The sequence below is a fragment of the Escherichia sp. R1 genome (assembly GCF_003000935.1).
GTDB classification, from domain to species: Bacteria; Pseudomonadota; Gammaproteobacteria; order Enterobacterales; family Enterobacteriaceae; genus Escherichia; species Escherichia coli.
On record NZ_PSRU01000008.1, the window covers coordinates 1 to 115,343 of the forward strand.

Genomic DNA, 115,343 nt, shown 5'->3' on the forward strand with positions numbered 1-115,343 from the left:
GTAATACGGGAATACATTGAGATTTTCTACAATCGTCAGCGTCGTCACTCTCGTCTGGGGAATATCTCCCCGGCAGCCTTCAGGGAAAAATATCATCAGATGGCTGCTTAAAAAAAGAACAAATGGTTGTGTCCGCTATTGCCAGTACACCTCACACTCCCGAATCATCAATAAACATCCCCCGCTAACAAAACACAGTTCAGTTCACATAACATCCCTGTTATCCCACACATATCTGCTGGCCGAACGACGCCAGTGCGCGTACGGAGGCAAGAGCAGCCCTGCACATGGCAGCGCTTGTGGTAACCTGGTTTAATCCGGTGAAAGAGGCGTTTTACATGCATCTGCCAGCAGCCGGAAAAACCAAAAAAGTGGCGCTGGTTGACTGTATGCGTAAATTGCTGACCATCCTGAACGCAATGCTCAGAAAGAACGAAGAGTGAAATGAATCGTAGCATCATGTTGCTCCATAATTTTTACGTTCAAGACAGTTGATTATCGGCGCATATGACTCAAAAAGAGCCTGATGATTGCCTCTTTTCCATAGGCTCTTTCTCTGAAGTGAAGGAAGGCCCGGAAGAAAGCACTCGCTGGCATACGTGACTCCAGCTCAACCGGAGATAATCACCATTATTATTTTTCTATTTAATAATAATCTCCTGAAAAATAGATATAGCAAAAATACAATCCGGCCAGATTTAATTCCGCATTCATTACCAGAAATAATCAACACTACAACTATTATATCATTCAATAGTCACCGCTAAAATTTTATTATTTTCCTCTTCTTTACATAGAAATTATCAACCTGTTTATTATGCCGAATTTAAATAATTAATCACAAAACAACATCACCATTATTTGCGTGTTTTATTTATTAATAACATAGTCATACGTTCTTTTTTTACAAGGAAATAATCAATTGATAAATTGTTTTTGGTATTAATAGTCAAGTGGGAAACATTTTAACAAATGATAAAAATCCTAAATTCCTTGTTCATAATGTAGGAGTGTGTTAAATAGGTGGGCAAAATTTGGTTCCCTTTCTCGCCTGTAATATTGCAGCGTCTTCGCACCTCCATGAGACATTGCGACTTAATAAGAAGGTGATAAGTCCTGCATATAAGCATGGACTGACCATGGTTTTATATTCATTAAAAATTTTGTTACAACCCATTGATTTAGCATAAATAAATTATAGTGGGTTCGGGTTTGTTGTGACTGTGGCATTATTTCCGTGCAAAGGAGCTGATATGTCTGAAAGACATTTACCTGATGACCAGAGCAGTACTATCGATCCATATCTAATTACCTCTGTTCGCCAGACTCTGGCAGAACAAAGCGCAGCATTACAAAACTTGTCTAAACAACTGGATTCCGGGCAGTACCAGCGTGTCCTTAATTTGATAATGAACTGTAAAGGGCACGTTATTCTTTCGGGAATGGGTAAATCAGGGCATGTCGGTCGTAAAATGTCAGCGACGCTGGCCTCTACGGGTACGCCTAGTTTCTTTATTCATCCTGCAGAAGCTTTCCATGGCGATCTGGGCATGATTACGCCTTACGATCTTCTGATCCTTATTTCTGCCAGCGGTGAAACGGATGAAATCCTCAAGCTAGTTCCTTCACTGAAAAATTTCGGCAACCGAATTATCGCCATTACCAATAATGGAAATTCCACGCTGGCGAAAAATGCTGATGCCGTGCTGGAACTCCACATGGCGAATGAAACCTGCCCGAATAATCTTGCACCAACAACGTCTACCACGCTGACGATGGCGATCGGCGATGCGCTGGCGATTGCCATGATCCACCAACGCAAATTTATGCCGAATGATTTTGCGCGCTATCACCCGGGCGGTTCATTAGGTCGTCGCCTGCTGACCCGCGTTGCTGATGTCATGCAGCATGATGTTCCTGCGGTACAGCTGGATGCGTCATTTAAAACCGTGATTCAACGTATCACCAGCGGATGCCAGGGAATGGTGATGGTAGAAGACGCAGAAGGTGGGCTAGCGGGCATTATCACCGACGGTGACCTGCGTCGCTTTATGGAAAAAGAGGATTCTCTGACATCCGCCACGGCTGCGCAGATGATGACACGTGAACCGCTGACGCTACCGGAAGACACCATGATCATTGAAGCGGAAGAAAAAATGCAAAAGCACCGCGTCTCAACGTTATTGGTGACCAACAAGGCAAATAAAGTCACTGGCCTTGTGCGCATTTTCGACTAATTAAGCAACGGGGTGCGAGAGGTTAGTCTCTCATTGAGTTTGCGCCCCACTGAAACTTTGATAATCGTTACATGTTGATAAAAGTGAAGTCTGCCGTATCCTGGATGCGTGCTCGTCTGTCTGCCATCTCACTGGCAGATATCCAAAAACACCTGGCGAAAATCATCATTCTGGCACCGATGGCGGTGCTGCTGATCTATCTGGCTATCTTCAGCCAGCCTCGCTATATGAGCGAGTCGAAAGTCGCCATTAAACGCTCGGATGATTTAAACAGCGGCAGCCTGAATTTTGGTCTGCTTCTGGGTGCCTCTAACCCCAGTTCCGCAGAAGATGCGTTGTATCTGAAAGAGTACATCAACTCGCCGGATATGCTGGCGGCGCTGGATAAGCAACTAAATTTTCGTGAAGCGTTTAGCCACAGCGGGCTCGATTTTCTTAATCATCTTAGCAAGGATGAAACCGCAGAAGGCTTCCTGAAGTACTACAAGGACCGTATCAACGTCTCGTATGACGATAAAACCGGATTACTGAATATTCAGACGCAGGGCTTTAGCCCGGAGTTTTCGCTTAAGTTTAACCAGACCGTGCTGAAAGAGTCAGAGCGCTTTATCAATGAGATGTCACATCGCATCGCGCGTGACCAGCTTGCCTTTGCAGAAACGGAGATGGAAAAGGCACGCCAGCGTCTGGACGCCAGCAAAGCGGAATTGCTCTCTTATCAGGACAACAACAACGTTCTGGATCCACAGGCACAGGCACAGGCGGCGAGCACGTTAGTGAATACGCTGATGGGCCAGAAGATCCAGATGGAAGCGGACCTGCGGAACTTGCTGACGTATCTGCGTGAGGACGCCCCGCAAGTTGTGAGTGCGCGTAATGCGATTCAGTCATTGCAGGCACAAATTGACGAAGAAAAAAGCAAAATCACAGCGCCGCAGGGTGACAAGCTAAACCGTATGGCGGTGGATTTTGAAGAAATCAAATCAAAAGTAGAGTTCAACACCGAGCTGTACAAACTGACCCTGACCTCCATTGAAAAGACCCGTGTAGAAGCGGCTCGTAAGCTCAAGGTGCTGTCAGTGATCAGTTCGCCACAGTTGCCGCAGGAATCGTCTTTTCCAAATATCCCTTATTTGATCGCCTGCTGGTTACTGGTGTGCTGCCTGCTGTTCGGCACCCTGAAACTGTTGCTGGCTGTTATTGAAGATCACCGAGACTAACGCTGTCGCTGAATGAGTTTGTGATGAAATTATTTAAATCAATTTTACTGATTGCCGCCTGTCACGCGGCGCAGGCCAGCGCGGCCATTGATATTAACGCTGACCCAAACCTGACAGGAGCCGCGCCGCTTACCGGTATTCTGAACGGGCAACAGTCGGATACGCAAAACATGAGCGGCTTCGACAATACCCCACCGCCCGCACCGCCGGTGGTAATGAGCCGTATGTTTGGTGCTCAACTTTTCAACGGCACCAGCGCGGATAGCGGTGCGACGGTAGGATTCAACCCTGACTATATTCTGAATCCGGGTGATAGCATTCAGGTTCGCTTGTGGGGTGCGTTCACCTTTGATGGTGCGTTACAGGTTGATCCCAAAGGTAATATTTTCCTGCCGAACGTTGGTCCGGTGAAAGTTGCTGGCGTCAGTAATAGTCAGCTAAATGCCCTGGTCACATCCAAAGTGAAGGAAGTATACCAGTCCAACGTCAACGTCTACGCCTCCTTATTACAGGCGCAGCCAGTAAAAGTGTACGTGACCGGATTTGTGCGTAATCCTGGTCTGTATGGCGGCGTGACGTCTGATTCGTTACTCAATTATCTGATCAAGGCTGGCGGCGTTGATCCAGAGCGCGGAAGTTACGTTGATATTGTGGTCAAGCGCGGTAACCGCGTGCGCTCCAACGTCAACCTGTACGACTTCCTGCTGAACGGCAAACTGGGGCTTTCGCAGTTCGCCGATGGTGACACCATCATCGTCGGGCCGCGTCAGCATACTTTCAGCGTTCAGGGCGATGTCTTTAACAGCTACGACTTTGAGTTCCGCGAAAGCAGCATTCCCGTAACGGAAGCGTTGAGCTGGGCGCGCCCTAAGCCTGGCGCGACTCACATTACGATTATGCGTAAACAGGGGCTGCAAAAACGCAGCGAATACTATCCGATCAGTTCTGCGCCAGGCCGTATGTTGCAAAATGGCGATACCTTAATCGTGAGCACTGACCGCTATGCCGGCACCATTCAGGTGCGGGTTGAAGGCGCACACTCCGGTGAACATGCCATGGTACTGCCTTATGGTTCCACTATGCGTGCGGTTCTGGAAAAAGTCCGCCCGAACAGCATGTCGCAGATGAACGCAGTTCAGCTTTATCGCCCATCAGTGGCTCAGCGTCAGAAAGAGATGCTGAATCTCTCGCTGCAAAAGCTGGAGGAAGCATCACTTTCTGCCCAGTCATCCACCAAAGAAGAAGCCAGCCTGCGAATGCAGGAAGCACAACTGATCAGCCGCTTTGTGGCGAAAGCACGCACCGTTGTTCCGAAAGGTGAAGTGATCCTCAACGAATCCAATATTGATTCTGTTCTGCTTGAAGATGGCGACGTCATCAATATTCCGGAGAAAACATCGCTGGTTATGGTTCATGGCGAAGTGCTGTTCCCGAACGCGGTGAGCTGGCAGAAGGGTATGACCACCGAGGATTACATCGAGAAATGTGGTGGCCTGACGCAGAAATCGGGTAACGCCAGAATTATCGTCATTCGTCAGAACGGTGCAGCCGTCAACGCAGAAGATGTGGATTCACTCAAACCGGGCGATGAGATTATGGTTCTGCCGAAATATGAATCGAAAAACATTGAAGTTACTCGCGGTATTTCCACCATCCTTTACCAGTTGGCGGTGGGTGCAAAAGTGATTCTGTCTTTGTAAGGAGTTGAAATGAGCAAAGCAGTTATTGTCATTCCGGCTCGCTATGGCTCCTCGCGCCTGCCGGGTAAGCCACTGCTCGATATTGTTGGTAAACCGATGATCCAGCATGTTTACGAGCGTGCGTTACAGGTGGCGGGCGTTGCGGAAGTTTGGGTGGCAACAGACGACCCGCGTGTTGAAAAGGCCGTGCAGGCGTTTGGCGGGAAAGCCATCATGACGCGCAACGATCATGAATCCGGCACCGATCGGCTGGTCGAGGTGATGCATAAAGTCGAGGCAGATATCTACATTAACCTGCAGGGCGATGAACCAATGATTCGCCCGCGGGATGTAGAAACGCTGTTACAAGGAATGCGTGATGATCCCGCGTTGCCGGTGGCAACGCTATGCCACGCGATTTCTGCCGAAGAAGCGACCGAGCCAAGCACGGTAAAAGTGGTGGTAAATACCCGCCAGGATGCGCTTTATTTCAGCCGTTCGCCGATTCCCTATCCGCGTAATGCTGAAAAAGCGCGCTACCTGAAACACGTTGGTATTTACGCTTATCGTCGCGATGTGCTGCAAAACTACAGTCAGTTACCGGAGTCCATGCCAGAGCAGGCAGAATCACTGGAGCAGCTGCGGTTGATGAGCGCAGGGATCAACATCCGCACATTTGAGGTTGCCGCAACCGGTCCGGGCGTCGACACCCCAGCATGCCTGGAAAAAGTGCGCACCCTGATGGCACAGGAACTGGCTGAAAACGCATGATTGGCATTTACTCGCCTGGCATCTGGCGTATTCCGCATCTGGAGAAATTTCTGGCGCAACCGTGCCAGAAACTTTCTCTGCTGCGCCCTGTTCCGCAAGAAGTTGATGCTATCGCCGTGTGGGGACATCGTCCCAGCGCGGCGAAACCAGTCGCCATCGCCAAAGCAGCGGGAAAACCCGTCATTCGTCTGGAAGATGGATTTGTGCGTTCGCTGGATCTTGGCGTCAATGGCGAGCCGCCGCTTTCTCTGGTGGTGGATGATTGTGGCATTTACTACGATGCCAGCAAGCCTTCAGCACTGGAGAAACTGGTACAGGATAAAGCCGGAAATACAGCTCTGATAAGCCAGGCCAGAGAAGCGATGCACACCATCGTGACCGGGGATTTGTCGAAATATAACCTGGCACCTGCGTTTGTGGCTGATGAGTCAGAACGTGCAGACATCGTTCTGGTTGTCGATCAGACATTTAATGATATGTCAGTGACGTATGGCAATGCTGGCCCGCATGAGTTTGCTGCCATGCTGGAAGCCGCGATGGCGGAAAATCCTCAAGCCGAAATTTGGGTGAAGGTGCACCCAGATGTACTGGAAGGAAAGAAAACAGGTTATTTCGCTGATCTGCGTGCCACGCAACGAGTACGTTTGATTGCCGAGAATGTCAGCCCGCAGTCGCTATTGCGACACGTTTCCCAGGTTTACGTCGTGACCTCCCAGTACGGCTTTGAAGCCTTGCTGGCAGGAAAACCAGTAACATGTTTCGGCCAGCCTTGGTATGCAGGTTGGGGTTTAACCGACGATCGTCATCCACAGTCCGCTTTGTTATCTGCCCGACGCGGTTCTGCCACGCTGGAGGAACTTTTTGCCGCTGCATACCTGCGTTACTGTCGCTATATCGATCCGCAAACGGGAGAAGTAAGCGATCTATTTACCGTGCTGCAATGGCTGCAATTACAACGTCGACATCTGCAACAGCGTGATGGTTATTTATGGGCGCCAGGCTTAACGCTGTGGAAGTCAGCGATCCTGAAACCTTTCTTGCAAACGGCAACAAACCGGCTGAGTTTTTCACGTCGCTGTACTGCGGCGAGCGCCTGCGTGGTATGGGGTGTAAAGGGAGAACAGCAATGGCGAGCCGAAGCGCAGCGAAAATCACTGCCGTTATGGCGAATGGAAGATGGTTTTCTGCGTTCATCCGGACTTGGCTCTGACCTGCTGCCGCCGCTATCGCTGGTGCTGGATAAACGCGGTATTTACTATGACGCCACACGCCCCAGCGATCTGGAAGTGCTGCTGAATCATAGCCAGCTAACGCTGGCGCAGAAGATGCGAGCTGAAAAATTACGCCAGCGACTGGTTGAAAGCAAACTGAGTAAGTACAACCTGGGAGCCGATTTCTCTCTACCAGCCGAAGCCAAAGATAAAAAAGTTATCCTGGTGCCGGGTCAGGTAGAGGACGATGCCTCTATTAAAACAGGCACTGTCTCGATTAAGAGCAACCTTGAGTTATTACGCACAGTACGCGAGCGCAATCCGCACGCCTACATTGTTTATAAACCGCACCCGGATGTACTGGTGGGGAATCGCAAGGGCGATATTCCGGCAGAACTGACTGCTGAACTCGCTGATTATCAGGCACTGGACGCCGATATTATTCAATGCATTCAGCGCGCAGATGAAGTGCACACCATGACATCATTGTCCGGGTTTGAAGCGTTATTACATGGCAAGCACGTACATTGTTACGGCCTGCCCTTCTATTCCGGTTGGGGTTTAACCGTCGATGAACATCGCTGCCCGCGTCGCGAGCGAAAATTAACGTTAGCGGATTTGATCTATCAGGCGCTGATTGTTTATCCAACCTATATCCACCCAACACGGCTACAACCTATTACGGTTGAAGAGGCGGCGGAATATTTGATCCAGACGCCGCGCAAGCCGTTGTTTATTACCAGAAAAAAAGCGGGGCGAGTAATACGTTATTACCGCAAATTAATTATGTTCTGCAAGGTCAGATTTGGCTAAACAATTTCATAGTTGACTATTACGCAAATTATTTATGCAAGGTAATGCACTAACCGTTTTATTATCCGGTAAAAAATATCTGCTATTGCAGGGGCCGATGGGACCTTTTTTCAATGACGTCGCCGAATGGTTAGAGTCATTAGGACGTAACGCTGTGAATGTTGTATTCAACGGTGGGGATCGTTTTTACTGCCGCCATCGACAATACCTGGCTTACTACCAAACGCCGAAAGAGTTCCCCGGATGGTTACGGGATCTCCACCGGCAATATGACTTTGATACCATCCTCTGCTTTGGTGACTGCCGCCCATTGCACAAAGAAGCAAAACGTTGGGCAAAGTCGAAAGGGATCCGCTTTCTGGCATTTGAAGAAGGATATTTACGTCCGCAGTTTATTACTGTTGAAGAAGGCGGAGTGAACGCATATTCATCGCTACCGCGCGATCCGGATTTTTATCGTAAGTTACCAGATATGCCTGCGCCGCACGTTGAGAACTTAAAACCTTCAACGATGAAACGTATAGGTCATGCGATGTGGTATTACCTGATGGGTTGGCATTACCGTCATGAGTTCCCTCGCTACCGCCACCACAAATCGTTTTCCCCCTGGTATGAGGCTCGTTGCTGGGTTCGTGCATACTGGCGCAAGCAACTTTACAAGGTAACACAGCGTAAGGTATTGCCGAGGTTAATGAACGAGCTGGACCAGCGTTATTATCTTGCCGTTTTGCAGGTGTATAACGATAGCCAGATTCGTAACCACAGCAATTATAACGATGTGCGTGACTATATTAATGAAGTCATGTACTCATTTTCACGTAAAGCACCGAAAGAAAGTTATTTGGTGATCAAGCACCATCCAATGGATCGTGGTCACAGACTCTATCGACCATTAATTAAGCGGCTAAGTAAGGAATATGGCTTAGGTGAGCGCGTCATTTATGTGCACGATCTCCCGATGCCGGAACTATTACGCCACGCAAAAGCGGTGGTGACGATTAACAGTACGGCGGGGATCTCTGCACTGATTCATAACAAACCACTCAAAGTGATGGGCAATGCCCTGTACGACATCAAGGGCTTGACGTATCAAGGGCATTTGCACCAGTTCTGGCAGGCCGATTTTAAACCGGATATGAAACTGTTTAAGAAGTTTCGGGGGTATTTATTGATGAAGACGCAGGTTAATTGGGTTTATTATGGGGGGAACACAACAAACTGCCAACATAATATATATTAAATTTCAAGTCAATATCTTTTGAATTTTAAGTAGCCAAAAAATCATTTCCATCCTCTTCAAAGAAAAGTAACATAAAGGTAATAAAACATACTACTTTAAGATTTAATTTTACGACTGGTACTGTAATAGAATATAAAATGTAGCTTTTATTACTCCCCCAAGAAAATCCTTTTATCGTGCAAAGAGGGAGATGTTATATCATCCGATAATATTTTAACATTATCAAAATTCTTTAAAATATCGAAATGGAGACGCAGCGTATTAATCCCTTTTTGGGATTTATCATTATCACACAACTTTATCATAAGAGGCGCTATTGAATAAGACTGACATCTTTTGGAAACTAAAGGTGCATATACCAAAGAAGATGATGTTAATCCAATTAAGTGTTTTATTTTTGCTTTTTTTATTACCGGCTCTATTAAAAAGTCTGGCTCTGTTATAAGAATTATGTCACGACATTTTGCCTTTTTTATTGCCTTTTGAATTGCATTAATATTTTTTTTAGGCTCTTTAGGGTGAGGTTTTATAAATATTCTTGCATTATCAGGCTTATCTATTCTAAGTAAGATAGAAATTAACGAATCCGCAAATAATGTATGTTCAATCAAATACTTTTGATTTGCATATATTATATCATCTCTAGTTATAGAATATTTATGGATAACATTATCTATTCTGGTTGATGATTTAACTGATGGAGCACCTTTAAACTCAACAAATTTTTGCGCATTAAATTTTTTCTTAAGCAAAATTGGATATGTACCGTATACATTTTCAAATTTCAAATCTGGATAATGGAACAAGATAATTGAATTAATAATCTCTGAATAAAAATTAATATTTACTACTGGGTTTTCTTTTTCGGTTTTATAAGTCCCTGTCCCCTCTTCAATTAATGAACATCTTATATTATTTTTTTTGAACAAATATACGAAGATTGCATAATGTTGCGCATAGCTCATAAAATAAGCATCTTTAGCTTTTGAATTTAAAACTAAATAATTATATACGTTATAAAACCATATAACCTTTTTAAGTGAAAAAACATTTGGGAAAGTTGGAATGAATAGTACCTTGTATGAAGAAAATAATTTATTATTTATTTGTTCAACAATAATTTTTGGCATCTCAGTATTTTTTTCAGTTGCCAAAACAATAAGATAGTTACTTCTCTTGCTAAATTTTTGTACAAATGACTCAGCTTTTTTTAATTGCCCTAGGTTACTAATTATAAAAATATTTTTACTTTTTATTTTTAACGGTGATAGTAGCTCTTCAGCCTTGTTTTTAGAATTAAAAAACCATGAGTCACGGAAAAACCCAATTGGATTTACAAATAATTTCCTCAACTTCTTTAAACTAGCATCAAATATCATCTTTCTTATACCTTAATAAAACTTTATGGATTTTTTTCAATGTTTTTATTTTTTTTGGTCCTAATGAGAAAAAGAAATTAAAAAAGATCAAAAACAATATAATCAATGTAGATCTTTTAATTCCAAAAGTCCTAACATTAACATTTGGCGGCATTTTTAAAATATCATTCAAAATCTTATGTTGAATATCCCTAGAGTAATAAAAGTTCTCCTCCATCCATTTTTTTTTAATACGTGGAATGTGTTTAAAATTAAACTTATTATAGTCAACAATAAGTCCAGATCTTGAAAAATAACATTGTCCATTGCAAGTATGATTAAATCCATTTATTAAATAAACATTAATTTTATTAGCCAGACAATATATTGCGACCGAAGAAGATATTGTAATACAATATTCAACTTTAGAAATTAAAGAATCAATATTATCATCGCTAAATGTTATATTTTTCAAATCGAAGCGTTCAATGTATTCCTTAATATCAAAAACAATTGAGTCTGGTGATATAAGAGGATTTCGAGTTTTAAAAATAAAATTCATATGTGGATGTTTCTGAATTACTCTAATCAAAAAACGTGCATATTCTATCCTCTTTATTGGCGTCAAGGGCTCATTAACTTGATCAACGATAAGACAAGAATTCTCACTTTTTGCATTGATATTGACATTTTTAATCCATGGTGGACCAAAAAGAATTCCATTAAAAGGAACCCCTATTATTTTACAAATTTTTTTATACGTTTTAATATCTTTTGGGGAGTTAATAAGTGAATAGTGACTATTAGATTTTGAAATAAAAGCTTCTATCTGAGAAGTAAGGACAATGCCAGGAAAACAAGATATAATTATGGTATCTTTTGTTCTTACAGTATTAACAATTTCATGAAGGTCCTTCCCTCCTGTTGAACAAAAAATAAACTCAATATTAATAAAAGTGAAAAAACAAACAAAGTCATCAGGATAGAATACAACTATCTTTTCATCTAAATTTTTTTTTACAAACTCTTGTAGAGAATTATCCAAGCAGCAAAAAAATAAATCATATGAATCAACATCTATCTGCTCAAAAATATTTTTCAAAGCTAAAAAATGAGAATCATAACGAAAGACAAAACAAAGCACTTTTTTTCTAGTCATAACTGGTGGTACATTCCGGGATGTCATAAAAATCTTTGTAATCTTTATTTTTTGATTTAATAAAATCCTTAATAATTCTAACAGCATTAATTAAAGCATTTTCTTTAAAATAAGGATTACTAGATGACTGTACAACACTAATAAATTTTTCATCTTGAGATATATTTATCCCTCTGACGATTGCATTTTTTTCAACGGGTACATCTATTACACTGGCTCCACGAACACGGCCTTTCTGCCTATCACCAATGTTAATTGTTGCAACTTTTAAAGATGGAACCTCAATTAAACCAGAGGAGGAGTTCCCAATTAGCCCACAAGAGTATTTAATCATTGCCAAATAATCTTCTGAACGAATAGAAATCAAATATCTGAACTTATACTCTTTGCAAAAATATTTTACTTTTCTCTGAATTATATCAGAACCAGTGTCAGCGTTACTGCCAATAAAAATAAAGTCGTGAGTATTTTTAAAAAAAGAAATCGCTGACAATAACTCATCTATTTGATCATTAACCGACTGCGTGGAAAGTGTTTCAGGATGGAATACTACAACAAAGTACCGTTTTAACAGTGAACCATATTTTAGTTCCAACTCCTGCTTATTTGGTAAATGCAATGAAAGAGCATTTTCTGCACCAAGAGAACCAATATTAAACACACTACCAGGCTTTTCACCTAGTTGAATTACTCGTTTTTTATACTCTTCTGTAGAAGTAAGATGGAGTTTACTCATTTTAGTAATTGAATGCCTAATAAACTCATCATAATTAGCTAATGTCTTTTCACCACCATGAATATGAATTAATGGAATATTATGCATTGATGCTGCGATAGCGACTGAAAATATTTCATATCTATCGCCTAAAACCATAACCGCATCATATGTGTTATTTGAAAAAAAATCACCAAACGAATTGAGGCAAACACTCATTGAATGGAGAATGTGAGTATGTGAAGTTGTATTGATATTTATATCCACAACCTTGATAATATTAAAATTATCTTGTTCTATAATATGTATTGTATTTCCATACGCATTATCACAATGCATTCCTGTAACTGCCAAATCAAGCTGTATTTCTGGAGTTTCTCTTAGCATTGTCAAAAGTCTCCGAACTATTCCATATTCAGCTCTAGATCCAGTTACGTATAATATTTTTTTCATTTAACAATCTCCGCTATTTCGTTTTCTAATACTGTATACCCATTACTATTAAAATGTAAGCCATCATAAGTATACATTTTATTTAGATTGCCATAAGAGTCTTTTAAAACGTGATCCAAGCTAATAAACTTCGCAAAATCTACATTCTCTCGAAGATAAGAATTTAAATCATTAATTATTCTATTATCTCGATCAATACGCCCAAAAACAGGAGGAACCGACAATAAATAAATTTTTGATGCAGCATTTTTCTTCTTTATATACTGGCATGTTTTCTTCAAATACCACAATGTGTCTTCTTTTTTCCAATCACTAACAACTATATCATTAGTTCCAAAAAAGATGAAAACAAACTCTCCGAAATTAACAATCAGCTCTTTCTCAATAATATATTCATAGTACTCCTTCGAGTTTATACCAGCGATACCTAAGTTATTAACTTCTATATCATTTATTTTTTTTACGTCCCAATAATCAAACAGCGAGTGTCCAATTAAAGTTATATCACTTACACTATCAAATTCATTTCGTTTCTCATTGATTCTATTATGTATGTTTTGATAAAGTATTTTTTGTCTATTTTTTTTTTGCTGAATGGTAATTGCAAGTTCGAAATCCATTCTATCATCTATATCTAAAGAGCTTTCCTTATCCATAATATAAGCTAGTGAATAGCGACCAAAAAAATGCTTTGTATGAAGATAATGCTGCTTATTAGCTATAAATATAGCTCCATTCGGATGATATTCTACTATTGAGTTTCGATTATATTTACTATAATCAAGGTCAAAAAAAGACAGTGTCGAGTAATCATCTAATGGTCTAATTATTTGTGATGGCTTATTGCTTCTAGTAACAGAAACAACACATTGGTATTTTTCTAAAGTTTGATATAACTTTACAGCCTCAATAATATGGGTCGAATCTCTAAAGGGTGAAGTTGGTTGTAATAAAGCAAAGCTCTCATAATCAGTATATATACTTAACGCATGTTTTATAAATTCAAATGATGATGCTTTATCAGTTGCTAGTTCTTCCGGTCTCAGCAAAAAATCAGCACCATATGACTCTGCTATTGCTCCATACTGTTCGGAGTCAGTTGTCACAATTACTTTCTCAAACATTTCTGACTGCAAGGCAGCTTCAATTGTATAAGCAAGAAGAGGTTTATCTATCAGCATCAAAGCATTTTTATTTCTCAACCCTTTAGATCCACTACGGGCTGGAATTATCGCAATAATTTTTGTTCTCATTATTCCCCCTGATTTTTGAATTCGCTATGAATTATTAATTCATCTGGAATAAAGTCTTGCTCTGCAATTTTACCCAATAAATTATACCACTCCATCGGACTGATACCATTACCAGGTCTTTTTGTTGTTATATTTTTTTCTGAAAAAACCTCACCTTTTTTTATCTCTGTTTTAGCTATAATAGACTTTCTTGCTACGATTTTATTCTTCCTTTCTGAAGCTGTAACCACTTTACTATTTGAACCTAAAGATTTTTCAACACACCTGACCCCAATACAAAGATGTTTCAGTTCATCAGGTTCTATTGAGGCCAAATGATCTGGGCCAGACATAGATTTATCTAAAGTGAAATGTTTTTCAATAAAAGTTATTCCATAAGGCACCGCCGCAATAGCTGCATAAAACCCGCTAGAATGATCAGAGAAGCCTATGTTATTCTTAGGGAAGTGTTTTTTCAAATCATTAATAGCATTAAGGTTTACATCCTCAAAGGGCGTTGGATATTCAGTATTGCAATGTAATATTGTAATATTATCAACCGGAACTTTATTATTTATAAAAATAGAAACAGACTGTTTTATCTCATCAATAGTAGCCATTCCTGTTGATATGATTATTTTCTTATCAGGGATCGGAAGCTTGGCTATTTTTTCAAGATACGGTAAATTCAATAACTCACCTGAAGGGATTTTCCATATTTTTTGTTTCAAAGATGCTAAAAAATCAATAGAGTCTTCGTCAAAAGGGGTAGAAAAAACATCTAAATTTAAACTGACTGCATATTCCATTAGATGGAGATAATCGTCATACTTCATTTCAAGCTTTTTTGTCATTTCTAACTGAGATTCTAATTCTCCTGTGTTTTTTATTTGATACTCTGCCTTAGGTGCAATAGCTGAAATTAATTTATCAGCTTTAAATGTTTGGAATTTTACTGCATTAACACCGGCCTCTTTGGCTTTTAATATCATTTCTCTTGCAATATCAACACTACCATTATGGTTGCAACCAATTTCAGCAACGATATATATATTACTCATTCATTCCCCCTAATTAATCTTGTTGGAGTCCCAGCAACTACAACATTACTTGGTATATTTCTAATTACAACCGACCCAGAACCAATAATACTCTTTGAGCCTAGCTTCAACTGGCCATTTACAACAGTACAGCTACCAACAAAAGTTTCTTCTCCAACAGAAACATCACCATTAAGTACAACATTAGTAGAGATATTGCTACAGCAGCCTATTTCATTACCATGTTCAATTAAACTCCTAGTATTTATTACAACGGCATCATGTATTCTAGTATCACGGTTAAGTATACACATTTTACCAATAAAAATCCCATCACCCAGTATAATGTTTGGTGATAGAATAGCAGTTTTATCTATAATGTTAATTAAGCGTAGATTATGTTTTCTTATGATGTTTAAATAGTGCTTCCTAGTTGATGGTTTGCCTATCCCAATAAAATAATAATAATTATCCTTATTCTCGATGTCTGCAATATCATTACCTAATATTGGATATGATTGATGATAACCACTTTTATATTTATCGATAAATCCTATTAACTCGTAATGTTTATGATTTAAGCTGTCAATTATAGATTTTGAAAAACCACCCGCACCAAATATTATTAACTTTTTACTCATGATATGTCTCAGTTAAATATTTCCAAGGCATAATATTGGAATGTAACCACTATAGGTCTTTTTTGTAATCAGCAATGGCTTCCGTAACATTTTTATAAAATTTACCTTGCCCCTCTTTGTTAAGATAAATAGCAACATCACAATACTCCTTTAAAGCTCGTTCACTATGTGACACCATTATTAAATGAGATTTTTCTCTTATTTTATCGAATATATCTGAACATTTCTTTTTAAACTTTGCGTCTCCAACAGCAGTGATTTCATCAATAAGATAATAGTCGAATTTAAAAGCCATACTTAATCCAAAAGCTAACCTTGACCTCATGCCAGAAGAATAAGTTTTAATGGGCATATCGAAATATTTTCCGAGTTCGGAAAACTCTTCAACAAAATCAACCCTCTCATTTAACTCATCGCGTTTTGCATATAGTCGGGCAACAAATTTAACATTTTCACGACCGGTTAAACTTCCTTGAAATCCACCAGCCAATCCAACGGGCCATGAAATTTTATGTTCTGTAATAATGTTCCCACTATCAGGACGATCTATACCACCAATTATCCGAAGTAAAGTTGATTTACCGGCTCCATTTTGACCAATCAGGGCAATGTTATAGCCTTTAGGAAAAATAATATTCAAATTTTTAAAAACATAATGCCGCCCAGTGGGCGTGCGATAAGACTTCGTCAAATTCTCAATCTTAATCATGATGTCAGCATTGCCTCTTCACGCGTTCGGTATAATGCCAGGCCGATGAACAGGGTGACCAGAGTAAACATTGCAAGGTAGTTCAGACTCACGCCTTCACTGATATAGCCAGGCATAACTGCCTCGCGGCTTAACTCCACAACATGCACTAATGGGTTCCAGAGTAGATATGACCAGTATTGCTTTGGAATCGAGTGTAGAGGGAACATGATGCAGGAGATGAAATACAGCGGCTTAAGCAGTATCGGCAGGACCTTTTGCATTTCAGGAAAGGTTTTACCAACGACCATAAATATTAAGCCGACGCCACATGAAAGAATGATTAACAAACTCCAGGTGAGCACAAGTTGTAAAAAGTTTGTAATTTCGAAATATTCGCCTGTCATCCAGACGATAAGCATGAGCAAAATATAAACAGCAACGTAAATCAGTGTCTCAAGCAGTGCACGTGCAATGATCGTATCGATGGGTTTTACTGGTCGATAATTAAACAGTCCCTGGTTCGCTTCAATAGCACCAATAGAACGTTTGCTAATACTACTAAAGATAAAAAAGGGAATCAGGCCATTAAGTAAAAACACCGGGAACGAGATGTCTGGCATAGTGCGGTGCATAACGTAACCCAAAATTCCCAACAGTATCAGCAAATGCGCGGAGGGTTCAAGAATCGCCCACAAATACCCCAGACGAAACTTACCAAAGCGTGTTCGTATTTCTCGTAGAAATAATGCCTCTACGGTGACTTTCTGAACTTCAAATCCACTTCTTGCCATTTGATGATGTGATCCTAATCTCTTCAGGTACGCTACCGCCCTTGGCTTAACAGCTACCAATACACTGGAGGTAATACTTGTTTGTAACTGGATAAAATTTACTCAGACGGTTTGACCTTTTTAATAGCCGCAAAAAAAATTTCAGCAGAAATTATTTCCGCAGGGATAAATAGATCTATTTCCGTCTCGTTTCTTCTAATCCATTCTTCAGGCATGAATGTATTCGGTCTTCTGGTAATTTCAGAAAACTGGCCGTTTTAGAATGCAGAGTTAATTTCTCAGGAAATTATTTTTTGTTATTACTGTTAACTACTTGATTATAATATCCCCTATGGATTTTATGCGTAACAACACCTGCAATCTGTTTCAAACCAGAACGCACGCGATTGATTACCAATAAATTGTTCACCGAGAAACTATTTCCCTATTTAAAATTCACTCGTGTACTTCTTATTTATATCTACAGGCCCCTCTTTACAGCCATATTTGTGATTTACATCACATTTAAATGGTGTTATTTAAGTTGCATCAATAATCCCGAAGGTAATTATTTTCGTCGATTAAAATATACATCTTGATTATTTTGTGTATTTATTTTAACCAGTGTTACAACCAACACCATCCCTCAGTAGATATACCTGAGCAGACATTTCTTAAAATCGACGAATAGTTTCCCTGGAAATTATTATGCTTATTTGAAATTCCCTTTCTGATTATCTCCAGGAATTTTAATAATTTCCAGACTACACAAAATACAGATCACATAAGAATTATCATATATGTTTTTACCTATCAATTGTTACTCAATGATTCGTTACAACTATTAATAATCATAATGTGTCAAAACACTTAAGCATCTTTACAGTCTTAGAAAGGTGTCGATTAACGAAGGCTACATGGTGAAAAACAGGTTCCTTCAGTGTTACCGAATATTCCGTGGTGGTCTGGAGGGAGATAATTCTTGCTACATCGAAACTCAGCCCGGTGAGCGGGTTTGACAGTTCCGCACTCACCATTGGGCTAAGGGTTATCAGGTGGGGTTAAGGAAATGGCAATACCTACCCCCGTCCAAACTCCAGCCGCTGCACATTCACCATCCCAGGCTTCTCAGCAGCACTGACATCAATTTGTGTCACCCGCAGCGCATATTTTTCATCCAGCGCGTTTAACCAGTTCAGCAGATCATTAAATACCACAGGATCTATCCAGACCTGGATATTCTCCCCGCGCTCGGCTATTCGCTTAATGACCACTGAATGCGCCGAAGCACTGTCGCTGATGACCCGCGATACCTGTGCTGGCGTTGTCGTGCCGGATTTTCGCGCCGCAATAATATCCGGCGCGGCGCTCTTCAGTCGGGTGTTCATCGCCACCAGCTGCTGCAACATTGTCTCCTGTTGCTCAATCCGTTCGCTCAACGGCTGCCAGATGAGAACGTAATATCCGGCGCTAAACAGGAACACTACCGCTGCCAGTAACATGCCTTTTTCACGCGGAGAACGCCCCGCCAGGTGTTGTGTCAGCCAGTGTTCGCCACGGCTTAACTGGCGTTCACGCCATTGCTGAAAATAGTGAATAAATTTATCGCGTAACATGTTATTTCCTCCGCAACGTTACGCCGCCGGAAACCGTATCACCCTCTTTCTGTAACGCGTCCTGTTGCACAACATAATCTGCCGCCAGTGCGCTACGCAGTTTGTCGAAGCTGGCAAAGTTCGCAGCCCGCAGTTGGAGGTGAAGCGTCTGGCGTTTTTGATCAAAGGTGAAACCACGCATTTCGATATCGGTAAGTGACGCTGATTTCAGGGTACTGGCGATCGCTGACAATTCTGCGAGCAGCCGGGTATCGTCGGCCTGTGGGCGATATTTTTTCAGCGCCATCGTCACCTGCGAGCGTAAATTCACAATCCGCTTCTGCTCCGGGAATAGCGTTAAGAACTGTTTCTCCGCCTGGGTGCGGCTTTGCGCCACCTGTTCGCTGACGCTCCATAACGTCACGCCCCGTTCCACTACCAGCGCAACCAGAATCAGCAATATCGGCAGAATCATCACCCGCCAGCGCGCCCACTGTTTTCGGTAGCTGACACGAGGCTGCCACGGCCCTGTTAGCAGGTTCCCTTCCGATTCGCCATAAGTGGTAATGGCGGGCAGAGCCGTAACGGTCAGGCGTTCGGCGTCCGCACCAGCCCATGCAGACAGTTCTTCCGGTGCAATGCCGACCACGGTTAGTGAAATCGGTAAATTCTGCTCATTGAGCTGTGCGCGGAACATGACCGGAGCCAGCGCCCGCCCGGCGCTCCATCCCCGGCATTCATCGATGCGGCAGATAACCCGTTGCGCATCGCCAGCCATAAACCCACAAGGAATGGACATCCAGTCTGGCGCGACGGTAGCGCGGGTGATGCCGTTTGCCTGCAACCACTGCGCAATGTTGCGCATATGCTGCTGGTGAATCACAGCTACGGTTGCCAGTTGCTGGTCGATTTTCAACGGGGCGAAATGCAGTTCATCGATATCCTGGTTCAGCTCTTCTTCCAGCAAGGCGGGCAGAATCGTCGGTATCTGCTTGCGAGGCACATCAGGCAGTTCAACCTGCCAGACGCTGATCCATTCGCCGGGAATATAGAGTCGAATTGTGTCTGTTTGCAGCCATTGCTGGAGATATTCGTCGGCGACGTCAGGCCAGATGCCGTGCTCCACGTCGGGTGTACGGCGCTGCCAACGGATGGGATCAGCGGCGCAAAGCGGGAAATAAATCTCAAGCATGGAACTCACTCACTTTCTCCTGTCTGATGCCAGAGAACAGAAAAGTGTTGTGGGCCCATGCGGACAATTAACGAATTCATCGTCAGTTCAATCTCATTCACGGTGATATCTGAACGCAGCCAGAAGTAATTGCTGTCCACGCTCAGGACGGTTTTTAGCTGTTTTTTAGTACGCTCATTGACGTCTGCAAGTAGCGGCTGAGCAAGAAACTGATCGACATCTTCCCAGCCCTTCGCCGGACGTTGTTGTAATAATGCCCGCGCCTGAACAGGGCTTAACCACGGGTCAAACAGCGCCTCAAGAATCACACTTTGCGTGACATCTAATGTATTGATGTTGATTTGCTGGCGGGCCATCGGCAGCGCACAGACCAGCGGTTTCAGTTTTTGATAAAGTCCGGCGTCCATTCCCTGCACCACGCGCATCTCACTGATATCGGCCAGCGGTTGATTAGCGGCGTAAAACGGCACCGAACGGGCGAGATACTCGCTGTCTTCACGACCCAGACGCGTCTGCACGCTGCGGTCTTCGTCAATAAACTCCCACAGGCTTTCGGCTATCAGTTCGGCACGATAAGCAGGCACATCGAGGCGCGAGATCAGGGCAATCAGTTGTTGTACCGCGAGCGGACGCGACGCCGTCGTCGGCTGAGCGAGGGCATTCAGGTTAAAGCAGGCCTGTGCGTCACGCAGAGTGACGGCGATTTGCCCCTGCGGCAGTGGGAAAAAACGAGGGCCAGAAGCCCACGGCTGTGCCTGATGCACACGCTTTTCATTTTTCAGGCTCAGACTGAGTGCGCTCAACGCCAGGCTTTCCGCACTGGCGCTGTACCACAGCGCCTGCTGGTACTCCTGCTGGCTGCGCGTTCGCCCAAGTTGTTGCTGCATCCGCCCGGAAAGCGTGATGGTCACCAGCATCATAACCGCCAGCAATACCAGCACCACGACCAGTGCCATTCCGCGTTTTGGTGGTGAGGTGATCATGATAATTGCGGCCCGCGTAACAACCAGATGCGTTCAATTTCGCCCCATTGCGGCGAATGCAGGGTTATGCGTACTGCCACAGGAATCGCCTGCACTGATGACCAGCTCTCCTGCCAGCGCGTGCCGTCGTAGAACTGCAAACGGAGCGAATCCGCCGGGATTAATTTTTGCGTTGTTGGCTTCACGCTGCCTGCCGCATCGGTCAGTGGCCAGGCTAACCGTTCGAGATAACCACCATGAATGCGGTAACCGACGGTGAGCAGATTACTGCGCGGCAGACGCATCAACGGATTAACCACGCCGCCGCGCACAAAACGCATCCCTTCACTCTCAGACGCCAGCACGCCAGCGCCCGCCAGTAACGCTGGTTCACGCTGGCCCTGATCGCCTCTTACCGGACGCGGCATCATTTGTGTCAGATCGTGGTTCAAAAAACTCATCGTTTGCTGCATGAGGTTTAGTTTTTGATCGTGTCCGGCGACGGCGCTATTCACGCGTGTAACGCCGTTTGTCACCTGCAGCGCCATCAGTGCCAGTGAGGCAAAAATGGCAATTGCCACCAGCATTTCCAGTAACGTGAAACCAGCGCAAGTCCTTCTCACTGTTGGCCTCCCACGGCGCTAAACCAGGCGCGTCGTGACTGAATCACCGACGAAAAGTCTTCGTGACGGCTGACTTCAATATCCACTGCCTGGAGCAGCGCGTTGCCTGTACTCAGCGGTGTGGTTCGCCAGTACCAGCGGCTTCCTGCCATATCACTCTCGCCCTGGTGCCTGACCGCTCGTTGTTCACGGGTCATCAGGTAAAGCAGTGCGGTCTGGTTTTCAGCTACCCAGCCCGCTACCGTTTTTTCTTCAAGGATTTGCTGATTACTCAGCGCGCCGCTGGCGATCTGTAACACCGCCATGGCGGCCAACGCAAAAATCGCCAGCGCGAGCATTACTTCCAGCAAGGTAAATCCACGCTTCATGGCATCCCCTCATCACATTGATTGAGGGATAACACGCCATCGTGCGCCAGCTTTACCGCCCAACACGCGTTTTGTGCCGACGCGTAAAAACGCAGTGTAAACGGCGTGGCGGGTTCAAAAGGCGAAAAACGGATCTGCGGTGTCTTCTTTTTCGCCTCTTTTTGCAGCTCCAGTTCAATATCGTGCAGCGTCAGGCGACGACGCTGCAGCTCCAGCGCATATTCCTTCTGCCAGATATCACTTCCGGGTTGTAACAGCATCTGCACCTGTTTCGGCACCGTAACCTGTGCCGATAACCGGGTCGCAGAAACGGGCAACCATTGCCCGTGACGACGCTGCATAAACTGGTAACCTGGCGGGTCGATTAGCACACCGAGTGTTTGCCCTTCGATCACTGCCCTGTCCTTAAACTGCGCAAAGCGAGTCAGAAAATCCTGCGCCGCTTTTTTCGCAGGCGGCTCTGAAGCGGTCGCAAACGTCTGTACCACGCCCGCACTGGCAAGGCCGATAAGGAAAATCACCAGCATGATTTCCAGAAGTGTGAATCCGCGTTCAGGCACTGATTACTGAAACTCCTGCAAATTCCAGTTACCGATATCTGCGCCAGCGCCCTCCCCGTTTTCCTGACCATCTGCTCCCAGGGTATAAACATCAAACAGCCCTTTTTCACCCGGGCTGAGATACTGATAATCATTGCCCCACGGATCCTTTGGCAGTCGTTTAATGTATCCACCGGTACGGTAGTTACGGGAATCCGCCATATTGGCCGGTTGCTGGATCAGCGCCTCCAGCCCCTGTTCGGTAGTCGGATAACGCCCGTTATCCAGTCGGTACATATCCAGCGCATTCTCCAGCGCCACGATATCGCTGATGGCTTTTTGCCGATCGGCTTTCTCTTTGTTGCCCAACAGGTTAGGCACCACCAGACTTGCTAGGACGCCAAGAATAACAATCACCACCATCACTTCCAGCAGGGTAAAACCTGCCCGTGGTTTTTGTGTGCGGGATAACGAATTCATGTGATAACTCCGTAAATTACATTCCAACCATATTGTTCAGTTGCAGCATCGGTTCGAGGATGGCGATGACGATAAACAGCACCACGCCCGCCATCATCACCACCAGCGCCGGCTCAAACAGCCCTAACGCCAGCCCCACCTGGGTATCAAATTCCCGTTCCTGGTTGACCGCGGCCTGTTCAAGCATGGTTTCCAGTTCACCGCTCTGTTCGCCGGAGGCGATCATGTACAGCATCATCGGCGGGAACAGGCGCAACTCCGCCAGCGCGGCGCGCAGGCTGCTTCCTTCGCGGACGCGATCTGCCGCTAGCAGCAGTTGTTGCTCGACATAACGATTTGCCGACACGGCGGCGGCGGTCTGAATGCCTTCCAGCAGCGGAACACTGCTGGCGGTGAGGATGCTTAATGTGCGGGAAAAACGCGCCGTATTCAGTCCGCGCGCAACACGCCCCGTCACGGGCAAACGCAGCAAGGTTTTATCCCAGCGCAGGCGCATCGCAGGATTTTTGAGTAGCCGTTGCCCCAGCACCAGAAGCCCCAGCAAACCCGCCAGCCAGTACACGCCGCTGGTCTGTAACGTGTCGCTCATGGCGATGAGCATTCGGGTGGAGGCAGGCAGCGCGTGTCCGAGATGATCAAACTGTTCGATAATTTTCGGCACTACTGCCGTCAGCAAAATAGTGACCACGCCCGTTGCCACCACCAGCAGTACCAGCGGGTAGAGCATGGCCTGCAGCAGGCGTGATTTCAGATGCTGCCGCTGTTCGGTGTAATCCGCCAGGCGATTGAGCACCACGTCGAGATGTCCGGATTTTTCTCCGGCAGCGACCATCGAACAAAACAGGGAGTCAAAGACGCGGGGATGTTCGCGCAGGCTGTCCGACAGGGTATAACCTTCCTGAATCCGGCTGCGCAGCGCCATTCCGAGGCTTTTTACATGCAGTTTTTCACTTTGCTCACTGACCGCCTGTAAGCAGGTTTCCAGCGGCATTGCTGCCTGCACCAGCGTTGCCAGTTGGCGTGTGAACAGCGCCAAATCTGCCGCCGCCACGCGACGATGTGCATGCCGCCGACGCTGCAACATTCCCCCTGTCGAAGCATTCAGCCGGGCTTCAATGTGCACGGGGATAAGCTCTTTACCACGCAACAATTGACGGGCATGACGCGCGGAATCCGCCTCAATCATTCCTTTGGTTTTGCGACCATTACGCTCCAGCGCCTGATAGTAAAACAGTGCCATTACGCCTCCATGGTTACCCGCAGAACTTCATCGAGAGAGGTTTCTCCGGCGAGCACTTTCTCAATGCCGTTGCTGCGGATACCCGCAGAGTGTTGCCGGACATAACGTTCCAGCTCCAGTTCCCCGGCCTGACGGTGGATCAAATCACGTAATGTGGCGTCCACCACGATCAGCTCATGGATGGCAGTACGTCCGCGAAAACCTTTGTGATTACAGGCGGGACAGCCCTGCGGATGGTACAGCGTGACGGTTCGCGCATCGGTAATCCCCAGCAGGCGTTTTTCTTCGTCGGTGGCAGGCGCGGACTGGCGGCAATCGGGACACAGCGTGCGAACCAGTCGCTGCGCCATCACGCCCGTCAGACTGGAAGAGAGCAGGAAAGGCTCAACGCCCATATCCTGCAAACGCGTGATCGCCCCCACCGCCGTGTTGGTATGCAGCGTGGAAAGTACCAGGTGTCCGGTCAGTGAAGCCTGAACAGCGATTTCTGCGGTTTCAGTATCGCGGATTTCACCGACCATCACCACATCCGGGTCCTGACGCAAAATCGCGCGCAGGCCACGGGCGAAGGTCATGCCGACGCGGGTGTTAACCTGCGTCTGACCGATCCCTTCAATCATGTATTCGATAGGGTCTTCAACCGTGAGAATGTTACGCGAGTGGTTGTTCAGCTCCTGCAATCCAGCGTACAGCGTGGTGCTTTTGCCGGAACCGGTCGGCCCCGTCACCAGAAAAATGCCGTGCGGTTTGTGTAACAGCTGGCGCAACTGCGCAGTCAGTTCGAGACTTAAACCCAGACGCTCCAGCGTCAGGCGAGCCTGGTTTTTGTCCAGCAGTCGCAGCACCACCCGTTCCCCCCAGGCGGAAGGCATGGTGGAGACACGCACGTCAATCGCCCGACCGCCCAGCAGCAGCGCAATGCGCCCATCCTGCGGTACGCGTTTTTCGGCGATATCCAGCCGTGCCATCACCTTAATACGCGATACCAGCAGCGAGGCCAGTTTGCGCCCCGGACGCAGCATTTCATGTAGTGTGCCGTCAACACGAAAACGGATCACCAGACTCTTTTCAAACGTCTCGATGTGGATATCCGAAGCGCCTTCTTTAATCGCCTCTGCCAACATGGCGTTGATCAGTTTGATGATTGGCGCATCGTCGTCACTTTCCAGCAGATCTTCCGTTTCCGGTAGTTCTTCTGCGAGAGTAAAAAAGTCCTCAGCAGAACCGAGATCTTCCATCAGCTGGCGGGCCTCGGAAGAGTCCCGCTGCCAGACCGCATTCAGCCGCTGTTCAAATTCGGCCTCGTCGATTTGCCTCAGCGTAAAAGACGCGTTCAGCCCCCGCTGCAGCTCCTGCAAAACAGAGAGCGACAACGGATGAACATGGAGGATCTCCAGCGACGCTTCGCACCATGCCACCAGGCTAAACCGACGGCTGAAACTGTAGGGCAGACGCACGGTGTTAGCGGTGGTTTCCTGTGCTACAGGCACCATTAACGCGTTCTCCCGGCATTAAGGAACGCGCGAACTTCTGGCGGTAGAGCCTGATTTTGCGCTGGCAGTACCGGCTGCGCGGTGTGCGGCATCAGGCTCAAGCCTTGCTCATCGCGATAGATCTGTTCGGCGCGCATATAGTTATATTTGCGCTGCGACACGCCGTCTGCCGCCATACCGTCACGCAGAATGGTCGGGCGGATAAATACCATCAGGTTACGTTTTTCTTTTTTATCCGCCGTCGATTTAAACAGGTTACCAATCAATGGGATATCGCCAAGCAGCGGCACTTTCGCCACGCTTTCTCCCGCCTGATCGTCCATCAGACCGCCAAGCACGATCAGCTCACCATCGTTTGCCAGCACGGTGGTTTTCAGTTTGCGCTCGCCAAACACGACGTCGAGACTGGTCTGTCCTTCCACCTTCGACACTTCCTGCTCAATCACCATCTGTACCGCGTTTCCTTCGTTAATCTGCGGCGTGACTTTCAGCATGATGCCGACTTTTTTCCTCTCTACCGTATTGAAAGGATTGCTGTTATTAGAGCCAACAGTAGAGCCGGTTAATACCGGAACGTCCTGGCCCACCATGAAGAAGGCTTCCTGGTTGTCCAGCGTGGTGATACTCGGCGTGGAGAGCACGTTCGAGCTGGAGTCGTTTTTGACCGCCTGTACCAGCGCCATCCAGTCGCCTTTCACCACGCCAACCGCCGTACCGCTAAAGCCAGAAAGAAGCTGAGCGAGCGTGGAGAGATCGCCGTTAGTATCCGGGTTAATGGTGGTAGCGCCGTTTTCACTGATCACCGTGGAGCCTTTCTGCGGTTTTGCCTGAGAAATGGCTGCACCCAGCGTGCCAATAGGGATCTGCGTACCGTTAGCAAACTGCATTAATCCGGCATCTTTCGACGCCCACTGCACGCCGAAATTGATATTGCTACCTTCGGCAACTTCCACGATCAACGCCTCGACGTGCACCTGAGCACGGCGAATATCCAGTTGTTCAATCACGCTTTGCAGCGACTGCATGATGTCCTGCGGCGCGGTAACAATCAGGGCATTACTGTGTTTGCTGGCGGCGATGGAGACAACCTCACGCCCGCTACCGACGGTGCCTTCCGCCTCTTCTTTAGCCGCCGTGAGCGTGCCGCTGACCTGCTTCAGTACATCGACCAGATCTTCGGCTTTGCTGTATTTGAGATAGAAAACCTGGCTGTTGCCGCTGCGTTCCATTTCTGAGTCCAGCCGACGGATCAGGCGGCGCATTTTGTCCCGCGTGGCCGGGTCACCACTGACAATCACACTGTTGGTGCGTTCGTCGGCGACAATTTGAGATTTCAGCGTCGCAGGCTGGTTCTCGCCGCTGTTTTTCGTCAGGCTTTCCAGCACGCGGGCGATTTCCGAAGCCGAGGCGTTATCCAGCGGGATCACCTCTTCGGTGCGATTACCCGCATGATCCACGCGCTGGATCACTTCCGTCAGGCGCTCCACAACTGAGGCGCGTCCGGTAAGCATAATCACGTTGGAGGGATCGTAATTAACAACGTTGCCTGAGCCTGCGCTGTCGATCATCTGGCGCAGAATCGGTGCCAGCTCGCGTACCGACACATTACGTACCGGCACGACTTTGGTGACCATTTCATCGCCCGCGTAGTTGTCGCTGCCTTCACCAACCAGCGGCAGCGGCTCGACTTTCGCGGCACTGGATTTCACCACCTTCAGCACGTCGTTTTCCATCGGTACGACGGCATACCCCTGTGCTTCCAGCAGGTTAAGGAATAGCTGGTAATACTGGCGTTCATTGAGCGGGGTCATGGTGCGAATACTCACTTTCCCCTGAACGCCCGGCCCCATAATGATGGTTTTATTAAGGTTAGCGCCGACGGTTTCGATGAACGATTTCAGGTCGGTATCTTTAAAATTAGCGGTGAAAGTGGCTTCTTCCGCCCAGACCGGTGAACTGCATAATGCCGCTGCCAGCACCAGCGCCAGTAAACGCTTTTTTGTTTTGAGGCCAGTTGTCTTCTTACGCCAGACCGACAACGTCATATCACGCCAAAACACGATGAATGATTCTCCTGGATTAAATGCGGTTAGCGCAGCGCGATGGAAATGTCGTAGCGCGCACCCTTGCGTAAAACCGTAAGTTGAATGGAATCCATTGAAGGTAACTGCCGCATCAGAGCAATCATTGCTCGTGGATCAGTGAAATCCTGCTGATTTAGCGCAATGGCGATATCGCCTTCCTTAAAACCGCTGGCATCGAACAGAGAACGATCTGCCCCCGGTTTCACTGCATAACCGACAATCCCTTCCTTACGCACAGGCGTAAGCTGGATATAGTTAAAAATTTTCTGCGGATCTTTCGCCAGTGCCTGACGCACGGCAGCCGGGATCTCAACTGGCGCACTGGCAGCAGGCTCAGCAACAGCTTGCTTTGCTTCGTCGCTGACGGCTTTTTTGCTGGTCACGGCTTTGGTGGGACGCTTCTCTTCTGCCAGACTCAGACGTTCCATTTTCCCCTGATAGCGCAGCATCACATGGTCACGATTAATTTCCTCAATCACCGCGTTGTGAGAGCCAAGCCGTTCGCCCTGTAAATAGACCTGCTGTTTGCCGCCTTCTTCAATCACCGCGCCGGGTCTGGCACCAAAGGCGATCCCGCGCAGCACCACATTAAGACGCGTTTCTGCCACAGGCGCAGGTTCGGGTTGTTTTACCGGTGCGGCGACGGGTTGATATTTGCCAAACCAGTTTTGTTGGCTGACTAATTGCACGTCATTTTTATCGAACGGTTTTGCATCCGCACGGAGCGGTTTATTCGCCGATGAGGAAACCGCCGTATATTCCGCAGAAAAGGAGAAATAGCGCCAGAGTGAATACGCCATTTTTGCAGAAATAATAAGCAGCATGAGCCAGAACATCCCGCGCACCATTTTTCGCAGATGCTCTTTGTCTGTATTAAGAGATTGTCTCTGGCTAAGAGTGTGACGAATTTTTGTCAGCAACTGAATGAGATAAATTCGTGCGTCACGAAAAACAACCCGCGCCAATTTATATCTACCCGACGTTATGCTTTGACTATTCCACAGGTGGTACGATCCAGTTTCCGCTGATACTGGTTTCCTGTACGTGTATCATTAATCGTTATGCTGTAATTAATTCCCTCGGTAATCATTAATTTCACCGTCGGGTCAGCGCACATTTGTCGTTGATAGCTGGTTAAAAAGGCATCAGGTGTCTGCGTGGTCTGAGCACCCGCTTCGCTGATAATGGTCATTTTTACCGTCGTGCCGCTACTTTGCGCCAGCACTAAGGTATATCCCGCAGATTTAATCGGCAGGTTTTGGCTGATATTTTGCGCCTGTTTTTTCGCCAGTAAACTGGCATTTTCATTATGGCCGGCACAGCCACTTAATAATCCTGTAACGCTCAACAATAGCGATATTAATACCCTCCCTGGCATTTGTTTTATCGACATGGTAAATAATCTCTAAGGTTATTAATAAGAGTTAAAATGTCACTTTGATAATGACGTGGTTATCATTAAAACAATGCCTGTAGATAAAGTGTTGCTATACCGCCCAGACTTAAACACGGTCCAAAAGGCAGTGTGGTTGATCCTCTTTTTGTAATAACGGCATATATCAGGCCGCAGCATGATGCGATTAAAGCAACATTGGGTAGCGACAACGGCCCCACCCAGCCACCTAACGCAGCGAAAAGTAATACATCGCCCATGCCTAATGCTTCTTTACGCAGAACTATTCCGGCTATCCAGCGCAGGGAGTAAAAAGTGATAAACCCCACCAGGACGCCGGTAACTGCGTCTTGTAGCGTTAACGGACTCTGTTGCGCCCATGCCGCAATCAGCCCGGTCCACAATACGCCCTGAGTAAAAACATCGGGCAGCCATTGGTTATCGAGGTCAATGACGCTCGCGGCAATCAGCCAGGCGGATAATATCATCACCGCCAGCCCCCATCCACTTTCTGGCCACACCAGACTCGCCAGCAAAAAAGCGAGTGCCGTCAATAACTCCACCAGCGGATAACGCTTGCTGATTTTCGCCTGACAGTCGCGGCAGCGCCCTTTGAGCATCAACCATGAGAGCAGCGGAATATTGTCACGAACGCGGATGGTCTGCTGGCAATGCGGACAGTGCGAGCGTGGCAGCGCCAGGTTTATTTTTGACTGCGTACTCGGCATTTCACCGTGAAACTCCGCCATTTGTTGGCGCAGCATGATGGGGTAACGCCAAATCACCACATTCAAAAAACTGCCGATGATCAATCCTCCGACGGTTGCCAGTATGGGCATCCCCGCGGGGTATTGCTGAAAAACATCAAAAAGCATGGTTAAAGGTTGTTTGTTGTAACTTGCCGGATGCGGGCCTGCGGGTGTATGCCATATGGCTTTCCTCCAGGCCCGATGCGCCTTATTTCATGCCGGATGCGGCGCGAGCGCCTTATCCGGCATACAGGCTTACTCAGCTGACATCTTATGCTCGGTAACCTGATTAATGGTTTCCGGCCCTTGCTGCGGTTTCGGCAGATTAAGCGCCGCCAGCGTCTCGTAAGCCGACTGGCTCACACCGCCCTCGAAGTTCATCTCGCTCGCTCCCGGTAACTGGTAAGCATTCGCGCCCGGATTCCATTTCTTAAAGAACTCCGAAAGATCCGTCTGAGCGACCCAGGAGGCACACAGCATCAGCTTGTCGGCAGCGTTACCGTTGGATTCGGCACAGTAATTTCTTTCGCCAAACTTGGTTTTGCCAACATCATCGCCGCGTGCTTTACGGTGCATCAACTGGAACAGGTTCCAGCCTTTCATCCCTTCACGATCGCTGTAGAACTTAGGCAGGTCACCTTCTGGATACCACTGTTTGATATCAAAGTTTTTCTCTGCCCACTCCTTCAGCTGCGCGTACATCAGCAGACGGTCGCCCGCACCGCCGCGCGCCCATGCCTGACCGTTGCTCTCCTCCAGATATTCCGGCGCGACAGTAATATCGTCAGCGACACGGTTCATCTTGCCGAGATAGCGATCCTGCATGTACAGCGCCAGAACGTTGTTCGCTACTTCAGTTGCGCCAGGAACAGTCAGCGGCGTTTCGGCGGCGTTGTGCCCTACTTCGTGCCAGATCAACCAGTCGTTCAGCGGCGTCGTCGGCAGCGTGGTGCTGTTCGTCGAGAAGCTGCTGTTCATTACCGGATAACCCGAGTGCGCATCACCGATGGAGATCTGCACATCGTTGGTGAAACGATGCTTGTGCCCCGTCAAGTTTTTATAGGTAAACATCCGGTGCTTACCGTCTTCATCATTACGACCGTAGAAGTCATTCATCGAGCTGGCAAAGGTATCCAGATCTTTAGCGAATTCTGCTACACCACCAGTGAAATTGCTGGCCTCAAGGTTCTTCTTCGGCGTGGTATAAACGAAAGCGTCTGATTCCAGCTCGCCCAGCGGCGCAGGGGAGTTCAGAGCGTTTTTCCATTCGCCGTCTTTATAGAACGGCGCTTTTACCACACCAGTAAAGGTGAATTCGGCTGACTCATTCTTTGGGCTGTTGCCCTTGATATAAATCAGACCACCGTAAGGCACCTTGAAGGTCACCTTATCATTGGCTTTCAGATCATAGGTTTTCGTCACTTTTGGCGGACGGTTCAGCGCGACTTCATGCTTCTCGCGTCCGGTCAGATCGTCGGCCAGCGCCACGGTGACAGTCACAGGAACTGATGCAGAAGACTCAATGGTGACCTCTTTCTGAGCCGGAGCCCACAGGCCAGTAGACTGCATGTTACCCGCAAACCATTTGGTCGGATTGGAGTACAGGCTGATGGTTTCAGTAACCTTCTCACCTTCTGCCGATACCGCTCCCGGATACTTCTCGACATCAACTTTGATGTTCAGATCCCACCAGGAACGACCCAGCATCAGGCGCGTCAGCGGTTTTTCCATATAGTTGAGCGGATAGCTCGGGTTCATCATGCCCGCTTTATTAACGCTCTTCTCGCCGTAGATCATGTTGTTATCGACCAGCGATTTTTTCAGCTCATCAGAACACTGCGTGCCGCCAGTATAGGCATCGTTGGCGTAGCAGTTCAGGAACTCGGTGAACGTTTTAAAGCCCAGCTCGTCATCCTTGTCGTTTTCATAGCGATATTCAATTTTATTCCACAGCCAGACCGACATGTTCTGGTACAGACGTTCCAGATCGACGCTGCTCAGACGCTCACCTTTGCGACCATTGGTCCGGAAGTAGAGCTCATGCTGATACAGACGCTGAATGTTGGTGCCTAAATCCGCAGCCTGCACCATCGCTTTTGCCGTGTCGGCGTTAAGGCTTAGTTGCGTATACTGTGGAACATACATGCCACCAGTAACCGGAACCCCCGTGCCAGGACGATATTCCAGACAGTTGACCTCGTAGTGGTAAGTTGGGTCCTTACACTCCTTTAATCCAGGAAACTTCTCAAAGATTTTTGCCTTCGCAGCCTTCAGAGAATCCTCTGTTTTATGATCGGCCTCATCAATAAAGGCATAACGCGTTTCCTGTTTGCCATCTACATCTTCCAGCCAGCTGGCAACTTCCAGCTTCGGTTTGTCATCAGGTTTGTTTTCTACCTGATATTTCCACTTAACTTCCCCTGTCTTACTATCGATGGTGTACGGCAGCGCACCATCTACGGCAGGATAACGTTCATAGACCCAAATGCCCGTTGCGCGCTGCTGACGAACGCGGTTCGGATACCCTTGCGGATCGTTATTTACTACCGACTTGTTCAGTGCCATCGACAGACCTGCGGCATCAAGCAGACGTACAAAGCCAGACGCGCTCTCTTCCTTAAGATTGCTCATCACGTTTTCCATGATCAGCACCGATCCACCTTTGTTCAGATAGGCGATCAGATCGGTCACATCCTGCTGAGTCAGCTTCGGTTTGCTGGTATCTGCTCGCAGCGGGATTGCATAAGGATCGTTACCAACCTGAGTCACATACTCAAAGCCGTTGAGGATCAGCAGCGGCATTTCCTGCGGGTCGAGATCGCCATAGCTACTTAAATGCTCAACAGAGATACCCGCAAAATCCGGATGAAAGCCGAACTCAGCGCTGTTTCCTGTAACCTGACCATGACGTTTGAAATAGACAGTATCCAGGTTGGTGCCTACGGTCATGCTGGCTTTCGCGTCCGGCGTCCATTTATCGTCGGACAGATAGCGCAACACGTTCTGCATAAAGTGCTTCATATCATTAGAATCACTGTTACGCGTACACTGACCGTTTTTATCAACACCGCCTTCCCAGCTGTAACCGTTCGGACAACGCAAAATGCTGTTGTAGTGCGGGTTACCGATAACCATCAGTTTGCCCTCACCGACTTGCCCCAGCGAAATAAACGGCAGGTTAAAGGTGGCGGTATCGCGCGTAACGTTTTCCGGCTCAACGAGAGAAGGCGCTTCCGTAATGTACGCCAGCTCGTTTTTATCCCAGGCGCGTTTTTCGCCAAACGCCAGCCAGTAGTTTTTATCATTACGCGCCATCAGAATCGGGAAGGCCGCGTTGGAGATATTCACCACTGCCTGACCGCGCGCATTACCGGTACTGCCATAGAAGTTGGTAGAGTCATGGAAGACGTGGAATTTCGTCACTGATTTGTAATCTTTATCCACACCCCACAGCTTGTTGATAACGCCCTGAATCTGACCTTCGTTAACATTGCGTGCTGTCAACGAGAACCAACGCTGAGAGTTGCAGCCCCCAAGGGAGTCACAAATCGCCGTATCAATCTCTTTAGCCTGCCCGGATTTAAACTGCTCAAGAAATTCGTTTGTCCGCTCAAAGGTTTGATCGCCTTCGCTCAACGCCTCGCCATTGGATAACGAGAGATTGATAATCTCGTTGATTACGTTGGGATACTCGGCAAAGACCTTGCGCACTACGTCCGGCACTTCACGCTCATCATTTTTTCCGGCCTGGGAGTAACGATGAATAAGCTGATCAATATTCGCGCCGCGAACTTCGTCACCCAGTTCAGTCAACGCAATGGTCGACTTATTGCCGCGCACTGAGCCCAGTTCAAAGGTGTCGATACCAAAGGAGATGGTTTCGCCCCAGCTGAAGTTGAATTTGCCGTTTTCGCCAGTTACGCCACGGCCTGAGCTGGTGTAGTAATTTACGCCAACCACACCATTGCCCATGCTATCTACCAGTCGGCCTTCGGAGAGAATGATTTCAGTGGGTTGATACTGATAAAACTGTTCCGCGTTAGCCGACACGAAGGAAGCGTTCAGATCCGGTTTTGTTCCCGGCGTGGTGACGGGCACAACCGGTGAAGTATGAGTGGATGGCGCTTTATCGGTCGCGGCATTGTTTTCCACCTCTTCATTGACCAGCTTTTTGAACTCTTCCGGTGCCAGATCGATTTGCTTATACAGCGAGTCGAAACGTTTACTCTCGATCACTGAGGAGAACGTCAGGCAAACCTGTTCTGTATTCGCCGGACAGCTGTTACTGGACGTTACCAGCGAAACCGCATTGCTTTTCTTGTCATCGGAAGCTGCCAGTTCTTGCGCGTCCTCAAGACTAAACGACACTTTTTCAACCGCACGCAGGCTACGCGCAGCTTCTGACTGGGTGTCGAAGGTAGCAATTGTCGTGTTACCCGCCACGCAAGTAACGTCCTCACCAGGTGTAAATGTAAAGCCATCGCTGGATTCACCATTACAAGTAGCACCAGTTACCCGCTGGCTTCCGCCCAGGGTCAGATAACCCGTTTTCGTAGGAACAGGTTCTGGCTCCGGTTCTGGCTCAGGATCAGGTGTCGGTTCCGGCGTAGGTTCTGGGTCCGGCGTTGGCTCAGGCGTCAGCTCCGGGTTTGGTGTTGGATCAGGTTTCACTTCCGGCAAAGACCCTGTTCCAGAATCTACAGGCGGCGTATCGGAGGAAGATCCGGAGCCACCGCCATCACAACCGGCTAACAGGGTTGCACTCAAAATAGCCGCTAAAAGCGATTTCTTATATTTAAATTTCTTATTCATTAATAACGCAAGTGACAAAACAAAGTTAAAAGATTCGTAACCGGGGAAATAGTTTTATGCTTTATCTTCTTTAATAACTTCCTCCATTCTTAAGAAAACGGCATCATTGATAGAAAAACAGGTGAAATTTATAAGAATAACCCCTATTCGATGTCTGGCTGGTTATTTTTACGAAATTTCAATAAACAAAAAATTAACAACTTTTCACAACGTAACTATATAAATTTGTTGGTAGTTTTAACGATTAAGATTGCAAAAGCAACAGATAGAACGGTGTTTGCTCATCAAGCGAACATAATTAATACTGACTTGTTTTGCGTGATAAAAAAACAGATGTTCTCACGCTTTTAATTATTTAGCAGGTTATCTGAACGCGAAACATTATTGCCACATGGATAATAAAGCGGGAAATAATTTTCCATTAATAAGACAGAGTAATGTAAACGAAGCCGGATGATATTAACGATCATCCGGCTTTATTGACTTACGAAACTAACATCCCGGTAAACACATACGCCTGCAACAGCGTGATAATGCCGATCACACTGGCAAAGATCAGACTGTGCTTCACGGTGTAGCGGAACAGTTCAGATTCTCGGCCCACCATGCCCGTCGCGGCGCAGGCCACGGCGATAGATTGCGGGGAAATCATCTTGCCAGTTACGCCGCCGCTGGTATTTGCTGCCACCAGCAGAGTGTCAGAGACGTTGATTTGCTGCGCCGTGGTCGATTGCAGTGAACCAAACAGGGCGTTAGAGGAGGTGTCCGAGCCGGTAAGGAATACGCCCAGCCAGCCGAGAAACGGTGAGAAAAACGGGAACATCACGCCTGTACCTGCCAGTACCAGCGCCAGCGTGGTGGACATGCCGGAATAGTTGGTGACGAAGGCGAACGCCAGCACCATGCCAATCGACAATATCGGCCACTTCAGACTAATTAGCGTTTCGGCAAAGACGCCAATCCCTTTCTTGATGCCCACGCCGAGGATGAAGATAGAGATAATCGCCGCAATAAAAATAGCGGTGCCGCCAGCCGAGAGAGGGTCGAATTTAAACACCGCATCCATTGGCGTTGGTTGGGCGACAATGGGTGCCGCTTTCAACACTTGTTGATGCAAATGAGGGATCTGGAAATTAATCACCAGTGAATAAAACGCGCCGCCCGGAGCAAATAACGCTTTAAACGGCTTCATGGTCCAGATGGTGACCAGCACCGTTAAGATTAAAAACGGTGACCACGCACGAATGATTTGCCCCAGACTATATTCTGAAGGCACGGGACCGCCAGAAGATGGTTTATTCACCACCATCGCACCTGCGGATTGTCCCATGCTGATTGCCGTTTCGGTATTTTTCGGCCGCCAGACTTTAAGGAATAAAGCGAGTGAGACGATACTCACCAGCGCCGAAGTAATATCCGGCAGTTCCGGACCAATATAGTTAGAGGTAAAGAACTGCGTGACAGCGAAGCTTCCCCCAGCAACCAGCGCCGCTGGCCACGTCTCTTTCACCCCTTTCCAGCCGTCCATCATTGCTACCAGCCAGAACGGCACAAGAACCGACAGGAACGGTAACTGACGTCCCGCCATTGCGCCAATGTGGAACGGATCGATTCCCGTTACCTGACCGGCGACCAGAATCGGCACGCCCAACGCACCAAACGCCACCGGCGCAGTGTTGGCAATCAGACACAGCCCCGCCGCGTATAACGGTTTGAAGCCCAGGCCCACCAGCAGCGCACCGGTAATCGCCACCGGCGCACCAAAGCCAGCCGCCCCTTCCAGCAGCGCGCCAAAGGAGAAACCAATCAGTAACACCTGCAAACGCTGATCGTCAGTGATGGAGATAACCGAGCTGCGGATAATATCGAACTGACCGCTGGCAACGGTTAATTTATAGAGGAACACCGCCGCAACAATAATCCACGCAATAGGCCATAATCCATAAATAAAGCCATAGCCCGCAGCAGCAAATGCCATATCAATCGGCATTTTAAAGGCGAATATCGCAATCAGAATAGATAATATAAGGGTTATTGCTCCGGCGACATGTCCTTTCAGACGTAATACCGCGAGTGCAACGAAGAAGAATATTATCGGGATCAGGGCGACCAGAGCGGATAGCCCCAGTCCTCCCATCGGCATATACATTTGGGTCCAGGTAACCATATTTTTCAGTCTCTTATTATCTTTATATGCTTGATATACTTAAGGTTGTAATAAGCAAAAGAGGACTGAACTGTAAAATATAGGCGTTATACTTTACAGCAACAGTACGCTGCTAACGCAATTGCTACCTCTGGCATAACAAGTATATCGGGTAAGGGTTTCTGTTCCGCACACGCAGGCGCAGAATATCGTTAAGATGTCCATATTGTTGTTTTAGGCCCGCTAGTAATGCGCTACGGGTATTTAATATTGTTAAACCCTGATAATCGCTCCGGTTATTTCCGGGATAAATGTACTACCGCAGTTACTATCATAGCCCCGACAATAAAACTTGCCGGGGCTTTTTTGACGCTATTAATGACTTTCTTTTTCGCGTAAACGCCAGGCGTGTAATAACGGTTCGGTATAGCCGTTTGGCTGTTTCACGCCGAGGAAGATTAAATCGCTGGCAGCTTTAAAAGCACACGAGTTAGCGAAATTCCCCGACATCGGACGATAAGCCGGATCGCCAGCGTTTTGCTGATCAACCACTTTCGCCATATTCTCCAGCGACGCCTGCACCTGTTCTTTGGTCAGAATACTGTGACGTAACCAGTTGGCGATATGCTGGCTGGAGATACGCAGCGTTGCGCGGTCTTCCATCAGCGCCACGTTGTGAATATCCGGCACTTTTGAACAACCAATCCCCTGCTCCACCCAACGCACCACGTACCCCAGAATCCCCTGCACGTTGTTATCCAGCTCTTGTTGGATCTCTTCAACCGACCAGTTAGCGTTTTCAGCCACCGGAATAGTCAGCAGATCGTCCAGCAGCGGTTCAAATTCAGCATTGAACTCGCTCTGGGCAATGTTGGCCTGCACGCTCTGTACGTTGGTTTGGTGGTAGTGCAGCGCATGGAGCGTAGCAGCGGTTGGTGACGGAACCCAGGCTGTGTTTGCCCCGGCACGCAGTTGGTCGCCCTTCTGGCTGTACATGTCTGCCATCAGGTCCGGCATTGCCCACATCCCTTTACCGATTTGCGCTTTACCGCGCAGCCCACAGAACAGACCGGAAAGCACGTTATTACGTTCGTAGGCTTTGATCCACGGCGTCGATTTCATCTGGTTTTTACGCAGCATCGGGCCAGCTTCCATCACCGAATGCATTTCATCGCCGGTACGGTCGAGGAAACCGGTATTGATGAACGCCACGCGGTTACGCGCCTGAGCGATACAGCTACGCAAGTTCAGCGAGGTCCGACGTTCTTCATCCATAATGCCCATTTTCAGGGTATTCGGTGCCATACCGAGCATTGTCTCAATGCGGGTAAACAGTTTGTTGGCGAACGCCACTTCCTGCGGACCGTGCATTTTCGGTTTCACAATATAGACGCTGCCTGTGCGCGAGTTTTTCTGCACTTTTAAATCATAGAGGGCAATCGCGCCAGTCATGACGCCATCAAGAATGCCTTCCGGGATTTCATTGCCTTCGCTGTCCCAAATCACAGGAATGGTCATCAAATGACCCACGTTGCGGATAAACAGCAGCGAGCGTCCGTGCAGAGAAATTTCAGAGCCATCGGCGGCGGTGTAATGACGATCGTCATTCAGTTTACGCACGATTTGCCGACCGTTTTTTTCCATTTTCTCTTGCAGAGTCCCCTGCATCAGGCCCAGCAGGTTGCGGTACAGCAGGATTTTATCTTCCGCATCAACCGCCGCGACCGAATCTTCGCAGTCGAGAATGGTACTGATGGCCGCTTCGACGATAACATCGTTGATATGCGCCGGATCGTCTTTGCCAATCCGCCCGTTGGCATCAATTTGCAGTTCAATATGCAGACCGTTATTTTTCAGCAAAATGCAGGTCGGCGCAGCGGCATCGCCACGGTAACCGACAAACTGCGCCGGGGTACGTAACGTGGTTTCTTTACCATTTTTCAACTGGATGCGTAATTGTTTATCGACCACCTTAAACGCCACCACATCCTGATAGCTGCCGTTTTCCAGCGGTAGTGATTCATCGAGGAAACGCCGAACCCAGGCGATAACCTGCTCACCACGCTGCGGATCGTAGCCGCTGACCATCGCCCCTTCCTGCGGGATGATGTCGCTGCCGTATAACGCATCGTACAGTGAGCCCCAGCGAGCGTTCGCCGCGTTCAGCGCGTAGCGGGCGTTCATTGCCGGAACCACCAGCTGTGGCCCCGCCTGACTGGTGATTTCGCTGTCAATGCCCGTGGTTTCCACCGTTACGCGCTCCGGTTGCGGCACCAGGTAGCCCAGTTCACGCAGGAAAGATTTATAGGCCGCTTTATCTTTTACCGGCCCCGGATTGCTGCGATGCCACTCATCAAGCGCCGCCTGAATGCGATCGCGTTCTGCCAGCAACTGACGATTTTCTGGTGCCAGATCGTGAACGATCTCATCAAAATTGCGCCAGAACGCCGCAGCGTCCAACCCTGTTCCCGGTAAAACTTCTTCATCCACAAAACGTTTAAAATTGGCGTTAATGCGTAAACGGCCCTGGGTTATGGTTTGACTCATTGTTTCTCTCCTCGTTTTCGCTTATTTCGCCAACACCGCTGCTGCCGCTTTCGCGACCTGCGCATCCTGTGCTCCGGTTAAACCAGAAACGCCCACGGCACCAATAATTTGCCCATCCACAACAACCGGTACGCCACCTTCTAGCGACGTTAATAACGGCGCAGTCACGAACGCGGTACGTCCGTTGTTCACCATCTCTTCATACCCCTTAGTTTCACGACGCCCCAGCGCGGCGGTACGCGCTTTCTCCTGGGAGATGTAAGCCGCAATCGGCGCGCAATCGTCCATGCGACTTAACGCCAGCAGATGACCGCCGTCATCGGCAACAGCAATGGAAACAGACCAGTTGTTTTTCTGCGCCTCTTCCTGACCTGCGGCAATAATTGCACTCGCCATTTGCTGGCTAAGAATGACTTTAGTTTTCATTTTGTTATTCCTTTTCAAGGGCTTGTTCTACAATTTCAATCCAGTGACGCACAGAGGTACGACCGGCGCTCGCCAGATGCGTCTGGCAACCAATGTTGGCGGTGACGATCATTTCCGGTTTGCCGCTTTCCAGCGCATTCATTTTGTTATCCCGCAGCTGGCGCGCCAGATCGGGATGCGTTAACGCATATGTTCCCGCTGAACCGCAGCACAGATGGCTGTCGGGAACGTCCGTTAAGGTAAATCCAAGACGAAGCAACACTTTTTCCACTTCGCCGTTCAGCTTTTGCGCATGTTGTAGGGTACACGGGCAGTGGAAGGCCAGTTTTTTATCGCCGCGAATTGCCAGTTTTTCCAGCGGTTCCTCGCGCAGAAGTTCGACTAAATCGACCGCCAGCTCACTGACCTGACGCGCTTTATCGGCATACAACGCATCGTTTTTCAGCATCTGCCCATACTCTTTGACAAACGCGCCGCAGCCGCTGGCAGTCTGCAAAATAGCCTCGGCACCTGCTTCAATCGCGGGCCACCAGGCATCAATATTATTGCGCGCCCGCGCTAACCCTTTCTCTTGCGCATTAAGATGATAGTCCACCGCGCCACAACAGCCTGCTTCGTTAGCTGGCATGACGCTGATCCCCAGACGATCCAGCACTCGCGCAGTTGCCGCGTTGGTGTTGGGCGAAAGCGTAGGCTGGGCGCAGCCTTCCAGCATTAAAACCCGACGCTTATGGCGCAGCGGTGGACGCGGTTTAGCTTTCACCGTTTCAGCAGGCAGTTTTGCTCTGACCTGTTCCGGTAAAAACGGTCGCAGCACCAGCCCTACCTGCGTCAGCGCACGGAAGACCGCCGGACGCGGCACTACCTGGCGCAATCCTTCGCGCAGCATTCGCTCCGGCAGTGGGCGTTTCACTTTCTGCTCGACAATATCACGCCCGATATCCAGCAAATTGTGATAGCGCACACCAGAAGGACAGGTGGTTTCACAATTGCGGCAAGTGAGACAGCGATCGAGATGCTCCTGTGTTTTAAGCGTGACGTCGTTGCCTTCCAGCACCTGTTTAATCAGATAGATGCGCCCGCGCGGCCCGTCCAGTTCATCGCCCAGGAGCTGATAGGTTGGGCAGGTTGCGGTACAAAATCCGCAGTGAACACAGGCGCGCAGGATGCTGTCGGCTTCCAGCGCCCGCGCGTTCTGCCGCATCTCTTCGGTTAATTGGGTTTGCATAGCCTGCTCCTTAAAGCTCCGCGTACATGCGACCGGGATTAAACACGCCGCAAGGGTCGAGCTGCTGTTTAAGCTGCTGGTGATAGCGGAATAAAGGAGCCGGTAGCGGGGCAAAACCACCATCTCCGGCACTAAAGCGGGTCGCATGACCGCCAGCGTTGCGGGCAATGCGATGGATTTGATTGTCATCGGCTGTCGATTTCAGCCAGCGTAACGCCCCGCCCCAGTCGATCAGTTGCTCGCCGGGTAAATCCATCATCGGCGCATCGCTGGGTAAGGAAATGCGCCATAAGGTACCTGGTAACGAGAAGAACGGCAGTTGTTGTTCACGCAATTGCTGCCAGAACTGACCCGCAACCTCTTCGCCCCCCAGCAGTTCACGCGCTGCTTTTACCGATCCTTCGCCGCCCTCAAGGCGGATCCACAACGCATTGTCGAAGTAACATAAGCCACTAATGGGTAATGGCTGGAGTTGCCACTGGGCGATTTCATTCATGGCTTCTTGCAGGCTGATTTCCCGACGCAGACTCAGGGTGGCGCGTGGTCGCGGTAACACTTTCATCGAGATTTCAGTGAGCACACCCAGACAACCGTAGCTTCCGGCCATTAACCGTGAGAGATCGTATCCGGCAACGTTTTTCATCACTTCACCACCAAAACGCAGATGTTTTCCAGTGCCGGTAATGATGCGCGTGCCGAGGACAAAATCGCGGACCGAACCACTCCACGGGCGACGCGGCCCCGCCAGCCCGCAGGCGATCATCCCGCCCCAGGTAGCTTCTTCACCATAATGTGGCGGCTCGCAGGGGAGCATTTGCCCGGCGCTCTCCAGCGCCGCTTCAATCGCCACCAGCGGCGTTCCGGCACGAGCGGTTATCACCAGCTCGGTCGGGTCGTAATTAACAATGCCGCGATGACAACGCACATCCAGCGTTTGCCCGGTGACAGGACGACCTAAAAAGGCTTTGCTATTGCTGCCCTGAATCACCAGCGGCGTTTTATCGCTAATCGCCTGATTCACCTGCTCCAGCAGCGCCTGGCTGTAATCACACTCGCGTAGCATCAGAAACGCTCCAGTTCAGGGAAAGGTAAATGACCGTGATGCACATGCATGGCACCAAATTCAGCACAGCGGTGTAGCGTGGGAATGTTTTTCCCAGGGTTCAGCAAACCATCGGGGTCAAACGCCGCCTTGACCGCATGGAAGGTCGTGATTTCATCGCTGTTGAACTGGGCGCACATTTGATTGATTTTTTCGCGCCCAATGCCATGTTCCCCACTGATGCTGCCGCCAACTTCAACGCAGAGTTCGAGGATCTTCCCGCCCAGCTCTTCCGCGCGGGCAAATTCACCGGGTTCGTTGGCATCGAAAAGGATTAACGGGTGCATGTTGCCGTCTCCGGCATGAAAGACGTTGGCAACGCGTAAATCATATTGCTGCGATAAACGGGCAATGCCTTCCAGTACGCCAGGCAGCGCGCGGCGTGGGATGGTGCCATCCATACAGTAGTAATCCGGGGAAATGCGCCCCACTGCCGGGAATGCGTTCTTGCGGCCGGCCCAGAAACGTACGCGCTCTGCTTCGTCCTGTGCCAGACGGACGTCAGTCGCGCCCGCTTTCAACAAGATGTCGTTAACCCGCTCGCAGTCTTCCTGTACGTCAGACTCCACGCCGTCCAGCTCGCACAATAAAATCGCTTCGGCATCGACGGGATAACCGGCATGTATAAAATCTTCCGCAGCGCGGATCGACAGGTTATCCATCATCTCCAGCCCGCCGGGGATAATGCCATTGGCGATGATGTCACCAACCGCAAGTCCGGCTTTTTCTACCGAGTCAAAGCTGGCTAACAGCACCCGCGCCACGGGCGGCTTCGGCAGCAGTTTTAACGTCACTTCGGTGGTCACGCCGAGCATACCTTCCGATCCGGTAAACAGCGCCAGCAGGTCAAAACCAGGCGAATCCAGCGCGTCCGATCCCAGCGTCAGCGCCTCGCCATCCAGCGTTTGCACTTCAATTTTCAGCAGGTTATGTACGGTTAGACCATATTTCAGGCAGTGAACGCCACCGGCATTTTCCGCCACATTGCCGCCAATCGAACAGGCGATTTGTGAGGACGGATCCGGCGCGTAATAGAGATTATGCGGCGCAACGGCCTGGGAGATCGCCAGGTTACGCACGCCCGGCTGCACGCGCGCACGGCGACCAACGGGGTTAATGTCGAGGATCTCTTTAAAGCGCGCCATCACCAACAACACACCTTTTTCCAGCGGCAGCGCGCCACCAGAAAGCCCGGTGCCTGCACCACGGGTCACCACCGGTACACGCAGGCGGTGGCAGACAGCCAGAATCGCCGTCACCTGTTCCATCTGCTTAGGCAGAACAACCAGTAATGGACGCGTGCGATACGCGCTCAACCCGTCACACTCGTAAGGAATGATCTCCTCATCGGTATGCAGGATCTCAAGTCCAGGGACATGCTCACGCAGTGCCATCAGTACCGATGTGCGGTCGACATCGGGTAAAGCGCCATCAAGACGCTCTTCGTACAAGATGCTCATGAGTAGGCTTCGCTTTGTTGTGTTGTGTGGCAGCTGATTTTTTCGCGCTGCTTCTGTGAACAGTTATTAAGCGGGCTTTTCGTTTTCGTCTATCTCTTTAGCTACCGGTCAGACCATTTTTTTTCCAGCTCTGTGACCTTGTCTTGGTTAACTTAATGTTAAATTGATGTAACATAATCACTTACGTGATGTGCGTGTTTTGCGAGTTAAGAACAGAAAAATTGGTCCTACCTGTGCACGAGGTCCGGGAATGAAAGATGAACGTCGCCCTATTTGCGAAGTGGTTGCAGAGAGTATCGAACGGTTAATTATCGACGGCGTACTGAAGGTCGGTCAGCCGCTTCCCTCGGAACGTCGACTGTGTGAAAAGCTCGGCTTCTCACGCTCCGCACTGCGTGAAGGGCTGACCGTGCTGCGCGGGCGCGGGATTATTGAAACGGCGCAGGGTCGCGATTCTCGTGTCGCACGGCTTAATCGGGTGCAGGACACCAGCCCGCTGATCCATCTGTTCAGTACGCAGCCGCGAACGCTGTACGATCTGCTCGACGTTCGCGCATTACTGGAGGGCGAATCGGCAAGGCTGGCGGCAACGCTGGGAACCCAGGCTGATTTTGTTGTGATAACCCGCTGTTATGAAAAAATGCTCGCCGCCAGTGAGAACAACAAAGAGATTTCGCTGATCGAACATGCGCAGTTGGATCACGCTTTCCATCTCGCCATTTGTCAGGCTTCTCACAATCAGGTGCTGGAGTTTACGCTGCAATCATTGACCGACCTGATGTTTAATTCGGTGTTTGCCAGCGTAAATAATCTCTACCATCGACCACAGCAAAAAAAGCAGATCGATCGCCAGCATGCGCGGATCTACAACGCGGTGTTGCAGCGGCTGCCGCACGTCGCCCAGCGCGCAGCACGCGATCATGTGCGGACCGTGAAAAAGAATCTCCACGATATCGAGCTGGAAGGCCACCATTTGATTCGCTCGGCGGTGCCGCTGGAGATGAAGCAGGGGTGACTGCCATCAAATCTGCTTTTCATACAATCGGTAACGCTTGTACGGCTCCGCCCCAATGCGTTCCAGCATGTTATTCATGCCTGTATTGGTTTCGAGGATCCATGACATCTCCAGCGCATCGATCTTCCGGCGGGCAAACGGATCGCGTAAGGCTTCAATCAATAACAACGCAATCACCGGGCCGATGCGGCTGAACTGATACTCGTCCCGCACGCCCATCAGCGGTACTCGCGCAGTTCGCACACCGCTGACTTTTAAACGCCACAGCAATTTTGCCCAGCCGAAGGGAAAGAGCGATCCGTTCAGATCGGCAATCGCCTCGTTGATGTTTGGCAAGCCGACAATAAACGCGCAGGGTGCAGAATCAATCTCAGCGATGTAGATCATATCGTCCGGCACCAGATATTTAAGTTGGTCGCCCATGGTCGCGAATTCATGTTCGGTAAACGGCACAAATCCCCAGTTGTGCTGCCAGCCAGAATTGAAAATCTCACGCAGGATCTGCATCTCTTCGGCAAACCGCTGGCGATTGATGCAGCGAATGGTCACCTTCTTACGCACCTGATCCATTAGTTTTTTTAGCGCCGGAGAGAAAGTGAGATCGGTTCGCTGCATCCACCACGCCAGTAAATCAATGCCTTTGTGATAACCCAATTGTTCAATATGCGCGGCATACCACGGTTTACCGTGCGGCATCATCGCACAGGGTGGTGTATTGAAACCTTCAATCAGTAATCCGCTTTCCTGATTGATATTCAGGCTGAAAGGACCGCTGATCTTACTTGCACCTTGTGACTTCAACCACGCTTCCGCTGCGCCAAACAACGCGGCAAAAACCTGCGGATCATCAATGGCGTCAATCATGCCGAAATGACCGGTATCTTTGCCGTAACGCTCGCGGTGCAAGGTATCTATTTGCGCGGTAATACGCCCAACTATCTGCCCCGCTTTTTTTGCCACCCACGCCTGCCAGATGATATGGTCCGTCCCCGGATTTTTCGCAGACAAATGCTCGTTGCGTTCAATGAATAAAGGGGGTATCCAGTTTGGATCGTCGGGATAAAGTGATGACGGAAAAGCGATAAATGCCTTAAGGTCATTTTTATTAATTACTTTTTCAATTTTAATCATCAGCAGATCGCATTCCATATCTCTGTGGATAACAAATAATTAACGATGAAAAACAGGTTGCAACAGCAACGAACGGCATCTTAATAATCAACACCATGAATACAAAATAAGAATAAATATTATTTATTAATGATTACGATAAGATCACAGCCTACGAAGAAGCGCCACAATGCCTTTTAGCGATTTAATGCGGTCAGACAAGGTTCATTCTTAATACATTCATAAATCAAATATCATTCACAATAAAAACAACAAAACAAAACCTATTATTTAAATCAATGTTCAATATCGCACCGATGAAAATACAATCTCATTTATCTTTTATGCCTATATAATCCACCGCATTATTGTCATTTTATTTTTGATATCCAATTTTTTCGTGGTGTATATGTCTAATAAAATCTTTACGCATTCCCTACCTATGCGCTATGCCGATTTTCCAACGCTGGTTGATGCTTTGGACTATGCCGCTCTGAGTAGCGCTGGAATGAATTTTTATGACAGACGTTGCCAACTTGAAGATCAACTGGAATATCAGACGTTAAAAGCGCGTGCCGAAGCTGGTGCGAAGCGGTTGTTATCGCTGAACCTGAAAAAAGGCGATCGCGTGGCACTGATTGCCGAAACGAGTAGCGGGTTTGTAGAAGCTTTTTTTGCCTGCCAGTATGCCGGCTTAGTCGCCGTCCCGTTGGCGATTCCAATGGGCGTCGGTCAGCGGGATTCCTGGAGCGCCAAACTGCAGGGGTTACTGGCAAGTTGCCAGCCCGCAGCCATTATCACTGGTGATGAGTGGTTGCCACTGGTCAATGCCGCGACGCATAACAATCCCGAATTACATGTTTTAAGCCACGCCTGGTTTAAGGCATTACCGGAAGCCGATGTTGCGCTTCAACGTCCAGTTCCAAACGATATCGCCTACCTCCAGTACACCTCCGGCAGCACCCGTTTTCCCCGTGGCGTTATCATTACTCACCGCGAAGTGATGGCTAATCTACGTGCTATAAGCCACGATGGGATTAAATTACGCCCTGGCGACCGCTGCGTCTCCTGGCTGCCTTTCTACCATGATATGGGACTGGTCGGCTTTCTCCTGACCCCCGTCGCCACGCAGCTTTCAGTAGATTATTTGCGCACTCAGGATTTTGCCATGCGTCCTCTGCAATGGCTTAAATTGATCAGTAAAAATCGCGGCACCGTTTCCGTTGCGCCGCCGTTTGGCTATGAATTGTGCCAGCGCCGCGTGAATGAAAAAGATCTCGCTGAACTGGATCTTTCCTGCTGGCGCGTCGCTGGTATTGGTGCAGAACCCATCTCCGCAGAACAACTCCATCAATTCGCTGAATGTTTCCGTCAGGTCAACTTTGACGATAAAACTTTCATGCCGTGCTACGGACTGGCAGAAAATGCGCTGGCTGTCAGCTTCTCTGATGAAGCTTCCGGGGTTGTGGTTAACGAAGTGGATCGCGACATCCTCGAATACCAGGGTAAAGCCGTCGCGCCGGGTGCTGAAACACGCGCCGTATCGACTTTCGTCAACTGCGGTAAAGCGTTGCCGGAACATGGCATTGAAATCCGCAATGAAGCAGGTATACCTGTCGCGGAACGTGTGGTAGGCCATATTTGCATCTCCGGCCCTAGCCTGATGAGCGGTTACTTTGGCGACCAGATTTCACAAGACGAGATTGCCGCGACGGGCTGGTTAGACACCGGCGACCTCGGTTATCTGCTGGACGGTTATCTGTATGTCACCGGACGCATTAAAGATCTGATTATTATTCGTGGCCGTAATATCTGGCCGCAGGATATTGAATATATTGCGGAACAGGAACCGGAAATTCATTCTGGCGATGCGATTGCTTTTGTTACCGCCCAGGAAAAAATCATTTTGCAGATCCAGTGTCGGATCAGCGATGAAGAACGTCGCGGGCAGCTTATCCACGCGCTGGCAGCACGGATCCAAAGCGAATTTGGCGTTACCGCGGATATCGATCTGTTGCCGCCCCACAGTATTCCCCGAACATCCTCCGGCAAGCCTGCCCGTGCGGAAGCGAAAAAACGTTATCAGAAGGCTTATGCTGCCAGTCTTCATGTGCAGGAGTCCCTGGCATGAATCAAACTGTCGCGGTGACGGGCGCTACCGGGTTTATCGGTAAATATATTATTGATAACCTGCTCGCCCGCGGCTTTCACGTTCGCGCATTGACGCGTACTGCCCGCGCTCACGTCAATGATAATCTCACTTGGGTGCGCGGTTCGCTGGAAGATACACATTCGCTTAGCGAACTGGTTACCGGAGCCAGCGCGGTGGTCCATTGCGCCGGGCAAGTGCGCGGGCACAAAGAAGAGATTTTTACCCGCTGCAACGTTGACGGCAGCCTGCGCCTGATGCAAGCGGCAAAAGAGAGCGGCTTTTGCCAACGATTTCTGTTTATCTCTTCGCTGGCGGCGCGCCATCCCGAACTCTCCTGGTACGCAAATTCCAAACACGTCGCCGAACAACAGCTGACTGCAATGGCTGACGCAATTACGTTGGGCGTTTTTCGCCCGACAGACGTGTATGGTCCCGGCGATAAAGAGTTAAAACCGCTGTTTGACTGGATGCTGCGCGGTCTGCTGCCACGACTTGGCACGCCAGAGACACAGCTCTCTTTCCTGCACGTCACCGATTTTGCGCAAGCAGTGGGTCAGTGGTTAAGCGCCGAAACTGTACAGACGCAAACCTATGAATTATGCGATGGCGTCGCCGGAGGCTATGACTGGCAACGTGTCCAACAGCTTGTTGCCGATGTCCGCTGTGGTTCCGTGCGGATGGTCGGTATTCCTCTGCCGCTACTCACCTGCCTTGCGGATATCAGTACCGCGTTGAGCCGTCTGGCGGGTAAAGAACCGATGCTGACTCGTTCGAAAATCCGTGAATTAACCCATGCCGACTGGTCGGCAAGTAATAACCGTATTTCTGAAGATATTAATTGGTTTCCCGGGATTAGCCTGGAACACGCATTACGCAACGGGCTATTTTGATTGTCTTGTTTAAAGGTGTGTTAACGTTTCTATGGTAAATCGTGAAATAGTAATGGATTACATCCTTTCCTGTTTACAGGATTTGGTCGAAAACGGTGTGGAAATTAAGCCCGACAGCGATCTCGTCAACGATCTTGGCCTGGAGTCGATCAAAGTGATGGATCTCTTAATGATGCTGGAAGACAGATTCGATATTTCCATTCCTATTAATATTCTGCTGGATGTCAAAACCCCTGCGCAATTAATGGAAACTCTACTTCCATGGCTGGAGAATAAATAATGGGGCTATACGATAAATATGCGCGCCTTGCTGGCGAGCGACTGCAATTTAGTGACAACGGGTTAACACCGTTTGGCACCTGTATTGATGAAGTGTATTCCGCCACCGAAGGTCGGATCGGCAATAAAAAAGTGATTCTGGCCGGGACCAATAATTATCTCGGTTTAACCTTTAATCATGATGCCATCGCCGAAGGTCAGGCAGCGTTAGCGGCCCAAGGCACCGGCACCACCGGTTCTCGTATGGCAAACGGCAGTTATGCGCCGCACCTGGCGTTAGAGAAAGAGATTGCCGAGTTTTTCAATCGCCCTACCGCTATCGTTTTTTCAACCGGTTATACCGCTAATTTAGGCGTCATCAGCGCACTTGCCGACCATAACGCCGTGGTGTTACTGGATGCCGACAGCCACGCCAGTATTTATGACGCCTGTTCTCTCGGTGGCGCAGAAATTATTCGTTTCCGCCATAACGATGCTAAAGATCTGGAACGGCGCATGGTTCGCCTCGGTGAACGGGCGAAAGAGGCGATTATCATCGTTGAGGGCATCTACAGCATGCTCGGTGACGTTGCGCCGTTAGCGGAAATTGTTGATATCAAACGTCGTCTCGGTGGTTATTTGATTGTCGATGAAGCGCATTCGTTTGGCGTGTTAGGCGCAACGGGGCGCGGACTGGCTGAAGCCGTTGGCGTTGAAGATGATGTGGATATTATCGTTGGTACTTTCAGTAAAAGTCTGGCCTCGATTGGCGGTTTTGCTGTCGGTTCGGAAGCGATGGAAGTGCTGCGCTACGGCAGCCGCCCGTATATTTTTACCGCCTCTCCTTCTCCGTCCTGCATTGCGACCGTGCGCTCGTCGTTAAGAACCATTGCCACACAACCAGAGCTGCGGCAAAAACTGATGGATAACGCCAACCATCTGTATGACGGTCTGCAAAAACTGGGTTATGAGTTAAGTTCACATATTAGCCCGGTAGTGCCAGTAATAATCGGTTCGAAAGAGGAAGGTTTACGCATCTGGCGCGAGCTTATTTCGCTGGGCGTTTATGTGAATCTTATCCTGCCACCTGCCGCGCCTGCAGGCATCACTCTGCTGCGCTGTAGCGTAAACGCTGCCCACAGTCGTGAGCAAATCGATGCCATCATTCAGGCATTTGCTACTCTGAAGCAGTAATGTGAGCCCGCTGTGGTGTTGCGCCACGGCGGGTTTAATGTTGTCTGTCATACCAATACACCAGGCTCAACGCCACCAACACAAACGCTACCGGTAAACCGAGCGCGGTAACAGGTGCGCTCAACGCAAATAACAATCCCAGATTGACCATGATTTGATAGCTGATCCAGGTGAGTAAGCCAACGATGACGCCTACAGCGAGACGGCTACCCATCCCTGGCGAGCGCGGGGCGCTAAAGGTGAACGGCACAGCCAGCAAAATCATCGCCAGGGTCAGGATCGGTTGCCCCAGTTTTTCCCACAGTGCAAGGCGGTATTCGCTGCTGGGTTGTCCGGTTTCCTGCAAATAATGGATGTAATGATTAAGCTGACGGACAGAAAAAGTATTCCCCGGCATCGATAACTCTTCAAGATCCATACTGGTGAAGGCCGATTGCCAGGCAAGATTATCTGATGTTTCCAGCGTTTCTTTGCCATTCAACCATTTTTTATGATTCACACCATGCAGGATCCACGTTTTGTCGTCTTCAATGGAGGCACTGCGTGCAAAAATGTAGGATTCGAGCGAGAGATCGTCGCGATAATGAAATATCTCCACGCCCACAGGCTGGCCCTGCTCGTTCAGCGATTTCACCGTCACAAATTCATTACCGCGCCTGGCCCAAAGCATATTGCCGGTAATGTCATCGTCCTCCCCCAACGCGGTGGCAGTCGATTTGATTTGCAGCGCCTGTTGCTGCAATGGCGACGCCACCCACTCATCTATCGCGCCTAACGAAACAGTCCACAATATCCCGGCAACCAGCGCCACCAGTGCAATACGGAAGATAGAAAACCCAGTGCTGCGAATGGCGGTAAGCTCACTGTTTTTCGATAACTGCCCCAGGCCAACAATCCCTCCCAATAATGCGATAAACGGCGAAAGTTCGACCAGTGTACGCGGTAAGGTCATCAGCACCACCAGCACCGCCTGAGTCCAGCGATAACCGCCCGGGCTGACATCATCCAGTTCGTTAATCAGGTTGAAGGTGGTAAAAAGCGGCAGCAATAGCCCTGCGGCGGCGGCAAAACCGAGAAAGAGATGACGGATTAAATAGCGACTGAAAACATTCATCGGGAAAATTTCTGCAGCAAAGAGAAGTCGCGTGCGACCAGCATCAGCAGGCCCATTAGCATGAGTCCGGGTACTAACCACAAACCAGGAATGAGGGGAATCGCACCGTTAGCCACCAGCGTACGGCAGACGTCGCCGCCATAAAAAATGGCAACAAACAGCAATGTCAGTGGCAATAACGTTGAAAATCGCCCTTGCCGCGGTTTTACCCGACTTAATGAAATGGCCAGCAGCGCCATCAACAATGCTGTCAGGCCACGGCTTTGTCGCCATTGCAGTTCGGCATGATCGGCAGGAAAGGCTGAGCGCGCCAGCTCCGTGACCGATTTTGCTTTGCGTTTGACGTTAGGGCTTTGATCCAGCGGATTCAGATGTAATTGCAGATTACGGTAGATCTGTTCGTTGTCGTCACGCCCCTGATGATCGAGAAGATAGGCGGTCCCGTTATGCAACATAACGGTCGGTTTCTCAGGTGATGGGTCAACCACATCAACCGAACGGGCGCGGAAAATGCGGGTTCGATTGGCAGTAGAAGTATAAATCAGCGCGTCAGTCAGGCGATTATTATCCTGATCAACCGTCTGCGAAAGGATCATTCGTCCGTTATCGTTAGTGTTAAATTTCTTTGCCCGCAACTGGCGAACATCCAGCTCCGACTGCGACTGTTGCTCCAGTTGATAAATCTGCGCATAAGCCCACGGCCGACCATACATCGACAGAAGGGTGACAAAAATACTTAGCGGTATCGCCAGATAAAGAACGGCTTTGTACAAGCGTCCCGGATTGCCCCCCGCCGCAGAGATAGCGGTAATTTCCGAGTCGGTATACATCTGCCCTAGCGTCACGCCAACTGACACATACAGACCAACAGGTAACAACATCTCCAGTGCAATCAGCACTTTGTAGAAAACGATATCCAGCACAACATCAAGAGCTAAGGTCCCATTTGCCGCTTCGGTCAGATAACGCTGTGCGGAGTAGCTGGCGAAAATAAAGATCAGAAAACCGACGATAATCAGCACCAGACGGCGCGTACCACGCATGATGTAGTGTTCAACCAGCTTCATCTCACTAACACCCTCAATCCTTTGAATTTTTTATTCATTGATCAGTTTCTGCGCCAGCGCAATGACATGATCTACCTCTTCCGGCGTCAGGCTGCCGTCCTTTGCCCACTGAATTTGCCCGTCTTTATTCAGCACCAGAATGGTTGAACTCTGCTCCGGCAACCGCCAGGCAACGCGTCCCAGTCCATTGCCGTCAATAACGAATTGCGCCCACGGATAGCGGCGTTTATTTTTTTCGATTTTGCCAACGACAAAATAGCCAGTACCAAAGATGGCATCATCGGTGTTCACAATGGTGGTGGGCTGAAAACGATCCTGCGGAAAGTTTGCCGCTTCAACCGCTTTAATTAACAGTGAGTTCTTTTTCTTCGCCGACTTACGCCCGGCGATATACTGGATAATGCGGACTTTTCCCGCCAGCTGTGTGCTGTTCCACTTTTGGTAGTGAATTTCGTCGTCGCTATTCAGAAGCAGCTCGCCGCCTTCCTGGATATAAACGGGGGTAACCGTTTTGCCAGTGACAAAATTGTGTGCCTGCACACCCTGGGCTAAGAGCATGATAATCAGCGCAATAATCAAACGAGATGACATCATTGCTCCGGTTATAGCGGAAAACGCGAAATCAGCAGCTCTAAGCGCTGGCGAATATCGCTATCCAGCGCCACCGGTGCATCATACGACTGGCGGTTTTCCATATCATCCGCCACCATGTCGTCGTGTTTATCCCCCATCAGGCCATTAATGGCGGCGAGGAAGCGGGAAATCTGTAACGCCTCTTTATTTTCAGGATCAAGCGATCTTAAGGTGTCGTAATAAGAAACCTGCTGGCTGATGATTTTTCGCACATCATGAAATTCCCTGCCGGTGAGTCGCGGTTTGGCAATTATCTCTTTCAGGGTATGCATTTGCTTTTGCCGATAGGCAATAAAACCGCTTACGCTTTCTAACTGGCTATGGCGTAATGAATAGTTCACCAACGACCAGACCGGAGAGCTTAAATAAACCCGTAACAAGTTGCCGTAATACGACACAATATTTTTCTTACCGTTACGAAAACCGTCCTGAAAACGCCCCAAAAAAACGGTCGTTTTGCCGAATAAAAATCCGGCCTGATGCTTCTTTAAATACAGCCGTTGCGCAAAACGCAGGTGCTTGTAGCGCGCTCGCATGTATTTAAATTGTTTGCGCTCATCAGCAGTCAGCTCATCGCCTTTGGCCTGTTTGCATATTAAACGCAGTAACTCCTGGCGATTGACGCCATTGAGCCAGAATTGCAGGCATAACGCGTAATTATCATGGATGATTTCGGTGGTACAACTTAGTGCGATAGTCGGCGGCAAACTGACCTGTGCATCAACGACATCATCTTCTTCAACTGCAACAAATAAACGCTCGCTCGCCTCAAGCGGGAAATATTTTCTCATCATCAGGATTTCTCTCCGGCTGCGTTATAAAGCAAGGAATGGCGCTGAAAAAATGCCTTTAAGGTCGGAATTAACGAGAGCACCACATCCAGACATTGCCCACCGAAATAAGCAAACGCTGCTCCCAGCACGCCAAACAGATGACAGAACATGAACAGCAATACGATGTAGCCGATTGAGGCGATGGTTTGCGCCACGAGAAAAGCGCGCTGTTTTCCCGCCATCAATAGCAATGACTCCTGTGGGAAGCCCAGCATCGAAATCACAATTGCGCCCAGCATCACCTGAATCAGGTCATACGCTTCGAGATACTTAACGCCAAACACCAGCGAAATAAGCGGCTTGCCGACGATCAACACCGCGAGCGCCACCAGAATACCAATTCCGCCCGCCAGTAAACCTGACTTCACGCCTAACAACCACGGTCTGGTGGTGCGCGGATCTAAACGCATCACCTCTGGGTAAAAACTTTTGCCCAGTAAACCCGCTGGCGTTCCGGCGGCGTCGAAGAATGTCATGGCGATTTTAAATAACCCGGCGGCAGCGGGTCCTAACACGATCCCCACCAGCACTGTGCTGCACGAGTTACGCGCCGACCAGATGGAGTGGGCAATGTTGGTTGACCAGACAAAACTCCACGCGCCTTTAATGTGTCGGGCAGACTCAAACAGATTCAATTTGAAGGCGTTATGGATATTTCTGCGGCGTAATTCGCGCGCGGCAAACCACCAGTACATGGTGCCGCCAACCAGATTCGACACGTACCAGGCAATAACAAAACCCGCAAAACCAAAGTCAAAATACCAGGCTACGACGCTCCCCGCTGCGCGCAGAAAAGGTTTCGTCGCTTGCTGTACAGCAATTAGATCGAAGCGATCTACCGCACGCAGAATGCCGGTCGGCGTGGAGGAAGCCATTGAAGGAATGAGCGTGCAATACAGCGCTGCCAGCCAAAAGCTTTGGTCATCCAGACCTAATGAATGGGAAAGAAAAGGGAGTAAGGCAATGCCGCCGACAATCGCCACCGCGCCGCTGACGATATCCAGCGAGAAGGAAAATGAGACGACATTGCGGAATTGCTGCGGATTATTGTTGGTTAATGCTGGTGTTCCGTACTGAACCACCAGCTGCCATATCTGAAACTTAATAAAATCGCTGATCGACTTGGCGTACGATTGTACAATCACCAGTACGCCAAACATGGCGGGCGTCATCCCTTTACCGGCACACGAGAGCGCCAACAGACCCAGTAAAGCGCTCACGACATTACTGGAGCCTAACCAGGCGCTATTGCGAATAATGGTGCGAAACGCGCCATCTGCAAACCAATGTTTGATGTTAAAACCCGCCAATTCAGCCTGACCTTATCGTTGATAGTAAAAAGTATCCCGCCAGCCTTAAGTTAAACTTCGGCGGTCAGAAACGATGGCAACCAGAGAAACCGCCTTCTGTGCCTGTTCCAGCACTTCGCTGTAGGGCGCTCTGGAATCAATCTCAAGAATTTTTGTGCCGTTATAGCCAATCGTCGACATGACGCCGATTTTGTCCTGCAGCTCGGCATAGTCATGGTCAGGCTTGCGGGAGATGGCAGTATCAATATCAATCCCCAAACGAATGATTAATTCAGGACGGTATTGCGCCATTTTTTGGTATAAACGCCGTTCGCGCTGCGCCAGAAACATGCTGATTTTCCCGGTCGCACGTTCGACGCCGATCCCCGGTCCGTCATAATAAAAGCCCGAAATTTCAGCCTGCGGGAAGCGATCGCTGACCACCAGAACGCCACTTTGCGCCAGTCGCTGAACCTTGCGTAGATTCGCCATTCTTCGCAGCGAGAAGCAGTACATAATCACCGCCGCCCATAGCGCTGAAGATTTGGTTTTCATGCTTTGGGTTTTCATGCTTTGGGTTTTCGATGATTTGGCCGCCAGTCGCCTTTCGAGCCAGACGCCAACCAACGGCAATCGTTTGATTTTGTCGCCGTCTTCGCCCGAGAGCAGCCCCAGATAGCGCCGCTCGGTTTGCCAGTGTTGTTGCAGCGATTTCACGAGGTCGGTGGTCAGTGTGGATTTACCGGTGCCATCACACCCGACCACCGCAATCAGCCCCGGAATGTAGTTGGGCTGCGGCGCGGTTGTACTATTAACAGTTTGTGTTTGTAGTGCGTCCATTCGTTAAATCATCCCCTATCCATTTTGGTGATCAGGAAAGCGCAGCTTGAATTGCGCGTAGTGACGCTTGCAGAATTTCATCGGCTGGTTGCCGACCATCCAGTTCAAGGATCCTGGCGCCATTAAATGTCAGTTGCGGCGTAACGGCGATTTTTTCCTGTAACGCCGCCAGTTGGTGGTCAGGTTTACGCGCAAACGCGGTTTGTTCATCAATGCCAAGACGAATCAACAATACGGGCAAATAAGATGCCATCCATTGGTACAGCTTCAGCTCGCGCTGCCTTAACATTTTTATCCAACCGTTACCGCCCGTGGTTTTTGCCAATTGCGGGCCATCAAAGCGAAAACCCGGCACTTCAACCTGCGGGTAGCGGTCGGTGATGAGCAGATAGCCTTGCTGGCTTTTACACAACATTTTGCGAAACTTATACGCCCGCCAGCAGGAAAGCAGATAGATAACCAGCGCAGTCATATTGCCAGGCGGTGTGGAGGGCTTTTCGTGCACATGTGCCGCTTTACTTCGCAGATAACGCCCAAAAGGTGCGCCAATAACAGGGAGCTGTGAAATCCATTCGCCAATTCGCCCGGACGATTGCCCGAGATAAATGTGTTCTGTTGGCATTGTTGCTGCCAGTTCATTTACCAGGCTTGCCGTGAGGGTCGATTTACCTGAACCATCACATCCTACAATGGCAATAACACGCACTGGCGTGGAATTAATTATTGACATATTACGTTGATTCACGAAAAACCCGGCAGCAAATAATGTATTGAATATTACGTGGTCCGTGCTCAGAATATCCGTTCAACCTTATTGTGACAATGGTTAATTGTGACATTGACCTGAATTACGCTTTCATAAAAACATATTAACCAAATAAATATTTTTAATGGATATTTAAATTAAAGGATATATTCATGCAGTCAATAACACCTCCATTAATTGCCGTTATTGGTAGCGATGGTTCAGGCAAGTCAACGGTGTGTGAACATCTCATTACCGTTGTCGAAAAATATGGTGCTGCCGAAAGAGTTCATTTAGGAAAACAGGCCGGAAATGTCGGTCGTTCAGTGACAAAATTACCGTTGATGGGAAAATCCTTACATAAAACAATTGAACGAAATCAGGTGAAAACAGCAAAAAAATTGCCAGGACCAGTTCCGGCGCTGGTAATTACAGCGTTTGTCGCCCGTCGCTTACTGCGCTTTCGTCATATGCTTGCCTGTCGTCGTCGCGGGTTAATTGTTCTAACCGACCGTTATCCTCAGGACCAAATTCCTGGCGCTTACGATGGTACAGTGTTCCCACCTAACATTGAAGGTGGTCGTTTTGTCTCATGGCTGGCAAGCCAGGAACGTAAAGCGTTTCACTGGATGGCGAGCCATAAACCTGATCTGGTCATCAAACTCAATGTTGACCTTGAAGTTGCCTGCGCGCGTAAACCCGACCATAAACGGGAATCGCTGGCGAGGAAGATTGCCATAACGCCACAGTTAACCTTTGGCGGTGCACAACTGGTTGATATCGATGCTAATCAGCCACTGGAAAAGGTGCTGATTGATGCAGAAAAAGCGATTACGGATTTTATGACCGCGCGTGGTTATCACTAGTCAAAAATGGAAATGCCCGATCGCCAGGACCGGGCATTTTCAGGAAGGTTAAATCAACTGCAATGCTATCCAGTACAACCCACCAGAAAGAAAAATCGCCGCCGGTAAAGTAAACACCCACGCCATCAGGATGCTGGTTACCGTTTTACGCTGTAACCCACCGCCGTCCACCACCATCGTTCCTGCTACGGCAGATGAGAGTACGTGTGTTGTGGAGACGGGCATCCCAATATAACTGGCAAGGCCGATAGACACTGCCGCCGTCATTTGTGCCGCCATGCCTTGCGCATACGTCATGCCGCGCTTACCAATCTTCTCACCGATGGTCATCGCTACACGACGCCAGCCAATCATGGTGCCAATGCCGAGCGCCAGTGCTACTGCCATGATGATCCATACCGGTGCGTACTCAATGGTGCTTAACATATCGCTGCGCAGTTTTTTCAGCAGGTTCTGGTCTTCTTTACTGACGCCTGGCAGTTTCGCCAGCTTCGCGGAAGTATCAGAGATGCACAGCATAATGCGGCGCAGCTGGCTGCGCTGACTCACGCTTAACGGCTCGTAGCTTTCCATATTGCCTGGCAGCATCGTTTTAACGCGCGCAATCGCATCAAAGGTATTTGCCGGATGACAGTGAAACTCCGTCACTTGCGCGCCATCAGTCGATGCCGCAGGCAATGGAGGTTCCATCGCAATCAACTTCTGCGGCAGTTCAGGATGCTGTTGCAGGTAGTGTTCGAAGTTGGTGACGGCATCGCGGGTACGGGTAATTTCATAGCCGGACGCGTTCATATTGACGACGAAGCCAGCAGGGGCAATCCCCACCAGTACCAGCATTACCAGGCCGATCCCTTTCTGCCCGTCGTTAGCGCCGTGCGAAAACGCCACGCCCGCAGCGGAAACAATCAGCGCAATACGCGTCCAGAATGGCGGCTTACGTTTGCCTTTTTTCTTTTTGCGATCTTCCGGAATGCGGTGAATACGGTCACGCTTTTTCGTCCCGCTCCAGAAACGGCGCAGCAGGAAAATCAGACCACCCGCAATGACCAGGCCGACGATAGGGGAAACAATCAGCGAGGAGAAAATTTTGGTCACTTCACGCAGGTTTAACGCATCCATCACCGATGAGCCGGTTAACAGCGCGTTGGTTAAACCGATGCCGATAATCGCACCAATCAAGGTGTGCGAACTGGAGGCCGGTAAACCAAAGAACCACGTTCCCAGGTTCCAGATAATCGCCGCCAGCAGCATGGAAAAGACCATCGCCAGGCCGTGAGTTGACCCCATATTCAGCAACAAATCGGTTGGTAACATATGGACAATGGCATAGGCAACGCTAAGTCCGCCCAATAACACGCCAAAAAAATTAAAAAATGCCGCCATCACCACAGCAAGTTGTGGTTGCATGGCACGAGTATAAATAACGGTTGCCACCGCATTCGCCGTGTCATGAAAACCATTGATTGCTTCGTAGAACAACACAAATGCCAGAGCAAGTAATAACAAAAGCCCTGTGTATATATCAAGGCCAACAAATAAATTTAGCATATATTAGATTACGCCATTTTGAATTTACGAACGGACGCATTATCAGTGACTTTAACGGCATGGGCAAAGTGAAATATCATTTTTTAACGATAAAAAGCGTGTTATTTCTTGTGTATCAGACAATAAGCATTCATTCAAAACCTTTAGAAATAATCAAAACACAGGTATTCTGCTGGTTAATATATTCACATATAAAATGAATAAATATTGGAATATATAAATATTGAATGTTTTGATTAATCCCCGTACTGATTATTCTTCATAATCAGTACGGGGTTGCTACAACATGTATTACTTTTTCACCACAATTAACGGTTCAATATCACTCTCTTTTTTGATGACCAGTGATTCATCACCGCGCAAACACGTCCCACCGTAGTTGCCGCCAACGGTGAAGGTACATACCTGAATGTATTTACCGTCCACTTTCGGCAAACACCACAGTTGCTGGTAAATATTTTTCTGTTCGGCAAATTTACCACTGGTCTGATCAAGCACCTCTTCATGATGGCTGACCAGGTCAATGTTGCTACCACAGCGCCCGGCAATCGGTTTAACGGCATAACCGGTTTTCACCAGCTCATCATTCACGGTGAAGTCAGTATCCAACAGATAACGATGGTGCGGGAACAGAGACCAGAGGATCGGCAGAATCGCTTTGTTACCGGGGATCACCGTCCATAGCGGCTCAAAAACCAACACTTCCGGGCGCAGCAATACGTCGATAAGACGCACTTCATTTTGTGGATGCCCGGTACGGATCGGCACTGCGGCAAATTCACGGTCGCTCACTTCGCGGATTTGATCAAATGCCGTTTCCCACGCCCAGGTTTTCCATACGCAGTTAACCAGTCGCCCTTCCCCATCAATCAGTTGCCCGGCAGCATCCCAGCCCAGTTCATCCAACCCACGCAAGATACGCGTTTCAAAGCCCGCCTGGTGCAGCGCCTGCTCCATAAACTGCGCGTGATAGTTTTCCTCGATATCTTTGTCCTGCATGATATGGACAAACGGACGTGCACGACTGTGTTTCCACGCGCCAGCCAGTTCGTTAATCAGTCCTTCCGCAGGATTGAAGCCGTTGCCTTTATAGCCCTGCTCCGCCCAACGTTCGAGGATCAAGCCCGCTTCGGTATGACAGGAGGCAGAATCGGCGTTGTATTCGTAGACTTTCAGGCCACGTTCATCCATGCAGAAATCCATACGACCAGTGATCATATGATGACGGCGACGCTGCCAGGAGAGACGCAAACGTGGCCAGAGGATTTTCGGAATGTCAAACAGCGCCAGCAGGTTGTCATCTTTCAGCACCTTGTCGGTGGCGTGAAGATACATCAGGTGCAGCTCGTTGGTGGCTTTAATCAGCTCCTGCTCGGCACTCTCGGTAATGGTGTAGTAATGATACGGATCCTGATTGATCACCTGGCCGTTGGCCTGTACATAGGCGTTTTGCAGCGGATCTTTTTCATCCAGCCATTTACCGTCAAACTGGCCTTTGTTTTCCAGACGCGCCCCGCTGATTTTCAGCAGTTCGCCTGCAATTTCCGGCTGTGGCAAGCTGTATTCGGTATCTTCCGTCTGGATCATCCAGCCCAGAATAGTGGTGTCATCGAAGGTGTCTTTCAGGGTATAGCCGCCGTTTTCGACCACCATCTCCAGCTCGCGTGTCCACTGTTGCCCTTGCGGCAACGGGGTATGAATCACGTTCTGTTCCGCAATACGGACTTTGTTGCCATGCAATTGGGTAATGATGGCGACATGGCCAGTGTCTTTAAATTCACCGCCTTTATCCCAGATAAGAAGCGCCCCCGCTACCGGTGCACGCGGCGAACCGTTAGGAAATGCCTGCAATGGCAGGATGTTGTCATTGACCACTTCACGCAGGAAGCGCAGTGAGAAAATCTCCCATGCCATACCCACGTCAGTGAAGACTACACCGTAGTTCAGAAAGAGAAAACGGCGAGCAAATTCAACGCATTGCCATTTGTGGCCCATATATTCATCGTCGATATAGCTACGGAATACGGCGTCATCTTCGTATTCCTGCGGATCGAGAGAACTGTAATCTGAAGAGTAGATTGCTACCCCACCTGGGGCGTAGCCCAATAATGTCCCGAACGGGGCATCCTGGCTGGTCGTTCCTTTGCTCATCACTTTACCTTTAACAATACAACCTAAGCAGTTGGCGTAATTGTTGTGCTCTGATTACCTGCTCAGCGACATTAACCGGACAGAGGTCAGACTAATCATACACCTCATCGCAGCGGCTGGCGCAAAGGGTTAAAAAATTCACATTCTGTACAGCAAGTGACCTGCTACACTGCTTCAACACTACCACTCAGAAGGCAACTCACTATGACAGACAATACTTATCAGCCCGCGAAAGTCTGGACGTGGGATAAATCCGCTGGCGGCGCGTTCGCCAGTATCAATCGCCCGGTTTCTGGTCCGACGCATGAAAAAACGCTGCCGGTGGGCAAACATCCATTGCAACTTTATTCGCTGGGAACGCCGAACGGTCAGAAAGTAACGATTATGCTTGAGGAGCTGCTGGCACTGGGCGTTACTGGTGCAGAGTACGACGCCTGGCTGATTCGTATTGGCGATGGCGATCAATTCTCCAGCGGCTTTGTCGAAGTGAACCCAAACTCGAAGATCCCGGCGCTGCGCGACCATACCCATAATCCACCGATCCGCGTGTTTGAGTCTGGATCGATTCTGCTTTATCTGGCGGAGAAATTTGGCTACTTCCTGCCGCAGGATTTGGCAAAGCGTACTGAAACGATGAACTGGCTGTTCTGGTTACAGGGCGCGGCACCGTTCCTCGGCGGTGGTTTTGGTCACTTTTACCATTACGCGCCGGTGAAAATTGAGTACGCCATCAACCGCTTTACCATGGAAGCCAAGCGCCTGCTCGACGTGCTGGATAAGCAACTGGCGCAGCACAAGTTTGTTGCGGGCGATGAGTACACCATTGCGGATATGGCGATCTGGCCGTGGTTTGGCAACGTGGTGTTAGGCGGCGTGTATGATGCCGCAGAGTTTCTGGATGCGGGCAGTTATAAGCACGTGCAACGCTGGGCGAAAGAAGTGGGCGAACGTCCGGCGGTGAAGCGTGGGCGTATTGTTAACCGCACCAACGGGCCGCTGAACGAGCAGTTGCATGAGCGCCATGACGCCAGTGATTTCGAGACGAATACGGAAGATAAGCGTCAGGGGTAAGTCGCAACATTGGCAGGCTTATCGCTATGTAGCCGGATAAAGCATTTACGCCGCATCCGGCTTTAATCATCACGCGCTGGTAATGTCGTAATCCATTTGGCGCAGTGCGTCTAATGTGGCTTTGGCTTCATCTTCGTCGATGATGCTCATGGCAAATCCGACGTGTACCAGCACCCACTGGCCCAGCAGATCGGCAGGGTTACCTTCACAAATCAGGGCGATATTCACGTCGCGCTTGATACCACATACTTCAACCTGCGCAAGCTGGTGAATATCTTCACCGACAGCCAGCACCTGGCCTGGAACGCCAATACACATTGTTAACTCCAGTTATTCAACTTCAATACTTTTGACGATCAGCGAATCGCCGGTATCGACACGCAACCGCTCGCCATGACAGAGCGGACACTGCGCATCGTGCTGATGAATCTCCACCACCTGGCTGCAATCCCAGCACCAGGCCTGGGCGGGTTTATAGACGATATGTAAATCGCACCCTTGCGCCACCGTTCCGTGGCAGACAATTTCAAAACTAAAACGGACGGCGCTCTCCTCAACGCAGGAGAGCGCGCCAATTTCCAGCCACACGGCGGTGACGCGCTTAACATCGTGCTGCTCCGCCTGCCGTTGGATAATTTCAACGGCGCTCTGGCAAAGCGACAACTCATGCATTTTCGCCACTCCTGCGACCAAACAGCAGGGCGCGACGCCCTGCGTGTGGTACATCCGGATTAGCGACCGGTAGCGAAAGGATCATCCGCGCGCAGTCATCCGTCAGGCGTTGGCCCTCTTCAATCGACATGCTATGCGAAAGCGGTGACATCAGCGAACAGGAGAGATATTGAGAAACACTGTCCAGTTCGCCAACGGTAAAGGTCATAGTGCCATACGGCAGTTGCAGACCAATTTTTTCACTCACTTTGCGCAGCGGCCAGAGTTGATCCGGGCCGGGGAAGATAACTGCACTCAGCATCCACGGGGTGATCACACACCCCGTCCACTGACCTTCGAACAGCGTAAAGTCAGAAACATACACCGGCATTGAGGGATGCAGAAAAGAGAGATCGTGCATCGAACGCCGGGCAATTTCTTCAAACGCTGCCTGTACTTGCGCCTTCGGGGAGGTCTGGAAACCTGCTATCTCTTCAGTCATGAGTCGCCTCCCGTGGGATAGCTTCCACGCCTGATTCGCGCAGCGCAGCCAGAACCTGCTCAAGCGCAGGTTCAATCATTGCTTCAACCGTCGGCGTTAAGCCGATGTGCGGCTCCAGCGATTCCGGGATCACACCGACCAGCGTCAGCTTTTTCGGAAACTCGCCGGTGAAGCGCAGGGCCGACAATACGTCGGCCAGGCCAAGCTGATGCGGAGAGATTTTGTTGGTAAACAACGCCGGAACTTCTTCATCCCGCAGGATCATCATCGTTCCCGGCGCGTTCTTTTTCGACACAATGGCATCCGCAATAATCAGATGATCGCGATTTGCCATGTCGCCAAGCAGCTCCATTCCCGCCGTGCCGCCATCGAGGATCTCAACATAATCCGGCAGAATGTATCGTTGCTCTAACGCTTCAACAATCCGCACACCGATGGCTTCATCGGTCAGCAAAATATTGCCGACCCCTAAGACTAAAATACGCATTACAGAACCTTCACTGAAACCACTTCGTTGCCGTCGGCATCCACTACGTGTACCGCACAGGCCATGCACGGGTCGAAGGAGTGAATGGTACGCACCACTTCCAGCGGTTTATTCGGATCGGCAACCGGTGTACCCACCAGCGACTGCTCGTAAGGACCGACGTCATCATTGAAGTTACGCGGACCAGAGTTCCAGGTTGATGGAACAACCGCCTGGTAGTTGCTGATGATACCGTCTTTAATAACCATCCAGTGAGAGAGCATACCGCGCGGCGCTTCGAGGAAGCCAACACCTTTGAACTCACCCGTTGCCGGAATGTTCGGCTTCACAAAGGTGGTGTGATCGCCTTTGCCGATATTGGTGATCAGTGCACTGTATTGGTTTTGCAGGATATCCTGCAATTCACAGCAGTGAACGGTACGACCAATAATACGGCCCAGCGTGGAGTGCAGCTGTGCCACTTCCAGCGTGTTGCCAGTCAGTTTCTGATAAATCGCAACGATTTCATTCAGTTTGTTCTGGGTAGATTCGCGACCTGCCGCCAGTTTCACCAGCATATTAGCCAGCGGACCCACTTCTACCGTTTTGCCGTAGAAAGTCGGCGATTTCACCCAGGAATATTTACCGTCATCAGACCAACCGTCGTAAGCCGGAATGGTGGTACCTTCCCACGGTGCCTGCGGCGCTTCGTCTTTATACCAGGAGTGCTTCGCGCTTTCCTGAATGCCTTTGATCAGGTATTCATCGGAATGAGAAGTGATCGGACGATACGAGGACAGATCCGCATTCTCAATGTAGCCGCCCGGGAACAGGAAGCTGCCGTTTTTGCTGTCGGTCGGGAATTCCGGCACGCTCAGGTAGTTCACCGCACCTTTACCGCGCGTCAGCCATTCCGGGTAGAACGCGGCGATAACTGCGGTATCAACCTTATAAACCTGTTCAACAAAGTCGCTCAGCTTGTCGATGAAAGACTTGATGTACATCAGGCGCTCAAGGTTCAGCACGCCCAAACCGTCGAGGTTGATTGGGTTAGCGACCCCGCCTACCGCCAGGTTCTGAATGTGCGGCGTTTTACCGCCCAGCAGCGCCACGACGCGGTTAGCGTCACGCTGGCACTCCAGCGCCTGCAGGTAGTGCGCTACCGCAATCAGGTTCACTTCCGGCGGCAGTTTCATCGCCGGGTGACCCCAGTAGCCATTGGCGAAAATACCCAACTGACCGCTGGCAACCAGATCTTTAATCTTGTTCTGAACTTTGGTGAACTCTTCCGGACTGTTCAGATGCCAGGTCGAAACGCCTTTCAGCATTTCAGAGGCTTTGGTTGGGTCAGCTTGCAGTGCAGAAGTGATGTCCACCCAGTCCAGCGCCGAAAGCTGATAGAAATGAACGATATGGTCATGCGTGGTGTGCGCAGCCAGAATGATGTTACGGATGTATTGCGCGTTAACCGGAACGTCGATATTCAGCGCACTTTCTGCCGCACGAACGGAAGACAGCGCGTGAGTGGTAGTACATACGCCACAGATACGTTGCACAATCATCCATGCATCGCGCGGATCGCGGTTTTTCACGATCTCTTCCATGCCGCGCCACATGGTACCGGAAGCCCATGCTTTCGAAACGACGCCATTTTCGATTTCGCAATCGATGCGTAAATGCCCCTCAATACGGGTTACCGGATCAATAGTAATTCTCTGGCTCATGCTTTGCTCGCCTCATGACGATTATGATCGTTTTGTTTTAAAGGAGGAAGTATCGGCAGTAGACGAATGAGTACGATGTAAGCGCAAATCTCAATAGCCACAAAACCAATAGAAATCAACAGTTCTTCCCAGGTCGGGAAGTAGGCGTAACCGCCGCCCGGGTTGAATGCCACCAGCGAATAGGTCAGACGCCAGGTTGCACAACCTAACAGTGCGCTCAGTGCTGACAGGAACAGCATGCGGGAATCATTACGCAGCTTCGCCACACGCAGAACGACCAGCGGGAAGAGCATCAGCAGGACTTCAATCCAGAACATCACGGAGTAGAAGTCACCGGCAAACGCTAACGACAGCTTGTCGCGATAGATAAGCTCGCCAAAGCGCAGCACGATGAAAATCGCCAGCAACACACTGATGGTGTTGGTCAGCTTGACGAACAGGCTCTTTTCATCCGGACCGTTGCCACGCAGACCCGCCTGCACCAGTGAACCTTCAAAGATGACAATCGAGAAGCCCATGATGAACGCCGTCAGCAGCGAGAACAGCGGCAACATTTCATAGCTCTGCCACAGCGGATGCACCTTGTAGCCCGCCGAGATCATCAGCGACCCCATTGAAGACTGGTGCATGGTCGGCAGCAGCGCACCGAGCGCGATGATGAAGAACATCACCTTGTTCAGACGCTGTAGCGACACCTTCCAGCCCAGACGTTCAAACAGTGCCGGAGCAAACTCCAGTGCCATCACGCCGATATAGATGGTCATACAGACCGCCGTCTCGAACAGTACCGAGTTCACGTTGAAGTGACCCGGAATGTAGAAGTACGGCAGGTTCCAGTAGCGACCCACGTCGATAGTGATCGACAAGCCACCTAGTGAGTAACCAAACAGACTCGCCAACAGCGCCGGACGCACCAGCGGATGGTATTGCCCACGGTTAAAGACGTATACCGCCCACGCCAGCGCCCAGCCGCCACAGGCAAAGCCGGTGCCGATCAACAGGTCAAACGCGATCCACACGCCCCACGGGAAGCCGCCGTTCAGGTCAGAGACAGAGCCCAGACCGAACACCAGACGCTTCACAATCAGGAGCATACAGATGACGATTAACGGTCCAAAAATCATGACCGGTTTACTGATGATTTTGCCGCCCAGCGGTTGTGGATCATGACTCATGATCGTCTCCTCCGTCGTGATGGTCGTTTTTGGTGTTGCGACGAACCAGCACGGTTAAGCCCGCCAGCACAGCCAGTGGTAGCATCATGCCTTTATACAGGGTGTGTTGAATATTTTCGGAACGCGCACCGGTAGAAAGATCGTCCAGTTTCGGCAGGTCGAGATTTTCATAAGGCACACCCGTCAGTACCAGAACCTGAGTACCGCCGCCCTCTTTCTCGCCGTACAGATGCGGATAATATTTCGGCACCGTATGCAGGTAAGTGTCGCCAGATTTCAGCGTCTGACGCGGATAGTGGTATTCGCTGCCAGGCTTCAGCGCCAGACGTTTTTTCGCCTCCGCCATCAGCTCTTCACGCGTACCAAAAATCACCGCGCCCGCCGGGCACACTTCTACGCAGCCAGGCAGACCGCCTTTATCGAGACGTTCCACACCTTTCTGGTTGCACAACTCGCACTTATGCAGCGCACCAAACGGGTTGTTGTAGTCGTACTTCGGCACGTTGTATGGGCAGGCGACCATGCAGTAACGGCAGCCGGTGCACACATCTTTGTCGTAATGGACAATGCCGGTTTTCGGATCTTTTTTCAGCGCAGAGACCGGGCACACAGAGACACAGTTCGGATCGACGCAGTGCATACACTGTTTCTTAATGTACGCGTAGCCATTCTCCTCCTGGTCTTTGTTGACCCCTGTGCCGCTGGTCCACACCTGAATGATGTTATTGGTATACGGCGACAGTTTGTCGTTGTTCGACCAGGTCTGTTCCCCTTGCGGGTTACGTTCAGGGGAGTTGATATCCTGACACTTGGTGACGCAAGCCTGACAGCCTACGCACAAGGTCGAGTCGTACAACATCCCCAGCGATCCCGGAATTGGCGGGCGGTTTTCAGCAGCCGCATGACTGACAGACGGCAGCGCGCCCGTCAGCAATGCCCCGCAGGAGGCTGCTTTAATAAAATTACGTCTGTTCACGGTTATTCTCCCCGTGAGTCAGCGTTATCTTTCTTTTGCTGACGACCCAGTTCACGCACCGCCATCACGCTGACACCGGCAACCAGCCCAACCACTCCGCCGAGCAAACCAATAGCGCCTGCCGAGACGTTGCCGCCTTCTTTAGCGTTAACGTCCGGTTTCTGTGAACGCGGAGTCTGGTTTTCGACGTTGGCAAGCTGATGGATGCCTTTATGGAAGCCGATACCTTCTTCGTTACAGCCATAGCACGGGTGACCAATCGCTACCGGCCACACGCCGCCAACATCGCAGAATTGCAGCGTTGAGCAGTTGCCGTAAGTTTCTGGCCCTTTACAGCCGAGGTGGTACAGGCACCAGCCTTCGCGGTGGCCTTCATCACCGAACTCTTTGGCAAAACGACCAGCATCGAAGTGCGGGCGACGTTCACAGTGTTCGTGAATCAGACGACCATAGGCGAAAGTCGGACGGTTTTTGTCATCCAGTTTCGGCGGTTTGCCGTAAGTGATGATGTGCGCAACGGTCGCCAGGAAGTTGTGCGGGTTCGGCGGGCAGCCAGGAATATTGATAACGGTTTTGCCCGGTAGAACTTCTTGCAGGCTGACTGCGCCAGTTGGGTTAACTCCAGCTGCGGCAACACCGCCCCACGCAGAGCAGGAACCGATAGCGATAATGGCTGCTGCGCCTTCCGCCGCTTTGCGGATGTGATCCACAATCGGCTCACCGGCAACCATGCAATAAATACCGTTATCTTTTAATGGGATGGAACCATCCACCACTAACACATACTGCCCTTTGTACTTCTCGAGAGCGTTATGTTTGTTCTCTTCGACCTGATGACCGAAGGCGGCGGAAAGCACTTCGTGATACTCCAGAGAGATAGTCTCCAGCACGAGGTTTTCTACCGTTGGATGCGTTGCACGAAGCAGAGATTCCGTACAACCGGTGCACTCCTGCGCGCCAATCCAGATAACTGGCGGACGCTGCGGGTTAGTAACCGATTCGACCATCTCTGCAGCGGCTTTGCTACTTAACCCCATGGTGGCGGCTAATGCTGCACAAAGCTTCATGAAATCACGACGGTTAATGCCGTGAGAATGGATGAGGGTGTTATCTCCAGTCATTTATAGTTATTCCGTTGCGAAGACCTGGCATATATTTTGCCTCAATCGCAAAATCAATAATGCGATCGATGCGCCATTTACCACACATTTATTATGGTTATCGATATCATGATACTGCGGCGGGGCACTAAAACGAAGGGAAGAAGCATTAGTGTAATTAATTAAAGCAAGATAATACGTATGTTTGATCAATTTTCTAGGCGATAACCGGCCATAAAAAAGCGCAACGTAGAACAGGAATTATTCTCACGAAAGAAATCCATTACCATCTCTTTATCCAGTCCATAACGGCGCGTCAGAATACCCGCTTCCCAGGCGCTAAGCTGGCGATCTCCGGTCTTTTCGTACATCCGGTGTGAGTAGCCTAATACAAAACCGCGTTTATAATCGGCACAGAATTTTGTCACATTAACCGCACTGTCGGCATGCGTTGCTTTTAATCCCGCCATTAAGCCTTTACCAAAATGGTTATTCATCGTTCACCTCATTCGCTATATATTGTCATATATAGCGATATTTTAGGCAAAGAACGACATTTGCGCACGCTATTTTTTCATGCTTGTTTAAGACGTAATCCTGTAAGAGATAAACCCATCAGGAGAGATATTTATCGAACCATTTCAGCGTCCTTTGCCAGGCAAGATCGGCGGCAGATTTGTCATAACGGGGCGTGGAATCATTATGGAATCCGTGATTAACCCCCGGATATATATACGCCTCATAGACCTTATTATTGGCTTTCAACGCCGCCTCGTAAGCGGGCCAGCCCTCGTTGATTCGGCTATCCAGTTCAGCGTAGTGGAGCAGTAAAGGCGCTTCAATCTTCGCCACATCGGCAGTGGGTGCCTGACGCCCATAAAACGGCACCGCGCAGGCCAGTTCCGGATACGCGACTGCTGCCGCGTTCGATACGCCCCCGCCATAGCAAAATCCGCTAATACCCACTTTGCCTGTCGCTTGCGGATAGCGTTGCATAAACTCAATTGCGGCAAAGAAATCATTCATCAGTTTGGTTGGATCAACCTGCTGTTGCAGTTCGCGGCCTTTATCATCGTTACCAGGATAGCCACCTACTGAGCTTAAACCGTCTGGCGCCAGGGCGATGTACCCAGCCTTCGCCACTCGCCGCGTCACATCTTCGATATACGGATTCAGCCCTCGATTCTCATGCACCACTACCACGGCTGGCGTTTTGCCGCTCATTTTTGCGGGCTTCACCAGATAACCCCGTACCTCGCCGTGACCATTTGGCGAGGGATACGTGATGTACTCAGCAACAATTTCCGGGTCGGTAAACTCTACCTGAGTCGCCAACGCATAATTTGGCTTGAGCAAATCAAACAGCGCTAATGCCGTCATCCCGCCCACCGCATACTTCGCCGCAAGGTTGAGGAACTCACGTTTCGAGATTTTCCCGTGAGCGTAATAGTCGTAGTAATCCAGCAACTCTTGTGGGAAATCTTTGGCGGTTAAACGCGGCATCGTTGCACTCCTCAACTGGTGTTTTTTTAAGCAAAGCATAAGCGCGTGTTTTTGCCCAGTTTTTCGTCACTCTGTGAGCCAGACTACGGGATACGCGCTGGCGAATCGCTAAACTAGAAACATTGTTTCGAAATTGAACGATGGAAAGGAGAGGTCATGGTCTGGTTAGCGAATCCCGAACGTTACGGGCAGATGCAGTACCGCTATTGCGGAAAAAGTGGTTTACGCCTGCCCGCGTTATCGCTCGGTTTATGGCACAATTTCGGTCACGTTAACGCGCTGGAATCACAGCGTGCGATCCTGCGTAAAGCGTTTGATTTAGGCATTACGCACTTTGATTTAGCCAACAACTACGGGCCGCCTCCAGGAAGCGCAGAAGAGAACTTTGGTCGCCTGCTGCGCGAGGATTTTGCCGCTTATCGCAATGAACTGATTATCTCTACCAAAGCCGGATACGATATGTGGCCCGGCCCATACGGCTCTGGCGGCTCACGTAAATACCTGCTCGCCAGCCTCGACCAAAGCCTGAAGCGTATGGGGCTTGAGTATGTCGATATCTTTTACTCTCATCGCGTCGATGAAAATACGCCGATGGAAGAAACCGCCTCTGCGCTGGCTCATGCTGTACAAAGCGGTAAGGCGCTGTATGTCGGGATCTCCTCTTACTCGCCAGAGCGGACGCAAAAAATGGTCGAGTTGCTGCGCGAGTGGAAAATTCCGCTGTTAATTCATCAACCTTCGTACAATTTACTGAACCGCTGGGTGGATAAAAGCGGCCTGCTGGATACCCTGCAAAATAACGGCGTGGGCTGCATTGCCTTTACTCCACTGGCACAGGGATTGCTGACCGGAAAATATCTCAACGGTATTCCGCAAGATTCACGGATGCATCGTGAAGGGAATAAAGTTCGTGGTCTGACGCCGAAAATGCTCACCGAAGCCAACCTCAACAGCCTGCGGTTATTGAATGAAATGGCACAGCAGCGTGGACAATCAATGGCGCAAATGGCGTTAAGCTGGTTGCTGAAAGATGATCGCGTGACGTCGGTATTGATTGGTGCCAGCCGCGCGGAGCAACTTGAGGAGAACGTGCAGGCGCTGAATAATCTGACATTTAGCACCGAGGAGCTGGCGCAGATTGATCAGCATATCGCCGATGGCGAGCTGAATCTGTGGCAGGCGTCTTCCGATAAATGACCTGTTAATAACGGGCGCGAGAACCGCGCCCGAATCAGATCAGTGATTATGACGAGTCAGTCGGTCAAGATAGCCCATCACAAATGCAGAGAGCACAAACGTCAGATGGATAATGACGTACCACATCAGTTTGTTATCCGGGACATTTTTCGCATCCATAAAGACGCGCAGTAAGTGAATGGAAGAAATTGCCACAATCGACGCTGCTACTTTGTTTTTCAGCGACGTTGCATCCATTTTCCCTAGCCAGTTCAGCTTCTCTTTGTTCTCGGAGATATCCAGTTGTGAGACGAAATTCTCGTAACCGGAAAACATCACCATCACCAGCAAACCGCCAACCAGCGTCATATCCACCAGCGACAGCAACACGAGGATCAAATCTGATTCCGCCATCGAGAAGATATTCGGCAGTACGTGAATAATCTCCTGGAAGAACTTCAGCGCCAGGGCAACTAACGCCAGCGAAAGGCCAAAGTACACGGGGGCAAGCAGCCAGCGAGAAGCATACATTGCATTTTCAAGAAAACGTTCCATACATTCCTGTCGTGTAGTTAAAACGAGCAACAGTATATCGCAATTAAGTAAACAGCACGCAACAGCAAATCAACATATACGTTAAACCTTTGTCGCATAATTCTGAGGGTTAGGGATCTTCCTGGTTCCCTTATCAACGCATCGAGAGCGTCTACCCTTAAAGGACGTTGAACCTGAAGGGAGAAAAATGATGTCTCATTTAAAAGACCCGACCACGCAGTATTACACTGGTGAATATCCCAAACAGAAACAACCGACGCCAGGCATCCAGGCGAAGATGACACCGGTACCGGATTGCGGCGAGAAAACCTATGTTGGTAGCGGTCGCCTGAAAGATCGTAAAGCACTGGTGACAGGGGGCGATTCCGGAATCGGTCGCGCTGCCGCCATTGCTTACGCGCGTGAAGGGGCTGACGTGGCGATCAGTTATCTTCCCGTGGAAGAAGAAGACGCTCAGGATGTGAAAAAGATCATTGAAGAATGCGGACGCAAAGCCGTTCTGCTGCCAGGCGATTTAAGCGATGAGAAATTCGCCCGTTCGCTGGTTCACGAAGCACACAAGGCGTTAGGCGGGCTGGATATTATGGCGCTGGTAGCCGGGAAACAGGTTGCCATTCCTGATATTGCAGACCTCACCAGCGAACAGTTTCAAAAGACCTTTGCCATTAACGTTTTCGCGTTGTTCTGGCTAACCCAGGAAGCGATCCCCCTGCTACCGAAAGGTGCAAGTATCATCACCACTTCCTCAATCCAGGCATACCAGCCAAGCCCGCATTTACTGGACTATGCGGCTACGAAGGCGGCAATTCTGAACTATAGCCGTGGCCTGGCAAAACAGGTCGCGGAGAAAGGTATTCGGGTGAATATTGTCGCGCCAGGCCCGATCTGGACAGCACTGCAAATTTCTGGCGGACAAACGCAGGATAAGATCCCGCAGTTTGGTCAGAAAACGCCGATGAAGCGTGCGGGGCAACCGGCGGAGCTGGCCCCTGTATATGTTTACCTGGCAAGTCAGGAGTCGAGCTACGTCACCGCAGAAGTGCACGGTGTCTGCGGCGGCGAGCATTTAGGTTAAAAAAATGCCCGGTTGTGAAAAGCAACCGGGCATCATTTTTATTTCGCTTTCGCAGTTTCTTCGCCGACCAGACCTATTTTCAGGTAACCCGCCTGATGCAGCGTATCCATTACCTTCATCAACGTCTCGTAATCGACGGTTTTATCCGCTCGGAAGAAGATGGTGGTGTCTTTCTTGCCTTCGGTTAACGCATTCAACGCCGTAATCATTGTTTCATCGGTGACCGGATCGTTACCAATAAACATCGAGTTGTCTGCTTTCACCGACAGATAAACCGGTTTTTCCGGGCGCGGCTGCGGCGTACTGGTAGAAGCAGGCAAATTCACCTTCACATCTACCGTCGCTAACGGTGCCGCCACCATAAAGATAATCAGCAAAACCAACATCACGTCGATAAACGGCGTCACGTTGATATCATGCATTTCGCCGTTATCGTCGAGGTTTTCGTTAAGATGCATCGCCATCGGACATTATCCTGCGCGTAATTTTTGTGCGACACGAACCGGATGTGCAGCGGCGCTGGCTTCCAGATCCAGGTCACGGCTTTGCAGCAACAATACCTGCGCTGCAACATCACCCAGCATCGCTTTAAAGCCGCCAATCTGGCGTGCAAATACGTTATAGATAACGACCGCAGGAATCGCTGCCACGAGGCCGATTGCCGTTGCTAACAGAGCTTCTGCAATACCCGGCGCAACGACTGCCAGGTTAGTGGTCTGCGTTTGCGCGATACCAATAAAGCTGTTCATGATGCCCCAGACCGTACCAAACAGACCAACGAACGGCGAAATCGCGCCGATGGTTGCCAGATAGCCGTTACCACGGCCCATTTGACGACCTACTGCGGCGACCCGACGCTCCAGACGGAAGCTGGTACGTTCTTTAATACCTTCGTTATCGTCGCTGCCTTCTGACAGTTCCAGCTCATTCTGCGCTTCATTGAGCAAATGCAGGCTCAAGCTTTTGCTACCAAAATCAGCGGCGATATCGTTGGCCTGGTTTAAGGAACGCGCTTCAGCCAGCAATTGCTGCTCGCGCTTAAGACGACGCTTCTGATTGAAGAACTCCACGCTCTTACTGAAGAAGATTGCCCAGGTGACTACGGAGGCCAAAATAAGCCCAATCATCACGCACTTAACGACAATATCGGCGTGCTGATACATACCCCAGACGGAGAGGTCCGTCTGCATTAAATTATTACCCACTGTGTATCTCCAGGACGCAAGTCACAAAATCTGTGCATAATAATATCAAAACGACGTCGAATTGATAGTCGTTCTCATTACTATTTGCATACTGCCGTACCTTTGCTTTCTTTTCCTTGCGTTTACGCAGTAAAAAAGTCACCAGCACGCCATTTGCGAAAATTTTCTGCTTTATGCCAATTCTTCAGGATGCGCCCGCGAATATTCATGCTAGTTTAGACATCCAGACGTATAAAAACAGGAATCCCGACATGGCGGACAAAAAGCTTGATACTCAACTGGTGAATGCAGGACGCAGCAAAAAATACACGCTCGGTGCGGTAAATAGCGTGATTCAGCGCGCGTCTTCGCTGGTCTTTGACAGTGTGGAAGCCAAAAAACACGCGACACGTAATCGCGCCAATGGCGAGTTGTTCTATGGACGGCGTGGAACGTTAACCCATTTCTCCTTACAACAAGCGATGTGTGAACTGGAAGGTGGCGCAGGCTGTGTGCTATTTCCCTGCGGGGCGGCAGCGGTTGCTAATTCCATTCTTGCTTTTGTCGAACAGGGCGATCATGTGTTGATGACCAACACCGCCTATGAACCGAGTCAGGATTTCTGTAGCAAAATCCTCAGCAAACTGGGCGTAACGACATCGTGGTTTGATCCGCTGATTGGTGCCGATATCGTTAAGCATCTGCAGCCAAACACTAAAATCGTGTTTCTGGAATCGCCAGGTTCCATCACCATGGAAGTCCACGATGTTCCGGCGATTGTTGCCGCCGTACGCAGTGTGGTCCCGGATGCCATCATTATGATCGACAACACCTGGGCAGCCGGTGTGCTGTTTAAGGCGCTGGATTTTGGCATCGATGTTTCTATTCAGGCCGCCACCAAATATCTGGTTGGGCATTCAGATGCGATGATTGGCACTGCGGTGTGCAATGCCCGTTGCTGGGAGCAGCTGCGAGAGAATGCCTATCTGATGGGCCAGATGGTCGATGCCGATACCGCCTATATAACCAGCCGTGGCCTGCGCACATTAGGTGTGCGTTTGCGCCAACATCATGAAAGCAGTCTGAAAGTGGCTGAATGGCTGGCAGAACATCCCCAAGTAGCGCGAGTTAACCACCCTGCTCTGCCTGGCAGTAAAGGCCACGAATTCTGGAAACGAGACTTTACAGGCAGCAGCGGGCTATTTTCCTTTGTGCTTAAGAAAAAACTCAATGATGAAGAGCTGGCGAACTATCTGGATAACTTCAGTTTATTCAGCATGGCCTACTCGTGGGGCGGGTATGAATCGTTGATCCTGGCAAATCAACCAGAACATATCGCCGCCATTCGCCCACAAGGCAAGATCGATTTTAGCGGGACCTTGATTCGCCTGCATATTGGTCTGGAAGATGTCGACGATCTGATTGCCGATCTGGACGCCGGTTTTGCGCGAATTGTATAACATTGCCACTTTTGGACAATTTTGCAGACATTTTATTGTGAAAAGTCTTAAATTGTTGCGTCCGGGATCAAGGCGTCCCGGACGATTCAGGAGTACAATAGGCAGATAAAGGCTTAAACGCTGTTCCACAGGAAAGTCCATGGCTGTTATTCAAGATATCATCGCTGCGCTCTGGCAACACGACTTTGCCGCGCTGGCGGACCCTCATATTGTTAGCGTTGTTTACTTTGTTATGTTTGCCACGCTGTTTTTAGAAAACGGCTTGCTGCCCGCCTCATTTTTGCCAGGCGACAGCTTGTTGATACTGGCAGGCGCATTGATTGCCCTGGGGGTTATGGATTTTCTGCCTACGATTGCGATTCTGACCGCCGCAGCAAGTCTGGGCTGCTGGCTAAGTTATATTCAGGGGCGCTGGTTAGGGAATACCAAAACGGTGAAAGGCTGGCTGGCACAGCTTCCTGCTAAATATCACCAGCGCGCCACCTGCATGTTTGACCGCCACGGTCTGCTGGCGCTGCTGGCTGGACGTTTTCTTGCATTTGTCCGTACGCTGCTGCCAACCATGGCGGGAATTTCCGGTCTGCCAAACCGCCGCTTCCAGTTTTTCAACTGGTTAAGCGGATTGCTGTGGGTCAGCGTGGTAACCAGTTTCGGCTATGCCTTAAGTATGATTCCGTTCGTTAAACGACATGAAGATCAGGTAATGACGTTCCTGATGATCCTGCCAATTGCCTTGTTAACCGCTGGCTTGTTGGGCACGCTGTTTGTGGTGATTAAAAAAAAATACTGTAACGCCTGACGATTTTCCCCGTTCCCGGTTGCTGTACCGGGAACGTATTTAATTCCCCTGCATCGCCCGCATTCTTGCCGCATCTTCCCCCGGCGTCACACCGAAGTAACGTTTAAACTCACGGCTAAATTGCGATGCGCTTTCATAGCCGACGCGCATCGCCGCCGCGCTGGCCTTCATGCCGTCGTGGATGATCATCATCCGCGCCTTATGCAGACGGTAATTCTTCAAATACTGCAACGGCGAGGTGCTGGTGACAGACTTAAAATTATGGTGGAACGCCGATACGCTCATGTTGGCTTCTGCCGCCAGTTGCTCGACGCTCAGGTTTTCGGTGTATTTATTCTCAATCCGTTTCAGCACGCGACTAATCAGGCTGAAGTGAGTCTGGCGGCTGACCAGTGCCAGTAACGCGCCGCCGCAAGGTCCGGTCAGCACGTAGTACAGAATTTCGCGGATAATCTGTTTGCCGAGAATGCGCGCATCCAGCGGTCGCTCCATCACATCCAGTAACCGCTCTGCCGCGCATAAAATCTCTTCTGATAACGTGGCGGAGTTAATACCGCTGGCTGCCATTGACGGCTGAAAATGTTCATCTTCGCCAATGTCCATCAACAGTTCCTGTAACTGCAAAATATCGACATTGAGACGCAACCCTGCCAGCGGCACCTCTGACGTGGCATAGGTTTCGCACTCAAACGGCAACGGCACCGTCAGCAGGAGATATTCATTAGCGTCATAACGAAACACGCGTTCATTGATATAACCGATTTTATGTCCGGAAAAGAGAATTATGATGCCAGGCTCGTACATCACCGGTGTGCGTGCGAAAGGCGTCTCGCCATACAACAAACGCACATCGGGCAACAGCTCTGACAAACTATTTTCTTTATTTTTCAGTTTATTAACTTTATCCGCCAGCAAGCGGCAAATCTCTTCACGTTTCATATCGCGTAATTTCTTAGGAATAATGCGGCAATTTGATTGTGCGCAATTTTGTAGCATTTCTCCAGCACTCTGGAGAAATAGGCAAGACATTGGCAGAAATGAGCATTGAGAGGTACGGCGCTGGCGACCACAATGAAAAACATCAGGCAGACCGATCTCTGCCCTCATATTGACCCAGCAAAGGGAGCAAGTAATGAACAACTTTAATCTGCACACCCCAACCCGCATTCTGTTTGGTAAAGGCGCAATCGCTGGTTTACGCGAACAAATTCCTCACGATGCTCGCGTATTGATTACCTACGGCGGCGGCAGCGTGAAAAAAACCGGCGTTCTCGATCAAGTTCTGGATGCCCTGAAAGGCATGGACGTGCTGGAATTTGGCGGTATTGAACCAAACCCGGCTTATGAAACGCTGATGAACGCCGTGAAACTGGTTCGCGAACAAAAAGTGACTTTTCTGCTGGCGGTTGGCGGCGGTTCTGTACTGGACGGCACCAAATTTATCGCCGCAGCGGCTAACTATCCGGAAAATATCGATCCGTGGCACATTCTGCAAACGGGCGGCAAAGAGATTAAAAGCGCCATCCCGATGGGCTGTGTGCTGACGCTGCCAGCAACCGGTTCAGAATCCAACGCAGGCGCGGTGATCTCCCGTAAAACCACAGGCGACAAGCAGGCGTTCCATTCTGCCCATGTTCAGCCCGTATTTGCCGTGCTCGATCCGGTTTATACCTACACCCTGCCGTCGCGTCAGGTGGCTAACGGCGTAGTGGACGCCTTTGTACACACCGTGGAACAGTATGTTACCAAACCGGTTGATGCCAAAATTCAGGACCGTTTCGCAGAAGGCATTTTGCTGACGCTGATCGAAGATGGTCCGAAAGCCCTGAAAGAGCCAGAAAACTACGATGTGCGCGCCAACGTCATGTGGGCGGCGACTCAGGCGCTGAACGGTTTGATCGGCGCTGGCGTACCGCAGGACTGGGCAACGCATATGCTGGGCCACGAACTGACTGCGATGCACGGTCTGGATCACGCGCAAACACTGGCTATCGTCCTGCCTGCACTGTGGAATGAAAAACGCGATACCAAGCGCGCTAAGCTGCTGCAATATGCTGAACGCGTCTGGAACATCACTGAAGGTTCAGACGATGAGCGTATTGACGCCGCGATTGCCGCAACCCGCAATTTCTTTGAGCAATTAGGCGTGCCGACCCACCTCTCCGACTACGGTCTGGACGGCAGCTCCATCCCGGCTTTGCTGAAAAAACTGGAAGAGCACGGCATGACCCAACTGGGCGAAAATCATGACATTACGCTGGATGTCAGCCGCCGTATATACGAAGCCGCCCGCTAAGCTTTTTACGCCTCAAACTTTCGTTTTCGGGCATTTCGTCCAGACTTAAGTTCACAACACCTCACCGGAGCCTGCTCCGGTGAGTTCATATAAAGGAGGAACGTATGGCTAATCCAACCGTTATTAAGCTACAGGATGGCAATGTCATGCCCCAGCTGGGACTGGGCGTCTGGCAAGCAAGTAATGAGGAAGTAATCACCGCCATTCAAAAAGCGTTAGAAGTGGGTTATCGCTCGATTGATACCGCCGCAGCCTACAAGAACGAAGAAGGTGTCGGCAAAGCCCTGAAAAATGCCTCAGTCAACAGAGAAGAACTGTTCATCACCACTAAGCTGTGGAACGACGACCACAAGCGCCCCCGCGAAGCCCTGCTCGACAGCCTGAAAAAACTCCAGCTTGATTATATCGACCTCTATTTAATGCACTGGCCCGTTCCCGCTATCGACCATTATGTCGAAGCATGGAAAGGCATGATCGAATTGCAAAAAGAGGGATTAATCAAAAGCATCGGCGTGTGCAACTTCCAGATCCATCACCTGCAACGCCTGATTGATGAAACTGGCGTGACGCCTGTGATAAACCAGATCGAACTTCACCCGCTGATGCAACAACGCCAGCTACATGCCTGGAACGCGACACACAAAATCCAGACCGAATCCTGGAGCCCATTAGCGCAAGGAGGGAAAGGCGTTTTCGATCAGAAAGTCATTCGCGATCTGGCAGATAAATACGGCAAAACCCCTGCGCAGATTGTTATCCGCTGGCATCTGGATAGCGGCCTGGTGGTGATCCCAAAATCGGTCACACCTTCACGCATTGTCGAAAACTTTGATGTCTGGGATTTCCGTCTCGACAAAGACGAACTTGGCGAAATTGCAAAACTCGATCAGGGCAAGCGTCTCGGTCCCGATCCTGACCAGTTCGGCGGCTAACGTGCAAATTATCCCGGTGGCGGTAATGTTCCGCTACCGGACTTTTCAGAAATCATTTATTCCCCTCGCGTCCCGCCCGTTGCTACTCTTCCTTGTTCAGGAATGCCAAATATAAGGACATCATCATGCAGAGCCGGAAGCTCTTAAAAGAACAACCCATCTATATCCGGGATAAACGCAACGGAGAGGTGAAAAACAGATGAAAATAATACTTCTGTTTTTAGCAGCCCTGGCAAGTTTTACCGTACACGCACAGCCCCCCTCACAGACCGTAGAACAAACAGTCCGGCATATTTATCAGAACTATAAATCAGATGCCACTGCCCCTTATTTTGGTGAAACCGGAGAGCGGGCGATAACATCTGCGCGTATTCAACAGGCGCTTACCCTGAACGACAATCTTACGCTGCCGGGCAATATTGGCTGGCTGGATTATGATCCGGTTTGTGATTGTCAGGATTTTGGCGATCTGGTGTTAGAAAGCGTAGCGATAACCCAAACTGACGCCGATCATGCCGATGCCATTGTGCGCTTTCGTATCTTTCAAGACGATAAAGAAAAGACCTCGCAGACACTGAAAATGGTGGCGGAAAATGGTCGTTGGGTCATTGACGATATTGTCAGCAATCATGGCAGCGTCTTACAAGCGGTTAATAGCGAGAATGAAAAAACGCTGGCCGCTATAGCTTCGTTGCAAAAAGAACAGCCGGAAGCCTTTGTTGCCGAACTCTTTGAACATATTGCTGATTATAGCTGGCCGTGGACGTGGGTGGTTTCCGACTCTTACCGCCAGGCGGTCAATGCCTTCTATAAAACCACCTTCAAGACGGCCAACAATCCCGATGAAGATATGCCAATAGAACGGCAATTTATTTACGACAATCCGATCTGTTTTGGCGAAGAGTCGTTATTTTCCCGCGTTGATGAAATTCGAGTCCTGGGGAAAACCACCGATTCCGCCCGCATTCATGTTCGCTTTACGCTGACCAATGGCAACAACGAAGAGCAAGAACTGATTTTACAGCGGCGCGAAGGTAAGTGGGAAATCGCTGATTTTATCCGCCCGAACAGCGGCAGCCTACTTAAGCAGATTGAGGCAAAAACCGCCGCCAGATTAAAACAATGAGCTGAATTAAATAACAATTAGCCGGAACAATAAATAAAAGGGAACACTATATGAAAACGATTTTCACCGTGGGAGCTGTTGTTCTGGCAACCTGCTTGCTCAGTGGCTGCGTCAATGAGCAAAAGGTCAATCAGCTGGCGAGCAATGTGCAAACATTAAATGCCAAAATCGCCCGGCTTGAGCAGGATATGAAAGCATTACGCCCACAAATCTATGCTGCCAAATCCGAAGCTAACAGAGCCAATACGCGTCTTGATGCACAGGACTATTTCGACTGCCTGCGCTGCTTGCGTATGTACGCAGAATGATAAAAAAATCCCCGGCAGCATTCTGTTACCGGGGATATTTTTTAACGTCCAACCGCCGCTTTAGGGCGTTTCTTCGCACCAGCATTCTGCAGGCGAGATTGCGTAGACGACGCTTTTTTTGCCGTAGCAGGCGTCTGACGCTGGGTCGCCATCGGCGTATGTTTAGTCAACGCCGGACGGGTATTGCGGTTCTGACGGCGAGCTTCACGCATCTCTTCAATGGTTGGCGCAGGCACTAAGCAATCGCGACGGCTGCCAATCAGATGCTTTTTGCCCATCGCTTCCAGCGCCTGGCGGATTAACGGCCAGTTTGCCGGATCGTGGTAACGCAACAACGCTTTATGCAGGCGACGCTGCTTGTCGCCCTTCGGTACGAAGACGTCTTCACTCTTATAACCAATCTTCGCCAGCGGGTTTTTGCCGGTGTAATACATGGTGGTCGAGTTAGCCAGCGGCGACGGATAGAAGTTCTGCACCTGGTCGAGGCGGAAGCGATGCTTTTTCAGCCATAGCGCCAGATTCACCATATCTTCATCACGCGTACCCGGGTGCGCGGAGATGAAATACGGGATCAGATACTGTTCTTTACCTGCCTGTTTCGAGTAAGTATCGAACAGCTCTTTAAAGCGGTCATAGCTGCCCATGCCCGGCTTCATCATCTTCGATAACGGCCCTTCTTCGGTATGTTCCGGGGCAATCTTCAGATAACCGCCAACGTGATGGGTCGCCAGCTCGTTGATATAGCGCGGATCTTCTACGGCGATGTCATAACGCACACCAGAGGCAATCAGGATCTTTTTAATGCCTTTCAGATCGCGCGCACGGCGATAGAGGTTGATCGTCGGTTCGTGGTTAGTGTCCATATGCGGACAAATATCCGGATAAACGCACGACAAACGACGGCAGGTTTGCTCAGCGCGTGGCGATTTGCAACGCAACATATACATGTTGGCAGTAGGCCCACCGAGATCGGAAATCACGCCCGTAAAACCTGGAACAGTGTCGCGGATCGCTTCGATCTCATTAATAATCGAATCTTCGGAACGGCTCTGAATAATGCGCCCTTCGTGCTCGGTAATAGAACAGAAAGAGCAGCCGCCAAAGCAGCCACGCATAATGTTGACCGAGAAACGAATCATTTCGTAAGCCGGAATTCGGGCATTACCGTAAGCCGGATGCGGCACGCGCTTGTACGGCAGCGCAAAGACGCTATCCATCTCTTCGGTAGAAAGCGGAATAGCAGGCGGGTTGATCCATACATAGCGGTCGCCATGTTTTTGCATCAATGCGCGGGCGCAGCCTGGGTTAGTTTCGTGGTGCAGAATGCGCGAAGCATGGGCGTACAGCACTTTATCGCCCTTCACTTTCTCGAAAGAAGGCAGCAACACGTAGGTTTTTTCCCACGGTTTCGGGCGTGGTGGCTGCACGGTTACAGCTTTGGCTTCCTGCTTTTTCGGAGCTACCGGTTTGTTATCCGCGCACGGCAAATCTTCGCCATACGGATGCGGGATTGGGTCGATTTTCCCTGGGGTATCAAGACGGGTGGAATCCACACCGCTCCAGCCTGGCAACGCCTCTTTTACGATAATCGCGGTATTACGCACATCGCGGATTTCACTAATCGGCTCGCCCATCGCCAGACGGTGCGCCACTTCCACCAGCGGACGCTCACCGTTACCAAACATCAGCATGTCGGCTTTCGAATCCACCAGCACGGAACGGCGCACGGTATCCGACCAGTAATCATAGTGCGCGGTACGGCGCAGGCTGGCCTCAATACCGCCGAGGATCACCGGCACATCTTTCCACGCCTCTTTACAACGTTGGGTATAAACCAGTGTGGCGCGATCCGGACGCTTACCCGCGACGTTATCCGGTGTGTAGGCATCGTCATGACGTAAACGGCGATCGGCGGTATAGCGGTTGATCATCGAGTCCATGTTGCCAGCAGTAACACCGAAAAACAGATTCGGTTTACCCAGACGCATAAAGTCGTCTTTACTGCTCCAGTCTGGCTGGGCGATGATCCCGACGCGAAAGCCCTGCGCTTCCAGCATACGACCGCAAATCGCCATCCCGAAGCTTGGGTGATCGACATACGCGTCGCCAGTAACCAAAATGATGTCGCAGCTATCCCAGCCAAGTTGATCCATCTCTTCACGTGACATCGGCAAAAACGGTGCCGGTCCAAAACAGGCGGCCCAGTACTGCGGCCAGGAGAACAGGTCGCGATCCGGTTGGATCAGGGAGATAGAGCTCATTTTGCTTCCAGAAATGGTAAAAAAATAATCAAAGGCCGGGGATTATACGCTGTATCACGCGCGGAAATGAAGTGATGTTGATGAACGGTGGCGAAATACCCTGGTGAGGTTTTTCACTGCCCGACTTGGGCAAGCACATTTAAGGCTGGCGGTATCGTGGCAACTGCCGCTACTATTTATGCCGATCAGCAACGTTCAAATCATATTGCACGACGATCGGCTATCCGAGGACACCCACAGTAAGGCAAGGTATGGAACAGGTTATTACAAAGCGCCGCTATTACGATATTGGTCTACAGATTGAAGAGCTGCTGTATTCAGGCGTATTTAAGGCCGGAGAACGCTTACCTTCAGAACGTGAACTGAGCGAGCGGTTTAATACCAGCCGAACTACCATTCGTGAAGCCATCATTATGCTGGAACTGAAAGGCGTATTGAATGTGAAGCAAGGGTCAGGGATTTTCTTTGTCGACTCCACCGATAAGCTCAACCAGAAATCATTAATGCCCTATTCAGAAATTGGCCCGTTTGAACTGTTACAGGCACGTCAGGTAATTGAGAGCAATATTACCGGTTTTGCTGCCAGCCAGATCAGCTTTAACGAGTTACAAGAGTTGAAGAAAATCATTGGATTACAGGAAAAAGCCATCGCTGCGGAAAGTGATAAATTTGAAGACCTGGATCACCGATTTCATAGCATTATTGCCGAAGCGACGCAAAATCGGGTACTCATCAAACAAGCTGCTGAATTATGGCGGGCAGTTCGTACAGAAAACCCCCGCTGGAAGAAACTTAACTACAAGTACCTGCATGAAAAGCATTTGCGTCTGCAATGGCTGGAAGATCACCGGGCTATTTTCCTGGCTCTGCAACAGAAAGATTCAGAGCTCGCCAGGGAAGCGTCCTGGAGACATCTGGAAAACAGCAAAAATGAACTGATCAAAATCTTCAAACAAGACGCTTCCATCAGCGATTTTGATGACTTTTTCTTCGCTCGTTAACCTTCATTAGTCCAGAGCTGGCGGAAAAAATAACGCCGGCTCTGCCTTCCGCCCTCCACTGGTACACGCTCTCTTTTTAATTGGTCTAATAAATCGACTATCATCAGATATCTTAGATTAGCGGCAATTATCCTAAAAACTGACCTCTAAAAAACTTTCCTTTCATTTTATTCATATAACTCATTGATACAGATATAAATAATGCCTTGTTGTTCTGTTTCGTACTTTTACCTTTCTCTGCAAGCGTGATGCATCCCTCTGTTTTTGGTCTAATGAATTATGTAAATTGGTATACACACAAGCCACCAGGAGTAAGAGCATAATGTCAGGGAACGAAAGTATCGATGCCGCCCACTATGATCAGGTAACCACCTGGCCTCGGGGCGGGTTACAGGCAGATATTGTCCATATTGGTTTTGGCGCTTTTCATCGCGGACACCAGGCTGTCTACACGGATCTCACTAATCAACTTTCGGACACCCGCTGGGGGATCTTTGAGATTAACCTGTTTGGTGATGCTCAACTGATCGAAAACTTAAATGCGCAAAATGGGCTGTTTTCGGTTGTGGAAACATCTGCATCGCAATCTACCTCACGCCTTGTGCGTTCGGTGGCTGGCGGTATTCATACCCCCAGAGATGGCATTGCCGCAGCAATCCATAAACTGGCTGAACCTCAGGTAAAAATCGTTTCATTAACCATCACCGAGAAAGGTTATTGCCTCGATCCGCAAACACGTTCACTTGATCTCACCAATGGATTAATCCAACACGATCTACAAAACCCGGATGCGCCTCTGTCAGCTATTGGCGTGATCGTCTGTGCTTTGCAACAACGTAAAGCGACAGGACTCGCCGCTTTTAGTGTGCTCTCCTGTGACAACTTGCCAGACAATGGGCATCTGACGCGCAATGCCGTTCTCGGTTTTGCCCGACAACTGGACCAGCCCCTGGCTCAGTGGATCGAAGAAAATGTCTCATTTCCAGGCACGATGGTCGATCGCATTGTTCCGGCAATGACTGAATCGCAATTCGCCTTACTGGAAACTAAAACCGGTTATGCCGATCCCTGCGGGATCGTCTGCGAATCATTTCGTCAGTGGGTGATCGAAGATAATTTTGTGCGCGGACGACCGGAATGGGATAAAGTCAGCGCGATGTTTGTCAGCAATGTTCAGCCTTATGAAGAGATGAAGTTACGCATGTTAAATGGTAGCCATTCATTTCTGGCTTATAACGGCTCACTGGCTGGCTATGAGTTTATCTGGCAATGCATGGAAGACGCTAATTTTCGTTCCATTACCCGCCAACTGATGATTAATGAACAAGCCCGAACACTTAATCCAGACTTAAATATCAACATCCAGGAATACGCCGACCTGTTAATTGAACGCTTTAGCAACCGTAATGTTGCACACCGTACCGGGCAAATCGCTATGGACGGTTCGCAAAAGCTTCCCCAGCGAGCGCTGACGCCCTGGCTGAAATTGCATCAGCAAAAACAAAACAATGCTGTTCTGTCACTGCTCGTTGCTGGTTGGTTGCATTATGTCATTGATGCTGTTGAGAAAAGCCAGTCTGTCGCTGATCCAATGAATGACCAACTTCAGGCGCTAATAAAGGAACAACAAGACGCATGGCAACAGGCGCTCGCATTACTGCACCTTAGCGCCATATTTGGTGATTTAAGCAACCATCAGCCATTTATAAATGAAATAAAAATCGCCTTTGCAAATATAAAAAACAAAGGCATCAAGGCCACCATCAGCCAATTATTATCGGATGAGCAGAAATGAAAACATTAATTTGTCAGCAGCCTGGCGTTATGGAATATGTGGAAAAGGATATTCCCACACCAGCAGATAATGAAGTGCTGTTAAAAATCAAAGCTGTGGGTATTTGTGGTACTGATATTCACGCTTTTGCCGGCAGACAGCCTTTTTTTAGCTACCCACGTGTATTAGGTCATGAAATATGCGCCGAAGCGGTTTCGCGAGGCAGCCAGTGCCAAACAGCACAATCAGGCCAGCGCTATTCCGTCATCCCATGCATTCCGTGTGGCGAGTGCGCAGCCTGTCGGGAAGAGAAAACGAACTGCTGCGAACGTGTTTCGCTGTATGGCGTGCATCAGGATGGGGGTTTTAGTGAGTACCTTGCGGTACGTGAAGACAACCTTGTGCCTCTCCCTGACGAGGTCAGCGACAGTGCCGGAGCATTGGTTGAATGTTTCGCCATTGGTGCACATGCCGTTCGTCGGGCAGAGATCAAGGCTGAACAAAACGTACTGGTGATTGGCGCTGGGCCAATCGGTCTGGCTACCGCAGCCATCGCCAGGGCTAAAGGGGCACATGTTGTTGTTGCTGATATTGACTGTCAACGTCGCCAGCACGTTGTGGATCATCTGGCAATTAATGTCTTCGACCCAACACAGGAAGGTTTTATTGCCGCGCTTAGTGAAGTGTTTGGCGGCGAACTGGCTTGCGTAGTCCTGGATGCGACGGGAAATAAAGCTTCAATGAGTCATGATGTCAATCTTATTCGTCATGGCGGCAAAATTGTTTTCATCGGTTTGTATATTGGTGAACTTGTTATTGACGATCCGACCTTCCATAAAAAAGAGACAACGTTACTCAGCAGCCGCAATGCCACACGGGAAGATTTTGCGTTGGTGATTGAACTGATGCGCAGCAATAAAATTCACGAAAATTTAATGAAAAACCAGGCGTTCAATTTCTTTAATGTTGGCGAAGATTACCAGCGTAACGTTGTAGAAAATAAAAATATGGTCAAGGGTGTGATCACTTTTTAAGGGAACAAATATGACAACTGTTTATGTCAGTGAAGAAAATTTAAAATCACTGGTGCACCACAAATTACATACCGCCGGGCTGGATACCGACACCACACAACAGGTGACAGATGTTTTAGTACATGCCGATATTACCGGTGTGCATTCACATGGTGTTATGCGTGTCGAACATTATTGCACCCGCCTTGCTGCCGGAGGGTTAAATAAAGCCCCGCAGTTTAGCATTGAGCAAATTTCACCGTCAGTGGCCATTCTCGACTCTGACGACGGAATGGGGCATTCCGCATTAATTAGCGCCACTGAGCACGCTATTAAACTGGCCCAGCAAGAGGGTCTCGGTTTTGTTAGCGTTAAAAACACGTCTCACTGTGGTGCGTTATCTTATTTTGCAGAGATGATCACCAACAAAGGGTTGATTGCTATCGTAATGACGCAAACCGATACCTGTGTGGCTCCCCATGGCGGCGCCGAGCGCTTTTTGGGAACTAACCCCATCGCCTTTGGTTTCCCGGTGGAAAACAGCCATCCGATGATTGTTGATATGGCGACCAGTGCCACGGCTTTCGGCAAAATACTTCATGCAAAGGAAACCGGAAAACATATTGGTGAAGGGCTGGCGATAGATAAAAACGGTTATGGCACCACTGATCCGTATAAGATTGAAAACCTGCTACCTTTCGGCCAACACAAAGGTTCAGGCATTGCACTGGCTATTGATGCACTGACTGGCGTGCTGATGAATGCGAATTTTGGCAACCATATTGTTCGCATGTATGGTGATTATGACAAGATGCGTAAGCTGGCAAGTTTGGTTATTGCCATCGATCCGAAAAAGCTCGGCAATCCTGTTTTTGCAAAAACTATGGCGAAAATGGTCACGGAGCTGCATGCCGTTAAACCGGCTCCTGGTGTCGAAAAAGTGTTAGCGCCGAACGATCCGCAAATGCACTACAAAGAAAAATGCCAGCAGGAAGGTATTCCGGTTCCGGCAGGAATATTCCATTATCTGGCAGAGAATTAATCACTATTTTTTATTATAACGATAGAAAAGCGCTGTATTTATCGTTTCTGTTATATTAACCAGGAGCAGGATATGAAAGCACTTCGTCCTCTGACGGCATCGCTTATGCTGTTAACCAGTTGTTTATTAATATCTAATACCACACTGGCAAAAACAACATTAAAACTGAGTCATAATCAGGATAAAAGCCATGCTGTCCATAAAGCATTAAGCTATTTAGCGGATAAAACCAAAGAGTATTCTAATGGTGAATTAGTTATTCGCATTTACCCAAATGCGACATTAGGTAATGAGCGTGAATCACTGGAATTAATGAACTCCGGTGCATTACAGATGGTTAAGGTTAATGCCGCATCACTAGAATCATTTGCTCCGGATTACAGCCTTTTCAGTCTGCCGTTCTTATTCCGCGACCGTGATCACTATTATCGTGTTCTGCAAAGTGATTTAGGTAAAAAAATACTTAATTCATCAGAAAGCAAAGGTTTTGTTGGTATTACGTACTATGACGGCGGTGCGAGAAGTTTTTATTCCAATAAACCGATTACAAAACCTGAAGATTTAGCGGGAATGAAAATCAGGGTTCAACAAAGCCCCAGCGCCATTGCAATGATGAAAGCACTCGGTGGTGTCGCTACCCCGATGGCGCAAGGCGAACTCTACACCGCACTTCAGCAAGGAGTGGTTGATGGCGGAGAGAACAATACCGTTGTCTATGCCGATATGCGTCACGCCGAAGTCGCAAAAGTCTATTCACGTGATGAACACACCATGGTACCTGATGTGTTAATTATCAGCACCGACGTGTTGAATAAACTTGGTGATAAAGAGCGCACGGCATTATTAAAAGCAGCCGATGAGTCAATGATGCAGATGAAGGACGTCATTTGGCCTGCGGCTGAAAAAGAAGCCTACGACAAAATGAAAGGGATGAACGCAACAGTTGTTGATGTTGATAAATCCGCTTTCAAAGAACGCGTCAAACCGTTATACGATGAATTCAAGGCGAAAGATGCACAATCAGCCAAAAACCTTGAGCTAGTAGAAAGTATGTAACCCTAATGGGCAGGTAATTCCTGCCTTTTCATGGAAGACTTATGCGAACACTCACTCATATTCTTAATAAGATCCTTGCCGGATGTTGCTGCATTATTCTCGCCATTATGGTGTTCTGCGTAACCTGGCAAGTTATTGCACGTTTTATTTTTAACGCTCCCAGCACTGTGCTTGATGAGTTCACCCAAATTTTATTTATGTGGATGATTTTACTTGGCGGTGTATATACTGCGGGGTTAAAAAAACATCTGGCCATTGATTTGTTGGCTCAAAAACTTCCTGCTGCATCTGTTCTGACGCTTGACAGTTTTATCCAAATTATCATTACGGTCTTTGCGGTTATTTTCATGATCTATGGCGGGAATATTGTTGTTGAAAAAGCACAACATGTTGGACAAATCTCTCCAGTATTAAAATGGCCAATGGATAAAGTATATTGGGTTATGCCTGTCAGTGGGCTTATTCTGGTCTGGTATTCAGTAATGAATATTATTGACAACTATCGTAAACGGAATTCTCATTAACGAGGGAAATATGGAATTTGAATATATCTACCCCGTCTTAATTTTATTTGGCAGTTTTGCCGTCATGCTGGCAATAGGTGTGCCAATTACTTTTGCGATTGGTCTTTCTTCGCTGTTATCTATTATTACTGCCTTGCCACCCGACGCTGCCATTTCTGTTATTTCACAAAAAATGACTGTAGGGCTGGATGGCTTTACGCTATTAGCCATTCCCTTCTTCGTGTTAGCCGGAAACATTATGAATACCGGTGGTATAGCCAGACGACTGGTTAACCTGGCGCAAGCATTAGTTGGGCGTCTTCCTGGCTCACTGGCTCATTGTAATATCCTCGCGAATACACTGTTTGGTGCGATTTCAGGTTCAGCCGTTGCGTCAGCCGCAGCGGTAGGTGGGATTATGTCACCACTGCAAGAAAAAGAGGGATATGATCCGGCGTTTTCAGCAGCGGTTAATATTGCCTCTGCCCCCATTGGCCTGATGCTCCCACCGAGCAATGTGTTGATTGTTTATTCCCTCGCCAGTGGCGGGACTTCTGTCGCTGCGTTGTTCTTAGCTGGATATCTGCCGGGCATCCTCACCGCTGTTGCCTTAATGTTTGTAGCTGCACTTTATGCCCGACGTCACCATTATCCGGTGGCCGAGCGCATTAATTACCGTCAGTTTTTACAGGTATTCCGCGAATCAATTCCTAGCCTGATGCTTATTTTTATCATTATTGGCGGTATTATCGCCGGGGTATTTACGCCTACAGAAGCATCGGCAATTGCGGTAATTTATAGTTTAGCCCTGGCGATGATTTACCGGGAAATCACTCTTAAGAAGCTCAATGATATTCTGTTAGATTCGGTAGTAACCAGTTCAATTGTTCTGTTACTGGTAGGCTGCTCGATGGGGATGTCATGGGCCATGACGAATGCTGATGTTCCTGAGTTGATCAACGAACTGATTACCCGCGTTTCGGATAACAAATGGGTCATTCTGTTTATTATCAATATCATTCTGTTGATCGTCGGTACCTTTATGGATATCACGCCGGCGATCCTGATATTTACACCTATTTTCCTGCCGATCGCCCAGCATCTGGGGATTGATCCGATTCACTTCGGCATCATTATGGTTTTCAACTTAACCATTGGCCTTTGCACACCACCTGTCGGCACCATTCTGTTTGTGGGGTGCAGCATTGGTAAGGTCAGTATCGACAGGGCAATAAAACCATTACTGCCGATGTTTCTGGCATTGTTTGTAGTAATGGCAATTATTTGTTATTTCCCGCAGCTTAGTCTGATGTTGCCAGGATTATTTTCGACCTGATACACAATGAAGACTGCATACTGAGTAATTTTCAATGCCCCACCACTCTGTGGGGCATTGAATTGGTCCATTACGGTACCGGATTGACCAACAGTTGCCCAATCGAGCCACGGTCCGCCATTTCCAGCGTCTGACTGTTGAAGTAGAACGGGAAGTGCGCCCAGGAAGGCTGACCGAAATAAACAAGCAGCTCCACTTGTCCGTCAACCCAAACGGTATCTTTCCAGCCTCTGTCTTCCGGGAACGGCATCGCGCCATTCACGTTACGGATCTGGAACATCACGCCTTCAATATGGAACGCTTGCGGCTCGTCCGCGCGCACCGTCCAGCGTTCCCACGTTCCTTGCTGCGCAGTAACATCAATACGGTTGACGTCCCACAACTGCCCATTAATCCCCGGGTCATCACCCAGACTGATATCACGACTTCGAATCGGCGAACCGGCCATGATTTCAGTTGGCAGCAAGCGCATCGGAAGACTGTCAGTGACCAGCGGCAGAAGGCCGGTTGGGCGCAGCGTTAGCACCAGAGTAGAAACCAGAATGCTGGATGGCTCAAAGAAGCCACGAATACGATCAACAATGCTCGCCGCTTCGCCACAGGTAATCGACACTTCATCACCGTTGCTCATATCCACCAGAATCTCACGACGCTCGCCCGGTGCCAGCGAAAGTTGCTTCACCGATACAGGAGCGGGCAGGAATCCCTGATCGCCAGAAATCACATGTAACGGGCGACCATCGCTCATCTGTAGTTGATAGCGACGAGAGTTCGACGCGTTCAACAGACGCAAGCGCACCCAGCCACGCGAGACTTCAACGTACGGGCTTTGTACACCGTTAACCAGCAGCGTATCACCAACAAAGCCGCCGCTTCCCGGTTCGTTGTATTCTGGCGTACCAAAGTTATCCAGCCGTTTATCCTGAATAATGACCGGAAAATCATCCACACCATAATGGTTGGGGATAGGCAGCGATTTACTGACTTCATCTTCCACCAGCCACATTCCGGCAAGGCCGTTATAGACCTGCTGAGCCGTGCGGTTGGGAGTATTGGCGTGATACCACAGAGTAGCTGCGTTCTGGCGAATGGGCAGTACGGGTGCCCAGTCAGCGTTTGGCGACATCATCCGTGCCGGACCGCCCATCAGCGGGCCAGGTACCTGTAGCCCGGCCACCGTCATTGAGACATTTTCTGTCAGGCGGTTGCTGTAAATAAGCTTAACATCGTCGCCCTTCCAGACGCGGATAGTCGGCCCCAGGTAACGACCATTGATTCCCCAAACCGACGCGCGTGTCCCTGGCGTAAATGACCAGTGCGCACGTTGTACAGTCATAAACAGCGGTTGCCCACGGCGAGATTCAAGCAGCGGCGGAACGGGTAGCGGTTGCTGTTGCCCGGCTGCGCTGGCCTTCAGGGGAACAGCGCCTGCACAAAGTGCAATCCCCGATGCCTGAATGAACTGACGCCGACTGAGTGACATATTTGCTCCATGTAAAACTGGCTAAAGTAATACCGTGCAGGAAAGTGTTCCCCGCAAAAATACAGATTGCCGACTTAAACTTTTCCGGCTGCTTCGCGTTCTGCGACTTCTTTATCGAGCTCGGCGATTTTTTGTTCCATTATCGAACGACAATGGGCAGCCAACTCGCGAACCTGATCTTTGCCATACTGACTGACGTCAATTGGCGGCAGCATTTCGACAATCACCAGACCGTTGTGTAGCCGATTAAGATTAATCTTATTCGAAGTTGTAGAGACGCACACGGGTATAATCGGGACGCCCGCCGCAATTGCCGCGTGAAATGCCCCGGTCTTGAACGGCAGCAGGCCGCGACCACGGCTGCGGGTTCCTTCCGGGAACATCCAGATGGAAATACGGCGTTTTTTGAAGTGATTCACTACTTCCGCAATAGTGCCGTGAGCTTTAGTGCGATTGTTTCTGTCGATCAATAAGTTGCCGGTTAACCAGTACAACTGCCCGAAGAAGGGGATCCACAGCAAGCTCTTTTTACCTACCGTCACTGTCGGCGGCTGCACAATGTTCGATGCCGTCACCATGTCATAATTGTTCTGGTGGTTAGCGATATAGATAGCATTGCCGTAGCTTTCAGCGTCTGCAGGTTTGCGGCACTCCACTTTCAGGCCGAAAAGCGGCGCAAGACGACCAAACATATGCCCAAAGGTGGCCACATGTTTCGGGTTACGCGGGCTGAAAAGGCAGTAAATGGAGCCGAATACACAGACTAAGATGCTGTAAATCACGGTAATAATAAGACGAAAGATATATAGCATAACACCCTCTGAAGGTCTGAGAGACTGGCATTGTACGTCACCTGAAAATCAGGTTAGGGCATTGTTAAAAGCCGCTCTCTGGAAAAGCGTATTGTTAATCGCAACGCATGAATAAACAACGGTTTCAAGGGAATTTTTATCGTTTCCGGGGATTGAATACGCTGCCGGATGACGACTTAACGTTTCATCCGGCGTTCCTTGCAAGCGGGAGGAAACAGCGCCCTCCCCGGCATATTACTCTTCGCTATCACCGCTGCTGGCACGGCGAGGAGAGTCGATCTCAACACGATCGATACGCTGCAAACCGCGCATCAACGTACCGCGGCGTCCACGTTCGCCAGTGACTTTCTGTAGCTCTTCCGGACGCAGTTTAATTTTGCGTTTCCCAACATGAATGGTCAGCGTGCTTTGCGGCGGCAGAACGTACAGTTGCGCCAGGCCATCCTCGCCACGCGCGGCTTCTGCCGATGGAATGTTGATAATCTTGTTGCCTTTGCCCTTCGACAGCTGCGGCAGATCGCTTACCGGGAACATCAACATACGGCCTGCCTGAGTGATTGCCAGCAGCATATCGGAAGCATCTTCAATCACCACCGGCGGCATAACATGGGCATTTTCCGGTAAGGTGATCAAAGCCTTACCTGCACGGTTACGCGCCACCAGATCGTTAAAGGTGCAGACGAAACCGTAACCCGCATCGGAAGCCATCAGCAGTTTCTGATCGTCGCTTTCCATCAGCATATGGTCAACGGTCGCCCCAGGCGGCAACGTTAATTTGCCGGTGAGCGGCTCGCCCTGACCACGCGCCGACGGCAGCGTAATCGGGTCAATGGCATAGCTACGACCGGTGGAATCAACAAACACTACCGGTTGGTTGCTCTTACCTTTCACCGCCGCTTTGAAGCTATCACCCGCTTTATAATTCAGGCCCGGCGCGTCGATATCATGGCCTTTAGCGCTGCGTACCCAGCCCATCTGCGACAGCACAATGGTGACAGGTTCAGACGGCAGCATGTCGTGCTCGCTCATCGCTTTCGCTTCTTCGCGTTCCTGCAACGGCGAACGACGATCGTCACCGTAGGCTTGCGCGTCTGCCTGCAGTTCTTTCTTCAGCAGGTTATTCATTTTACGCTCGGAAGCCAAAATGCCCTGCAACTGGTCGCGCTCTTTTTCCAGTTCACTCTGCTCACCGCGAATCTTCATCTCTTCCAGTTTGGCAAGATGACGCAGTTTCAGTTCGAGGATCGCTTCCGCCTGGGTTTCCGTAAGGCCAAACCGCGACATCAGCGCCGGTTTCGGTTCATCTTCATTACGAATGATCTCAATCACTTCGTCGATATTGAGAAACGCCACCAGCAAACCTTCGAGGATATGCAGGCGCTTGAGGACTTTCTCCAGACGATAGTTCAGTCGGCGGCGCACGGTATCGCGGCGGAACACCAGCCATTCGGAGAGGATTTCCAGCAGGTTTTTCACCGCCGGACGACCATCCAGACCGATCATATTAAGGTTAATACGATAGCTCTTTTCCAGATCGGTGGTAGCGAAGAGGTGGTTCATCACCTGATCCATATCCACGCGGTTGGAACGCGGCACAATCACCAGGCGGGTCGGGTTCTCGTGGTCAGATTCATCGCGCAGATCGTCAACCATCGGCAGCTTTTTGTTGCGCATTTGCGCAGCAATTTGCTCCAGTACGCGCGCACCTGAAACCTGATGCGGCAATGCGCTGATAACCACCGCGCCATCTTCTTTCTTCCACACCGCGCGCATACGCACTGAACCACGTCCGTTCTCGTAGATTTTACGGATCTCGGCGCGCGAAGTGATAATTTCCGCTTCAGTCGGATAATCCGGCCCCTGCACGATATCCAGCAGCTGATCGAGCGTGGTTTTCGGCTGGTCGATTAATGCGATTGCCGCCTGAGCCACTTCACGCAGGTTATGCGGTGGAATATCGGTCGCCATGCCGACGGCAATACCGGTGGTGCCGTTAAGCAAAATGTTTGGCAGACGGGCAGGTAGCATTTTCGGCTCCTGCAAAGTGCCGTCGAAGTTTGGCACCCAGTCAGCCGTCCCCTGCCCCAGCTCGCTCAATAGCAGCTCGGAATATTTCGACAACCGGGATTCGGTGTAACGCATTGCCGCGAACGATTTCGGATCGTCCGGCGCGCCCCAGTTCCCCTGACCATCAACCAGCGGATAACGGTAAGAGAACGGTTGCGCCATCAGGACCATCGCTTCATAACAGGCGATATCGCCGTGCGGATGGTATTTACCCAGTACGTCACCGACGGTACGGGCCGATTTTTTAAATTTGGCGCTGGCATTCAGGCCCAGTTCAGACATCGCATACACAATGCGGCGCTGAACAGGTTTCAGACCATCACCAATAAACGGCAACGCACGGTCCATGATCACGTACATGGAGTAGTTTAAGTAGGCGTTTTCCGTAAATTCATGTAGCGCAAGGCGCTCTGCCATATCGCTCATTAATTCTGATTCCTCAACTTATTCGCCAGCCTTCAAAGGGGCAATATTGCCGGAGATACTACATTATCTGCCGCGTCGAGTCACAGGAGATCAGCGTGAATAGCGCCGCCGGACGTGCTCCGACGGCGATAAAGGCATCAATGTGCCTTGATATACAACTCTTTGCTGTAGACATAATCCTGGGGATTATGCAGCGGAAAACCGCCAACGTAGGGTTTAAGCAGTTTGATTAACGGCTGATAGTAGATAGGAATCAGCGGTGCCTGTTGGTTGATGATCACTTCTGCCTGCTGATACAACGCATTACGCTTTGTCGCATCAGTGATCTGCGTGGCCTGGTTTAGTAAGGCGTCATACTGCGCATTTTTCCAGTGACCGACGTTTTCTTCACTATCGCTTTTGAGCGTGTTCAGGAAGCTGGAAGCATCATTGTACGTCGCATCCCACGACTGCCGAGACAGCATGAAATCACCGGCTCGTCGGGCATCAAGATAGGTTTTCCACTCCATTGTGCGCAGCGTCACCTGTGCACCCAGCCATTTTTTCCATTCGGAAGACAACGCTATCGCGGTCTTTTCATGCAGATCGTACTTGTTGTAGAACAGCTCAAAGCGTAGCGGATGAGAGGCGTCGTATCCCGCCTGTTTCAGCAAGGCTTTTGCCATCGCGACGCGCTCACTCATTGGCTTTTGCAGTTCATCGAACGTCGTCGCGCTAAAGCCTTTTACCTCTGGCGGCGTCAGCGTGGTTGCGGGCGTTCTCAACCCCAGTACCTTTTGCGCAATAAGCTGTCGATCAACCGTAAGATATAGCGCCCGACGCACTCGCACATCGTTAAATGGCGGTTTCTCAAGGTTGAAGTTGTAATATTCGCTGTTCAGACGCGGAATAATTCGTAGCTCGCCAGGCAGTGATTTTTCAATGGCGGGAATTTGCTGCGCCGGAACCCAGGTGAGATCGACCTCTCCCGCGCGATAGCGGTTATAGCCGGTGACCGAATTATCTAGCGCCAGATACTCAACCTGTTGCAATACTGTATGTTGCGCATCGCGGTACTTTGGATTTTTGCGTGCAGTAATCTTTTCGTTAACTACCCACTGATCAAGCACAAAGGCACCGTTGTAAACCATGTTCTCTGGCTTACTCCAGCTATCGCCATGTTTAGCGATGACATGATGAGGAACCGGGAACAGCGTCGGCCAGGCGAGCATCGTCGTGAACCAAGGAACCGGCTGCTCAAGCGTAACTTCAAGAGTACGATCATCCGTCGCTTTGACACCCAGCGATGTAACATCTGCTTTACCCGCAACAATAGCTGCGGCATTGTTAATGTGCGCCTGTGCCAGATAGCCAGCAAAAGGGCTTGCCGTTTTCGGGTCAACCGCGCGCTGCCAGCCGAGGACAAAATCCTCTGCCGTCAGAGGCTGACCGTCGGACCACTGCAAACCGCTACGCAGATGGAAAATATAGCGCTTGCCGCCGTCCAGTATCTCCCAGCGTTCAGCCTGAGCGGGCTGCACCTGGCCTTCACCGTCCATCCATACCAGACCTTCAAACAGATCCAGCACAATCTGCGCGGCAGTATTCTCCTCCACCTTTTGCGGGTCGAGCGTACCTGGGTCGCTATGATTGTTGTAACGAAAGACTTGTTGCGGGGCGAGCGGTGTGTTGGCGGGAACGTCAGCAGCGTAGAGAGGAGCCGCACTTACCAGGCTGACCAGCCATAATAAATTTCGCGTATACATGGTATTCCTTACCGGAGAAATTATAAGCCCAACAACAATACGCCTGTGGCATTGTTCGCTCAAACTTATCGCGAGTGATTTGGCTCACACTCCGGTAAAGAAAAAAGCGAGTTGCCCCCGCTTTTCCATTAATTAACGGATTTCATTCAATAGTTCTGGATGCTTATCCAGAACACGTAAAAGTTTGATTGTGGAAGGATGAGGTTGGGCATTGCCTTTTTCGTAACGCGAAAACGCATTTACACCTCCCCCAAAAATTTCGCTTGCCTCTTTTTGGGTAAGAGAGAGCTTTTTTCGAACCTTCACTATAAATTCAGGTGCCACTGTTTCGGCATTCACCGAAGCCCGAAATGCCTTTACTTGCGCCATGAAAGCATCTGACTCTTCTTTATTCATGATGCTCTCTTCGCAATGGACACAATATAAACCGTGGATACCTTTCAATACTGTTTTTCGTCCACGGAAGGTGTATGGAATATCTTTAATGCCAGAAACCATTTCTCCCTGGTGGCAAACCGGACATTTCATATTACTTCTCCTTAAACGAGACGATCAGTACGTCATGAATTACCGTAATTTTAAGATAAACCTGGCCTGTAACAAGCCTGGGTCTGTAAACATCCTGCCAGATAGTATGATCAGAGTAGGTGGTCATGCTTTTATAAAAGTCGCTCTCTGATAATCCAATGATAACATTACACATACCATCAAAATCCAAACCTAACTCATCTGCATTTAACAGGGCACTACGTGTTGTACGAACTTGCCCGGCATTGACAAGTTTTTTAACCTGACTCAAACGTGTATGTGGTGTGCGTTTTTCCATAACCCCCGCCTCCCTGTTACTTTAGTTATAACCTAAAAGGTTAATTACAGCAATGAAAAAGCACCTAAAAGGTTAGTTAGATGTACGGAGATAGTGACCACACAAAACGTATTCTTTAAGGAAAGTGATTGACCATATAAGAAAGTGGCGCATTAGTAGCGCCAGTTTGAAGCAGGAATTTATAAGGGAAGCTGGAGTCAGGCATCACGCCAACGGCACATAAACATCCGTTTCCAGTCGCTGCTCTGTCACCCCTTCGGCAAGATTGGTGTAGTGAAACAGAATCGGTGCTTTACGCATTTTCTCGCCGCTTGCAGGCAGCCAGTGGCGAATGATGCCCCATACCGTGTGTGAAATATCGTCCAGCTCGCCAACGTGGCGGGCCACGGCATAACGTCCACCGGTAAGTTCACCATTGCTCACACCATAACGATTATCGGGAATCGGTTCGCTAACGCTGCCGCAGATATCAAAGCGAAACGCTTCCGGTGCGGTGGTGGCAGGGTCGTCCCAGGCGACGCCAAAAGTCTGGCTTTGGTTAACAGGAGAAAGCCCCGTCTCTTTACGCCACATGATAAATTTCGCCACGCTGTAGTTGAGCAATTCAGGGCTACAGCGGTGCGGCAACATCGCCACAGGTATTGATGGGAAATCGATAATGTTTACATCCAGTGTCAGGTTTGTCATTTTGCCTCCCTGCGAAATTATTCCCGGGAACGCGTCCCGGGAGCGGTAACAATTACGGATTTACTTTGCGGATCTGTTTGACGTCAATTTCAACAGAATTCCAGTCTTTATCGACTTCACCCTGAATCTCAACCGTATCTTTCGGCGTCACCGTCACGCCGTTCCAGCGTTTGTGGTCGATATCAACATTGATAGTACCGCTGGCATCTTTGAACACGTAGAGATCGTCAGAGATGCGTTCAACGATATTGCCGCGCAGGGTTACCCAGGTGTCGTCACGCAGGGATTTTGCGCTTTCTACAGTCGTTACGCTGCCGTTCGGCCCCTGGAATCCTCCGGCCTGACTTTGCGTTGCCGATGGGCCAGAAAAACCGCCCTGCTCTGCTGCCATCACCGGTGCGCTGCACAGGGCCATTACTGCGATTACTGCTGCGAATTTTTTCATGTTTATTACTCCCTTTAATGTCTGTTTCCGAGCATTTAACAAGATAGTCCTTAACAACTTCTTAAGGGAAAAAAATAAAATTTAGTGCTGTACAGAGCGCGTTACAACACGGTTTACTGGCAGCAAATACGGTTATCGCAGGGATGAAAAAATGCGAATTTTACTGATAGAAGATGACATGCTGATTGGCGACGGCATCAAAACGGGCCTTAGTAAAATGGGTTTTAGCGTCGACTGGTTTACACAAGGTCGTCAGGGAAAAGAGGCGCTTTATAGCGCACCTTATGATGCGGTGATCCTGGATTTAACCTTACCAGGCATGGATGGTCGCGATATTTTGCGCGAATGGCGAGAAAAAGGTCAGCGTGAGCCGGTACTGATCCTGACCGCGCGCGATGCGCTGGCGGAACGTGTAGAAGGGCTGCGTCTGGGAGCTGACGATTATCTGTGTAAACCTTTTGCGTTGATAGAAGTCGCCGCCAGGCTGGAAGCTCTGATGCGCCGAACCAACGGCCAGGCCAGCAACGAGCTGCGCCACGGTAACGTCATGCTCGACCCCGGCAAACGTATCGCCACGCTGGCTGGCGAACCCTTAACACTGAAACCAAAAGAATTTGCCCTGCTGGAATTACTGATGCGTAACGCTGGTCGGGTACTGCCGCGCAAACTGATTGAAGAGAAACTGTATACCTGGGACGAAGAGGTCACCAGTAATGCCGTTGAAGTGCATGTGCATCATCTGCGACGCAAACTCGGTAGTGATTTTATTCGTACCGTGCATGGTATTGGTTACACATTAGGTGAGAAATGAAATTTACCCAACGTCTTAGTCTGCGCGTCAGGCTGACGCTAATCTTTTTAATTCTGGCCTCGGTGACCTGGCTGCTTTCCAGCTTTGTCGCCTGGAAACAAACAACGGATAACGTCGATGAATTGTTCGACACCCAACTGATGCTGTTTGCCAAGCGGTTAAGTACGCTCGATCTCAACGAAATCAACGCGGCGGATCGCATGGCACAGACGCCAAATAGATTAAAACACGGTCATGTTGATGACGATGCGCTGACCTTTGCCATCTTTACCCACGACGGCAGAATGGTCCTTAATGATGGCGATAACGGAGAAGATATTCCCTATAGCTATCAACGGGAAGGTTTTGCTGACGGGCAACTGGTCGGTGAAGACGATCCTTGGCGTTTTGTCTGGATGACCTCACCTGATGGCAAATATCGCATCGTTGTTGGCCAGGAATGGGAATACCGTGAAGACATGGCGCTGGCGATTGTTGCCGGGCAATTGATCCCGTGGCTGGTCGCACTGCCGATTATGTTAATCATCATGATGGTACTACTGGGTCGTGAACTCGCGCCGCTGAACAAACTGGCGCTGGCACTACGTATGCGTGACCCTGACTCGGAAAAACCACTAAACGCGACTGGCGTACCCAGCGAAGTGCGGCCACTGGTTGAGTCGCTAAATCAACTGTTCGCCCGCACACATGCGATGATGGTTCGTGAACGACGCTTTACCTCCGACGCAGCTCACGAACTTCGTAGCCCGTTAACGGCGCTGAAAGTGCAAACCGAAGTTGCGCAGCTCTCTGACGATGATCCGCAGGCGCGGAAAAAAGCACTGCTCCAATTACATTCCGGGATCGATCGCGCTACTCGTCTGGTTGATCAACTGCTCACGCTATCGCGGCTGGACTCACTGGATAACCTTCAGGACGTCGCGGAGATCCCGCTTGAAGATCTCCTGCAATCGTCGGTGATGGATATTTACCACACGGCGCAGCAGGCGAAAATTGACGTGCGACTGACACTCAATGCCCACAGCATCAAACGCACCGGGCAACCGCTATTGCTAAGTTTGTTGGTGCGAAATTTGCTGGATAACGCCGTGCGCTACAGTCCACAGGGCAGCGTGGTAGACGTCACGCTGAATGCTGATAATTTCATCGTGAGGGATAACGGCCCCGGTGTGACACCAGAGGCACTGGCGCGAATTGGCGAACGCTTCTATCGCCCACCCGGACAAACCGCTACCGGCAGCGGGCTTGGGCTATCGATTGTCCAGCGAATCGCCAAATTGCATGGCATGAATGTTGAATTTGGGAATGCGGAACAAGGTGGATTTGAGGCGAAGGTAAGCTGGTAACTTCTCTGTCTATGAGAGCCGTTAAAACGACTCTCATAGATTTTACTAATAGCAAAATATAAACCGTCCCCAAAAAAGCCACCAACCACAAACCAGACAAATACCGAGCGAGAATACATATACCCAAAACTCGAACATTTCCCGCATAAAGAGTTTTCTTAAGATAAGAATAATAAGTGGCGTAAGAAGAAAAAATGCTGCAATCATTGCTTGCAATATACGATCTCCGCCTGAAACGGAAGGTATACTGCAAATATTTCCTCCCGACTCAAGCATCCAGTCATACTTATTGAAAGCAAAAAAAGAATCTATTAACCAATAAGTAAGCATTATATATAGCAATGCTTCAAATATTGTTTTAATTTTCTGCTTTAACATATATCAGTACGCTCATAAAAATCCATTTATAATTATCAACATGACACGTTGATACTTTCATCTTTTACTTATTCAAAGCCATATTTTCAATCCCCAAAAAAACCGAACCAAACGTGTAAATTATTCCGGTGCGAGTAAGAATTATGAGGAATGGCTATCAGTATTGTCATTTTCAGAAAATATTTATCCTGCATCGGTGAGTCAGAGTAAGATCAGACTTTTGCTAAATTCGCAAAAGACTTTGCACATTTTGCTAATTTCACCGTACCGCTCTGTGACGTACTATAGTCGGCAAACGTCTCACCTTGAGGTTAAAAAATGAGCAACATCCTGATTATCAACGGCGCGAAAAAATTCGCCCACTCCAATGGTCAACTGAACGACACCCTGACCGAAGTCGCGGATGGCACACTGCGCGACCTTGGGCATGATGTCCGCATCGTTCGCGCCGACAGCGACTACGATGTCAAAGCGGAAGTACAAAACTTTCTCTGGGCTGATGTGGTGATCTGGCAGATGCCAGGCTGGTGGATGGGCGCGCCGTGGACAGTGAAAAAATACATTGATGATGTATTCACCGAAGGTCACGGGACGCTGTATGCCAGCGATGGTCGTACCCGCAAAGATCCGTCGAAAAAATACGGTTCCGGCGGCCTGGTACAGGGCAAAAAATATATGCTTTCTCTGACCTGGAACGCACCAATGGAAGCCTTCACCGAAAAAGATCAGTTCTTCCACGGCGTTGGCGTTGACGGTGTGTATCTGCCGTTCCATAAAGCAAACCAATTCCTCGGTATGGAACCGCTGCCGACATTTATCGCTAATGACGTGATAAAAATGCCTGATGTTCCCCGCTATACTGAAGAATATCGCAAGCATCTTGTGGAAATTTTTGGTTAACTAGAGCTCAGGCTTTAGAAGGAGTTAACCATGCTTACCGTAATCGCAGAAATCCGTACTCGTCCTGGTCAACATCACCGTCAGGCGGTATTGGATCAGTTTGCTAAAATCGTTCCAACCGTACTGAAAGAAGAAGGTTGCCACGGCTATGCGCCAATGGTGGATTGCGCAGCTGGCGTGAGTTTCCAGTCTATGGCACCGGATTCTATCGTGATGATTGAGCAGTGGGAAAGCATCGCGCATCTTGAAGCGCATCTGCAAACCCCGCACATGAAGGCGTATAGCGAAGCCGTAAAAGGTGACGTGCTGGAGATGAATATCCGTATTCTGCAGCCAGGGATTTAATCCTGCCTTGTTTGCCCGGCCATCCTGACCGGGCAATGTTCTTTCCTTTAAACCTCAATCTCCGCCATGTCGCCTTTCTCTTGCAACCAGTTGCGGCGATCTTCCGAGCGTTTCTTCGCCAGCAGCATATCCATCATCGCGTCAGTACGCTGATCGTCTTCATCATCGATAGTCAACTGCACCAGACGGCGAGTGTTCGGATCAAGCGTGGTTTCGCGCAATTGCATCGGGTTCATTTCCCCCAGACCTTTAAAACGCTGGACGTTCGGCTTGCCTTTCTTGCGTTTTAATTGCTCAAGTACGCCCTCTTTCTCTTCTTCCGTCAGCGCGTAATAAACCTCTTTCCCGAGATCAATACGGTAGAGCGGTGGCAGTGCGACGTAAACGTGACCGTGTTTCACCAACGCGCGGAAATGTTTTACGAACAAAGCGCAGAGCAGCGTGGCAATGTGCAGACCATCAGAGTCCGCATCCGCGAGGATACAGATTTTGCCATAACGAAGCTGGCTCAGATCGTCGCTGTCAGGATCGATACCGATCGCTACCGAAATATCGTGCACTTCCTGCGAAGCCAGCACTTCGTCGGAAGAGACTTCCCAGGTGTTAAGGATCTTACCTTTCAGTGGCATGATCGCCTGATATTCGCGATCGCGCGCCTGCTTGGCAGATCCGCCTGCGGAGTCACCTTCCACAAAGAACAGCTCGGTACGGTTAAGGTCCTGCGCGGTACAATCAGCCAGTTTGCCAGGCAACGCCGGGCCGCTGGTCAGCTTTTTACGCACCACTTTTTTGGCCGCACGCATACGGCGCTGGGCGCTGGAAATCGCCATCTCCGCCAGCAGTTCAGCCGCCTGAACGTTCTGGTTCAGCCACAGGATAAAGGCATCTTTCACCACGCCAGAAACGAATGCCGCGCATTGACGCGAAGAGAGACGCTCTTTCGTCTGCCCGGCAAACTGCGGATCCTGCATTTTTACTGACAGCACATAGGCGCAGCGATCCCAGATATCTTCCGCCGACAGCTTTACACCGCGCGGCAGAATATTGCGGTATTCACAGAACTCACGCATCGCGTCCAACAGGCCCTGACGCAGACCATTAACATGGGTACCGCCCTGCATCGTTGGGATAAGGTTGACGTAGCTTTCGGTCAGCAGTTCACCGCCTTCCGGCAGCCACTGTAGCGCCCAGTCCACAGCTTCAGTATCACCAGCGAAATTACCGATAAACGGTTTTTCCGGCAGCGTCGGCAGACCATTTACCGCTTCCGCCAGGTAATCATTCAGACCGTCCTGATAGCACCAGCGTTGTTCGGTATTGTTGATCTCATCTTTAAAAGTGATCTCAACGCCAGGGCACAATACCGCTTTGGCTTTCAGCACATGCGTCAGGCGTGAAACAGAAAATCGCGGGCTGTCAAAGAAGGTTTCATCCGGCCAGAAGTGCACACTGGTACCAGTATTGCGTTTACCGCAAGTGCCGACAACCTGTAAATCCTGCACCTTTTCGCCATTTTCAAAGGCGATGTTATAAACCTGACCATCGCGGCGCACGTTAACTTCTACGCGCTTCGACAGGGCGTTAACCACCGAAATCCCCACGCCATGCAGGCCGCCAGAGAACTGGTAATTTTTGTTAGAGAATTTACCGCCTGCATGCAGACGGCAAAGAATCAGTTCAACCGCCGGTACACCCTCTTCCGGGTGAATATCCACCGGCATCCCGCGCCCATCGTCAATAACTTCTAACGACTGGTCAGCATGTAAAATAACGTCCACGCGTTTTGCGTGACCCGCCAGTGCTTCATCCACACTGTTATCAATGACTTCTTGCCCCAAATGGTTAGGGCGAGTGGTATCGGTATACATCCCCGGACGGCGGCGAACCGGCTCAAGCCCGGTGAGTACCTCAATGGCATCAGCGTTATAAGTTTGCGTCATGGTTTAAGTTAGTAATTCGAGTTGATCGTCAGAGATGGTGCAGACCAAGAAAATCGACGATCGGGTTGAAATAATCTTCGAAGCCCGTGAATGCGTGGTTGCCGCCTTCTATGACAGTCTGGCGGCAGGAAGCGTAGTACGCCACCGCCTGGCGGTAATCCAGCACTTCATCTCCCGTCTGTTGCAGCAGCCAGATCAAATCCGGCGCTTCCAGCGGGTCAATCTGCATGACTTTAAGATCGTAAATATGGCGTGACTCTAGCACATATTGCTGCCCGGTGTAGGGGTTCTCGTTCTGACCGAGATAGTCCGTCAGCAGTTCAAACGGGCGCACCGCCGGGTTTACCACCACTGCGGGCAGCATAAAACATTGTGACAACCAGGTGGCGTAATATCCCCCCAGTGACGAACCGACAATACCCAGCGAATCACCGCCATGTTCTAGGACAATGGATTCCAGCAGCTCTGCCGCGTCGGAAGGATACGGCGGCAACTGCGGAATGATCATCTCAACGTCAGGGTGATGTTCCGCCAGCCAGTTTTTTAACAAGCTCGCTTTTGCAGAGCGCGGCGAGCTGTTGAAACCGTGTAAATAAAGAAGCGTAGACATCAGTAGCCTTCTGAAGCGGTATCAGGTTGGAAACGTGTGTCCGCCAGGCGATGCACCTCGGTGGTCAGCGTGCCATCAGCATGTAACTCGAGAGTACGCCAGCCGGGCGCGATGGTATCCAGCGTAAAGTTGGAACAGTGCGGCTTAAACTGCACACAGGTCGACGGCGTTGCCAGCAGGCGGCGACCATTCCAGTCGAGATCCAGCTCCTGATGAATATGACCGCACAGCAAGTATTTGACGTGCGGAAACTTCGCCAGCACGGTATCCAGTTCGCCCGCGTTACGCAGACTGTGTTGATCGAGCCAACTACAACCCGCAGGTAGCGGATGATGATGCAGCAGCAGCAACGTATGGCGTTCTGGCGCATCGGCCAGTTTACGTTCCAGCCACTCAAGCTGAAACTCGCTCAGCTCACCGTGCGGCACGCCAAACACCTGGCTATCCAGCAACAGGATTTGCCATTGCTCACCAATAAACACGCGCTTCGCCGGGGAGATACCCGCATCCTGTAACGCGCTGTACATCGCGGGCTGGAAATCGTGGTTGCCCGGCAGCCAGACGCAGGGCGCACGAAAACTTGCGATGCCTTCAGCGAAATGCTGATAGGCCGCAGAGGATTGATCCTGCGCTAAATCACCTGTCGCGACAATCAGGTCGAATTCGTGCTGGTGTGGCCGAATCGCCTCCAGCACCGCCTGGTAACTCTCCCAGGTGTTTACCCCTAACAGGGCTTCGTGCTTTTGTGCAAACAGGTGAGTGTCGGTAATTTGTAAAATCCTGACTCTGGCCTCACCAGCCAGAGGAAGGGTTAACAGGCTTTCCAAATGGTGTCCTTAGGTTTCACGACGCTAATAAACCGGAATCGCCATCGCTCCATGTGCTAAACAGTATCGCAACCAGTCCGCTAAAAACTGATTAATTTGATGCTTTTCGTCGCGTTGATGCAACTTTTTATTAGGATAATCATACCGCGCTTTGAAGCGAAAAATCTGCTGGCTTGAACACACTTCAGCCACCATCGCGTCATGATACAGACGCACCGTCATTGACGGAAGGCTCCAGTAACTGATCGCGGGCGCAGTCTGTTCTATTGTCACCAGGGTAGTGTATCGGGTCGATTCCACAATCGTCAGCCGATATTGTGCGTTTGCCACCTGATAGCTTACAGTTTCGCCGGGTGCGTCATTGCGCGGTAACAAACGGCGCAATTGTGAAAAGTTCATCTCGCACAGGCGCATCATTTCAGGAAAGTCAGGTGTGTAACGCTTCATTTATGCCCACTCATTTTTTAACGCTTGATGATGCAGCTGCAGCCATTGCAAAGCGATGACCGACGCTGCGTTGTCGATTTTCCCCTCTTCTACCCACTGGTATGCCTGTTCCCGGCTTACCACATGAACGCGAATATCTTCGTTTTCATCAGCCAGACCGTGAATACCGCTTGCGGTCGTGGCGTCCACTTCGCCCACCATAATTGACGAACGCTCACTGGTGCCCCCCGGGCTTGCCAGGAAACTTAACACCGGTTTGGTCCGTTTGACTATCAGTCCCGCCTCTTCAATCGCTTCGCGACGGGCAACATCTTCCACACTTTCACCCTCTTCAATCATCCCGGCAACCATCTCCAGTAGCCAAGGGGTTTCGCTGGTGTCGTACGCGGCAATCCGAATCTGCTCAATCAGCACAACTTCATCACGCACTGGGTCAAAGGGTAGCAAGACTGCGGCGTGACCGCGCTCAAAAATTTCCCGCCGCACCTCATGACTCATTTGCCCGTTGAATAGACGATGACGAAATCTATAAAGATCTAATGAAAAAAAGCCGCGATAAAGTGTTTCTCGTGCAATAATTTCTACATCGTTTTTGCCAAATGTAACGGGCAGGTTGTCTGGCTTAAGCATTGTTAATGTCCTGGCACTAATAGTGAATTAAATGTGAATTTCAGCGACGTTTGACTGCCGTTTGAGCAGTCATATGTTAAATTGAGGCACATTAACGCCCTATGGCACGTAACGCCAACCTTTTGCGGTAGCGGCTTCTGCTAGAATCCGCAATAATTTTACAGTTTGATCGCGCTAAATACTGCTTCACCACAAGGAATGCAAATGAAGAAATTGCTCCCCATTCTTATCGGCCTGAGCCTTTCTGGGTTCAGTTCGTTGAGCCAGGCCGAGAACCTGATGCAAGTTTATCAGCAAGCACGCCTTAGTAACCCGGAATTGCGTAAGTCTGCCGCCGATCGTGATGCTGCCTTTGAAAAAATTAATGAAGCGCGCAGTCCATTACTGCCACAGCTAGGTTTAGGTGCAGATTACACCTATAGCAACGGCTACCGCGACGCGAACGGCATCAACTCTAACGCGACCAGTGCGTCCTTGCAGTTAACTCAATCCATTTTTGATATGTCGAAATGGCGTGCGTTAACGCTGCAGGAAAAAGCAGCAGGGATTCAGGACGTCACGTATCAGACCGATCAGCAAACCTTGATCCTCAACACCGCGACCGCTTATTTCAACGTGTTGAATGCTATTGACGTTCTTTCCTATACACAGGCACAAAAAGAAGCGATCTACCGTCAATTAGATCAAACCACCCAACGTTTTAACGTGGGCCTGGTAGCGATCACCGACGTGCAGAACGCCCGCGCACAGTACGATACCGTGCTGGCGAACGAAGTGACCGCACGTAATAACCTTGATAACGCGGTAGAGCAGCTGCGCCAGATCACCGGTAACTACTATCCGGAACTGGCTGCGCTGAATGTCGAAAACTTTAAAACCGACAAACCACAGCCGGTTAACGCGCTGCTGAAAGAAGCCGAAAAACGCAACCTGTCGCTGTTACAGGCACGCTTGAGCCAGGACCTGGCGCGCGAGCAAATTCGCCAGGCGCAGGATGGTCACTTACCGACTCTGGATTTAACGGCTTCTACCGGGATTTCTGACACCTCTTATAGCGGTTCGAAAACCCGTGGTGCCGCTGGTACCCAGTATGACGATAGCAATATGGGCCAGAACAAAGTTGGCCTGAGCTTCTCGCTGCCGATTTATCAGGGCGGAATGGTTAACTCGCAGGTGAAACAGGCACAGTACAACTTTGTCGGTGCCAGCGAGCAACTGGAAAGTGCCCATCGTAGCGTCGTGCAGACCGTGCGTTCCTCCTTCAACAACATTAATGCATCTATCAGTAGCATTAACGCCTACAAACAAGCCGTAGTTTCCGCTCAAAGCTCATTAGACGCGATGGAAGCGGGCTACTCGGTCGGTACGCGTACCATTGTTGATGTGTTGGATGCGACCACCACGTTGTACAACGCCAAGCAAGAGCTGGCGAATGCGCGTTATAACTACCTGATTAATCAGCTGAATATTAAGTCAGCTCTGGGTACGTTGAACGAGCAGGATCTGCTGGCACTGAACAATGCGCTGAGCAAACCGGTTTCCACTAATCCGGAAAACGTTGCACCGCAAACGCCGGAACAGAATGCTATTGCTGATGGTTATGCGCCTGATAGCCCGGCACCAGTCGTTCAGCAAACATCCGCACGCACTACCACCAGTAACGGTCATAACCCTTTCCGTAACTGATGACGACGACGGGGCTTCGGCCCCGTCTGAACGTAAGGCAACGTAAAGATACGGGTTATCTGCCGCATTCTTCCCCCTTCTCGCTTCAATTTCGACCAGCCATCCTCTATTCTGATGGGTATTTACCACTGGTCCCGGAAGACAAAAATGAAACGGACAAAATCCATACGCCACGCATCGTTCCGCAAAAACTGGAGCGCACGCCATCTGACACCAGTCGCTCTCGCGGTTGCCACTGTTTTTATGCTGGCTGGCTGTGAAAAGAGTGATGAAACAGTGTCTCTCTATCAAAATGCTGACGACTGTTCAGCTGCAAACCCAGGCAAAAGCGCCGAATGTACCACCGCGTACAACAATGCGCTGAAAGAAGCCGAACGTACTGCGCCGAAATACGCCACCCGTGAAGACTGTGTTGCTGAATTTGGTGAAGGTCAGTGCCAGCAGGCACCAGCCCAGGCTGGCATGGCACCAGAAAACCAGGCGCAGGCCCAGCAATCCAGCGGGAGTTTCTGGATGCCGCTGATGGCCGGTTACATGATGGGGCGTCTGATGGGCGGCGGCGCGGGATTTGCACAGCAGCCGCTGTTCTCCTCGAAAAACCCAGCCAGTCCGGCTTACGGTAAATATACCGACGCGACGGGTAAAAACTATGGCGCAGCCCAGCCAGGCCGCACCATGACCGTACCGAAGACGGCAATGGCACCAAAACCGGCGACCACCACTACCGTTACCCGTGGCGGTTTTGGTGAATCTGTTGCCAAACAAAGCACTATGCAGCGTAGTGCAACCGGTACCTCTTCTCGTTCAATGGGTGGCTGATACCGATGGAAAGAGTCAGTATTACCGAGCGCCCGGACTGGCGTGAGAAAGCCCACGAATACGGTTTCAATTTTCACACCATGTACGGCGAGCCGTACTGGTGTGAAGATGCTTACTACAAGTTGACCCTCGCCCAGGTTGAAAAGCTGGAAGAAGTCACCGCCGAACTGCACCAGATGTGCCTGAAAGTGGTGGAAAAAGTGATCGCCAGCGATGAGCTGATGACCAAATTCCGCATTCCAAAACACACCTGGAGTTTTGTGCGCCAGTCATGGCTGACGCACCAGCCATCGCTTTATTCGCGTCTTGATCTGGCGTGGGATGGCACTGGTGAACCTAAACTTCTGGAAAATAACGCCGATACGCCAACGTCACTATACGAGGCGGCGTTCTTTCAGTGGATCTGGCTGGAAGATCAGCTTAACGCCGGTAACTTGCCGGAGGGCAGCGACCAGTTTAACAGTCTGCAAGAAAAACTGATCGATCGCTTCGTTGAGCTGCGTGAACAGTATGGCTTCCAGTTGCTGCATCTCACCTGCTGTCGCGACACGGTGGAAGATCGCGGAACCATTCAGTATTTGCAGGACTGCGCAACGGAAGCTGAAATTGCTACTGAGTTCCTCTACATCGATGATATCGGGTTAGGTGAAAAAGGTCAGTTCACGGATTTACAGGATCAGGTAATTTCCAACCTGTTCAAACTGTATCCGTGGGAATTTATGTTGCGTGAGATGTTCTCAACCAAGCTGGAGGATGCAGGCGTACGCTGGCTGGAACCGGCGTGGAAGAGCATTATCTCCAACAAGGCACTTCTACCGCTACTGTGGGAGATGTTCCCGAATCACCCGAACCTGCTGCCCGCTTATTTTGCGGAAGATGATCATCCGCAAATGGAAAAATATGTGGTTAAACCGATCTTCTCCCGTGAAGGCGCAAACGTGTCGATCATTGAGAACGGCAAAACCATTGAAGCAGCGGAAGGTCCGTATGGCGAAGAAGGGATGATTGTTCAGCAATTCCACCCGTTACCGAAATTCGGCGACAGCTATATGCTGATTGGTAGCTGGCTGGTGAACGATCAACCCGCCGGAATTGGCATTCGTGAAGACCGTGCATTGATCACCCAGGATATGTCTCGGTTTTATCCACATATTTTTGTTGAATAAGCCACGATACCGGATGGCACTCGCCATCCGGTAATTGTTAGCCTATCTGCACCGACAGCATACTCAGGCTGCCCATTTCTATACCCTCAACCGGAATGGTAATTGGCTCCTGCCCATCCCACGCACCTAACACATACAACAACGGCAAATAATGCTCTGGCGTTGGGTTCGATAACGTGCCACCTTCATGGTCGAGGTAATTCACCAGAGGATGTTGTTCCACTGGCCCTTGCCACGTCAGATTCGCTTTCACATACTCATTAAACGACGTCGCCCACGGATACGGTGAACTATCACCGTGCCACTTCACTGTGCGCAGGTTATGCACCACGTTACCGCTGGCGACCAACATTATTCCTTCATCTCGCAGCGCTGCCAGTTTGCGCCCCATTTCGAAATGCCAGGCGGCAGGTTTGCTACTGTCGATACTCAACTGCACCATCGGGATATCAGCGTCAGGATACATCTTAATCAGCACGCCCCACGAGCCGTGGTCAAAGCCCCAGGCTTCTTTATCCAGCGTCACCGGGATCGGCGCTAACAGCTCAACCAGACGCTGTGCCAGCGCAGGCGAACCCGGAGCAGGATAATGCGTATCGTACAGCGCCTGCGGGAAGCCACCAAAGTCATGAATCGTGGGCGGCGTCTCCATCGCGGTCACTCCTGTTCCACGGGTAAACCAGTGAGCCGAAACCACCACAATCGCTTGCGGGCGTGGCAATGTCATCCCCAACTTCTGCCAGCTGCGGGTATACAAATTATCTTCCAGCACGTTCATCGGACTACCGTGACCTAAAAACAATGCTGGCATACGTGTTGAAGACATGATGATATCCTTAACTAAAGGTGTCATTTTGATATCCTCACAATACGCTTGTTCGGCGGAGTAAGAACCCGGATAACAATGATGATGATCATCAGTTATTTTGACGATCTGCCTGAAGGTGAAGATTTATAAGGAGTTGTCGATGTCAGTACCTCTCATTCTGACCATACTGGCGGGGGCAGCCACGTTTATTGGCGCGTTTCTCGGCGTTCTCGGGCAAAAACCCTCGAACCGCTTACTGGCGTTTTCGCTAGGTTTTGCGGCGGGGATCATGTTGCTCATCTCATTAATGGAAATGCTTCCTGCCGCACTAGCAGCTGAAGGAATGTCGCCTGTGTTGGGTTATGGAATGTTTATCTTCGGTCTGCTTGGCTATTTTGGCCTGGACCTCATGTTGCCACATGCTCATCCGCAGGATTTAATGCAAAAATCGGTGCAGCCGTTGCCAAAATCGATCAAGCGCACAGCCATTCTGCTCACTCTCGGCATCAGTCTGCATAACTTCCCGGAAGGGATTGCCACCTTTGTCACGGCGAGCAGCAACCTGGAGCTGGGATTTGGCATCGCACTGGCCGTCGCGTTGCACAATATCCCTGAAGGTCTGGCAGTGGCAGGCCCGGTTTATGCGGCAACGGGGTCTAAACGCACCGCGATTCTGTGGGCGGGGATTTCTGGACTAGCAGAAATTCTTGGTGGTGTGCTGGCGTGGTTAATCCTCGGTAGCATGATTTCCCCGGTGGTCATGGCGGCAATCATGGCGGCGGTTGCAGGAATTATGGTGGCGCTCTCGGTTGATGAATTAATGCCGCTCGCCAAAGAGATTGACCCTAATAATAACCCCAGCTATGGCGTACTATGTGGAATGTCAGTGATGGGATTCAGTTTAGTGCTGCTACAAACGGCGGGAATTGGTTAAAAACAACATCAGAAGTTGTCCAGCGCATGGACAACTTCTGCCAGCTTCACGAAAGCCTTATTCTACCTTTTCGGCTGTCTCTTCTCTCGTACTGTTTAAGTATTTGTTCCGCGCTTCAAGCAGTGCGTCTCTGTCCTGGCGAAACGCCCGACAATAACGTTTCAAATGCAGGAAATAACCCACCACAACCAGAGCAATCAATACAATCCAGTACCAGGCGATAAACATCCTTTTACCCTTAATATTTAACAATACTAAACATTTAGCGTATAAATTTCACATATCCTTTTTCGGATATATTCATATGGTCGCATAATAACGGAACAATTATATGATTTTGATCATAATGAAAAAGAATGCCTGATATTAATGAAATTTTCTCATAGAAAGAGAAGCGGAATTAACATCTTGCATAGCAGGGAAAAATAAAAACCGAAGCCTGCTACAACTTCGGTTTCTTGATTAAGGCAGTAAATTAAGCAGCGGTTTTCAGCTGGCTTTACGCTCATGTGCCTGACGGTATGCCACCAGGTCTTCAATAGTCACGAGCGCCATATTGTGTTTATTGGCAAACTCAATACACTCTGGTGCACGCGCCATCGTGCCATCGTCATTAGTCAGCTCACACAGTACACCAGCCGGTTTAAAGCCTGCCAGCGTCATCAGATCAATAGTTGCTTCAGTATGACCGCCACGCGTCAGTACACCACCTGCCTGAGCGCGAAGTGGGAAAACGTGGCCAGGACGATTCAGATCTGACGGTTTTGCGCCATCGGCAATCGCTGCGCGAACGGTCGTAATACGGTCAGCGGCAGAAACACCGGTAGTCACACCTTCAGCTGCTTCAATGGTCACGGTAAAACCGGTGCCATAGGCGCTGGTGTTATTTTCTACCATCATTGGCAGATCGAGTTGTTTACGGCGATCTTCAGTAATGCACAGGCAAACAATACCGCTACCGTGGCGAATGGTCAGCGCCATCTGCTCAACAGTCATGGTTTCTGCCGGGAAGATCATATCACCTTCGTTTTCACGGTCTTCATCATCAAGCACCATTACACCGCGTCCTTCACGCAGCGCAGCCAGTGCATTTTCAACACGTTCGAAAGGCGTACCAAAAGAGGAAAGTAGCGTCTGATTCATGGTAAAAAAACCTCACTAAAATTATGGTTACCAGAATCAGGGCAGTCTTAGGAGTGGCGGCATATAGCCAAAATAACGTGAGCGGGTCCATGCCCGACAGAATCGTTACTCTCTCCCATCCGGACTCTAACCGTCGGCCCCGGAATTACACCGGATCTGCTGTCCTTTGAGTTCGCACCCAAAGCGCTCGCGGGCTTTCAACTGAGTTGATTTACCGCCGGTGGGGAATTTCGCCCCGCCCTGAGAATAAGCGGATTCACTATAACGCTAATGATTAGCGGCAGCAACGCATAGCTTCACATAATTCTGGTTTATGACTTACCCTTATCGCACTACAATGGCACTCAACACCTATCAGTACAGGGAAACTACAATGATTGACCCGAAAAAAATTGAGCAAATCGCTCGCCAGGTTCACGAATCAATGCCTAAAGGAATCAGGGAGTTCGGGGAAGATGTGGAGAAAAAAATCCGCCAAACCCTACAAGCGCAGCTGACGCGCCTCGACCTTGTAAGCCGTGAAGAGTTCGACGTCCAAACGCAAGTCCTGTTACGGACTCGTGAAAAACTGGCGCTGCTTGAACAAAGAATCAGCGAACTGGAAAATCGCAGTACTGAGATCA

General features: G+C 49.6%; 108 protein-coding genes, 1 pseudogene and 1 riboswitch (1 of these 110 running past the window's edge). Of the genes and pseudogenes, 39 read left to right on the plus strand and 70 right to left on the minus strand.

All coding sequences use genetic code 11. The annotated features are described in order from the left end of the window. The 8 genes and pseudogenes from C4F37_RS11255 to C4F37_RS11285 form a co-directional block, all read left to right on the plus strand. Positions 1-111, plus strand: a 111-nt coding sequence (locus C4F37_RS11255) for an IS3 family transposase (RefSeq protein WP_135116980.1), incomplete at its 5' end; no start/stop codon positions are given. Positions 112-260: 149 nt separating this feature from the next. Then, a pseudogene (locus C4F37_RS27330) lies at positions 261-443 on the plus strand (IS110 family transposase); the annotation flags it as partial. 810 nt (positions 444-1,253) lie between these two features. Continuing rightward, complete coding sequence (locus C4F37_RS11260; protein WP_001296394.1) at positions 1,254-2,237, plus strand: KpsF/GutQ family sugar-phosphate isomerase; 984 nt, start codon at positions 1,254-1,256, stop codon at positions 2,235-2,237. 71 nt (positions 2,238-2,308) lie between these two features. Continuing rightward, a complete protein-coding gene (locus tag C4F37_RS11265; RefSeq protein ID WP_000905924.1) occupies positions 2,309-3,457 on the plus strand; it encodes a capsule polysaccharide transporter in 1,149 nt (382 codons plus the stop codon). 23 nt (positions 3,458-3,480) lie between these two features. After that, positions 3,481-5,157: a polysaccharide biosynthesis/export family protein gene (locus tag C4F37_RS11270; protein WP_001298258.1), complete on the plus strand. Its 1,677-nt coding sequence runs from the start codon at positions 3,481-3,483 to the stop codon at positions 5,155-5,157. A 9-nt stretch (positions 5,158-5,166) separates the two neighbouring features. After that, entirely contained in the window at positions 5,167-5,907 is a 741-nt protein-coding gene (kdsB, locus tag C4F37_RS11275) for a 3-deoxy-manno-octulosonate cytidylyltransferase (protein WP_000030745.1), read from the plus strand. Next, positions 5,904-7,931, plus strand: a complete 2,028-nt coding sequence (locus C4F37_RS11280) for a capsular polysaccharide biosynthesis protein (RefSeq protein ID WP_000579517.1) — start codon at positions 5,904-5,906, stop codon at positions 7,929-7,931. The genes kdsB and C4F37_RS11280 overlap by 4 nt, the downstream gene beginning before the upstream one ends. Before the next feature lie 34 nt (positions 7,932-7,965). Further along, positions 7,966-9,171: a capsule biosynthesis protein gene (locus tag C4F37_RS11285; RefSeq protein WP_001161835.1), complete on the plus strand. Its 1,206-nt coding sequence runs from the start codon at positions 7,966-7,968 to the stop codon at positions 9,169-9,171. A gap of 149 nt (positions 9,172-9,320) precedes the next feature. Here C4F37_RS11285 and C4F37_RS11290 read toward each other — a convergent pair whose 3' ends face one another. The 28 genes from C4F37_RS11290 to glcD form a co-directional block, all read right to left on the minus strand. Continuing rightward, a complete protein-coding gene (locus C4F37_RS11290; RefSeq protein ID WP_000575410.1) occupies positions 9,321-10,550 on the minus strand; it encodes an alpha-2,8-polysialyltransferase family protein in 1,230 nt (409 codons plus the stop codon). Further along, the gene (locus C4F37_RS11295) at positions 10,540-11,688 is read right to left on the minus strand and encodes a DUF6716 putative glycosyltransferase (protein WP_024188362.1); all 1,149 of its coding nucleotides are present in this window, start codon (positions 11,686-11,688) and stop codon (positions 10,540-10,542) included. The genes C4F37_RS11290 and C4F37_RS11295 overlap by 11 nt, the downstream gene beginning before the upstream one ends. Further along, positions 11,681-12,856 carry a UDP-N-acetylglucosamine 2-epimerase gene (gene neuC / locus C4F37_RS11300; protein ID WP_000723250.1) on the minus strand — a complete coding sequence of 392 codons (1,176 nt, stop codon included), beginning with the start codon at positions 12,854-12,856 and terminating at the stop codon, positions 11,681-11,683. The genes C4F37_RS11295 and neuC overlap by 8 nt, the downstream gene beginning before the upstream one ends. Next, entirely contained in the window at positions 12,853-14,109 is a 1,257-nt protein-coding gene (locus C4F37_RS11305) for a cytidylyltransferase domain-containing protein (protein WP_001259305.1), read from the minus strand. The genes neuC and C4F37_RS11305 overlap by 4 nt, the downstream gene beginning before the upstream one ends. Continuing rightward, positions 14,109-15,149, minus strand: coding sequence for an N-acetylneuraminate synthase (gene neuB / locus C4F37_RS11310; RefSeq protein WP_000066002.1), 1,041 nt, complete (start codon positions 15,147-15,149; stop codon positions 14,109-14,111). The genes C4F37_RS11305 and neuB overlap by 1 nt, the downstream gene beginning before the upstream one ends. Further along, a complete protein-coding gene (locus C4F37_RS11315) occupies positions 15,146-15,769 on the minus strand; it encodes an acetyltransferase (RefSeq protein ID WP_000038461.1) in 624 nt (207 codons plus the stop codon). Before C4F37_RS11315 ends, neuB begins: the two co-directional genes overlap by 4 nt. A 49-nt stretch (positions 15,770-15,818) precedes the next feature. Further along, entirely contained in the window at positions 15,819-16,478 is a 660-nt protein-coding gene (locus C4F37_RS11320; protein ID WP_000590258.1) for an ABC transporter ATP-binding protein, read from the minus strand. Beyond that, positions 16,475-17,251: an ABC transporter permease gene (locus C4F37_RS11325; RefSeq protein ID WP_000124301.1), complete on the minus strand. Its 777-nt coding sequence runs from the start codon at positions 17,249-17,251 to the stop codon at positions 16,475-16,477. Before C4F37_RS11325 ends, C4F37_RS11320 begins: the two co-directional genes overlap by 4 nt. Positions 17,252-18,309: 1,058 nt before the next feature. Then, positions 18,310-18,846, minus strand: a complete 537-nt coding sequence (gene yghD, locus C4F37_RS11330) for a GspM family type II secretion system protein YghD (RefSeq protein ID WP_000942826.1) — start codon at positions 18,844-18,846, stop codon at positions 18,310-18,312. Position 18,847: 1 nt separating this feature from the next. Next, the gene (gene gspL / locus C4F37_RS11335) at positions 18,848-20,026 is read right to left on the minus strand and encodes a type II secretion system protein GspL (protein WP_000097240.1); all 1,179 of its coding nucleotides are present in this window, start codon (positions 20,024-20,026) and stop codon (positions 18,848-18,850) included. Beyond that, a complete protein-coding gene (gene gspK, locus C4F37_RS11340) occupies positions 20,023-21,000 on the minus strand; it encodes a type II secretion system minor pseudopilin GspK (RefSeq protein ID WP_000633240.1) in 978 nt (325 codons plus the stop codon). The genes gspL and gspK overlap by 4 nt, the downstream gene beginning before the upstream one ends. Continuing rightward, the gene (gene gspJ / locus C4F37_RS11345) at positions 20,997-21,602 is read right to left on the minus strand and encodes a type II secretion system minor pseudopilin GspJ (RefSeq protein WP_001254776.1); all 606 of its coding nucleotides are present in this window, start codon (positions 21,600-21,602) and stop codon (positions 20,997-20,999) included. The genes gspK and gspJ overlap by 4 nt, the downstream gene beginning before the upstream one ends. After that, positions 21,599-21,970, minus strand: a complete 372-nt coding sequence (gene gspI, locus C4F37_RS11350; protein WP_000820092.1) for a type II secretion system minor pseudopilin GspI — start codon at positions 21,968-21,970, stop codon at positions 21,599-21,601. The genes gspJ and gspI overlap by 4 nt, the downstream gene beginning before the upstream one ends. Then, entirely contained in the window at positions 21,967-22,530 is a 564-nt protein-coding gene (gene gspH / locus C4F37_RS11355; RefSeq protein ID WP_001115117.1) for a type II secretion system minor pseudopilin GspH, read from the minus strand. Before gspH ends, gspI begins: the two co-directional genes overlap by 4 nt. Before the next feature lie 3 nt (positions 22,531-22,533). Continuing rightward, positions 22,534-22,989 carry a type II secretion system major pseudopilin GspG gene (gene gspG / locus C4F37_RS11360; RefSeq protein WP_001087296.1) on the minus strand — a complete coding sequence of 152 codons (456 nt, stop codon included), beginning with the start codon at positions 22,987-22,989 and terminating at the stop codon, positions 22,534-22,536. A 16-nt stretch (positions 22,990-23,005) separates the two neighbouring features. Further along, entirely contained in the window at positions 23,006-24,229 is a 1,224-nt protein-coding gene (gene gspF, locus C4F37_RS11365; RefSeq protein WP_001173425.1) for a type II secretion system inner membrane protein GspF, read from the minus strand. Continuing rightward, positions 24,229-25,722, minus strand: a complete 1,494-nt coding sequence (gene gspE, locus C4F37_RS11370) for a type II secretion system ATPase GspE (protein WP_000249375.1) — start codon at positions 25,720-25,722, stop codon at positions 24,229-24,231. The genes gspF and gspE overlap by 1 nt, the downstream gene beginning before the upstream one ends. After that, positions 25,722-27,782 carry a type II secretion system secretin GspD gene (gspD, locus tag C4F37_RS11375; protein WP_000498847.1) on the minus strand — a complete coding sequence of 687 codons (2,061 nt, stop codon included), beginning with the start codon at positions 27,780-27,782 and terminating at the stop codon, positions 25,722-25,724. Before gspD ends, gspE begins: the two co-directional genes overlap by 1 nt. A 29-nt stretch (positions 27,783-27,811) precedes the next feature. Continuing rightward, positions 27,812-28,771, minus strand: a complete 960-nt coding sequence (gene gspC, locus C4F37_RS11380) for a type II secretion system protein GspC (protein ID WP_001305091.1) — start codon at positions 28,769-28,771, stop codon at positions 27,812-27,814. 17 nt (positions 28,772-28,788) lie between these two features. Further along, positions 28,789-29,199 (minus strand): type II secretion system pilot lipoprotein GspS-beta, encoded by a 411-nt coding sequence (gene gspS2, locus C4F37_RS11385; RefSeq protein ID WP_001305092.1) that lies wholly within the window; start codon positions 29,197-29,199, stop codon positions 28,789-28,791. A 65-nt stretch (positions 29,200-29,264) separates the two neighbouring features. After that, complete coding sequence (gene pppA / locus C4F37_RS11390) at positions 29,265-30,074, minus strand: prepilin peptidase PppA (RefSeq protein WP_001335851.1); 810 nt, start codon at positions 30,072-30,074, stop codon at positions 29,265-29,267. A gap of 129 nt (positions 30,075-30,203) precedes the next feature. Further along, a complete protein-coding gene (gene sslE / locus C4F37_RS11400) occupies positions 30,204-34,760 on the minus strand; it encodes a lipoprotein metalloprotease SslE (protein ID WP_001774042.1) in 4,557 nt (1,518 codons plus the stop codon). Positions 34,761-35,244: 484 nt separating this feature from the next. Then, positions 35,245-36,927 carry a glycolate permease GlcA gene (glcA, locus tag C4F37_RS11410; RefSeq protein ID WP_000259302.1) on the minus strand — a complete coding sequence of 561 codons (1,683 nt, stop codon included), beginning with the start codon at positions 36,925-36,927 and terminating at the stop codon, positions 35,245-35,247. 354 nt (positions 36,928-37,281) lie between these two features. Next, on the minus strand, positions 37,282-39,453 hold the full coding sequence (gene glcB / locus C4F37_RS11415) for a malate synthase G (protein WP_000084125.1): 2,172 nt from the start codon (positions 39,451-39,453) through the stop codon (positions 37,282-37,284). A gap of 21 nt (positions 39,454-39,474) precedes the next feature. Next, a complete protein-coding gene (locus tag C4F37_RS11420) occupies positions 39,475-39,879 on the minus strand; it encodes a GlcG family protein (RefSeq protein ID WP_000853256.1) in 405 nt (134 codons plus the stop codon). A gap of 4 nt (positions 39,880-39,883) precedes the next feature. Beyond that, positions 39,884-41,107 (minus strand): glycolate oxidase subunit GlcF, encoded by a 1,224-nt coding sequence (gene glcF / locus C4F37_RS11425; RefSeq protein ID WP_001194653.1) that lies wholly within the window; start codon positions 41,105-41,107, stop codon positions 39,884-39,886. A 10-nt stretch (positions 41,108-41,117) separates the two neighbouring features. Next, on the minus strand, positions 41,118-42,170 hold the full coding sequence (gene glcE, locus C4F37_RS11430) for a glycolate oxidase subunit GlcE (RefSeq protein ID WP_000943052.1): 1,053 nt from the start codon (positions 42,168-42,170) through the stop codon (positions 41,118-41,120). Beyond that, positions 42,170-43,669, minus strand: coding sequence for a glycolate oxidase subunit GlcD (gene glcD, locus C4F37_RS11435; RefSeq protein WP_000026111.1), 1,500 nt, complete (start codon positions 43,667-43,669; stop codon positions 42,170-42,172). The genes glcE and glcD overlap by 1 nt, the downstream gene beginning before the upstream one ends. Positions 43,670-43,919: 250 nt before the next feature. Here glcD and glcC point away from each other — a divergent pair, with 250 nt between their 5' ends. Further along, on the plus strand, positions 43,920-44,684 hold the full coding sequence (glcC, locus tag C4F37_RS11440; protein WP_001305094.1) for a transcriptional regulator GlcC: 765 nt from the start codon (positions 43,920-43,922) through the stop codon (positions 44,682-44,684). A 6-nt stretch (positions 44,685-44,690) separates the two neighbouring features. Here the strand turns inward: glcC and yghO are convergent, their stop codons facing one another. Continuing rightward, positions 44,691-45,833: a protein YghO gene (yghO, locus tag C4F37_RS11445; protein ID WP_001774043.1), complete on the minus strand. Its 1,143-nt coding sequence runs from the start codon at positions 45,831-45,833 to the stop codon at positions 44,691-44,693. A gap of 403 nt (positions 45,834-46,236) precedes the next feature. On the opposite strand from yghO, the gene C4F37_RS11450 reads away from it, so the two are divergent. The 4 genes from C4F37_RS11450 to spt are packed head-to-tail and all read left to right on the plus strand — an operon-like array spanning position 46,237 to position 50,288. Next, entirely contained in the window at positions 46,237-47,925 is a 1,689-nt protein-coding gene (locus C4F37_RS11450) for a fatty acyl-AMP ligase (protein WP_001335852.1), read from the plus strand. Beyond that, positions 47,922-48,836 carry an NAD-dependent epimerase/dehydratase family protein gene (locus C4F37_RS11455; RefSeq protein WP_001077173.1) on the plus strand — a complete coding sequence of 305 codons (915 nt, stop codon included), beginning with the start codon at positions 47,922-47,924 and terminating at the stop codon, positions 48,834-48,836. The genes C4F37_RS11450 and C4F37_RS11455 overlap by 4 nt, the downstream gene beginning before the upstream one ends. Before the next feature lie 31 nt (positions 48,837-48,867). Beyond that, positions 48,868-49,116, plus strand: coding sequence for an acyl carrier protein (locus C4F37_RS11460; protein ID WP_000248097.1), 249 nt, complete (start codon positions 48,868-48,870; stop codon positions 49,114-49,116). Next, a complete protein-coding gene (spt, locus tag C4F37_RS11465; RefSeq protein WP_000524942.1) occupies positions 49,116-50,288 on the plus strand; it encodes a serine palmitoyltransferase in 1,173 nt (390 codons plus the stop codon). The genes C4F37_RS11460 and spt overlap by 1 nt, the downstream gene beginning before the upstream one ends. Positions 50,289-50,322: 34 nt before the next feature. Here the strand turns inward: spt and lptG are convergent, their stop codons facing one another. Genes lptG through C4F37_RS11500 form a run of 7 tightly spaced genes read right to left on the minus strand, consistent with a single transcriptional unit; the run spans position 50,323 to position 56,809 of the window. Continuing rightward, the gene (gene lptG, locus C4F37_RS11470; protein WP_001296409.1) at positions 50,323-51,402 is read right to left on the minus strand and encodes an LPS export ABC transporter permease LptG; all 1,080 of its coding nucleotides are present in this window, start codon (positions 51,400-51,402) and stop codon (positions 50,323-50,325) included. Next, positions 51,399-52,469 carry an LPS export ABC transporter permease LptF gene (gene lptF, locus C4F37_RS11475; RefSeq protein ID WP_000779633.1) on the minus strand — a complete coding sequence of 357 codons (1,071 nt, stop codon included), beginning with the start codon at positions 52,467-52,469 and terminating at the stop codon, positions 51,399-51,401. The genes lptG and lptF overlap by 4 nt, the downstream gene beginning before the upstream one ends. 30 nt (positions 52,470-52,499) lie before the next feature. Next, positions 52,500-53,060, minus strand: coding sequence for a YtfJ family protein (locus C4F37_RS11480; RefSeq protein ID WP_000098713.1), 561 nt, complete (start codon positions 53,058-53,060; stop codon positions 52,500-52,502). 11 nt (positions 53,061-53,071) lie between these two features. Continuing rightward, complete coding sequence (locus C4F37_RS11485; protein ID WP_000985005.1) at positions 53,072-53,896, minus strand: hypothetical protein; 825 nt, start codon at positions 53,894-53,896, stop codon at positions 53,072-53,074. Further along, positions 53,896-55,245 (minus strand): lipopolysaccharide biosynthesis protein, encoded by a 1,350-nt coding sequence (locus C4F37_RS11490; RefSeq protein ID WP_000896850.1) that lies wholly within the window; start codon positions 55,243-55,245, stop codon positions 53,896-53,898. The genes C4F37_RS11485 and C4F37_RS11490 overlap by 1 nt, the downstream gene beginning before the upstream one ends. Positions 55,246-55,290: 45 nt before the next feature. Then, on the minus strand, positions 55,291-56,064 hold the full coding sequence (locus tag C4F37_RS11495; protein WP_001539707.1) for a hypothetical protein: 774 nt from the start codon (positions 56,062-56,064) through the stop codon (positions 55,291-55,293). Between the two features lie 31 nt (positions 56,065-56,095). Then, a complete protein-coding gene (locus tag C4F37_RS11500) occupies positions 56,096-56,809 on the minus strand; it encodes a dTMP kinase (RefSeq protein ID WP_001076273.1) in 714 nt (237 codons plus the stop codon). Between the two features lie 173 nt (positions 56,810-56,982). On the opposite strand from C4F37_RS11500, the gene C4F37_RS11505 reads away from it, so the two are divergent. Further along, positions 56,983-57,675 (plus strand): dTMP kinase, encoded by a 693-nt coding sequence (locus C4F37_RS11505; RefSeq protein ID WP_001190797.1) that lies wholly within the window; start codon positions 56,983-56,985, stop codon positions 57,673-57,675. Positions 57,676-57,723: 48 nt separating this feature from the next. On the opposite strand, the gene pitB is transcribed toward C4F37_RS11505, so the two are convergent. Further along, positions 57,724-59,223, minus strand: coding sequence for an inorganic phosphate transporter PitB (gene pitB / locus C4F37_RS11510; RefSeq protein ID WP_000933273.1), 1,500 nt, complete (start codon positions 59,221-59,223; stop codon positions 57,724-57,726). A 291-nt stretch (positions 59,224-59,514) separates the two neighbouring features. Next, the gene (gene gss / locus C4F37_RS11515; protein WP_001296411.1) at positions 59,515-61,374 is read right to left on the minus strand and encodes a bifunctional glutathionylspermidine amidase/synthase; all 1,860 of its coding nucleotides are present in this window, start codon (positions 61,372-61,374) and stop codon (positions 59,515-59,517) included. 204 nt (positions 61,375-61,578) lie between these two features. Here gss and yghU point away from each other — a divergent pair, with 204 nt between their 5' ends. Continuing rightward, on the plus strand, positions 61,579-62,445 hold the full coding sequence (gene yghU / locus C4F37_RS11520) for a glutathione-dependent disulfide-bond oxidoreductase (protein WP_001296412.1): 867 nt from the start codon (positions 61,579-61,581) through the stop codon (positions 62,443-62,445). A 69-nt stretch (positions 62,446-62,514) separates the two neighbouring features. Here the strand turns inward: yghU and hybG are convergent, their stop codons facing one another. The 10 genes from hybG to yghX form a co-directional block, all read right to left on the minus strand. After that, a complete protein-coding gene (gene hybG, locus C4F37_RS11525; protein ID WP_000334896.1) occupies positions 62,515-62,763 on the minus strand; it encodes a hydrogenase maturation factor HybG in 249 nt (82 codons plus the stop codon). A gap of 12 nt (positions 62,764-62,775) precedes the next feature. Beyond that, positions 62,776-63,117, minus strand: a complete 342-nt coding sequence (gene hypA, locus C4F37_RS11530) for a hydrogenase maturation nickel metallochaperone HypA (RefSeq protein ID WP_000544953.1) — start codon at positions 63,115-63,117, stop codon at positions 62,776-62,778. Then, positions 63,110-63,598, minus strand: coding sequence for a hydrogenase-2 assembly chaperone (hybE, locus tag C4F37_RS11535; RefSeq protein ID WP_000134019.1), 489 nt, complete (start codon positions 63,596-63,598; stop codon positions 63,110-63,112). Before hybE ends, hypA begins: the two co-directional genes overlap by 8 nt. After that, positions 63,591-64,085, minus strand: a complete 495-nt coding sequence (locus C4F37_RS11540; protein ID WP_001221940.1) for a HyaD/HybD family hydrogenase maturation endopeptidase — start codon at positions 64,083-64,085, stop codon at positions 63,591-63,593. Before C4F37_RS11540 ends, hybE begins: the two co-directional genes overlap by 8 nt. Then, on the minus strand, positions 64,085-65,788 hold the full coding sequence (gene hybC, locus C4F37_RS11545) for a hydrogenase 2 large subunit (protein WP_000083065.1): 1,704 nt from the start codon (positions 65,786-65,788) through the stop codon (positions 64,085-64,087). The genes C4F37_RS11540 and hybC overlap by 1 nt, the downstream gene beginning before the upstream one ends. Then, on the minus strand, positions 65,785-66,963 hold the full coding sequence (gene hybB / locus C4F37_RS11550) for a Ni/Fe-hydrogenase cytochrome b subunit (RefSeq protein ID WP_000017703.1): 1,179 nt from the start codon (positions 66,961-66,963) through the stop codon (positions 65,785-65,787). Before hybB ends, hybC begins: the two co-directional genes overlap by 4 nt. Continuing rightward, on the minus strand, positions 66,953-67,939 hold the full coding sequence (hybA, locus tag C4F37_RS11555; RefSeq protein WP_001081886.1) for a hydrogenase 2 operon protein HybA: 987 nt from the start codon (positions 67,937-67,939) through the stop codon (positions 66,953-66,955). Before hybA ends, hybB begins: the two co-directional genes overlap by 11 nt. Before the next feature lie 2 nt (positions 67,940-67,941). Continuing rightward, positions 67,942-69,060: a hydrogenase 2 small subunit gene (gene hybO / locus C4F37_RS11560; protein WP_000145423.1), complete on the minus strand. Its 1,119-nt coding sequence runs from the start codon at positions 69,058-69,060 to the stop codon at positions 67,942-67,944. Positions 69,061-69,248: 188 nt separating this feature from the next. Further along, positions 69,249-69,536: a DUF2623 family protein YghW gene (gene yghW / locus C4F37_RS11570; protein ID WP_001059136.1), complete on the minus strand. Its 288-nt coding sequence runs from the start codon at positions 69,534-69,536 to the stop codon at positions 69,249-69,251. Between the two features lie 118 nt (positions 69,537-69,654). Beyond that, the gene (yghX, locus tag C4F37_RS11575) at positions 69,655-70,542 is read right to left on the minus strand and encodes a YghX family hydrolase (RefSeq protein ID WP_001539710.1); all 888 of its coding nucleotides are present in this window, start codon (positions 70,540-70,542) and stop codon (positions 69,655-69,657) included. 156 nt (positions 70,543-70,698) lie between these two features. Here yghX and gpr point away from each other — a divergent pair, with 156 nt between their 5' ends. After that, a complete protein-coding gene (gene gpr, locus C4F37_RS11580) occupies positions 70,699-71,739 on the plus strand; it encodes an L-glyceraldehyde 3-phosphate reductase (RefSeq protein WP_001774044.1) in 1,041 nt (346 codons plus the stop codon). A gap of 39 nt (positions 71,740-71,778) precedes the next feature. Here gpr and C4F37_RS11585 read toward each other — a convergent pair whose 3' ends face one another. Beyond that, the gene (locus tag C4F37_RS11585) at positions 71,779-72,273 is read right to left on the minus strand and encodes a TIGR00645 family protein (RefSeq protein WP_000439331.1); all 495 of its coding nucleotides are present in this window, start codon (positions 72,271-72,273) and stop codon (positions 71,779-71,781) included. A gap of 190 nt (positions 72,274-72,463) precedes the next feature. Here C4F37_RS11585 and yghA point away from each other — a divergent pair, with 190 nt between their 5' ends. Next, positions 72,464-73,348 carry an NADP(+)-dependent aldehyde reductase gene (gene yghA, locus C4F37_RS11590; RefSeq protein WP_000018758.1) on the plus strand — a complete coding sequence of 295 codons (885 nt, stop codon included), beginning with the start codon at positions 72,464-72,466 and terminating at the stop codon, positions 73,346-73,348. A 38-nt stretch (positions 73,349-73,386) separates the two neighbouring features. Here yghA and exbD read toward each other — a convergent pair whose 3' ends face one another. Next, positions 73,387-73,812 (minus strand): TonB system transport protein ExbD, encoded by a 426-nt coding sequence (gene exbD / locus C4F37_RS11595; protein WP_001240712.1) that lies wholly within the window; start codon positions 73,810-73,812, stop codon positions 73,387-73,389. A 6-nt stretch (positions 73,813-73,818) separates the two neighbouring features. Next, complete coding sequence (exbB, locus tag C4F37_RS11600) at positions 73,819-74,553, minus strand: tol-pal system-associated acyl-CoA thioesterase (RefSeq protein WP_000527844.1); 735 nt, start codon at positions 74,551-74,553, stop codon at positions 73,819-73,821. Between the two features lie 251 nt (positions 74,554-74,804). Here exbB and metC point away from each other — a divergent pair, with 251 nt between their 5' ends. Together metC and yghB are read left to right on the plus strand one after the other, a co-directional pair. Continuing rightward, entirely contained in the window at positions 74,805-75,992 is a 1,188-nt protein-coding gene (gene metC, locus C4F37_RS11610; protein WP_001314161.1) for a cystathionine beta-lyase, read from the plus strand. A 139-nt stretch (positions 75,993-76,131) separates the two neighbouring features. Beyond that, positions 76,132-76,791 carry a DedA family general envelope maintenance protein YghB gene (yghB, locus tag C4F37_RS11615; RefSeq protein ID WP_001774045.1) on the plus strand — a complete coding sequence of 220 codons (660 nt, stop codon included), beginning with the start codon at positions 76,132-76,134 and terminating at the stop codon, positions 76,789-76,791. A 39-nt stretch (positions 76,792-76,830) separates the two neighbouring features. Here yghB and yqhC read toward each other — a convergent pair whose 3' ends face one another. Beyond that, the gene (yqhC, locus tag C4F37_RS11620; protein WP_001298382.1) at positions 76,831-77,730 is read right to left on the minus strand and encodes a DNA-binding transcriptional regulator YqhC; all 900 of its coding nucleotides are present in this window, start codon (positions 77,728-77,730) and stop codon (positions 76,831-76,833) included. 193 nt (positions 77,731-77,923) lie between these two features. On the opposite strand from yqhC, the gene yqhD reads away from it, so the two are divergent. From yqhD to yqhH, 4 genes are all read left to right on the plus strand, one after another. Continuing rightward, positions 77,924-79,087, plus strand: coding sequence for an alcohol dehydrogenase (gene yqhD, locus C4F37_RS11625; RefSeq protein ID WP_001058819.1), 1,164 nt, complete (start codon positions 77,924-77,926; stop codon positions 79,085-79,087). Between the two features lie 104 nt (positions 79,088-79,191). Then, the gene (gene dkgA, locus C4F37_RS11630; RefSeq protein ID WP_000013152.1) at positions 79,192-80,019 is read left to right on the plus strand and encodes a 2,5-didehydrogluconate reductase DkgA; all 828 of its coding nucleotides are present in this window, start codon (positions 79,192-79,194) and stop codon (positions 80,017-80,019) included. Positions 80,020-80,218: 199 nt separating this feature from the next. Continuing rightward, a complete protein-coding gene (locus C4F37_RS11635; protein ID WP_001539712.1) occupies positions 80,219-81,145 on the plus strand; it encodes a YbjP/YqhG family protein in 927 nt (308 codons plus the stop codon). A gap of 50 nt (positions 81,146-81,195) precedes the next feature. Beyond that, complete coding sequence (gene yqhH, locus C4F37_RS11640; RefSeq protein ID WP_000848528.1) at positions 81,196-81,453, plus strand: lipoprotein YqhH; 258 nt, start codon at positions 81,196-81,198, stop codon at positions 81,451-81,453. Positions 81,454-81,494: 41 nt separating this feature from the next. Here the strand turns inward: yqhH and C4F37_RS11645 are convergent, their stop codons facing one another. Continuing rightward, the gene (locus tag C4F37_RS11645) at positions 81,495-83,714 is read right to left on the minus strand and encodes a YgiQ family radical SAM protein (protein WP_001539714.1); all 2,220 of its coding nucleotides are present in this window, start codon (positions 83,712-83,714) and stop codon (positions 81,495-81,497) included. A gap of 251 nt (positions 83,715-83,965) precedes the next feature. Between C4F37_RS11645 and C4F37_RS11650 the strand changes: the two genes are divergently transcribed. From C4F37_RS11650 to C4F37_RS11680, 7 genes are all read left to right on the plus strand, one after another. Continuing rightward, complete coding sequence (locus C4F37_RS11650) at positions 83,966-84,715, plus strand: FCD domain-containing protein (protein ID WP_000438650.1); 750 nt, start codon at positions 83,966-83,968, stop codon at positions 84,713-84,715. Positions 84,716-85,037: 322 nt separating this feature from the next. Further along, the gene (locus C4F37_RS11655; RefSeq protein ID WP_001539716.1) at positions 85,038-86,510 is read left to right on the plus strand and encodes a mannitol dehydrogenase family protein; all 1,473 of its coding nucleotides are present in this window, start codon (positions 85,038-85,040) and stop codon (positions 86,508-86,510) included. Further along, positions 86,507-87,523, plus strand: a complete 1,017-nt coding sequence (locus tag C4F37_RS11660) for a zinc-binding alcohol dehydrogenase family protein (RefSeq protein ID WP_106106709.1) — start codon at positions 86,507-86,509, stop codon at positions 87,521-87,523. The genes C4F37_RS11655 and C4F37_RS11660 overlap by 4 nt, the downstream gene beginning before the upstream one ends. Before the next feature lie 10 nt (positions 87,524-87,533). Beyond that, entirely contained in the window at positions 87,534-88,544 is a 1,011-nt protein-coding gene (locus C4F37_RS11665; RefSeq protein ID WP_001539717.1) for an Ldh family oxidoreductase, read from the plus strand. A 72-nt stretch (positions 88,545-88,616) separates the two neighbouring features. Then, positions 88,617-89,600 carry a TRAP transporter substrate-binding protein gene (locus C4F37_RS11670; RefSeq protein ID WP_000645961.1) on the plus strand — a complete coding sequence of 328 codons (984 nt, stop codon included), beginning with the start codon at positions 88,617-88,619 and terminating at the stop codon, positions 89,598-89,600. A 41-nt stretch (positions 89,601-89,641) separates the two neighbouring features. Next, positions 89,642-90,124, plus strand: coding sequence for a TRAP transporter small permease (locus C4F37_RS11675; protein ID WP_001259754.1), 483 nt, complete (start codon positions 89,642-89,644; stop codon positions 90,122-90,124). A gap of 10 nt (positions 90,125-90,134) precedes the next feature. Then, positions 90,135-91,439 carry a TRAP transporter large permease gene (locus C4F37_RS11680; protein ID WP_001774046.1) on the plus strand — a complete coding sequence of 435 codons (1,305 nt, stop codon included), beginning with the start codon at positions 90,135-90,137 and terminating at the stop codon, positions 91,437-91,439. 70 nt (positions 91,440-91,509) lie between these two features. Here C4F37_RS11680 and ftsP read toward each other — a convergent pair whose 3' ends face one another. The 8 genes from ftsP to ygiW all read right to left on the minus strand — a co-directional run bounded on the left by ftsP (position 91,510) and on the right by ygiW (position 99,930). After that, positions 91,510-92,922: a cell division protein FtsP gene (ftsP, locus tag C4F37_RS11685; RefSeq protein WP_000059395.1), complete on the minus strand. Its 1,413-nt coding sequence runs from the start codon at positions 92,920-92,922 to the stop codon at positions 91,510-91,512. Positions 92,923-92,996: 74 nt separating this feature from the next. Continuing rightward, positions 92,997-93,734: a 1-acylglycerol-3-phosphate O-acyltransferase gene (gene plsC / locus C4F37_RS11690; protein ID WP_000965712.1), complete on the minus strand. Its 738-nt coding sequence runs from the start codon at positions 93,732-93,734 to the stop codon at positions 92,997-92,999. A 234-nt stretch (positions 93,735-93,968) separates the two neighbouring features. Then, positions 93,969-96,227 (minus strand): DNA topoisomerase IV subunit A, encoded by a 2,259-nt coding sequence (gene parC, locus C4F37_RS11695; RefSeq protein WP_001281841.1) that lies wholly within the window; start codon positions 96,225-96,227, stop codon positions 93,969-93,971. 137 nt (positions 96,228-96,364) lie between these two features. Continuing rightward, complete coding sequence (locus C4F37_RS11700; protein WP_001295629.1) at positions 96,365-97,972, minus strand: ABC transporter substrate-binding protein; 1,608 nt, start codon at positions 97,970-97,972, stop codon at positions 96,365-96,367. Positions 97,973-98,104: 132 nt separating this feature from the next. After that, on the minus strand, positions 98,105-98,500 hold the full coding sequence (gene mqsA, locus C4F37_RS11710; protein WP_000650107.1) for a type II toxin-antitoxin system antitoxin MqsA: 396 nt from the start codon (positions 98,498-98,500) through the stop codon (positions 98,105-98,107). A gap of 1 nt (position 98,501) precedes the next feature. Beyond that, positions 98,502-98,798, minus strand: coding sequence for a type II toxin-antitoxin system toxin MqsR (gene mqsR / locus C4F37_RS11715; RefSeq protein ID WP_000415584.1), 297 nt, complete (start codon positions 98,796-98,798; stop codon positions 98,502-98,504). 204 nt (positions 98,799-99,002) lie between these two features. Next, on the minus strand, positions 99,003-99,485 hold the full coding sequence (locus C4F37_RS11720; RefSeq protein WP_000183505.1) for an AraC family transcriptional regulator: 483 nt from the start codon (positions 99,483-99,485) through the stop codon (positions 99,003-99,005). Positions 99,486-99,537: 52 nt separating this feature from the next. Beyond that, positions 99,538-99,930 carry an OB fold stress tolerance protein YgiW gene (gene ygiW / locus C4F37_RS11725; RefSeq protein WP_000712658.1) on the minus strand — a complete coding sequence of 131 codons (393 nt, stop codon included), beginning with the start codon at positions 99,928-99,930 and terminating at the stop codon, positions 99,538-99,540. 151 nt (positions 99,931-100,081) lie between these two features. On the opposite strand from ygiW, the gene qseB reads away from it, so the two are divergent. Next, positions 100,082-100,741: a quorum sensing response regulator transcription factor QseB gene (qseB, locus tag C4F37_RS11730; RefSeq protein ID WP_001221493.1), complete on the plus strand. Its 660-nt coding sequence runs from the start codon at positions 100,082-100,084 to the stop codon at positions 100,739-100,741. Continuing rightward, positions 100,738-102,087, plus strand: coding sequence for a quorum sensing histidine kinase QseC (gene qseC / locus C4F37_RS11735; protein ID WP_000673402.1), 1,350 nt, complete (start codon positions 100,738-100,740; stop codon positions 102,085-102,087). The genes qseB and qseC overlap by 4 nt, the downstream gene beginning before the upstream one ends. Positions 102,088-102,132: 45 nt before the next feature. Here qseC and C4F37_RS11740 read toward each other — a convergent pair whose 3' ends face one another. Beyond that, positions 102,133-102,465, minus strand: a complete 333-nt coding sequence (locus tag C4F37_RS11740) for a DUF2645 family protein (RefSeq protein WP_000917685.1) — start codon at positions 102,463-102,465, stop codon at positions 102,133-102,135. A 318-nt stretch (positions 102,466-102,783) separates the two neighbouring features. Between C4F37_RS11740 and mdaB the strand changes: the two genes are divergently transcribed. Both mdaB and C4F37_RS11755 read left to right on the plus strand, forming a co-directional pair. Further along, a complete protein-coding gene (gene mdaB / locus C4F37_RS11750) occupies positions 102,784-103,365 on the plus strand; it encodes an NADPH:quinone oxidoreductase MdaB (protein ID WP_000065430.1) in 582 nt (193 codons plus the stop codon). 30 nt (positions 103,366-103,395) lie between these two features. Next, entirely contained in the window at positions 103,396-103,710 is a 315-nt protein-coding gene (locus tag C4F37_RS11755) for a putative quinol monooxygenase (RefSeq protein ID WP_000958598.1), read from the plus strand. Between the two features lie 47 nt (positions 103,711-103,757). Here C4F37_RS11755 and parE read toward each other — a convergent pair whose 3' ends face one another. From parE to nudF, 5 genes are read right to left on the minus strand one after another with little or no spacing between them, the layout of a single operon-like run. After that, positions 103,758-105,650 (minus strand): DNA topoisomerase IV subunit B, encoded by a 1,893-nt coding sequence (gene parE, locus C4F37_RS11760; RefSeq protein WP_001774047.1) that lies wholly within the window; start codon positions 105,648-105,650, stop codon positions 103,758-103,760. 28 nt (positions 105,651-105,678) lie between these two features. Further along, entirely contained in the window at positions 105,679-106,260 is a 582-nt protein-coding gene (gene yqiA, locus C4F37_RS11765) for an esterase YqiA (RefSeq protein WP_000105733.1), read from the minus strand. Continuing rightward, complete coding sequence (gene cpdA / locus C4F37_RS11770; protein WP_000444747.1) at positions 106,260-107,087, minus strand: 3',5'-cyclic-AMP phosphodiesterase; 828 nt, start codon at positions 107,085-107,087, stop codon at positions 106,260-106,262. The genes yqiA and cpdA overlap by 1 nt, the downstream gene beginning before the upstream one ends. Before the next feature lie 24 nt (positions 107,088-107,111). After that, a complete protein-coding gene (locus tag C4F37_RS11775) occupies positions 107,112-107,534 on the minus strand; it encodes a DUF1249 family protein (RefSeq protein WP_000833393.1) in 423 nt (140 codons plus the stop codon). Next, positions 107,535-108,164: an ADP-ribose diphosphatase gene (gene nudF / locus C4F37_RS11780; RefSeq protein ID WP_000917117.1), complete on the minus strand. Its 630-nt coding sequence runs from the start codon at positions 108,162-108,164 to the stop codon at positions 107,535-107,537. A 204-nt stretch (positions 108,165-108,368) separates the two neighbouring features. On the opposite strand from nudF, the gene tolC reads away from it, so the two are divergent. The 3 genes from tolC to C4F37_RS11800 all read left to right on the plus strand — a co-directional run bounded on the left by tolC (position 108,369) and on the right by C4F37_RS11800 (position 111,835). Further along, positions 108,369-109,850, plus strand: coding sequence for an outer membrane channel protein TolC (tolC, locus tag C4F37_RS11785; RefSeq protein ID WP_000735278.1), 1,482 nt, complete (start codon positions 108,369-108,371; stop codon positions 109,848-109,850). A 147-nt stretch (positions 109,851-109,997) separates the two neighbouring features. After that, positions 109,998-110,669 carry a DUF1190 family protein gene (locus C4F37_RS11795; RefSeq protein ID WP_000831543.1) on the plus strand — a complete coding sequence of 224 codons (672 nt, stop codon included), beginning with the start codon at positions 109,998-110,000 and terminating at the stop codon, positions 110,667-110,669. 5 nt (positions 110,670-110,674) lie between these two features. Further along, entirely contained in the window at positions 110,675-111,835 is a 1,161-nt protein-coding gene (locus C4F37_RS11800) for a glutathionylspermidine synthase family protein (RefSeq protein WP_000442860.1), read from the plus strand. A 37-nt stretch (positions 111,836-111,872) separates the two neighbouring features. Here C4F37_RS11800 and ygiD read toward each other — a convergent pair whose 3' ends face one another. Continuing rightward, positions 111,873-112,661: a 4,5-DOPA dioxygenase extradiol gene (gene ygiD, locus C4F37_RS11805; RefSeq protein WP_001320780.1), complete on the minus strand. Its 789-nt coding sequence runs from the start codon at positions 112,659-112,661 to the stop codon at positions 111,873-111,875. A 142-nt stretch (positions 112,662-112,803) separates the two neighbouring features. Here ygiD and zupT point away from each other — a divergent pair, with 142 nt between their 5' ends. Further along, a complete protein-coding gene (gene zupT / locus C4F37_RS11810; RefSeq protein ID WP_001774048.1) occupies positions 112,804-113,577 on the plus strand; it encodes a zinc transporter ZupT in 774 nt (257 codons plus the stop codon). A 57-nt stretch (positions 113,578-113,634) separates the two neighbouring features. On the opposite strand, the gene yqiD is transcribed toward zupT, so the two are convergent. Continuing rightward, the gene (yqiD, locus tag C4F37_RS11815; protein ID WP_000469266.1) at positions 113,635-113,805 is read right to left on the minus strand and encodes a protein YqiD; all 171 of its coding nucleotides are present in this window, start codon (positions 113,803-113,805) and stop codon (positions 113,635-113,637) included. A gap of 261 nt (positions 113,806-114,066) precedes the next feature. After that, positions 114,067-114,720, minus strand: coding sequence for a 3,4-dihydroxy-2-butanone-4-phosphate synthase (ribB, locus tag C4F37_RS11820; protein WP_001076997.1), 654 nt, complete (start codon positions 114,718-114,720; stop codon positions 114,067-114,069). Positions 114,721-114,823: 103 nt separating this feature from the next. Continuing rightward, positions 114,824-114,972, minus strand: a riboswitch (FMN riboswitch). Positions 114,973-115,093: 121 nt separating this feature from the next. On the opposite strand from ribB, the gene ubiK reads away from it, so the two are divergent. After that, a protein-coding gene (ubiK, locus tag C4F37_RS11825; protein ID WP_001295626.1) for a ubiquinone biosynthesis accessory factor UbiK crosses the window boundary here: on the plus strand, positions 115,094-115,343 show its 5' portion. It continues 41 nt past the right edge of the window; only the first 250 of its 291 coding nucleotides appear in the window; the start codon lies at positions 115,094-115,096; its stop codon lies beyond the right edge, outside the window.

Excerpts from the sequence above, each read along its gene's own strand:
- C4F37_RS11260 (WP_001296394.1), top strand. The coding sequence starts at position 1,254 with ATGTCTGAAAGACATTTACCTGATGACCAGAGCAGTACTATCGATCCA.
- C4F37_RS11265 (WP_000905924.1), top strand. The coding sequence starts at position 2,309 with ATGTTGATAAAAGTGAAGTCTGCCGTATCCTGGATGCGTGCTCGTCTG.
- C4F37_RS11270 (WP_001298258.1), top strand. The coding sequence starts at position 3,481 with ATGAAATTATTTAAATCAATTTTACTGATTGCCGCCTGTCACGCGGCG.
- kdsB (WP_000030745.1), top strand. The coding sequence starts at position 5,167 with ATGAGCAAAGCAGTTATTGTCATTCCGGCTCGCTATGGCTCCTCGCGC.
- C4F37_RS11280 (WP_000579517.1), top strand. The coding sequence starts at position 5,904 with ATGATTGGCATTTACTCGCCTGGCATCTGGCGTATTCCGCATCTGGAG.
- C4F37_RS11285 (WP_001161835.1), top strand. The coding sequence starts at position 7,966 with ATGCAAGGTAATGCACTAACCGTTTTATTATCCGGTAAAAAATATCTG.
- C4F37_RS11290 (WP_000575410.1), bottom strand. The coding sequence starts at position 10,550 with ATGATATTTGATGCTAGTTTAAAGAAGTTGAGGAAATTATTTGTAAAT.
- C4F37_RS11295 (WP_024188362.1), bottom strand. The coding sequence starts at position 11,688 with ATGACTAGAAAAAAAGTGCTTTGTTTTGTCTTTCGTTATGATTCTCAT.
- neuC (WP_000723250.1), bottom strand. The coding sequence starts at position 12,856 with ATGAAAAAAATATTATACGTAACTGGATCTAGAGCTGAATATGGAATA.
- C4F37_RS11305 (WP_001259305.1), bottom strand. The coding sequence starts at position 14,109 with ATGAGAACAAAAATTATTGCGATAATTCCAGCCCGTAGTGGATCTAAA.
- neuB (WP_000066002.1), bottom strand. The coding sequence starts at position 15,149 with ATGAGTAATATATATATCGTTGCTGAAATTGGTTGCAACCATAATGGT.
- C4F37_RS11315 (WP_000038461.1), bottom strand. The coding sequence starts at position 15,769 with ATGAGTAAAAAGTTAATAATATTTGGTGCGGGTGGTTTTTCAAAATCT.
- C4F37_RS11320 (WP_000590258.1), bottom strand. The coding sequence starts at position 16,478 with ATGATTAAGATTGAGAATTTGACGAAGTCTTATCGCACGCCCACTGGG.
- C4F37_RS11325 (WP_000124301.1), bottom strand. The coding sequence starts at position 17,251 with ATGGCAAGAAGTGGATTTGAAGTTCAGAAAGTCACCGTAGAGGCATTA.
- yghD (WP_000942826.1), bottom strand. The coding sequence starts at position 18,846 with ATGTTACGCGATAAATTTATTCACTATTTTCAGCAATGGCGTGAACGC.
- gspK (WP_000633240.1), bottom strand. The coding sequence starts at position 21,000 with ATGATCACCTCACCACCAAAACGCGGAATGGCACTGGTCGTGGTGCTG.
- gspI (WP_000820092.1), bottom strand. The coding sequence starts at position 21,970 with ATGAAGCGTGGATTTACCTTGCTGGAAGTAATGCTCGCGCTGGCGATT.
- gspG (WP_001087296.1), bottom strand. The coding sequence starts at position 22,989 with ATGAATTCGTTATCCCGCACACAAAAACCACGGGCAGGTTTTACCCTG.
- gspF (WP_001173425.1), bottom strand. The coding sequence starts at position 24,229 with ATGGCACTGTTTTACTATCAGGCGCTGGAGCGTAATGGTCGCAAAACC.
- gspE (WP_000249375.1), bottom strand. The coding sequence starts at position 25,722 with ATGGTGCCTGTAGCACAGGAAACCACCGCTAACACCGTGCGTCTGCCC.
- gspS2 (WP_001305092.1), bottom strand. The coding sequence starts at position 29,199 with ATGTCGATAAAACAAATGCCAGGGAGGGTATTAATATCGCTATTGTTG.
- pppA (WP_001335851.1), bottom strand. The coding sequence starts at position 30,074 with ATGCTTTTTGATGTTTTTCAGCAATACCCCGCGGGGATGCCCATACTG.
- sslE (WP_001774042.1), bottom strand. The coding sequence starts at position 34,760 with ATGAATAAGAAATTTAAATATAAGAAATCGCTTTTAGCGGCTATTTTG.
- glcA (WP_000259302.1), bottom strand. The coding sequence starts at position 36,927 with ATGGTTACCTGGACCCAAATGTATATGCCGATGGGAGGACTGGGGCTA.
- glcB (WP_000084125.1), bottom strand. The coding sequence starts at position 39,453 with ATGAGTCAAACCATAACCCAGGGCCGTTTACGCATTAACGCCAATTTT.
- C4F37_RS11420 (WP_000853256.1), bottom strand. The coding sequence starts at position 39,879 with ATGAAAACTAAAGTCATTCTTAGCCAGCAAATGGCGAGTGCAATTATT.
- glcF (WP_001194653.1), bottom strand. The coding sequence starts at position 41,107 with ATGCAAACCCAATTAACCGAAGAGATGCGGCAGAACGCGCGGGCGCTG.
- glcE (WP_000943052.1), bottom strand. The coding sequence starts at position 42,170 with ATGCTACGCGAGTGTGATTACAGCCAGGCGCTGCTGGAGCAGGTGAAT.
- glcD (WP_000026111.1), bottom strand. The coding sequence starts at position 43,669 with ATGAGCATCTTGTACGAAGAGCGTCTTGATGGCGCTTTACCCGATGTC.
- glcC (WP_001305094.1), top strand. The coding sequence starts at position 43,920 with ATGAAAGATGAACGTCGCCCTATTTGCGAAGTGGTTGCAGAGAGTATC.
- yghO (WP_001774043.1), bottom strand. The coding sequence starts at position 45,833 with ATGGAATGCGATCTGCTGATGATTAAAATTGAAAAAGTAATTAATAAA.
- C4F37_RS11450 (WP_001335852.1), top strand. The coding sequence starts at position 46,237 with ATGCGCTATGCCGATTTTCCAACGCTGGTTGATGCTTTGGACTATGCC.
- C4F37_RS11455 (WP_001077173.1), top strand. The coding sequence starts at position 47,922 with ATGAATCAAACTGTCGCGGTGACGGGCGCTACCGGGTTTATCGGTAAA.
- C4F37_RS11460 (WP_000248097.1), top strand. The coding sequence starts at position 48,868 with ATGGTAAATCGTGAAATAGTAATGGATTACATCCTTTCCTGTTTACAG.
- spt (WP_000524942.1), top strand. The coding sequence starts at position 49,116 with ATGGGGCTATACGATAAATATGCGCGCCTTGCTGGCGAGCGACTGCAA.
- lptG (WP_001296409.1), bottom strand. The coding sequence starts at position 51,402 with ATGAATGTTTTCAGTCGCTATTTAATCCGTCATCTCTTTCTCGGTTTT.
- lptF (WP_000779633.1), bottom strand. The coding sequence starts at position 52,469 with ATGAAGCTGGTTGAACACTACATCATGCGTGGTACGCGCCGTCTGGTG.
- C4F37_RS11480 (WP_000098713.1), bottom strand. The coding sequence starts at position 53,060 with ATGTCATCTCGTTTGATTATTGCGCTGATTATCATGCTCTTAGCCCAG.
- C4F37_RS11485 (WP_000985005.1), bottom strand. The coding sequence starts at position 53,896 with ATGATGAGAAAATATTTCCCGCTTGAGGCGAGCGAGCGTTTATTTGTT.
- C4F37_RS11495 (WP_001539707.1), bottom strand. The coding sequence starts at position 56,064 with ATGGACGCACTACAAACACAAACTGTTAATAGTACAACCGCGCCGCAG.
- C4F37_RS11505 (WP_001190797.1), top strand. The coding sequence starts at position 56,983 with ATGCAGTCAATAACACCTCCATTAATTGCCGTTATTGGTAGCGATGGT.
- pitB (WP_000933273.1), bottom strand. The coding sequence starts at position 59,223 with ATGCTAAATTTATTTGTTGGCCTTGATATATACACAGGGCTTTTGTTA.
- gss (WP_001296411.1), bottom strand. The coding sequence starts at position 61,374 with ATGAGCAAAGGAACGACCAGCCAGGATGCCCCGTTCGGGACATTATTG.
- yghU (WP_001296412.1), top strand. The coding sequence starts at position 61,579 with ATGACAGACAATACTTATCAGCCCGCGAAAGTCTGGACGTGGGATAAA.
- hybG (WP_000334896.1), bottom strand. The coding sequence starts at position 62,763 with ATGTGTATTGGCGTTCCAGGCCAGGTGCTGGCTGTCGGTGAAGATATT.
- hypA (WP_000544953.1), bottom strand. The coding sequence starts at position 63,117 with ATGCATGAGTTGTCGCTTTGCCAGAGCGCCGTTGAAATTATCCAACGG.
- hybE (WP_000134019.1), bottom strand. The coding sequence starts at position 63,598 with ATGACTGAAGAGATAGCAGGTTTCCAGACCTCCCCGAAGGCGCAAGTA.
- C4F37_RS11540 (WP_001221940.1), bottom strand. The coding sequence starts at position 64,085 with ATGCGTATTTTAGTCTTAGGGGTCGGCAATATTTTGCTGACCGATGAA.
- hybC (WP_000083065.1), bottom strand. The coding sequence starts at position 65,788 with ATGAGCCAGAGAATTACTATTGATCCGGTAACCCGTATTGAGGGGCAT.
- hybB (WP_000017703.1), bottom strand. The coding sequence starts at position 66,963 with ATGAGTCATGATCCACAACCGCTGGGCGGCAAAATCATCAGTAAACCG.
- hybO (WP_000145423.1), bottom strand. The coding sequence starts at position 69,060 with ATGACTGGAGATAACACCCTCATCCATTCTCACGGCATTAACCGTCGT.
- yghW (WP_001059136.1), bottom strand. The coding sequence starts at position 69,536 with ATGAATAACCATTTTGGTAAAGGCTTAATGGCGGGATTAAAAGCAACG.
- yghX (WP_001539710.1), bottom strand. The coding sequence starts at position 70,542 with ATGCCGCGTTTAACCGCCAAAGATTTCCCACAAGAGTTGCTGGATTAC.
- gpr (WP_001774044.1), top strand. The coding sequence starts at position 70,699 with ATGGTCTGGTTAGCGAATCCCGAACGTTACGGGCAGATGCAGTACCGC.
- C4F37_RS11585 (WP_000439331.1), bottom strand. The coding sequence starts at position 72,273 with ATGGAACGTTTTCTTGAAAATGCAATGTATGCTTCTCGCTGGCTGCTT.
- yghA (WP_000018758.1), top strand. The coding sequence starts at position 72,464 with ATGTCTCATTTAAAAGACCCGACCACGCAGTATTACACTGGTGAATAT.
- exbD (WP_001240712.1), bottom strand. The coding sequence starts at position 73,812 with ATGGCGATGCATCTTAACGAAAACCTCGACGATAACGGCGAAATGCAT.
- metC (WP_001314161.1), top strand. The coding sequence starts at position 74,805 with ATGGCGGACAAAAAGCTTGATACTCAACTGGTGAATGCAGGACGCAGC.
- yghB (WP_001774045.1), top strand. The coding sequence starts at position 76,132 with ATGGCTGTTATTCAAGATATCATCGCTGCGCTCTGGCAACACGACTTT.
- yqhC (WP_001298382.1), bottom strand. The coding sequence starts at position 77,730 with ATGAAACGTGAAGAGATTTGCCGCTTGCTGGCGGATAAAGTTAATAAA.
- yqhD (WP_001058819.1), top strand. The coding sequence starts at position 77,924 with ATGAACAACTTTAATCTGCACACCCCAACCCGCATTCTGTTTGGTAAA.
- dkgA (WP_000013152.1), top strand. The coding sequence starts at position 79,192 with ATGGCTAATCCAACCGTTATTAAGCTACAGGATGGCAATGTCATGCCC.
- C4F37_RS11635 (WP_001539712.1), top strand. The coding sequence starts at position 80,219 with ATGAAAATAATACTTCTGTTTTTAGCAGCCCTGGCAAGTTTTACCGTA.
- yqhH (WP_000848528.1), top strand. The coding sequence starts at position 81,196 with ATGAAAACGATTTTCACCGTGGGAGCTGTTGTTCTGGCAACCTGCTTG.
- C4F37_RS11645 (WP_001539714.1), bottom strand. The coding sequence starts at position 83,714 with ATGAGCTCTATCTCCCTGATCCAACCGGATCGCGACCTGTTCTCCTGG.
- C4F37_RS11650 (WP_000438650.1), top strand. The coding sequence starts at position 83,966 with ATGGAACAGGTTATTACAAAGCGCCGCTATTACGATATTGGTCTACAG.
- C4F37_RS11655 (WP_001539716.1), top strand. The coding sequence starts at position 85,038 with ATGTCAGGGAACGAAAGTATCGATGCCGCCCACTATGATCAGGTAACC.
- C4F37_RS11660 (WP_106106709.1), top strand. The coding sequence starts at position 86,507 with ATGAAAACATTAATTTGTCAGCAGCCTGGCGTTATGGAATATGTGGAA.
- C4F37_RS11665 (WP_001539717.1), top strand. The coding sequence starts at position 87,534 with ATGACAACTGTTTATGTCAGTGAAGAAAATTTAAAATCACTGGTGCAC.
- C4F37_RS11670 (WP_000645961.1), top strand. The coding sequence starts at position 88,617 with ATGAAAGCACTTCGTCCTCTGACGGCATCGCTTATGCTGTTAACCAGT.
- C4F37_RS11675 (WP_001259754.1), top strand. The coding sequence starts at position 89,642 with ATGCGAACACTCACTCATATTCTTAATAAGATCCTTGCCGGATGTTGC.
- C4F37_RS11680 (WP_001774046.1), top strand. The coding sequence starts at position 90,135 with ATGGAATTTGAATATATCTACCCCGTCTTAATTTTATTTGGCAGTTTT.
- ftsP (WP_000059395.1), bottom strand. The coding sequence starts at position 92,922 with ATGTCACTCAGTCGGCGTCAGTTCATTCAGGCATCGGGGATTGCACTT.
- plsC (WP_000965712.1), bottom strand. The coding sequence starts at position 93,734 with ATGCTATATATCTTTCGTCTTATTATTACCGTGATTTACAGCATCTTA.
- parC (WP_001281841.1), bottom strand. The coding sequence starts at position 96,227 with ATGAGCGATATGGCAGAGCGCCTTGCGCTACATGAATTTACGGAAAAC.
- C4F37_RS11700 (WP_001295629.1), bottom strand. The coding sequence starts at position 97,972 with ATGTATACGCGAAATTTATTATGGCTGGTCAGCCTGGTAAGTGCGGCT.
- mqsA (WP_000650107.1), bottom strand. The coding sequence starts at position 98,500 with ATGAAATGTCCGGTTTGCCACCAGGGAGAAATGGTTTCTGGCATTAAA.
- mqsR (WP_000415584.1), bottom strand. The coding sequence starts at position 98,798 with ATGGAAAAACGCACACCACATACACGTTTGAGTCAGGTTAAAAAACTT.
- C4F37_RS11720 (WP_000183505.1), bottom strand. The coding sequence starts at position 99,485 with ATGACAAACCTGACACTGGATGTAAACATTATCGATTTCCCATCAATA.
- ygiW (WP_000712658.1), bottom strand. The coding sequence starts at position 99,930 with ATGAAAAAATTCGCAGCAGTAATCGCAGTAATGGCCCTGTGCAGCGCA.
- qseB (WP_001221493.1), top strand. The coding sequence starts at position 100,082 with ATGCGAATTTTACTGATAGAAGATGACATGCTGATTGGCGACGGCATC.
- qseC (WP_000673402.1), top strand. The coding sequence starts at position 100,738 with ATGAAATTTACCCAACGTCTTAGTCTGCGCGTCAGGCTGACGCTAATC.
- C4F37_RS11740 (WP_000917685.1), bottom strand. The coding sequence starts at position 102,465 with ATGTTAAAGCAGAAAATTAAAACAATATTTGAAGCATTGCTATATATA.
- mdaB (WP_000065430.1), top strand. The coding sequence starts at position 102,784 with ATGAGCAACATCCTGATTATCAACGGCGCGAAAAAATTCGCCCACTCC.
- C4F37_RS11755 (WP_000958598.1), top strand. The coding sequence starts at position 103,396 with ATGCTTACCGTAATCGCAGAAATCCGTACTCGTCCTGGTCAACATCAC.
- parE (WP_001774047.1), bottom strand. The coding sequence starts at position 105,650 with ATGACGCAAACTTATAACGCTGATGCCATTGAGGTACTCACCGGGCTT.
- yqiA (WP_000105733.1), bottom strand. The coding sequence starts at position 106,260 with ATGTCTACGCTTCTTTATTTACACGGTTTCAACAGCTCGCCGCGCTCT.
- C4F37_RS11775 (WP_000833393.1), bottom strand. The coding sequence starts at position 107,534 with ATGAAGCGTTACACACCTGACTTTCCTGAAATGATGCGCCTGTGCGAG.
- nudF (WP_000917117.1), bottom strand. The coding sequence starts at position 108,164 with ATGCTTAAGCCAGACAACCTGCCCGTTACATTTGGCAAAAACGATGTA.
- tolC (WP_000735278.1), top strand. The coding sequence starts at position 108,369 with ATGAAGAAATTGCTCCCCATTCTTATCGGCCTGAGCCTTTCTGGGTTC.
- C4F37_RS11795 (WP_000831543.1), top strand. The coding sequence starts at position 109,998 with ATGAAACGGACAAAATCCATACGCCACGCATCGTTCCGCAAAAACTGG.
- C4F37_RS11800 (WP_000442860.1), top strand. The coding sequence starts at position 110,675 with ATGGAAAGAGTCAGTATTACCGAGCGCCCGGACTGGCGTGAGAAAGCC.
- ygiD (WP_001320780.1), bottom strand. The coding sequence starts at position 112,661 with ATGTCTTCAACACGTATGCCAGCATTGTTTTTAGGTCACGGTAGTCCG.
- zupT (WP_001774048.1), top strand. The coding sequence starts at position 112,804 with ATGTCAGTACCTCTCATTCTGACCATACTGGCGGGGGCAGCCACGTTT.
- yqiD (WP_000469266.1), bottom strand. The coding sequence starts at position 113,805 with ATGTTTATCGCCTGGTACTGGATTGTATTGATTGCTCTGGTTGTGGTG.
- ribB (WP_001076997.1), bottom strand. The coding sequence starts at position 114,720 with ATGAATCAGACGCTACTTTCCTCTTTTGGTACGCCTTTCGAACGTGTT.